Source organism: Streptomyces sp. NPDC002577, assembly GCF_053594815.1.
The window spans coordinates 112,922-225,684 of sequence record NZ_JBSFWK010000006.1 but is presented as its reverse complement, the minus strand read 5'-3'; the positions used below and the strand labels follow the sequence as shown (position 1 = coordinate 225,684).

Here is a 112,763-nt window from a genome sequence, read left to right as displayed (position 1 = left end):
CAGCGCGCGCTCCTCCCGGGCGCTTGGGCGTGTCGTCATCCGCCCATCGAGCCATCGAGGCCCCGGACCGCGACTTCGGCCGGGCGGCACCTGTGTCGATGTCCACCGAGATGGCAGCCGGCAGCAGAGGAGTCAGGCTGGTAGACGATGCGCAATCACGACGATGCGCAACCACTGTGCGCACCACGCCGGAGGCTTCCCAATGCCGATGTCAAGCGGCACTGGTGACAGGAGGTGTGACTTGGTAGCACCGTCGGTCACGTATGAGGGCCCACAGAACGTTGACTCGTCGGCGGGCGAGCGCGATCACCGCCTGGACGTGTCGTTTCCCTTCAGCGCGCTTCCTGTCGTAGAACGCTCGGGAGTTGGGATCGCGCTGGATGCTGAAGAGCGCGGAGGCGTAAAAGACACGTTGCAGACGCCGGTGGTAACGCTGGGGCCTGTGCAGGTTTCCGCTGGTCTTGCCGGAGTCCCGGGGCGCCGGGGCCATGCCGGCGAAGGCCGCAAGACGGTCCGGCGTCGGGAACGCTGCCAGGTCACCGCCGGTCGCCACGAGGAACTCGGCGCCGAGCAGGGTCCCGATGCCGGGCATGCTGGTGATCACTTCGGCGAGTTCGTGCTGACGAAACCGGCCCTCGATGAGCTTGTCGACCTCGGCGATCTTCTCATTGAGGGCCATCACCTCCTTCGCCAGCGTGCGCACCATCGCCGCGATGGCCTTCTCGCCGGCGACGGCGGTGTGCTGGCGTCCGGCCGCGTCGACGGCCGCCGCGGCCAGGGCCTCGGGGCTGCGGACCTTACGGTTGCGCAGCCAGGTCGTCAGCCGGTTGACGCCCGTGCGGCGGACGGCGGCCGGCGTCTGATAGCCGGACAGCAGGACGAGGGGGCCGGTGTTGGTCATCTCCAGCGCACGTTCCAAGGCGGGGAACATGCCGGTCAGCGTCGAACGGAGCCGGTTGATGATGCGTGTCCGGTCGACCGCGAGGTCGGCCCGGCGATCGGTCAGGAGCCGCAGCTCGACGGTGGCGTCGTCGCCGGGGCGGACCGGCTGGAGATCGCGGCGCATGCGAGCCTGGTCGGCGATGACCAGGGCGTCGCGAGCGTCGGTCTTGCCCTCGCCTCGGTAGGCGTCGCTGGCCCGGTTGACCACGCGTCCGGGGACGTAGAGAAGTTCCTGACCGTGGTTGACCAGCAGTGCGATCAGCAGGCCGGGCTCGCCGCCGGTCATGTCCATCGCCCAGGTCACCTGACCACCGTCGGCCAGGTCGAGAACGCCGCCCAGGATTTGGAGCAACTCCGGTTCGTCGTTGGCCACCCGCCGCGACAGCAGTCGGCGGCCCCCGCCGTCCGTCACCAGGCAGTGGTGGTGGGTCTTGCCGCAGTCGATCCCGGCCCATATCCGGCTCATCGTGCTCCTGAGGTCGTATCCGGCTTGCGTACCACGGACGACCTCGCCGGCATTGCTCTACACAGCGACCTGTTCGCACTTCCCAATCGGCGGCCGAGTCGTCGTGGGGAGCTGGGCGGCCAAGCCTCCCGAGCCACGGACGGCACAGCGATGAAAGCCACACCCAGCTCCCCTGGGTTCCACAACCCTACGAACGGCTGGGGCGACCCAAGCAGGAAGGTAGAGCAGCGATGACAAGTGCAGAAGGACGACGGCCGATCGTGGTCGGCGTCGACCCCGACCCCGGCAGACGCACGGCGCTCGCCTGGGCCGCCGACGAGGCTGCCCTGCGCCGCCTGCCGTTGCTCCTGGTACATGCCGAGGGCGTGCCGACGGGCGGATACCGGTCCCGGGAGGTGATGCCGTCATGGGAGCAGTGGAACGCAGCGCTGCACAAGGCTGGAGACCGGGTGCTCAAGGAGGCGGTCGCGTTCGCGGAGTCCCGGCAGCCCCAGGTGGAGGTCTCGGGGCTGCTGGCGGAGGGGCGCCCGGCGTTGGTCCTGCGTGAGCATGCGCAGGACGCCGCGGCGGTCGTACTCGGCTCATGGCACCTGCGTATGGCGGAGGAGCTGTTCACCTCCGCATCCGTGGCTCTGTCCGTCATCGCCCGTGCCCGCTGCCCGGTGGTCGTGGTGGCCGAGCCGGCGCACATCACTCAGAGTCCGCCGTACTTCGTGGTCGGTGTGGACGGCAGCCCGGACTCCGCCGCGGCCGTCGATTTCGCCTTCCAGGAAGCCGCCCTGCACGGCGCACTCCTCAGGGCACTGTACGTGTGGCATCGTCCGCTGCTCGGCGTCCTGGACGAGCGGGCCGCGGTGCAGGAGTGCCGCCGCCTGCTTTCCGAAACGGTGGCCGGGCGCGTCGCCACGTACCCGGAGGTCGAACTCCACCACGAGGTCGTCCGGGGCCACCCCGTGCAGGCGCTGGCCGAGGCGTCCGCCCATGCCCTCGGTCTGGTGGTCGGGACACGCGGCCGCGGCGGCTTCGCCGGGATGCTGCTGGGGTCCGTCAGCCAGGGCGTGCTCCACCACGCGCGCTGCCCTGTCATCACCGTCCCGCATCCCGACGCGGACGCCACGTAGCCCGCGGGAGGAGCCAGGAACCGTCCTGAGCTGGCGGCATTGCTGCGCGCCGCGATGCTCTGCAACGACGCCGCGCTCGAGCCTCCGTCGAAGGGCAGAACGGCGTGGCGTGCGCTGGGGACCCGACGGCGGCAGCCCTGCTCACGGCCGGAACCCGACTGGGCCTTGACCTGGCAGTACTGGACCGGGAGTTGCCGCGGGTGGACGAGATCCCCTTCGACAGCGGCCGGAAGCGAATGCCGAGGGTGCACCGTCGGCCCGACGGGGGGGCTGCGTGTCATCTGCAAGGGGGCTCCGGAAGCGATGCTGCGCCCGGGCGTCCTGACCGATCCCCAGGAGCTGCTCACCGAGACGGCCGCGCACAGCGAACACCTCGCAACCGACGGATACCGGGTCCTCGCCGTCGCCTCCGCCGACCGCGACGCATGGCCTCGCGTGCACCTTCTCTGGCGTCGGCCATGTGGTGATGCGTCTCCAGACACGGCTCCGGCCCGAGCGACGGCTGGACACCGCTGCCCCGTCCCGGGTCCGAACCCGATTGGCCGGAACGGGCCTGGCTCCTCCGGGACAACGAGGTCGGGCAACGCAGTCTGAACGCTGCAAATCGTGGGACTCGTAGGTCCAAGGACTGTGGGTGCGATACGGAAGGAGGCGGACATGACCACCGCTCGAGAGATCATGCATCCCGGAGCCGCCGAGAATGAGACGCTGCAGGATGCGGCACGCCGGGATGAGCGAGCTGAACGTCGGTTCCCTGCCCATATGCGGCCCCGACGACCGGCTCCACGGAATCATCACCGATCGTGACATCGTGGTGAAATGCCTGGCCAAAGGCAAGAACCCCAGCACTATGACTGCGGGCCAGCTCGCCCAGGGGAAGCCGATCACTGTCGACGCGCATGCCGATGCCGGAGAGGTGCTTCAGACCATGGAGCAGCACAAGATCAGGAGGCTGCCGGTCATCGCCCTCGACGGCTCACCGGAGAGCCTTGCCGCCGCCCACTGGGCCGCCAACGAAGCCAAACGGCGCGGGCTCACACTGCGCCTGCTGCACGCCTGGCCCTGCTGGCGCCGGAACCGACCCGAGTCCCCTCGAAGATCGACCAGAACTACTGAGCGTAGCGGCTCGTGCACAACGCTGCAGTCCCTGATCCACAGCCTTCAAGTGCCCGGCGTCCCGCCCGCGCCACGCGACCCTCTCGTTCGTACAGCAGCTGACGGTGGTGCCCGCGGGCCGTTGGCGCGGCCCGGCTGCCGGGCCGCGGGGCTGCGTCGGATGGCAGGCGAAGGTGCGGCTGACCGACATCTCCGCCTCGCACGGGAAGACGCTGCTGATGCGAATGTCGACGGTGCCGCCACGGCTACAGGCCACCGCGCCGCCATGGAGCGGTGTTCATCAGCCATGTCACCGTGCGGCTGACGTCCGAGAGGGAGACGATTCCGACGAGGCTGCCGTGATCCACGACCAGGACCCGGTGCGCGGCGCCCGGCTCCATGCGGGGCAGCAGATCCGCCAGCGGGCTGTCCGGCCCCACCACGGTGGTCTGCGACAGCGGCACCATCACCTCTCTCACCGTCGTGGCGTGGGCCTCGGCGTGCGGCACGTGTCTGGCGCTGTCCAAGGTCACCAGCCCGACGAGGACTCGGTCGTCGGTCACCGGGAACGCCGAATGCCGGTAGCGGTAGCGCGGATCGGCGAGGAAGCCCGCGACCGTGCTGTCCGCGGGAACCGTGAGAGGTTCCGGCGTCATGGCGTCCCGCACCGGGACGCCGGCGAGCACGCCACGCAGTTGGGCCTGCCGTCCCTCGGCGGTGGCAGCCGCGATGAGGAACCAGCCGAGCAGTGCCAGCCAAAGACCGCCGAACGCGCGGGTCCTCATGAACGCGATCAGCCCGAGCACCACGAGCAGCCACCCGAACACCCGCCCCGCCGCAGTCGCGCCGACTGTCGCCCGGAGCCGGTCTCCCGTGCGCCACCACAGGAACGCGCGCAGCAGCCTGCCGCCGTCCAACGGGGCGGCAGGTACCGCGTTGAAGACCGCGAGCAGCACATTGATGCCTGCCAGCCAGGCCACCATCTCCACCACGATCCCGGACGCCGACACCAGGTCGAGCAGCCAGGCCCCGAGTGTGAACAGCCCACCCAGAAGGAGGCTGACGAGCGGGCCGACGCCGGCGATCCTCAGCTCCGCACCAGGACTGGACGCCTCGGCCTTGAGCCGGGCCGCCCCACCCAACAGCCACAGGACGATGTCGTCCACCTCGACCCCGTTGCGCCGGGCCACGACGGCGTGCGCCAGCTCATGTGCGAGGAGGGAGGCGAAGAAGACCACGGCGGTGCAGAGGCCGGCCGCCCAGTACACCGCCCAGGCACGCCCTGGATACGTCTCCGGAAGGCGGCCCTGCGACAGGCCGAACGCGATGATGCCGAAGATGAACAGGACGCTCCAGTGCACGCCGACCCGGACCCCCGCGATCCGTCCCAGAACGAACGTCGCCTGCACAGCTCTCTCCCTTGCTCAGACCGTCACCCGACAGACAGCCGTCCCGCTCCGACCACCGCCCCGCCCGCACCGTCCGTCGGACGACGCGAGCCGACAGATCCCGATCCCCATGGCAATGCCACGGGTCGGCGCGAAGGGACACCGCCGCCCTGTGGTGGGACGGCCGCCGGATGACGGCCTCGACCTGGTCGGTTCATCGGGAGTGATAGGCGCTGTACGCACCACGTCATCCTTGATCACGCGCTGCTTCGGACCTCTCGCTGCGCGGATCCTCCTGCCTTCCAGTAGACCCTCGGGCCCACGGCTTCGCGCACCGGAGGGGCCTGAAGAGCACCTCGGGCCCCCGTCCCCGGTCGTGGCACGCCGAGCACATGCCTTCAACTGGCAGGCCAGCCAGGGCGGTCCCTGGACCTGAGGGAAATCCCGGGCGTGGGCAAGTCGATCGCCGAGAAGGTCATCGAGTACTTCCGCACCGGCATGTAACGGTGGTGGAGGAGACACTGGCCAGGCTCATGGCGTGCGGCAGACGTTCCGGAATCTCATGCTCGCTGCGGGACGACGGCGATCGGGCACTGCGAATGGTGCAGCGCGACGCGAGCGACCCGGCCCAGCTGCAGACCGAAGTGACCATGGCGCCTCAGCGCACCGACGACCAGCAGATCCGCCTCGGCCGATTCGCTCACCAGCACCCTGTGCGCGGCGCCCTCGACCGCTCGGCGGACCACCTCGGCACCGGGATGGTCCCGTTCTCACCAAGGCGGCACGACGTCAGCCCGACGACCCCACCCAGATATTCGGCCCATCAGGGCGGGGCCATGAGGCCCCAGCCCCGTCCACCAGTCCCAGCATGTGCCCGGCCGGCGGTGGCGATCAGGATGCGGAGGAAGTGCCAGGCCATTCGGTGTAGTCCGGCAGACCCGCGATCATGTCCTCCGCACGGGCAAGGAACGCCTCACGCGGGCAGGGGTGAGTGAGAATGTGCGGAAGATCGAGCTCGATTCCGCGACACACCAGCCACCCCGTGGCCGCCGGCGTGATGTAGTCCGACCAGGTCGTCGGGACATCGGGGTCCTCGCCACTGGGCTGCAGGTCTTCGGGCTTGGCGTCGGTGATCGGATTTGTTGCCTGCTCGACGTAGGTCGACCATGGGGTCACGCCGCGCTCAGCCGATCGGTCCTGAGCACTCCGCAGCCGCTCGCTGGTCGTGATCCGTGTGCGAACGGCGCCGGGATGCAGCATCGACACACCGATCCCCTGCCCGCGCAGCTCCTGACGTGCGGTCAGAGACAAGGCTTCCACGGCGGCCTTGGAGACGTTGTATGCGGAATGGCCGGCGGTCATGGCCGTGGTGCCCATCGATGAGGTGTTCACGATGTGCTGGGGACCCGGAGTCGCTCGCATCCGTGGCACGAAGGCGGCGTGGCCGTGCAGCACTCCCCAGAAGTTGACGTCCATGACCCAGCGGTAGTCCTCGTAGCTGGTGTCCCAGGTCGCCCGAAACGGGCGCAAGGTGACCCCAGCATTGTTGACGAGGATCTCGACCGACCCGTGCCAGTCGTACGCCAGGTCGGCGAGCTCCTCGACAGCTTCTCGCTGCGACACGTCAACCTGCACACCGATCGATCGCCGCCCGAGCGCCTCGATCTCCTTCGCGACCGACTCGGCGGCGGCGCCTTCGACGTCGGCGACGACAACGTCGACCCCCCGGCCGGCAAGAGCCAGGGCGATCGAACGCCCCATGCCACCGCCCGCGCCCGTGACGACCGCAGCTGTTCCCTCGACTATGTCCACCAGGTTCCTGTCGATCTGGCACAGCCGCGGCCCTCGCCGATAGCTGCGCGACTCGCCCGCGTGATCGCGGTGTCTGTGGTGGGAGCCGCCAGCCGCCGCACTCGACTGGCTTTCCCTAAAACAGAACGTGCGTCCCGTTATATGTTGATGACCAGGATGGCCAGGGCCTCTGAGTGATGTCAAGAGCAGGGATCGGATAGAGCTCCCCGAATAGACGTTGCGCCATGCCCAGCCTCGGCCGTGACTGCGCGCGAGAACTGAACCGCCCTCGTCGCCATGGCATCTCTGCACTACAGGGGCCTACTTGGCGCGCCGCAGCGACCCCCGGAACCGCGATCACCGTGCCCCCCTCGGAGGCACCCCGCCTTCTTGGGCAGCTCAACTCCGCCACTTGACGCCGGGGCGAACGCCCGTCACAGTAGGTGCGCCGAAGATGCACTGAAGACGCTTAATGTTCCGTTGAAGGCTGAGAGGCAGATTCCCCAGCCAGGGATCCGGTTGCGAACAGCAGTCCCGGACTCGTGCGAACTGAGCAGGGCTTACCAGGGTGCCCGGATTTCATCGCAGTGCCCCCGCGCTGATGGCGAGACACCGGAAGAGGCAAAGAGAGAGTCGGCGCGAGCCTCGCTGTGGTTCGTGCGACCGAGGAAGGAGTGATGTCCGGTGACCAGACTGGTTCCCGGCCAGGTGGCAATCGTCACTGGCGCAGCAAGCGGCATTGGTAAGGCGCTCGCAGAGGCGTTCGGGGAACGCGGGCTCAATCTCGTGATCGCCGACGTAGACGCGGACGGACTCCGCGACACCCGCGATGAGCTGTCAGCGCTGGGCGTCGAGGTAGTCGCCGTACCGACCGATGTCACAAGCGCCGAAGCGGTCGCGCGACTCAGCCGGACAGCTATCGAACGGTTCGGTACCTACGACGTCGTCTGCAACAACGTCGGAGCGGCGAACAGGCTTCGTCCGTCGTGGGAGATCACGTCGGCGGAATGGGAGCGACTGCTCTCCCTGAATCTCCGCAGTGTCATCAACGGTATCCGAGAGCTCGTTCCTCATCTCGTGCACAAGAACTCGGGCCACATACTCAACACCGCCTCGATGTCCGGTCTCTCCATCGTCCCCGGCATCGCCGACTACATCGTCACCAAACACGCAGTTGTAGCACTCACCGAAACGTTGCATGCCGAATTGGCTGGTTCAGCGCCAGGTGTAGGCGCTACCGTCCTCTGCCCGGGCATCGTGCGCACTCCTATGAGCGCGAAGCGTGAAGATGGTCATGCCGGCGGCGTCGATGTTTCCCCAACGCCCATCCCAACGGATCCTGCCATTGACCCCAAGGAGGCGGCAGGGATCACACTCGCAGCGATCGAGGCCGACTACCTCTACGCGGTGCCGGCCATCAATCCTCTCGCGCGCATTCGGGGTAAAGTCGATCGGCTGCTTCACGAGGTAGCGAATCAGCCTGTGCCTCCCATAGCCGCACGCTGATTCCTCATGCCGACGTACTGCCGCCCCGCAGGCCGCTCCGTGGGTTTCAGTCGCCGAAGCGGGCCACGAGGCGGCCGGTGACCTGGGCCTTGGCCAGGCGGTCCAGGCCGTCGGGGATCTGGTGGAAGCCGATCTCCTCGTACACCGGGGCGATGGAGCCGTCGAGCATGAGCTGGTAGAGCTCCTCGATGTCCGCGACGGTGCCCCCCATGGAGCCGATGAGGTTCTTGTTGTGCAGCAGCGCGTGGGACGGGATGGTCATCTCCCTGGCGCCGATGCCGACGGTGACAACGGTGCCGCCGGGGCGGATCGCGTCGATGGCCGCGGCGGCGGTGTTGAAGCCGGCGTAGTCGACGATGAGGTCGAAGTTGCGGCCCTTCCACTCGGCCGCGTCGGCGACCGTGCCGGCCAGGCCGAGGCCCAGGGCAAGTTCGCGTACCTCCGCCTTGGGCTCGGCCACGTGCACCTCCGCTCCCTTGAGCACCGCGGCGCGCGCCCCGATCTGTCCGAGGCCGCCCAGGCCTATGACGCCGACCTTCATGCCCTCCTTGGCGCCGCCGCGCACGATGATCGCGTGATAGGAGGTCATGCCCGCGTCGGTGGCCACCGCAGCGAGGGCTATGCCCAGGCCCTCGGGGACACGAGCGAGGTCGTCGGCGTGGACGAGTTGTTTGTCGGCGAAGCCGCCGGGGGCGAAGAACCCGGGGATCGGGCCGGTGCCGGACGGGCACACGCCGACGCGGTCGCCGACCTGCCAGCTGGTCACGCCCTCGCCGATGGCGCTGATGACGCCGGCGGTCTCGTGGCCCAGGGTCATCGGGGTGTAGGGCATGTTGGCCTTGGTGCCCGGGTTGGTCATGTAGGTGATGTCCGAGTGGCACAGGCCGCAGGCGCGCACGTCGACGACGACCTCGCCGGGACCGGGGACGGGGTCGGGGACCTCGTTGAGGACGAGGGGCTCGTTGGTCTCGACGAACTGCCAAGCCTTCATGGTTTGCGCTTCCTTCTCCAAGGGCCGGGTGACGGTGCCCGGCGTCGGCGGGCCCGCGGCAGGCCCGCGCCCGGAGACTAGCCCCGGACCCCATTAAAGGCAACGCCCTGTTGCCTTTCTCGTCGTAGGGTCCGGTCAGGGATGAGGAGGACGGCGCATCCGTCGGCTGCGCTGGTTTACATTCACCGGTGATGGAGACGACGACCAGGCGCACCCGCGGGGTGCAGACCGGCCCGCGCAGCCGGCAGGTGATCAGCAGCGTGCGCGCGGCGACCCTCGCCGAGCTCGAGCGCGTGGGGTTCACGGCGATGACCGTCGACGCCGTCGCCAGGACTGCCGGGGTCAACCGCACCACGATCTACCGGCGCTGGCCCTCCAAGACCGCCCTCCTGGCCGCCGTCGTCGAGCCACTGCTGCAGCGGTACGACGACATTCCCGAGACCGGCGACGCACGCAAGGACCTGGTCGCGGTCATGCTGCTGATCCGCGACGCCTGGACCAGCCCCGAAGGACAGGCACTCCGCGCGGCCGCAGGCGCCGCCCATCACGAGCTGCAGTCCCTGGTCGAGCAGGTCACCGAGCGGTCGCTGGCACCGCTGCGGCGCGTCCTGGGCCGTGCGGCCCGGCGCGGCGACATCCGTGAGGACGACGTGGCGATGATCGCGCACCTGGCCTTCCACGGTGTGGCCACCTGGCAGCGATCCCCGAGCGCGCCGCTGACCGACGACGACTGCGGCCGCATGGCACGCATCCTCCTCGGGGTCTCAGGCGAGGACGTGCCACTGCCCTGACCCGAGCGGACGGACGCCGGACGGCGCCTACCGGCTCGGGCTGGAGTTCCTCAGGCTCGCCTGGACCACCACGGCGCGCTTCCCGCTCCGCGAAGCGGCGGTCGGCATCCTCCGCGAACTCACCGACCGCAGCGGCGAGTCGTCGCTCTTCGGCCTCTACAACGACCAGCGCCGACAAATGATGTTCGCGGCGTCAGCCGAGTCCCCCCACCCGCTGCGCTACGTCCTCCCGCTCGACACCTGGCTGCCCCTCCACGCCAGCGCCAGCGGGCTCGCCATCCTCGCGTTCCTGCCCGACCAGACCCGCAACGAGATCCTCAGTGGCCCTCTCACCGCCACGACCGAGCGCACACGCGTCGACACCGACCGGCCGACCGAACGCCTGGCCACGATCCGCCGCGACGGCTACGCCCTCTCCCACGACGAACGCATCCCCGGGGCGATCGCCATCGCCGCCCCCGTCTTCGGCCTGTCCGGCCACGTCCTCGGCGACGTCGGCATCACCATCCCGGAAAACCGCTTCACCGCCACAAGCATGCCCCAACTCGCCGCGCTCGCCACACAGTCAGCCGCCACCCTCACCGAACACATCGGCGGCACCCAGCCCGTGCACTGAACGGATCGCGCCCGCGGCCGACCTGCAGAACTCCTTGACACGGGTTCTCGGTGAGGTCACACTCTCCTCGCTAAAGAAATCAGTCGTTCCGTTAAATGGAACACTGGTGTGAGGAAGCTTGTGCCAGTCCTCTACGCCTGTCGAGCCTGAGAGCCCCTGGGCGGTTGCCCGAGATCGTCGTCCCACGCCCGGAGATCCTTATTCCACGGAACCGGTGTCCGGTTCACGCGCGGCGTTGCGAACGTACGCCCAGGGCAAGGCGATCACCGTCGATCATGCCTACCCGAGAGAGACACGATGCACCGATCCGAAGAGGTCAGCGGCGATTTCATCTCCGAAGATGTTGATGACGTCCTCCGTTCAGCACGCCCCGCCACGCTCATCATCGCGGTCCTGATCTTCGCGGCCGTCGTCAGCTCGTTGGAGTCGACGATGATGGCCAACGCCCTCCCGCAGATGATCGTCATCTTCCATACCAATGCAGCCGACGCCAGTTGGATGCTCACGGCGTACACATTGGTTGGCGCGGTGTCCGCCGCGCTCTGCGGGCGGCTCGGCGACCTCTACAGCCGCCGCAACATGATCATCATCCTGCTGCTCATCTCGGCCGCGGGCTCGATTGTCAGCATGTCCACGGACACACTCACCGGGGTCGTCGCCGGCCGGGCGCTCCAGGGCGTCGCCGGTGGCCTCCTCCCCCTCTGCTTCGGCCTTGCCCGGGAGAACCTTCCGAAGAAGCGGGTGCCTGTGGCGACCGCCTGGATCGGCGGCGCCACCGTGCTGTCCGGGGCGTCAGGCATGGTCATCTCCGGCTTCCTGATCGACCACACGAGCTGGCACTACATCTTCGTCACCACCGCAGTGGGCGGGCTGCTCGCCGCCGCTGCCTCTTCACTGCTTCCCAAGTCGACCGTCGCCGCCAAGGTGCAGCGCATCGACTGGGTGGGCGGTGTGCTGTTCGCGCCCGCCATCGCTCTGGTGCTGTTCGGCGTCACCAAGTCCAGGACCTGGACCTGGCTCGACAGCCGGACAGTCGGCACCATCCTCGCCGGCCTCGTGCTCATGGCCGTCTGGGCCTGGTGGGAGCTGCGCCTCGACAGCCCCATGATCAACGTCCGCAGCCTCGCCAACCGGAAACTCGCCCTGACCACGCTCGCGACGATGGCCGTCGCGGCCGGGCCAGTGGGCGTCACCGGCTACCTGCTCAACCTCATCAAGCAGTCCCCGGAGATCGCACCCGTCGGCCTCGGCCTCAGCGCGACCACGGCCGGGCTGCTCGCCTTCTGCACCGGGATCGTCGGTTTCCTGCTCGCACCCCTCAGTGGCCGGATCTCCGCCCGCACCGGCTCCCGGCGCGCCCTCATCATCGGCACAGTCTTCGGCATCACCAACGCCATCGTCCTCTCCCTGTTCTGCGGCAACGTCGTCGGCGTCGTCGTCTCCTCGGTGTTCCTGTCTGTGGCGACGACCTTTATGCTCACTTCGCTGCCCAACCTCGTCATCGAGAGCGTCCCGGCGGAGAACACCAGCGAAGCCACCGGTGTCAACGCGGTCGCCCAGACGGCCTTCAGCGGCGTGGGCATCTCGGTGGCCGCCCTGATACTCAGCAAGTCGACCGTGCCCGGTACCCCGTTCAGCACCAAGAGCGCCTTCTTCGAGGTCTTCGGCCTGATCGGAGGCTGCTCTGCCCTCGCTCTGGTCCTCGCCCTGTTCATCAGCCGGACTCCGCGTACGACCGCCGACGCACGCCCCGTGGCGGCAGTCCAGGAGGCATGAGCGCCCCGACCCCGCACCGTCTTGCCGACCAGCCCTAGTTGTGCCATCTCATGACATTGGTTCCTCGCTGTCAGGCTTGGCGGGCGTAGGACGCGAGGCGTTGGGCGAGCGCGATGACGAGGATGCGCAGTTCATCGGGGCGCTCGATGACGAACGGACGGTCGAGTGAGGCGAGTAGCGGAGGCAACCAGTCGAGCCGCTCCGCCCGTAGCTGGACGCGCAGCCAGCGCTCGGCCGCCCGGTCCTTGTCTGCCGTGGGCGCGTGCTCCTCCAGGCTCGCGACGCTGGCGGGAAGGTGGGCGCGGATCTGCTCGACTGTCCCGTGGATCCGCAAGGTCACCTCGTGCCGGTACTCAGCCGTGGCGAACCCTGACAACACGCGCTGTGCCGGATCGGGACCCACGGGCGCCTCGAATGAGCCGGGCAGGGTCCGTGCGTCTGTGATGCGATCGAGCCGGAAGGTTCGGTCCTCGCCGATCTCGGGGTCCGTGCCCGTGACGTACCACCGGCCCGAATGGGCGACGATCCCGTACGCGTGCAGCGTGCGTTCGCTGCGCCGGCCGTCGCGGTCGGTATATCTGATCGAGACCGGCCGGCGGTGGCGTACCGCATCGGCGATGGTGAGCAGGACCCCGGCGTCCGGGGCGGCGAACTCGCCGGGCTGATCCGTGAAGGCGAGAGATTCCAGGAGCGTGTCGAGCCGGCGGGCGATGTGCTTGGGCAGCACCCGCCGGATCTTCGCCGAGGCCGTCTCGCTCGCGGTGTGACCTGCCGTCATCACCCCTGCTCGGCGGCCGGCGACCAGGCCGAGCATCACGGCCAGCGCCTCGTCGTCGCTGAGCATGAGCGGAGGCAAACGGTACCCGGGGGCGAGCCGGTACCCGCCGTAGCGGCCGCGCACCGACTCCACGGGCACGTCAAGGTCGATCAGCTGGTCCACATACCGCCGCACGGTGCGCCCATCAACGCCGAGCCGGTCGGCGAGTTCGGCCACCGTCCGAGTGCCGCCCGACTGCAGCAACTCCAGGAGTGTCAGCACGCGGCCGGTGGGTCGAGGCATGTGCACAGCCTAACGCGAATACAGGACCGATTCTGTCCACTATTTCTCCTAGCCTGCGACGTGCAGCGATTCCATCTGCCAAGGAGATCACCATGGACTTCGTCTCGATCCGCATCATTACCACCGACGTCGCACGCCTCGTCGAGTTCTACGAGCGAGCCACAGGGGTGCGGGCGATGTGGGCCACCGAGGACTTCGCCGAACTCAAGACCCCGGGCGCCACCCTCGCGATCGCCGGCACCCGCACCGTCCCGCTGTTCGCCCCGGGCTCTGCCCGTCCAGCGGACAACCAGAGCGTGATCACCGAGTTCCTCGTCGACGACGTGGACCGCATTCACCAGAACCTGACCGGCTTCGTCACCGACTTCGTCACCGAGCCCACCACGATGCCCTGGGGCAACCGGTCGCTGCTGTTCCGCGACCCCGACGGCAACCTCGTCAACTTCTTCACCCCCGTCACCCCGGCAGCCATCGAAAAGTTCGCACGTTGACGCCACGCACAGCCGCTCACGCGGGAGCCCTGAGATCCCAGGGCTCCCGATGAACGCGTCCGCCGAGTCCAGGAGCGCCAACAGCAGGAGTCACCGCAACGCACCGCTGACCCCGGAGGGACGTCTGCGGTTGTGCCTGCGGATCGACGCTGGCCGCCCGATCGCGCACGTCGCTGCCGAGGCCGGGCTATCGCGCCGCTGCCTGGCCAAGTGGTACGTCCGCTGGCGTGCGCACGGCGAGAACGGCCTGCTTGACCACTCCTCCCGCCCCGCCACCAGCCCGGCCCGCACCGCCGAGGACATCGCTGACCTGGTGGAGGCATTGCGGCGGCAGACCAAGCACGCCCGGTGCCAGAAGGCGACCGCGGTCACGGCTCTCTCGTCGTCCAGGGCCTCGGTGTAGGCGAACCGGGAGTGGTCGTCGAGCGCGGAATGCAGGTTGGTGTAACCGACCTTCCCGGTGCCGGGGCCAGCACGTTTGGAGGCGCGGGCGGCGTCTGCACCCACGCCGTGCATGCGCCAGCCGCCGCCCTGCGGAATGCGTTCGAGCTTCTTGATGTCGCAGAACCTGCAGCAGTTCGTGAACCAGTCGCCGTGGGAGCCGGTGCCGGTGCGGCGCCGGATCGCGCAGCGGATGGTGCCGCTGATCGGTCCGGATGCCTGGGCGGTCGACGACGTGTCGTTTCCCAAGGACGGCCGAATGTCGGTCGGTGTTGCGCACCAGTACTGCGGGGCCTTGGGCAAGCAGGCGACCGACCCCGCATCCCGACACGTGCACAAAACCCGCACCCACCAGCAGGACGGATACAAAGCCCACCTCGCCGTCGAGCCGGAGACCGGCCTATACACCGCCGTTGCCCTCACCCCCGGCACCGGGCCCGAACACCACGAGGCCCAAGTGGGCCTCGACCTGGTCGCCGACGAGGACACTCCACTCGACGTCTTCGGTGACACCGCCTACTCCACCAGCGACGCCCGCCACACCCTCCAGCACCAAGGGCACCGGCTGTTCCTCAAACCCGCCCCCCTGCGGCCGGCCGTCCCCGGCGGCTTCACCCTCGACGACTTCGCCACCGCCGCCACCGTGACCTGCCCGGCCGGACACACCGTCGCCCTCTCCGAGCCCGGCGGACAGCACCAGCAGCGCAAGGCCGTTTTCAAGGAGCTGTGCAGCGTGCCCCCTGCGCGAGCGGTGCACCAAGGCCAAGGCCGGACGCATCCTGACCATCCGCCCGCACCACGACCTCCAGGCAGCAGCCCGCCACCAAGCCGCCACCGACCCCGACTGGCAAGCCGACTACCGACGCTGGAGACCACCGGTCGAACGCGCCGTCGCCTGGCTCGTCCAGCACGGCAACCGCCGCCTGCGCTACCGCGGCACCATCGCCAACAACACCTGGCTCCACACCCGAGCAGCCGCCCTCAACCTCCGCCGACTGATCAGCCTCGGACTCACCCGAACCAACAACACCTGGCACCTTCAACCCGGCCACCCCCTAGCCACAAAGGCCGCCCGGCCTGCGGCCGGGCGGCCTCTCACCAAGATCTTCATGAGCCTTCTAGGGGTGACGGATCCGGACAACCGTGCATGCGGTCGTCCGGCCCCGTCCCCCTACATCGCGGGGACGGATCAGCCCGCGGGCTGCGGCGGCGGAGTGAAGTGGTGGCCCCAGAAGGCGCCTTCGGTGATCTCGTAGACGGGGACGGGCTCGGGGACCTTCAGCCCGTTCCAGCCGAACTCGATCGCGTAGTTCTCCGGCGACCAGACGTAGAAGGAGACCATGTGGTCGTTCGTGTGCTTGCCGAGCGTGTGCATCATGGGGATCTCCTGCCGCTGGGCCCTGTCGAGCGCGAGCCCGACGTCGTCCAACGTGGCCGACTCGACCATCAGGTGCAGCAGGCGCCCGGGGCCCGGCATGGGCGTGATGCCCAGGGTATGGTGCCGCGGGTTGCACCCCATGAACCAGGTGGTGCCGCCCTCGGAGCGCATCGTGTTGCGCTCGATGAAGCCGAGGACGTTCACATAGAAGTCGAACGCGGCCTTCGCGTCCTCGGCGGAGACGATCGCGTGCCCCAGCCCCATGTCACCGGTGACGAACTTCGACACCAGCGGGGTACGGACCGGCTTGTGGTCGAGGACAGCGCCGTAGTAGAGCTCCACCGGGTTGCCGCCCGGGTCGCTGAAGCGGACGAAGCCGGTGACCCGGCGCTCCACGCACTCGTCCTCGGTACCGGCTGTCACCTTGATGCCGGCCTTCTCGACGGCTGCGGCCAGGCTCGTGAGCTCCCGCTCGTCGAGGACCTCGAGGCCCAGCGCCGTCATACCGCTCTGCGGCCCCGGAGAAACCGCGATACGGGTCGGGTAGTCGTCCATCCTGAAGTACAGCGATTCCGGATCGCCGCCCTCGACGGGCATCAGCCCGAGGAAATCGCCCCCGAACTGCTTCCATTTCTCGATGTCGGTGGATTCCAGCCTGACGTACCCGAGTGAGCGAACACCCATCGGACTCTCCAATCACGGTGGTTACGTGAAGGCCGTTGCGGGCCTCCGGTCACGTGACGCGGGTGGCAGTAGCCACTCTCCCGCGCACGTCGTCTGTGCTGTTCCGTTCAGCGGTCCGCTCCTAGCGGGGTTCCCGGGGCAGCCCGAGTCCCTGCTCGGCAAACTGCGTCCGTAGAACCCCGTTCGGCTTGCCGGCGATCATGTGCGTGCGTGAGTAAGCTCGCCGCAGAAGAACTTGCAGAGCGGGGCTTCGGCGGGCTGCACGGTGTCGTGCAGCATCCGCGACTGGGCGAGGCCGACCATCTCGGCACTCACGTGCACCCGGGTGGCGAGCTCGCCGACCGCCGGCCGGGATGCGGACGCCGTCGAGGAAGACCGCGTTGAAGTCGCTGGTCCCGGTGATCTCACGCGGCGGACGTACGTCGGCGCCCGCGTGCTTCTTGATGCCCGGGCTGTGCTCGGCGACGAACGCCCGTACCGTCTTGCGGAAGGCCGCGAGCTCCGGCGTGGGCTCCAGCCGCATCACTGTTCTCCCCTCGCCCTCGACCGCCTCGGCATTGATTATGAGGCTACTCTAATGACGCCGTCGACCGTTGCGTGGGAAGTTTTTCCGACTACTTCTCGACTCCACTCCGCAAAAGAGGATACTTTCTTTGCTGCCACACGGGTAACCGATGCGACAGCACGAGACGTGGAGACTGGTGGACTTCGAGCTCGACGAGCAGGCGATGCCGCGTACGGTGTCGCGCGGCTGGCTCCACGATCGCGCCCGACGCAGACCCTGCGGGCGCAGACCTGTCAGCGGGAGGACGTCGACCCCGCGTTCTGGCGCCTGGCGGGCCGAGCTCGACCGACTCGGCCTGGGCCTGCCCGAGGAACACGGCGGCACCGGCCAGGGGCTGGTCGAACTCGCCCTGGTCGCCGAGGAGATCGGCCGCGCCACCGCCCGCGGCCCCTTCCTCGCCACCGCGCTCGTCGGGCGCGGGCGGGGCACGCCGGCTGCTGGTGATCGCTCAACACGAGGGCTCCCCCGCCTCGTTCCTCGTCGACCTCGACGCCCACGGCGTCACCATACGGCGCCGGCAGGGCCTCGATCCGACCGGCATCTTCTACGAAGTCCGCCTCGACGGCGCCCGGGTGCCTCCACGGCGGCCCCACCGAAATGCAGCGTGCGTAGAGGGCCGCGGCTATCCCCCCGCGATCGTCATCCCGCCCATCGAGTCACCATGGGCGCCGGACGGCATGCGCATCATCCGCTCGGCCCCGGGCGGCGTCACGCCCACCGCACTGCCGCCGCGGGCCCAGAAGGCGGTGCTGTCACGGTGCTGGGACAGAGTCCTGTGCCAGATCAACACGGCCTGCGTCCGCATGGCGCGGTCCGGAGCCTCGAAGACCTGCTCTCCACATCCCGACATGACTGCGGCCGCCGCAGACCGGGGCCGGGCCGCTCAAGCGGCAGTGCTCCTGGTGGCCCGGGAGGCGGCGCCGAGCCGCACGGCGCACTGGTGGATGTGGTCACCTCACTACGGGCCGGTGATCTTGTGCGGGCTGACGTCGCCAGCCCGCACAAGATCACCCGTCAGGCTCCTGCGCCCCGGGCACCCAGGCCGCTCCTCAGACACCGGCCCTCAAAGGGAACAACTCCTCCAAGTCCGCCTCGCCCGCACTGTCCATGGGCTCATGCGAGGAACGCGTCGTCGTGCATGACCAGCGGGATCATGACGATGCTGGAGGTGTCCAGTGTGTCGCTGGAACCGAGCCCGGAGGTGAACAGCCTCATGCGCGCCTCCTCCGCTGAACCCTCCACCTCGTAGATCGTCGCGTAACGGTAGGGGATGCCCTCCGTCGACGTGTCGGCTGCCCGGAGGCGACGTACCGCCACGAACCCGGGCAGTGCCAGGATCTCCGGAATGTGCGTTCCCCAGTACCAGTCCTGGAACTCCTTGTCCTTCCCCTCGACGGGGTTGGTGAGGGCCAGCAGGACTTCGCGGCGCGACTGCGCTATGTCACTCATCGTGTCTCCTGAAATCGTGTGTCTCCTGGAAGGGAAGCCGTCGTGAATCCCCACGGGATGCCGAGGCTGGTCGCCGGATCGGTCACCAGGGCGGTGTCGCAGCGGTGGGCGATACGGACGCCTTCGGCGTCCAGGTGCTTGGCCACCCGCTCCAGATCAGCAACCGTCCAGGTGATGGCGTGGTAGGTATCCAGCGGCTCGTTCCCCGACCCGTCCTCGGCCCGTTCGCCGCAGGGATCCGGTGTGGCGAAGTGGAAGACGGCATCGGCCAGCTGAACGTACGGCCCGTAGACGCCGCGCAGCTCGTCACGGCCCGTGTGGATGACCTTGCCGCCGAGGACGTCGACGGTGAGCTTGAGCGCGCGCTCCGGCCGGGAAGTCAGGACGGTGTGATGCGATGCGTGCACGATGCCGAGCGGGTCGTCGTCAGTGACCGCGGGGATCGTCCACCCCTCGGTCACCCGCGGGTCGAGGGGGAAGGGGAACATCTCGAAGAAGCGGTACGGCAGGCCGGCGTCGTCCTTCAGGCTCTGGAACGGCGACGGGCCTCCTGCCCACTCGTCCGCCTCCAGCACCTCGTCGCGCGCGTCCACGAGGCGGAAGCCCTGTGCACGCAGTTCCTTGTAGAGCTCCTTGACTCCCTCGACGTACCAGCCGGTCGTCTTCAGCTGCGGTGTACCGACATCCGGATACCTCTGCACCCCGCCGGTGAGGTACCGCTTCGGTTCGAGGTTGTCGATGAGCACATCGCTGATCGCCGTGAACGTCGAGTAGCCGACGGAGTGCCCCGGCGCCGGCGGGTTTGGCATGACGACGGAGAAGTTGGTGCTCGGGCGGCCGAAGACCCGGCTGTAGAAATCCTCTGCCTCGTCGAGGCTGGGCACATGGATCACGGGCTGGTACAGCATCCGCACACGAAAGGGGCGGTCGATGCCGGTCACTTCGTACTCCTTTCCCTGGGTTCCGGTCGTTGGCAGCGCCCCGCTACCCGGCATGGGCGGTCTCGTTCGCGCGCGAGAGAGCGCCGCCGAAGTCCTCGGTCGACGTCATCGCGTCGAGCATCTCGTGGAGCTTCGCCCGTCCGCCGGGGTTGAGGAGGAACTTGCGTACCTTGCCCTCGACGTTGGCACCGTAGTAGTGGCTGTGCTCGGCCGAGAAGATCGACTGCGGGGCGAGCGTCTCGACCATCGTCATCCACTCGTCCTGCTGCGCGGCGGTCGGCTCGAAGACGGCGTACCCGTGGTCGCGCGCGTGGATCAGCGTCTTGGTGATCCAGTCGACCTGGTCCTGCGAGTAGCGCGGGTAGTTGCCGCCGCCGGCGCCGTGCGGACCGCCCGGGAAGAAGAAGTTCGGCAGCAGGTGCGCGCTGAAGCCCCCGAAGTCGGACGGCCCGTCCTCCCAGTCGGTGCTCAGGTCGAGATCCTCACGCCCCTTGATGCCCATCCGGGTCAGCGCGCCGGTGCCGAAGTCGAAGCCGGTCGCGAACACGATGATGTCGTAGTCCCGGTGTCGCTCGGTGGTCTCGATCCCGGTGGCGTCGACCCGCACGAACGGCGTCTCCCTGAGGGAGATGAGTGAGGCGTTCGGCTTGTTGAAGGACTCGAAGTAGCCGGTGACGAACGGCGGACGCTTCGCACCGAAGAGGTGGTCCTTCGGGATGAGCCGCTCGGCGGTCACCGGGTCCTTGACGATCGAGCGGATCTTGTTGGCGAGGAACGCGCAGAACTCGAGGTTCACCTCGCGGTTCGTCGTCATGTCGTAGTAGTTCGACGTGAGCTTGGCGAAGCCGGGGCTCTTCCAGATCTTCTCGTAGAACGCCTGGCGTTCCTGCGCCGAGTCCGCCGTCGAGAACTTGCCCGCCGGCTCGTGGAGGAAGCCCGTCGGCGACGTGCTCAACGTCTTGACGATGTCGTCGAAGTTGTCGCTGAGCCATGCCTGGCGCTCGTCCGAGATGGGGGCGTTGTTCAGCGGGGTCGTCCAGGTCGGCGTGCGCTGGTAGAGGTCCACGGCCTCGACGGTGTCGACGATCGCCGGCAGGAGCTGGGCGCCGCTCGGGCCGTTGCCGATGATGGCGACCCGCTTGCCGGCGAAGTCGACGGGCGTGTGGGGCCAGGCGCCGGTGTGGTACGCCTGGCCGCCGAAGTCCTCGAGTCCGTCGATGTCGGGGTAGTTCGGTACGGACAGGCCGCCCGTCGCGGAGATGACCCAACGGGCCCGGACGACGCTGCCCTTCTGCGTCCGCACCACCCATGCCTGGCCGGCCTCGTCGAACTCGGCGGAGACGACCTTCTCGCCCGTGCGGATGTGCCGGCGCAGGTCGAAGCGGTCGACGACGTGGTTGAGATAGCTCTCGATCTCCGGCTGCGTCGCGAACTCCTCCTTCCACCGCCACTCGTCGAAGAGCTCCTTGGAGAAGATGTACGCGTAGGCGTAGCTCTCGGAGTCGAAGCGCGCGGACGGGTAGCGGTTCCAGTACCAGACACCGCCCACCCCGTCACCGGCCTCCAGCGTCTGCGCCGTGAAGCCGGCGTCGAGCGCCCGGTAGAGCGCGTAGATGCCGACCACGCCGGCACCGATCACCAGCACCTCGACGTCAACGTCGTTGTCGATCTGTCCTGCCACTTTGACTCACTCCCACTTGGTACGACTGCTCCAGCGGCGATCAGCCATAGGTAAGCACAAGTGCTGAAAAATAAAAACCACCTTTGCAACACATGGCCTGCACAGCGTCGTAGGGATTGTCTTATCTGAGCTCGCGTGATGAAATCCCGCCACGATCACTGTCGAAGGAGCATGATGAACGCCACCCCTGACTTCCGGTTCGACGGACGAGTCGCCATCGTGACCGGCGCCGGCCGAGGCCTCGGCCGGGCCCATGCGCTGCTGCTCGCGGAGCGCGGCGCCAAGGTCGTCGTCAACGACCTCGGCGGCACCAAGGAGGGCGAAGGCAGCGACGCCGGACCGGCCAACGATGTCGTCCGGGAGATCATCGCCGCGGGCGGCGTCGCCGTCGCCGACACGAACAACGTGGGCCAGGAGGAGGGCTGCCACACGCTCGTCGAGACCGCTGTCCGCGAGTTCGGGCGCATCGACATCGTCGTGAACAACGCCGGCATCTCCCGCTTCGCCACGTTCCCCGAGGCCGATGCCGAGAACCTTGACCTGACACTCGACGTGCACCTGCGCGGCACATGGCACACGACGCGTGCGGCCTGGCCGTACATGGTCGAGCAGGGCTACGGCCGGGTGATCACGACGACGTCGACCGGCATGTTCGGACTGGCGGACAACCTGGCGTACGCGACCGCGAAGGGGGCGCTCATCGGGTTCACCCGGAGCCTGTCGCTGGAGGGCGCGTCACACGGCATTCGCGTCAACTGCGTCGCACCGAACGCAATCACGCGTCCGAGCACCTCGGCGGCGAAGCCGAACATCACGACCACCGCGCTGGACGACGCTCGCCTGCAGGCGCTGCGCACCGACCTGGTGTCACCGATGGTGGCGTACCTGGCGCACGAGGACTGCACGGTGAACGGCGAGATTCTCGTGGCAGGTGCGCAGCGGTTCGCCCGGTGGTTCCTCGCCGTCAGCCCCGGATACCACTCGGCCGGGACCGGGACACCGACGATCGAGGAGATCGCCGGAAACTGGAAGGAGATCACCGACGAGAGCGGCTACTACGTGCCCGCAAGTCTGCACGACTGGACGTCGAGGTTCATGGCCCACCTCGGCGCCTGACAGCGACGCGACGCACACGGCGAAGGAGCCCGGTCGGTGACCGGGCTCCTTCGCCGTGTGCGTCTTCATGACCACTGCCGAGGGGCTGTGCCTGGCTCAGCCGCCTGCCGTCGTCCTCGGATCGCCCTCGACGAGCGGTGCCGTGAGTCCCGCGCTGAGGAAGGTCACCAGATCGTCGACCAGGACGTCGATCTCCGCGGGCAGGTGGGAACGCTTTCGCTGCGCCGCTTGGTAGCGCGCGAGTGCGTGCACGGCACTCGTCAGGATCACCCACCATCTCTCTTCGAGTACCGCCTCGGGGACCTGCGGTACAAGCCGGCTGAGGAGAGTCCGCAGCGTAAGGACCGATGCACCGGCGCGGACATCGCCCAAGCCCTCGTATCCGCCCTCTTCGATGATGAAGTGGGACAGGAAGGCAAGGTAGTGGTTGTCCTCCCGCAGATGGATCGCGAGCGGCCGCACGAACGCGCCGACGACGTCGACAACGGTCGGCGGGGTCGGGCCGAGCATGAGATCGGCGACGATGCCGGTCCGGCTGACTTCGCTCTCGGCGCCGCGCAGTTCCAGGATGGCCTTCACGACCTCGTCGCGGTCGCCGAAGTGGTACTGGACGGCGGCGTGATTGCGCTGGCCGGCAGCGATTCCGATGTCGCGCAGAGGCACAGCCGAAATGCCGTGCTCGGCGAACAGGCGCTCGGCCGCAGCGAGAATGAGCTGACGCGTCACTTCACCGCGAACGTTCTTGCGCCCTTCGCCGGTTCGGGCGCCGCTGCGCCGCGCAGGCTGATGGGGCGGGGATGAAGACATTGCCTACGAATCTAGCAGGACCAGGGGATCGAGCGGTGCGAGGTCGGAGCCGGGCGGATAGACGTTACCGAAGAGCTCGGCCCCGGCGTCGGTCAGGCACGGGACGAGGCCCGGCCAGCGCACCACGCCGTTGCCCTCCGCAGGGGCGGCGGGCGCCACGGTGGCGATGGTGACGCGGTCACCCCGCGCGGCCACGACACTGAGGGCGCCGCCGCGTGCGTCCGCCGTCACCCTGAGCTCCAGTTCGCGCAGTTCGACATCGAGGAACCCGTGGTGGGCCATGAAACGCGCGCCTCCACCGAAGTGCAGCAACCAGCCGTCGCCGTCCCTCGACGCCGCGGTCAGCGGGAACTGGAACACCCCGTCGGCATCCAGCTCGGCCCCATCGACAGCATCGCAGGTGCCGACCGCGATCGCCCGTACGTAATGGACGAAGGACGATTTCACCTGCCAGCGCAGCACCCCGCGGCTCACGTACCGCGCCGGTGGTCGGCGGGGAAGCCGGTCATGCCCGGCTCGAGCTCCAGGCCGAGCGTGTTGAACGCCGTGCAGTGCATGTCGTAGGTGCCCACGGTGAACACGAAGTCGATGAGCTGCTCTCGGGAGAACTGCTTCTCGAGAGCGAGCCATGTCTCGCCCGAGACGTTCTTCACGGTGCACATCTCATCGACGGCCCGGACGACCGCGGCGTCGGCGTCCGACCACTCGGCGGCATCGGGACCTTCGCCGAGCGCGTCGATCTCCGCGTCGGTGAGATGGCCGCCCGCCCGGCTCATCCGGACGTGCTGGGCCCACTCGTACTCGCCGAAGCCGAGCCAGGTCGTCCGGATGATCGCCATCTCGCGGACGCGGTCGGAGAGCGTGGAGTGCCGCAGATGGTTCGAGAAGGGCATCCACCCACGGATCAAGTCCGGGTGCCAGGCGTAGATGCCGAGGATGTGGGACTGCGGACGCGCCGCGGGCCCGCTGGGCGCGCTGCCCTGCGTGCCGGGCGCCTGAGCGCGCAGTACGGACAGGGCTTCGTCGACCTCGTCGGTCCAGTCGTCGACGGGGCGCGGGGGAATGCGTGGCTGAGTCATGAGATCACCCTATGAAGGAGCCGCCGTTGACACTGACGGTCTGGCCGGTCACGTAGGAGGCCTCGTCCGAGACGAGGTAGGAGACCGCGGCGGCGATGTCCTCGCCGGTGCCCATCCGCCCGACGGGGATGTACTTCGCCATGTCCTCCGCGGACGGAATGGCGCCCGTAGCACGCTTCTTCTGCACGCTCGGGGTGTCGATCGAGGACGGAGCGACCGTGTTGACCGTGATGCCCGACTTGGCGAACTCGACGGCGAGCGCCTTGGTGAGGGCCATCTGCCCGCCCTTGGACGCGGCGTAGTGGGCCATCTTCGGGGCCCCGCGCTGCGCGCTCGAGGAGGCGATCAGTACGACGCGCCCCCAGCCCGCCTCAAGAAGGTCCGGGAGAGCGGACTGGACGACGTTGAAGGTCCCGGTCAGATTGATCGACAGGGTGCGATTCCACTCGTCGAGCGTCATGTCCAGGAACGGTCGCTGCGGGGCGACCGCGGCGTTCGCGACGACGGCGGTCAGCGGTCCAAGGTCGGCGCGGGCCGCTACCAGCGCCGCGTCGACCTGCTGTCGGTCGCTCACATCGGCGCGGTATCCGCGCGCGTGGCCGCCGACGCCGGCGATCGCTTCCGCGGCCCGCTGTGCCGCGCCGTCGACGACGTCGAGGATCGCGATCCGGAATCCGTCCTTCGCGAGGCGCTCGGCGATCGCCAGGCCGATGCCCGCGGCACCTCCTGTCACGACGGCCACGCGGCCCGCGGCCGTCATCGAATCTCTCCGTGAAAGTGTCCAGCGGTGTGCACCCTGGTCATCGGGATACGTCCTCATTCCTCTCGAGGGAGCGACTCGGCGAACAGAACACACGTTCCGTTGCCAGGAATCCTCAGCATGGCGTGGCGCGAAATGGGATGTCAACCCTTCCTGCACATACCCGTCATTGACACCCGCCGCAACGGCGATCAGTATTTCCCTGTTGCGTTGTAGCGACTTGACGTTCCCTTGAAGGGGTAACCCTCTCGGTGTGTGGGCCTCATCCAGGAAGCTCAGAGCGCCCTGCGCCTTCGCCTACCTGTCACCGACACACAAGGACCAGGACGATGACCGAAACCGCCCCCGATCGCCACATTGTCGTCGTCGGGGCTTCGCTGGCCGGGACACGGACCGTACAGGGCCTTCGGGCACTCGGCCACAGCGGCCCCATCACACTGATCGGCGCCGAGGACGAACTTCCCTACGACCGCCCGCCGCTCTCGAAGAGCCTTCTCAACGGCGCCTGGTCGGAGCCGTCCGTGGAGGGGATCCGGCTGGTCACGCGGGCCGAGCTGGACGAACTCGGTATCGGGCTCCGGCTCGGGTCGGCCGCGGTGGGCCTGGACACCGCCGCACGCCGCGTCCGCCTCGCCGACGACACGACCGTGCCGTACGACGTGCTCGTCATCGCCTCCGGAGCCGCGGCCCGGCCGTCCCCGTGGCGCCCGCCGTCGGGCGTGTACCAGCTCAGGACGCTGGACGACTCGCGCGCGATCGCCGCGCGGCTCGCGCTCGGTGAGCCCCTCGTCGTCGTCGGAGGCGGCTTCATCGGCACCGAGATCGCGGCCGCGGCGGTCGCACACGGCTGCCCCGTCACGGTCGTCGACCCGCTCCCTGAGCCGATGACGCGGCTGGTCGGCCCCGAGATCGCGGGCAGCCTCGTCGAACTCCACCGCCGCCACGGCGTCCAGACCCGGTTCGGGACCGGCGTCGTCGCCATCGAAGGCAAGGCCGGCCAGCTCACGGTCGAACTCGACAGCGGGGAGCGCCTGTCGGCGTCGACCGCGGTGGTGGGCATCGGCTCGGTGCCGTCGACCGACTGGCTAGCCGGCTCCGGTCTCAAGCTCGACAACGGCGTCGTGACCGACCGCTTCCTGCGGGCGAGCGGAGCCGACGACGTGTACGCGATCGGCGATGTCGCCCGCTGGCCGCACCCGGGACGAGGTGCCGGCGTCCGGGCCGAGCACTGGACGAACGCCGGCGACCAGGCGAGGTACGTCGCCACTGCCCTCACGCAGGGCGTCGGGGCGGCCTACGAGCCGACGGACTACGTGTGGTCCGACCAGTACGACTGGAAGGTGAACGCCTGCGGCTGGCGCGATCCCGCGGGCAACTCGACCGTCATCGGCGACCTTCGGACGGACAGCAGGGCGGCCGTGATCCACACGGACGCGCATGGCGTCGCCTGCGGCGCGGTCACGGTGAACTGGGTGCGGGCCCTGAACCAGGCACGCCGACTGCTGTCGGCCGGCGCCTCGGGCGACAGCGTCGTCGACGCGGTCCGGCAGTTGGCCTGAGCTCGCTGAGGGCGGGGCGCTTGCCCCGCCCCAGAACGTTTCTGACGGGTCGTTCACGTGTCAGCCCTCCCTTCGACCCTGACCAGCCGACGCCCGACGCCCGACGGCGAACTGGCCCACAGCGTGACGCTGTGGGCCAGTTCGCCGTCGTCGCTCAGAGGCTCATGCCCGCGAGTCGGTCCTCGGCGCAGGCGCCGACCGGTGTGCACACGACGCCAAAACGGAAGACCCGGATCGTGGCCCATTTCCTCACCCGTCGGCCGGAGTCCCGCTCCGCGCGAACCTCCCGTCGCGCCTCCATCCCGCATGCTCTTGACATGCGGGGCAGGCGTACCGACACTGGCGCCGTTGAAAGGATCGCTCGTTCCGTTGAATGACCCACCGTCCCTGGAGGCTCGCCCCGAGGCCGGTGGTGCCACATCTGCCGCGGGCTTGCCTTCCCACTGTCGACGGAAACCAGGGAGAAGAAGTGACCTTTGTGGTGACGCAGGCATGCGTGGACATCCAGGACAAGAGCTGCGTGCAGGTGTGTCCGGCCGACTGCATATACGAGGGCGGCCGGATGATGTACATCAACCCGGATCAGTGCATCGATTGCGGCGCCTGCGAGGAGGTGTGCCCGGTGACGGCGATCCGCTACGACGCCGACCTGACCGGCGACGACGAGCAGTTCCTCGACCTCAACGCTCAATTCTTCGACGCCCTCGACTCCCCCAAGAGCGCCCGCAAGCTGGGAAAGATCGACCACGATGTCGAGTTCGTCGCGGCCCTCCCCCGCAAGGAGGCCTAGCCATGGCGCCGCTGCGAGTCGCCGTCGTCGGTTCCGGCCCGGCAGGGGCCTTCTGCGCCCAGATCCTGACCGAGGACCCCGACCACGAGGTCCGCGTCGACGTGTTCGAGCGACTGCCCACGCCGTTCGGGCTCGTACGGTACGGCGTCGCCCCCGATCACCAGAAGATCAAGTCGATCGTCGCGTCCCTGACCGAGATCTTCGAGGCCCCCTCCGTGCGGTTCCTCGGCAACGTGACAGTCGGCTCGGACATCACGATGGATGAGCTGCGCGCCCACTACGACGCGGTCATCCTGGCCTCGGGAGCGCCGCTGGACCGCCGCCTCGGCACTCCCGGCGAGGACCTCACCGGTGTGGTCGCCGCGCGCAACTTCGTGTCGTGGTACAGCGGTCACCCCGACGCGGACTTCGACACGTCGGTCCTCACGGCGGACCGGGCCGTCGTGGTCGGCGTGGGAAATGTGGCGCTCGATGTCGCCCGCATGCTGGTGCGCACGCCCGACGAGCTGCGAAGGACCGACGTACCCGAGCATGTGATCGACACACTGGCCGGCCACTCGGTACGAGAGGTGTGTGTGGTCGGCCGACGGGGCCCCGAGCACGCCAAGTTCACGAACAAGGAGTTCCTGGAGCTGGCCGAGGTGGAGGGCGCCGACGTGACCGTCTCTCCGGACGACCTGGCGCTCTCACCGGAGGCGCGGGCCGGCACCCGGCCGGCGACCGCACGCCTGCTCGCCTCGCTCCAGAAGGTCGCCGACCGCAGGCCGCAGGGGCGGCCGCGCTCCATCCGCTTCCTGTTCAACCGCACGCCGGTGGAGTTCGTGGGTGACACCTCGGTCTCCGCTGTACGTCTGGCGCACACGACACGCCCCGAAGTCGTCGAGGATCTCCCCACCGGACTGGTGCTGCCCGCCGTCGGCTATCGCGGTGCCGCCTTGAGCGGGGTCCCCTTCGACGACGCATCGGGCACCATCCCCCACCGTGACGCGCGAGTCCTCGACGGCGAACGGGTCCTGCCCGGCCTCTACGCGGTCGGCTGGGTCAAGCGGGGCCCCAGCGGCGTCATCGGAACAAACCGGCTCTGCGCGAGCGAGACGGCCGCCGCCCTCCTGGCTGACGCACCTGACCTGTCAGGGAAGGGCTCCGGCCCCGCGGGCGTCGACGCACTGCTGCGCTTGCGTGGCGTCGCCGTCGTCGACTGGAGCCGCTGGCGGGCCATCGAGGCAGCCGAAGTCGCTCGCGGTGAGGCCACCGGCCGCACGCGCGTGAAGCTGCACGACAGGACCGAGATGCTGCTCGCCGCGGGGGCGGCCACGTAGCACGTCGCCACTCGGGCGTCCGGGCACGTGAGAACCACTCTGTGGGGCAAGAGGCCTCCCCTGCCTTCGAGCGGGGGAGGCCTCTTGCGTTGCTGCCCCTGCGCAGGGCGACAATCGACCATCGGCAATCAGCCAGCAAGAAGCGACAAGCCTGATAGTGTTCTCTTTAAAGGAATCATGATTCTGCTATGCGGGACTCGGCGGTACAGAAGGAGCAGGGAGTGGCGACGCAGAACACGACGCAGGGCACGGTGGCCGCAACTGAGCGCCAGCGCCACCCACTCGCGCGTGGCATCGAGATCCTCACCTTGATGATCGACGGTGGTGAGAAGGCCTACGGGGTGCGGGAGATCGGCAACCGACTGGGCGTCAGTGCGAGTACCGCTCACCGGCTCCTGGGCGACCTGGAGGAGCTGGGCATGGTCGGCCGCACGCCGGCGGGAAACTACCGGCTCGGGATGGAGTTTCTGCGCCTGGCCTGGACCGCGAACGCCCGCTTCCCCCTGCGCGAGGCCACCCTCGACATCCTGTCCGACCTGGCGCAGGGCAGCGGCGAGTCATCCTTCTTCGCCGTCGTCAACGAGCAGCGCCGCCAGATGATGTTCGCCATGTCGGTGGAGTCCCCACACCCCTTGCGGTACACGGTCCCGCAAGGTGTCTGGCTTCCGCTCCACGCGGGCGCGAGCGGTCTCGCCATTCTCGCCTTCCTCCCTCCCGAGATTCAGCACGAGATCACGCACGGCAAGCTGGACGCTCTCACGGACCGCACATGGATCGACCCCGATCGGCTGGCAGAGCGTCTGGCCGGCATCCGGCGTGACGGGTACGCCATCTCCCATGGGGAGCGCATCGACGGAGCGATCGCCATCGCGGCGCCGGTTCTCGGACCGTCGAACGTCGTGATCGGCGACGTGGGCATCACCATCCCCGAGACCCGGTTCAACGCCGCCTCGACCCAGGAGCTCACCGCGCTCGTACTGAAGTCCGCGGAGGCGTTGACGAGCCGGTTCACGGGGAACCGGCCCGGGGCGCCCGAGGCGGATGCCGACCACGCCTGAGAGTTTGTGGTGGACACGTGGTGCCACCACCGCCTCTCGCCGGACGCACGAGCGCCCCACTGGTGACGACGCGTCGTCACCAGTGGGGCGCTCGTGCGTCCGGCCCCTCACAGGCCCGGTGTGCCGTCAACCGTGCACGGCCTCGCCGCTCAGGCCGGCACCCGCTGCAGTGCCTGCACGATGTCGTCGACCTTGGTCTTGGCGTCGCCGAAGAGCATCTGGGTGTTGTCCCGGAAGAAGAGCGGATTCTGGACTCCGGCGTAGCCGACGGCCATCGACCGCTTGAAGACGACGACGTTCTTCGCCTCCCACACCCGCAGCACCGGCATGCCGGCGATCGGGCTGCTCGGGTCCTCCGCGGCGGCCGGGTTGACGGTGTCGTTGGCACCGATGACCAGAACGACGTCGGTCTCGGCCAGGTCGTCGTTGATCTCGTCCATCTCGAGAGCGATGTCGTAGGGCACCTTCGCCTCGGCGAGAAGCACGTTCATGTGGCCCGGGAGCCGGCCTGCGACCGGGTGGATGCCGAAGCGGACGTCGACGCCCTTCTCGCGCAGGATGCGTGTGAGCTCGGCGACCGGGTACTGCGCCTGCGCGACCGCCATGCCGTAGCCCGGTGTGATGACGACGCTGGAGGCACTGTCCAGCAGCGAGGCGGTCTCCTCCGCCGTGATCTCGCGGTGCTCGCCGTGGTCGACCACGCCCGACGGGCCGGCCTCGATACCGAAGCCACCGGCGATCACCGAGAGGAAGGAGCGGTTCATCGCCTTGCACATGATGTACGACAGGTACGCACCGCTGGAGCCGACGAGTGCGCCCGTGACGATCAGCAGGTCGTTGTCGAGCAGGAAGCCCGAGGCCGCGGCCGCCCAGCCGGAGTAGCTGTTGAGCATCGAGACCACGACCGGCATGTCGCCGCCGCCGATGGAGGCGACCAGATGCCAGCCGAAGAGCAGCGCGATCGCGGTGACCACGACGATCGGCCACGCGGCCGGGTCGGCCACGAAGTACACCGTCAGGGCGGCGAAGGCGAGCAGGGCCAGCAGGTTGAGCAGGTTCTTGCCCGGCAGCACGAGCGGGGCCGCCTTGATCTTCGCGCTCAGCTTGAGGTAGGCGACGATCGAGCCGGTGAAGGTGACCGCGCCGATGAAGATCCCGATCAGGACCTCGGCGTGGTGGATGCGCAGCAGGGAACCTGAGAAGGTCTCCAGACCTCCGCGCTCGACCTCGAGGTACGACGCCCAGCCGACGAGGACCGCGGCGAGGCCGACGAAGGAGTGCAGCAGCGCGATGAGTTCCGGCATCCCGGTCATCTGCACGACGCGGGCCCGCCACAGGCCGATGGCCGCTCCGATGACCACGGCGGCCACGAGGATCAGCACGGCGCTGCCGCGCGCGGTCGAGTCGTGGAGGGAGAGGCCGATGGTGGCGGCCAGGGCGATGGCCATGCCGACCACGCCGTAGGTCAGGCCCTGCTTGGCCGTCGTGTTCTTGGAGAGGCCGGCGAGGCTGAGGACGAACAGGAGGGCCGCGATCAGGTAGGCGGCGGTCGCGATCGAGTCGACGGACACGTCAGGCACCCTTCGAGAACATGTTGAGCATGCGCCGGGTGACGGCGAAGCCGCCGAAGATGTTGATGGCTGCGAGCAAGGTGGCGATCCCGGCCAGGATCTGGATCGCGCGGTGGTCGATGCCGATCTGGATGAGTGCGCCGACGACGATGACGCCGGAGATCGCGTTGGTGACCGACATCAGCGGCGTGTGCAGCGCGTGGGCCACCTTGCCGATCACGTAGTAGCCGATCACGACCGCCAGCGAGAGCACGGTGAAGTGCTGCGGGATCGGGGCCGGGGCGAAGGTGTTGATCAGGAAGAAAACGGCCATGCCGGCGAGGACGAGGGTCAGCTTCGCGCCGGCGGAGAGGGACTTCTTCTCCTCCTTCGGCGCTGCCTCGACCGTGGGAGCCGCGGCAGGAGCCACCGAAACCTGTACGGGTGGCGGCGGCCACAGCTTCTCGCCGTCGCGTACGACGGTGATGCCGCGCTGCACCTCGTCGTCCAGGTCGAGGACGAGTTGGCCGTCCTTGCCCGGGGTCAGCAGCTTCATGAGGTTGACCAGGTTGGTTCCGTACAACTGACTGGCCTGGGTGGGGAGTCGGCCGGCGAGGTCGGTGTAGCCGAGGATCGTGACGCCGCCCGCCGTGACGACCTTCTCACCGGCGACGCTCCCCTCGACATTGCCGCCCATGCCCGCCGCCATGTCGACGATGACACTGCCCGGCTTCATCGACGCCACGTCGGCGGCAGTGATCAGCCGGGGCGCCGGGCGGCCCTGGACCAGCGCGGTGGTGATGATGATGTCGACGTCGGCGGCCTGCTCCGAATAGAGCTTGGCCGCAGCCTCGTTGTAGAGGTCGGACGTGGCCTTCGCGTAGCCGTCCGAGGACTGCTGCGCCTCCTCCGCGACCACGACGGGGAGGTACTCGCCGCCCAGCGACTTCACCTGGTCTGCGACCTCCGGGCGCGGGTCGGTGGCCCGCACGATCGCTCCCAGCGACGACGCGGCGCCGATCGCGGCCAGGCCCGCGACGCCGGCGCCGGCGACGAGCACCTTGGCCGGCGGCACCTTGCCCGCGGCCGTCACCTGGCCGGTGAAGAACCGGGTGAACTCATGGGCGGCCTCGACGACAGCGCGGTAGCCGGCGATGTTGGCCATCGAGGAGAGGACGTCGAGTGACTGCGCACGGCTGATGCGCGGCACCGCGTCCATCGCCAGCACCGTGATCTTACGGGTGGCGAGCACGTCGACCAGTTCGGGGTTGACGGCCGGTGCCAGCGTCGAGACGAAAGTGGCACCGTCCTTCGGTGTGCCGACCTCGTCGGGCGAAGGGCCGTTGACGCGCAGGACGACGTCGGCACCCCACGCCTCGTCGGCAGAGCCGGTCCGGGCCCCGGCCTCGACGTAGGCCGCGTCGCTGAACGAGGAGAGCTCACCGGCTCCGGCCTCGATCACGACCTCGTATCCGAGGCCCATCAGTTGTCTGACCGTCGCGGGGGTCGCGGCGACCCGTGTCTCCCCGGCCGGCTCGCGGGGCACTCCGATGAGCATCGTCAACTCCTTCAGCATGGATGGTGCCGCGCCGGTGCGCGGCAGGCATGGCGAAGGTCTGGTGCCGGTCCGCTCTACCGGACCGGCGCCAGACCTGTTCATGGATCAAGGGTCACGCGTGAGTAAGTAAAGGATCAGGACAAGATCAGTACAAGAGGAGCGGGTTGATGAGGACGCCCGTCGACCGGTGGATCGCCGTCGGCGCGGCGACGAGCAGACCCGTCGATGTGCCGGCCGCCTTCAGCTCGGCGACGGCAGGACCGAGCAGGCAGTTGTCGACGAGGCAGAGTCCGATCGCGTAGATGAGGTTGTGTACCTCCAGCGAGCCGCCCGGATTGTCACGCGCGTCATGGAAGTCCCAGAGCACGAGGCCGGGGTTCTTCGCGGCGATCCACTTCGCACCGTCCTCGCCGATACCGGGGCGGCGGACGGCCGCGGCCCCACTCGGGTACACGTTCCCCGCGGCCTCGTAGCGGTCGCGGCCCTGGTAGATGATGAGCGCGTCGCCGGATTCGAGGGTGACGCCGGTCGCGGCAAGGGCCGCGTCGAGTTCCGCGGCCGTGACCGGCTCCTCGGCGGTGATCCAGTCGACGCCGCGTGCCGCCGCGACGTCGAGCAGCACACCGCGGGTGGCGATGCCGTGCTGCGCCCAGTTCACCATGGTGTCTTCGTCGGTCTGGGACGCCGAGGCGGGGATCGGGCCGTGCCAGCTGCTGTCCGCGCCGATGTGCGCGAGCCCGTCGAGGTGGGTGTTGTGGACACCGTGCGCGTCGTACTTGATGACGTCGCCGCCGTGCGCGTGGCGACCGTAGATGCCGATCTGCACCTCGAGTTCGACGCTGCCGTGGCCGTCGCGGAGCTCTGACACGCCCAGTTTCTGCCAGTCGCGCTTCTCGGCCTCGGCCACCGCGCGGCCGTCGGCGAGGCGGCCGGGCCGGGTCTCCACCTCGCGCTCGAGCGAAGCGGCCCTGCCGAGCTTGACCTGGGCGACGCCGCGCAGGCGGGCGGCCTCGTCGATGAGCGCCACCGAACCGCGGCACTGCTCCCCTTCGACGTGACGCTCCTTCTCATGGGCGTCGGCGATCTCGCGCAGCCACGGGGCAAGCGGATCCGGACCGAGGTCGTCAGTCATCTTTGACTCCGTTCTTCTCTCAAGGATTCGTACCCGGGCCTTGTGAGGCCGGCGGCTTGCCCGGGTCCTCACCACCGCCCCGCTCGTGCGGGCGACGGCTTCCGTCTTAGGGTGGCGTCGCGCGTGTCATGAGAGTTGCCGTGTCGCTCGATACGCATCCACCGAATATTGCGTCCCGCACAACAGAACATGGTGACGCTACAACGCAATAGTTCGAATTCTGCTCGCACCCGAATGAGCTGTCAATGGACGACCACGAGAGCCGCACGCTTATTTCTTCATGCGAGCTTAGTTCTTGACACGATAACCACGCACCGCCATCCTGTGTATGCCGCACAACAGTACGTTCGTTCGGTTCAATGGAACGGTGTGGACCGCGCCGGCACGGCCGGTCCCGGAGAGCGATGACGCCTCCGGCTCGCGGAGCCGGACCAGGGCGCACCGCGATGAGAGGGGCGCGGATGAGTACCGCGGAGATGGACCCGACAGAGATCGACTACTTCACCGACGCCGAGGTGGCGGCGGACCCCGTGCCGTACTTCGACCACATGCTCGCCAACCACCCTGTGTGGCGCGAGCCGAAGTACGGGGTCGTCATCGTCACCGGCTACGAGGAGGCGCTGCAGGTCTACCACCAGCCCGACGTCTACTCCTCGATCAACAGGACGGGCGGGCCCGTCCTCGACCTGCCCGTCGAGCTGGTCGGCGACGATCTGACGGAGATCCTGGAGCAGTACCGCGAGTACTTCCCCACGAACGACCAGTTGGTGACGTTCGATCCGCCCCTGCACACGGACCACCGCGCGCTCCTGATGGGTCTCATCACCCCGAAGCGGCTCAAGCAGAACGAGGAGTTCCTCCAGCGCACCGCCGACCACTTCCTGGACGAACTGCTGCCCAAGGGCGAATGCGACTTCATCTGGGACTACGCCAAGCGCTACGCGGTGCTCGCCGTGGCGGACCTCCTCGGGGTTCCCGAGGCCGACCACCCGATGCTGATCGAGCTGCTGGCCACCGAGGCCCCGATGCTCGGCAATCTCCAGCTTCAGGCCGCTCATCACAACAGCCTCGAGCGGCTCTACGACTACTTCATCGAGAAGATCGAGGAGCGGCGGGCGAACCCGAGCGAGGACATCCTCACCGGGATGGCGCTCGCGACGTTCCCCGACGGCACCCTCCCCGAGCCGATCCACGTCGCCCGCATCGCCTCGAACCTCTTCGCCGCCGGACTGGAGACGACCGTCCAGCTGCTCGGCATCTCGCTCGCGCGCCTCGCCGAGGACCAGGACCTGCAGGGCCTGCTGCGCCGGGAGACCGCGCTCATCCCCAAGTTCATCGAGGAAGTACTGCGCATCGAGGCGCCGATCAAGGGGTCGTTCCGGCTCACGAAGGTCGCGACCACGATCGGCGGTCTGGATCTCGCCCCCGGCACCGTGGTGCTGCTGCTGCACGGTGCTGCCGGACGCGACGCGCGGATCTTCGACAACCCCGCCGACTTCGACGTCCAGCGCCCCAACGCACGCCAGCACCTCGCCTTCGGCCGCGGCATCCACACCTGCCCCGGAGCTCCGCTGGCCCGCGCGGAAGCGGTGTACTCGCTCCAGCGGCTCCTGGAGCGTACGGAGAGCATCACCCTCTCCGAGGAGCATCACGGGCCGGCCGGCGATCGCCGTTGGAACCTCATGGAGAGCTACAAGTTCCGCGGGCACACCCACCTGAACCTGGAGTACAGCGAGCGGAAGGCCGACTGATGGCTGACGAGATCACGGTCGATCGCGACCGTTGCATGGGGTCGGGGCAGTGCACCTTCTACGCGCCTAACACCTTCGACCTCGACGACCTGAGCATCGCGTTCGTCATCGATCCGCACGGCGACAGTGACGACAAGGTCGACATGGCGATCAACGTGTGCCCGACCCGATCCATCGCCCGCGCCGCCGCCGCGGCGGCAGACAACGGAGGAGTGCAATGACCGTCGAGACCGAGGCACCGGTGTCCGTGCCGATCGCCGATCTGGAGAGCGACAGCCTGCTGGGCACCTTCCCCGAAGGCGAACGTCTCGTCGGATCGCGGTGCGACCGGTGCGGCCAGACGATGATCGGCGCGCGGGTGGTCTGCAGCTCCTGCGTGGGCCGCGGGATCTCCCGGGTCCCCCTCCCCACGACCGGGGTTCTTTACTCCTTCACCCGGCTCCACGTCGGAGGAAAGGACGTGCGCCCCCTCGGCTACGTCGACCTCGACGGCGTCCGGACACTGGCCGACCTGCGCGAGAGCTCCACACCGCTCCAGCCGGACATGCGCGTCGAACTCGCTGTCGACGGCGGCCACTGGTTCTTCGTGCCGGTCGCCGGCGCCTGACAAGAGGACATCTCATGAGTGACAACGTGTTCGTCGTCTCCGCGGCGATGATTCCGTTCGCCAAGCACCGGAGCTCGTCCTACGTAGGTCTCGCGGTGCCACCGCTGATCGACGCGCTCCAGGGCGCGGGCATCCAGAAGTCCGACGTCGACGCCGTCTACGTCGGCCACTCCTACGGCGGCATGATGACCGGCCAGCGGATCACCAAGGAGATCGGCCTGGGCACGATCCCGACCGTGAACGTCGACAACGCCTGCTCCAGCGGCGCCACCGCCGTGCACGAGGCGTGGACGGCGATCTCCCAGGGCCTCATCGACGTCGCCGTCGTCATCGGGGTGGAGAAGCTCACCCAGTTCGGTGGCGGAACGCTGCCGCTGTCCCCCGAGGACCGCGAGGTCAAGCAGGGCATCGTCATGCCCGCCGTCTACGCGATGCGCGCGACGCGCTACCTGTACGAGACCGAGGCCACCGCCGAGGACCTGGCACGGGTCAGCGTGAAGGCCCGCAAGCACGGCGCGCTGAACCCCTTCGCGCAGTTCCGCGAGGAGGTCACGGTGGAGCAGGTCCTCGCGGCACGCCCCGTCGCCGACCCCCTCACCCTGCTGATGTGCTGCCCGACCGGCGACGGAGCGGCGGTCGTCGTCCTCGCCTCCGAACGCGCCCGCCAGCGCCTCGGCACGCCGCGCGGTATGCGCGTCGCCGCCTCGGTCCTGCACTCGGGCCAGGTCGAGGAGGGGTTCCGCGACATGACCAAGCCGGAGATCACCTACGACTCCGCACGGGACGCGTACGCCCAGGCCGGCATAGGTCCCGAGGACCTCGACATGATCGAGCTCCACGACGCGTTCTCGATCGCGGAGCTCGTCTACTACGAGGCGTTCGGCCTGACGGAGAAGCAGAGTGCGGTGGCGCTCCTGCGTGACGGCAGGACGACCTTCGGCGGCGACGTCGTGGTGAACCCCAGTGGCGGTCTCCTCGCCAAGGGGCACCCGGTCGGTGCGAGCGGCGTAGCCCAGATCGCCGAAGCCTTCTGGCAGCTGACCGGGCAGGCCGGGTCCCGGCAGATCGAAGACGCCCGCACGGCGCTGACGCACGTCACCGGCGGCGGTACCGCCGGCCTGGACCACGGCGCGTGCACCATCCACATTTTCGAGGCGGCATGACGACCACCGAACGCCCGCCCCTGGAGGGCCTGCGCGTCATCGATCTGACGACCTTCCTGTCCGGGCCCTCGGCCACCCAGCTCCTCGGTGACCTCGGCGCGGACATCATCAAGGTCGAAGCGCTCGGCGGCGATTCGAGCCGGGCCATCGTCGGCCCGACGGTCGGCGGTGACAGCGCCTACTACCTGGCCAACAACCGGAACAAGCGCAGTATCGCGATCGACCTGAAGTCGCCGCGCGGGCTCGACATAGTGCAGCGCCTGATCGACGGTGCCGACGTCGTCATCGAGAACTTCCGGCCGGGCGTCACCACACGGCTCGGTATCGATCCGCACGACGTGGTCGCGCGCCGGCCCGCGCTCGTGTGGGCGTCGATCAGCGGGTTCGGACAGAACGGGCCGCTGCGCGACCGGCCGGCGTACGACATGGTGGTCCAGGCGCTCAGCGGTGTCATGAGCCTGACCGGACATCCCGGGGCCCCGGCCGCACGGCTCGGGATTCCGGCCGGTGACGTCGTGGCGGGGCTGTACGCCGTGATCGGGATCCTGGCCGCTTTGGAGGCACGCCGCGAGACGGGGCGGGGCCGGATCGTCGACGTCTCGATGCTGCACGGCCAGCTCGCCATGCTCTCGTACCAGGCGCTGTACACCAACCTCAAGGGTGAGGCTCCGGGGCCCCAGGGTGCGGCCCACGACTCCATCGCGACATACCGCTCCTTCAGGGGCGGGGACGGCCGCGAGCTCGTGGTCACGGCCAACACGCCGCGTATGTGGGAGGGCCTGTGCCGGGTCCTCGGTGTCGACGAGTTGATCAGCGACGAGCGCTTCCTCGACGCCGCGCGTCGGCTGAGCAACAAGGAGGAGCTGTGGGCGATCCTGGAGGAGCGGTTCGCACAGCGGCCGGCCGCTGAGTGGGTCGACCTGCTCTCCGCCGCGTCCGTCCCCGCCGCCCCGGTGAAGAACGTCCTCGAAGCGCTCGCGGACGCACGGGCCGCCGCCGACGGGAGTCTCGTCGTGGTGCGCAACGACGAAGCGGCCTTCGAGAACGTCGCGACCCCGATCCGCTTCGGCGACACCGCGGAGGTCGAACCCGCCTACCCGCCGGCGCTCGGCGGGAACACTGTCGACATCCTGGTCGACGAACTGGGCGTCCCGGCCTCGGAGGTCGACTCGCTGATCGCTGATGGCGTCGTCGCCGCGAGCGCACTCGGAGATCCGGTCAGGTAGGTGCGGTGCCTGGCCCCCACGGCGACCAGGGAGGGCACTCCTCCTACGGTGACGCCGTGGCTGTCGGCCTCGGGAGTAGATCAGCTCAGCTCAGCAAGAACACACCACGCACGTGGGACCGGCCGGACGATGAACCTCCTCATCGCCCGGCCGGTCTGTTTCCGTGTCAGGCGGGTGACGCGAGCGGTGTCTGTCCGCGGGCTGCCTGTGGACTGTCGGCGGGCCGGTTCCAGCGTCACGGACAGGACCGCACCACCCGCCCCGGAGCTGAAGACGTCACCTGCATACCCGTCGGTCGGGCACGGCTGTGTCCGACCGACGGGTATCGGCGTCCGCTCCACGGTCTGCCCCCGGCCCGGGGGACTCTCCCTCACGGGAAGGCCAGGGCGAGGTCACAGGACACACCCCCTCCCGGACACCAACTCCCCATACAGAGAGGAAAGTTGGCCGTCCGCGTCCACGTCCACAGGCTTCAGGCTTCAGCGGCGCGGACCCTGCCGTGTCGGCCGTCACGGATCGGCCCCGTGCTCACCACGCACCTGATTCTCGCCCCATGAAGAGACCACACTGCCGGCCCGGACACCGGCACGCCGTCGGTCCCCGCCTCGCGACCTGCGTGTCGTCCAGGTGCCCCTGCAGACCACGGCGTAGGCGGCTTGGCCGGGTACGACGAGATCGAGGTCCCCCGGCGGCCGGGGGACCTCGATCTCGTATCCGGGAGGCCTCACCTCACGGTCGGGTGCGCACCACCTCAGACGGCGTGCGGAACCGCAGCGGCAGCCTGCGGCAGGGCGTCGGTCGACCTGATCGATGCCCTCCGGATGAACCAGGCGGCCACGAGGCCCACCGCGGCAGCGACAGCGACCATGATGAACAGCTGGTTGTACCCGGCGCGCGTGCTGAACGACGTACCGGGGACGAGGTGGTGGGACAGCAGCACCGTGCCGATGGACGTGCCGACGGCCGAGAACGCGGTCTGCGTGACCATGTAGACACCGGAAGCCTCACTCGTGTTGGGTCCCGGGACCCCTTCGACGATCAGATTCGGGAGCGAGCTGAGCAGGAAGCCCGTCGCACCGGTCAGAACGATCTGCGAGACCATGAAGCCGATGACGCTGTCCAACAGCAGCGCCGACAGCAGGGCCGCCGCGATGCTCAAGACCGTGCCGACGATGAGGGCGTTGCACGAACGGCCGTTGCGGGAGACCCTGCCGCTGAGCGGGGCAAGCAGGAACCCGATGAGACCGATCCCGAAAGATAGGTCGCCGGCGGTTCCCGCGCTCAGGCCGAGGCCGACCGGAGCCGCCTTTGGCATCTGCCAGATCAGCTGACCGACGAAGCCCGAGACTCCCATCGTGCCGAAGGAGACGAACGCAGTTGCCACAAGCGTCAGACCGAGCTTGCGGTTGAGGAAGAACCGGATGTTGATGAGCGGCTCGTCGACGCGGAGCTCCCAGCCGATCCACAGAGCCAGGACCGCGAGGCCGCCCACGAGGAAACCGATGGTCTTGCCGCTCGACCAGCCCCACGTGCTGCTCTCATGGACCCCGTACAGGGCGAGGCCGATGCCGGGCGCGAACAGGATGCCGCCGAACCAGTCGACGCTCCCCAGCCGCGCCTTGGCGGTCGGGCGGGGCAGGAGCAAGGCGCCGACAGCGCTGACGGCCGCTACGACCGCGGCTACCACGAAGACGTAGTGCCAGCCCCAGGCGTCGACGATGTTGCCGGCGATGATGTTGCCGGCCGCGCCGCCCCACATAGCGGCACCAGCGACGGTGGCCACGGCCACCGGCAGGTTCTTCTTCGGAACGCTCTCGCGGAGGATGCCGACGCACAGCGGAACCAGACCGCCCGCGAGTCCCTGGATCGACCGCCCGGCGATGAGCCCGCCCAGGCTGTCCGCGACGAGGCTGACGACCGAGCCGATGATCGATGCGAGCAGCACGACAATGAGTACGTTGCGGCGGCCGAAGGCGTCGCCGAGCCGACCGCTGATGGCCGCAGAGGCGGCACCGACGAGCAGGAAGCCGGTGAGGACCCAGCCGGCGTCGCTCGGGGTGGTCTTGAACTGCTCGATGATCTCCGGCAGGGCCGTATACATCATCGTCGCTTCGAAGGAGCTCACAATCGCGGCGAAGATCAGGATCACGACGATGAGAGCGATGGGACGCTGAGGCCGTGAATCGGCTTCCAGTTCGGTGGTGGATGACATCGTGGCTGCTTTCGTCTGGCATCCGGGCGTCGCCGAAGTCCGGCCGCGGGATGCACGTGGATGGGGCTTTCCGTCGTAGACGTCGGCTGCCTACCGGTGCCCAGATGTTTCGTTGTATAGAACGCATGCTCCATACAACGCGAGAGTGTGATGTGCCCCATAAGCGCTGTCAAGGAGTCGGACCAGTCCAGTTTTAAGCCTTCATGCTTGACAAGCAGGAAAGGGCAGCCTGATGCTGAGCACGCCTGTAAGGCAACGTCCGTTCTTTTGGACGAAACGCACGTGTTTCCCACGGGAGCCGACCGTGGGGCCGGAAACGGAGGGCTTGATGTCCAGCCACGTCAGCAGCGATCGGGCAGGGGGAGCACCCGGATCCGCCGAGCGCGACCTTCCCGTACCGCTCCGTCATCCGGACCGCCTCTATATCGACGGCCGATGGGTGTCACCGGCGCACTCCTCGGCTTTCGATATCGTCGACCCCGCGACGGAGGAGCTCTACTACCGCGCCGCCGAGGCCGGCGCGGCCGACATGTCCCAGGCCGTCGACGCCGCTCGTCGCGCCTTCGACCGGACGGACTGGCCGTTGCTCGCCCCGGCCGATCGGGCCGAGTGGCTGCGCAGGATCGCCGACGGGCTGCGCCTCCGGGCGGGCGACGCGAGCCGGCTGTGGACCCGCCAGGTGGGTGTCCTCTATTCCATGTCGGCCGCCTCGATTGAGCGCGTAGGAGCCCACTACGACTACTACGCGGACCTCGCCGCGGACTTCCCCTTCGAGGTGCGCCACGACACGATGCAGGGTGCCTTCGGCGCGGTGGTCCGTGAGCCGATCGGTGTCGTGGCGGCGATCGTCGCCTGGAACACACCGATGTCGCTGCTGGCCTACAAGGTGGCGCCCGCGCTGCTCGCGGGGTGCACGGTGGTCGTCAAGGCGCCGCCGGAGGCTCCTGGCGAGGCCTACATCCTCGCCGAGATAGCCGAAGAGATCGGTCTGCCGGCGGGCGTACTGAACGTCGTCGCCGCCGACCGTGAGGTCTCCGAGCAGCTCGTACGCGATCCGCGGGTGGACAAGGTCGCCTTCACCGGCTCCAGCGCCGTGGGACGGCGCATCGCCAGTATCTGCGGTGAGCGCATGGCCCGCTACACCCTCGAACTGGGCGGGAAGTCGCCCGCGGTGATCCTCGACGACTACGACATCGAGACGGCGGCCAGGACACTGGCCGAAGCGGAGTGCACCCTCAACGGACAGGTCTGCTCGTCCCTGACCCGCATCATCGTCAGCCGTCACCGCCATGACGAATTCACCGAGGCGCTGGGCACGTTCTTCGGCGAGGTCCGCATCGGCGACCCGTTCGACCCCGCCGCGCAGCTCGGGCCGCTCGCCATGGAGCGCCAGCGGGACCGTGTGGAGAGCTACATCGCGAAGGGCGTGGCCGAAGGCGCGAGGCTCGTCACCGGCGGTGGCCGCCCTGACGGATTCGCCGCCGGCTTCTACGTCGAGCCGACTGTCTTCGCCGGCGTGGACAACCAGTCGACGATCGCCCAGGAAGAGATCTTCGGCCCCGTGCTCAGCGTCATCCCCGCCGACAACGAGGAGCACGCGGTCGAACTCGCCAACGAGACGGTCTTCGGACTCAACGCGACGGTCTTCACCAACGACGTCGACCGTGCTCACCACGTCGCCCGGCGCATTCGCGCGGGCACGGTCGGGCACAACGGGTACCGGACCGACCCCCGGATGGGTTTCGGCGGGTTCAAGCAGTCGGGTGTCGGCCGTGAAGGCGGATCCGACGGCCTGCTGCCGTACCTGGAGGCGAAGACCGTGATTCTGAACGGCACGCCGACGGGCCGGGCCTGACGCAGGCGGCGTCGCACCACTTCACGCGGCACCACGTCACGCTGTGCCGCTACCACAGCAATTGTTCACATTGACGATCCAGGAGTGACTCATGCCGGGACGAGTCGAGGGCAAGGTCGCCTTCATCACCGGAGCAGCCCGAGGTCAGGGCCGCCGCCACGCCGTTCGCTTGGCCGAAGAAGGGGCGGACATCATCGCCGCCGACCTTCTGGAAGACATCGAGACAGCCCCGTATCCGCTGGCCGACAAGGCGGACCTCGACGAGACGGTCCGCCAGGTCGAAGCCCTCGGCCGGCGCATCATCGCCAAACAGGCGGACGTACGCGAGCTGCGGCAGCTGCAAGCGGTCGTGAACCAGGGGGTGGAGGAACTCGGCGGGCTCGACATCGTCGTAGCCCAGGCGGGGATCCTCACCATGGGTTCGGACACCCCGCAGGCCTTCATCGACGTCGTCCAGGTCAACCTCGTCGGAGTGATCAACGCCGTCACCGCCGCCGCGCCGCACCTTCAGAGCGGAGCATCCGTGATCCTCACCGGTTCGACCGCGGCGCTGCTGGCCGGCTCCGTCGACATCACGGGTGCGGGCGGGCTCGGTTACGCCCATTCCAAGCGGCACGTCGCCCGGCTCGGGCACGACCTCGCGCGCGTCTACGCAGGTCAGCAGATCCGCGTCAACGTCATCCACCCGACGAACGTCGAGACCAGGATGATGGACAACGAGTTCATGTACCACGCGTTCCGGCCCGACCTCGAGAACCCGACGCGTGAGGAGATGATTCCGTCGCTGGCTTCCAAGTCGCCGATGAACATGCCGTGGCTGTCGCCCGACGACGTCGCCGAGGCGGTGCTCTACTTCGCCTCCGACGCATCGAGGTGGGTCACCGGTCAGCAGCTGAAGCTGGACGGCGGGCAGCTGCTTCCCATCGGGAACGCGGGTGTGCCCGCCTGATCCCACAACGCCGAGAGGCGGCAGCGCCTGTGCGTTGAGGTCGTGGCCGGCAAGCCGCCAGGCGGCTTGCCGGCCGTGAACCGCCCTCGTACGCCTCGGCCGCCACAAAGCACGAGAGCCCAATAGAGTGCACGATACTTATCCCAGCCGCACCATCTCGCGGCTCTTATGAGTGATTTCACTAAATTCAGTACACCTAAATCGCCTGGCGGCTGTATCGTTCGGTCATGAGGATCGGAATGACCTTGAGCTACAGCGGCGGTTTCCGGGACACGGTGGCCGGGCTCGGCGACTACGAGAAGGCCGGGCTCGACATCGTGTTCGTCCCCGAGGCCTACTCCTTCGACGCCATCAGCCAACTCGGCTTCATCGCCGCGTGCACGGAGCGCCTGGAGATCGCCTCCGGCATCCTGCAGATCTACACCCGCACCCCCTCCCTCACTGCGATGACGGCCGCCGGACTCGACCACGTGTCCGATGGCCGGTTCACGCTCGGCATCGGCGCGTCCGGGCCGCAGGTGATCGAGGGGTTCCACGGGCAGCCGTACACCGCTCCCCTGGCCCGCACCCGCGAGATCGTCGAGATCTGCCGTTCGGTCTGGCGCCGGGAGCCGGTGGTGCACGAGGGACGCCACTACCGCATACCGCTCCCCGCCGACCAGGGCACCGGGCTCGGCAAGCCGCTCAAACTCATCAACCATCCGGTACGTGAGCGCATCCCGATCATGCTCGCCGCCATCGGCCCGAAGAACGTGGCACTGGCCGCCGAGGTCGCCGAGGGCTGGATGCCGATGTTCTTCCACCCGGAGAAAGCGGCCACGGTGTGGGGTCCCGCGCTGGCCGAAGGGTCGGCCCGGCGCGATGCCGTCCTCGGGCCACTGGACGTCGTGGTCTCGGCGCCGCTGGCCATCGGTGACGACGTCGACGACCTGATCGATCTGGCCCGCCCTCAACTCGCCCTCTACATAGGAGGGATGGGAGCCCGCGGCCGCAACTTCTACAACGACCTCGCGCGCCGCTACGGCTACGAGTCCGAGGCCGACACCATCCAGGACCTGTACCTGTCCGGGCGCAAGGAGGAGGCCGCGGCCGCGGTCCCGGAAGACCTGCTGCGGGCGACCTCGCTCATCGGCGCTGCCTCCCATGTCGCCGAGCGCGTCGAGGCGTTCCGCGCCGCGGGGGTCGGCACGCTCCGCGTCGCACCCGTGGCACGCACCCACGAGCGACGGCTCGCCGACATGGAACGCCTCAAGTCCTGGGCCCTGTAGTGCCTTTCGTCGACGAAGGGCTGGTGCTGGAGCCCGACGGGCGGCCGGGAGGCGCGGTGCGCCGCGTGGTGGTCGACGACTGGTACCAGGTGCCCGCGAGCGAGATCGCCGCGGCCGCCGCCCGCGCCGCGGACTCCCTGTCCCTCGCGACCCGGCCGCCACCGCGGCGGCTGTAACCGCCGCTCGACGCGCTCACGTTCACCCTCGTAGGCCCTCCACGTCGGTGACGAGGCACGGCAGTTGGTGCCCAGTTGGTGCCTGTACCGGACCCCTGGAAGGAGTACGCCGCGCCGGCCGACGCCGTCGCACGACGTCCGCGAGCCGCCGTGGCTCTGGGGCAGGTGCTGCACGGGGCCCCGCCGGCGGGCATCCTCCCGGGTCTCGCCGCGGAGACGGCCACCTACTCGATGCTGCTGGGCGGGGCGGAGTTCGCGGCAGCCGGCCGCCCGGCCCGCCGCCGATCGTCCATTCGTACGCCTGCGGCGCGCGGGCGCAGAGTTCTCGCTACCGATCACGCAACCCGGGACCGCAGCGCACGAGCTCCGCCCCTGACGGGAGGGACGCTCAGCGCGGCTCGCGGGGCAGCCCGAGTCCCCGCTCCGCGATCTGGGTGCGCAGCACCTCGTTGGCACCGCCGGCGATCGTGTACGCGCGGGCGTAGAGGTACGCGTCGGCCCACCAACCGTCCGCCACCGCACCCGGGTCGCCCTCGGTGAGCAGACCGTCCGCACCCTGCAGCCGCATGCCGAAGTCGACCAGGTCGTGGTTGAGTTCACTGAAGAAGATCTTGCCGATCGGGGCGTCGGCGGGCTGCTCGGTGCCGTGCAGCATCCGGGACTGCGCGAGGGCGACGAGCGCGGCGTTGACGTGCACCCGCGTCGCCAGCTCACCGATCGTCTGCCGCGTGGCGGAGTCGTCGAGGGCGCTGCCCGCACCGACGGGGGTGCGCTCCGCGAGGGCCGCCAGGTCGTCCAGCGTGGCGAGCAGTTCGGTGCCGCGCGCGGCGACGCCCGAGCGCTCGTGCCCGAGACTGCTCATCGCCACCCGCCACCCGGCGTGGACCTCCCCGATGACGTTGGCGGCGGGGATGCGGACGCCGTCGAGGAAGACCTCGTTGAAGTCGGTGGTGCCGGTGATCTCACGCAGCGGCCGGACCTCGACGCCCGGGCTGCGCATGTCGAGGGCGAAGGCCGTGATGCCCCGGTGCCGGGGGGCATCGGGGTCGGTGCGCGCCAGCAGGTACCCCATGTCGGCGTGCTGGCCGTTGGTGGTCCACACCTTCTGCCCATCGACCACGTACACCGCGTCGTCGCCGTCCCCCTCGCGCCGGGCCCGGGTCGAAAGGGCCGCGAGGTCACTGCCCGCGCCCGGCTCACTGAACAGCTGGCACCACACGTCCGCACAGCTACGGATACGAGGCAGGAAGCGGTCCCGCTGCGCTTCGGTGCCGAACTCGATCAGCGCGGCCGAGGCGAGCGCCGCGGCGCCGACCGGCGGCCAGGTGCGGGCGCGGGCGATCTCCTCGGCCACGATGAACGGTTCCAGGGGATGCGCGTCCGGACGTCCTCCGTACTGAGCGGGCCAGTCGATGCCGAGGTAGCCCGCCTCGTACAGCGTGGCGGTCCAGGCCCGGATCGCCGGCATGAGCTCGGGCTCGGGTGCGCGGACACCCGTGTGCGCCTTGATCCCGGGGGCGTGTTCGGCGATGAATGCCCGGACCTTGAGACGGAACGCCTCCAGCTCCGGAGTGATCTCAAGCCGCATGGTTCTCCTCGCATCTGAGGTACAGGGTCGCACCCATGATGAGGTCACTCTAAGGCAGTCATCAACCGATTCAGCCTCAGGATTCACCAAGCAAGGCTCGACCTGAAGCCTAAAAGAGGATACTTTCCTTCTGCTGCGTCGACCCCGACGCGATGGACCCTCGACCCGGGTGGTGATGCGTGGACTTCGAACTCAGCGATGAACAGGCGATGCTCCGTGCGGCGTCCCGCGACCTCTTGCGCGACCACGCCCCGGCCGACCCCGCCCTGTGGCGACTCGCGGCCGGGCTCGGGTGGCCGGGGCTCGCCGTGCCGGAGGAGTACGGCGGCACCGGGCAAGGCATCGTCGAACTCGCCGTGGTGGCCGAGGAGTTGGGCCGCGCCGTCGGACGCGTACCGTTCCTGCCCACCGTGCTGGTCGCCCGCGCTCTGGCACGCGGCGGCTCGCCGCGGCTGCGGGAGGAGGTGCTGCCCGCCCTGGCCGAGGGCACGGAGTGGGCGTCGTGGGCCTTCGCGGAGCCCCGTTCGCCCTGGACACTCGCCGGGGTCGGGGCCACCGCCCGCACCGACGGCGACACCGCGGTGCTCGACGGCGTGAAAGCTACGGTGCAGGACGCGGCAGGGGCCCGGTGGCTCCTGGTGACCGCACGGCACGACGGCGTCCCCGCCTCGTTCCTCGTCGACCGCGACGCGCCCGGAGTCACCATCCGACGCCAGCACGTTCTCGATCTGACCCGGGCGTTGCACGAGGTGCGGTTCGACGGCGTCCGGGTCCCGCTCGACCGGCGCCTCGACGGCGGCCCCACCGCGGTGCAGCGACTGCTCGACGACGCGTCGGTGCTGGTCTCGGCCGACGCCCTGGGCGTGATGGACCACCTGCTCGACATGACCGTCGCGTACATGAAGGTGCGGGTGCAGTTCGGGCAGCCGCTCGGCTCGTTCCAGGCGGTCAAGCACAAGTGCGCCTCGATGGCGATGCTGGTCCACGGGACACGGGCGGCCACCGCGTACGCGGCGATGGCGGCCGACGCCGAAACACCGGACGCCGCCCGCGCCGCGTGCGCCGCGGCGTCGTACGCGAGTGCCGCAGCCGGTGAAGTGGCCGGTGAGGCGCTGCAGTTGCACGGCGGGATCGGCTTCACCTGGGAGCACGATCTGCACCTCTACCTGCGCCGGGCGAAGGCCGATGCCGTGCTGTACGGCGACGCGGCCGTCCATCGCGACCGGCTCAGCGCGCTGATCCGGCCCCAGGCCGTACCCACATAGGACCGCGCGAAGGGAAACGAACGCCAGTGGAGATCAAGGGGAAGAAGGCCGTCGTATTCGGCGGGGCGTCCGGCATGGGCCGGGCCAGCGCCGAACTGCTGGCGGCCCGCGGCGCCGAGGTGGCCGTCCTGGACCGCCCGGAGTCGGCCGGCGCCGAGGTCGCGGCCGCTTGCGGCGGCGCGTTCCATCCGGTCGACGTGACGGACTTCGAGGGCACCGAGCGGGCCCTGGCCGACGCCGTCACACAGCTCGGCGGACTACATGTGGCCGTCACCACCGCGGGCGGCGGAGTTGCCCGGCGCACCCTCGGCAAACAGGGCCCGCACGACCTGGAGACGTTCCGCCGGGTCCTCGACCTCAACGCGGTGGCCACCTTCAACATCAGCCGCCTCGCCGCCGCACACATGAGCCGCAACGCCCCCGAGGACCCCGACGTCACCGGCGAGCGCGGCGTGATCGTCAACACGGCGTCCATCGCCGCGTTCGAGGGCCAGATCGGGCAGGTCGCCTACGGTGCCGCGAAGGCGGCCATCGCCGGGATGTGCCTGACGATGGCCCGCGATCTGGGCTCCCTGGGCATCCGCGTCATGGCGATCGCGCCGAGTCTGTTCGAGACCGGTGCCGTACGGAAGATCCCGGACGAGGTGAAGTCCACGCTCGTGAAGGACGCCGCGTTCCCGAAGCGCCTGGGCCGTCCCGAGGAGTACGCCAAGCTGGTGCTCGCCATCGTCGACAACCCGATGCTCAACGGCCAGTGCCTGCGCCTTGACGCAGGGCAACGCTTCGCACCGAAGTGACCGGGGAAGGTAACGGATTCAGTGACCCCAACCAGGCCGGTGAGTACGCCTATACGCCCGGGATTCCGCTGTTGCCGGCCCAGCTCATTATGCTGAGGACACGCAACGTCACTCGAGGAGTTGACCCCATGGCGACCGCCGCCGACCACCAAGCCACCGACCTCGCCTGGCGGGCTGGTTCCGCCGACGGCGAGACCGGTTCCCCCGTCGGCAAGCTGGCCGCGCAGATCGCACGTCGTATCGAGGCGGACGTCATGCAGCGCGGCTGGCCCGTGGGCGAGTCCCTCGGCTCCGAGCAGGACCTGCGCGAGCACTACGGGGTCAGCCGCTCCGTGCTGCGCGAGGCGGTGCGTCTGGTGGAGCACCACCAGGTGGCCCGGATGCGGCGGGGGCCGGGGGGCGGACTGATCGTGTGCGCGCCCGATGCGGGCCCGGCCACGCGCTCCATCGTGATCTACCTGGAGTACATCGGGACGAGCGTCACCGATCTGCTGCACGCGCGCCAGCTCCTCGAACCGATCGCCGCGGGGCTTGCCACGCAGCGCCTCACCGAGGAGGGCATCGACACGCTCCGCGCCACCCTCGACGACGAGCTCGCCCAGCCGGACGAGCCGGGCGAGGGGGCTCTCGATCCCCTGCACCCCGTGCTCGGCCGCCTGTCGGGCAACCCGGTGCTCCAGCTCTACATCGACGTACTCACCCGCCTGACCGCGCGCTACGCGCACACCTCACGGCGGATCGCCAAGGCCGAGGTCCAGTCCGCCGCGACCACCTCGCGCGAGGCGCACCGGACCATCGTCGAAGCGGTGATCTCCGGCGACGGGGCGCGCGCCCAGACGCTGCTCACCTCGCACCTGGAGTGGGTTGCCGCCTGGATCGAGAAGCACCGGGTGCGCCGCGCGCGGATCACGGGCACCGTGATCGAGCCGGAGATGGCCGAGGGACCGCGGGCCAAGCTGGCCGAGGTGGTCGCCTCGTGGATCCATGACGACATCGCCGCGCGGGGCTGGCAGGTCGGTTCGGTGCTCGGCTCCGAAGCCGACCTCCTCGCCCGTTACCAGATCAGCCGGGCCGCGCTGCGCGAGGCGGTGCGGCTCCTGGAGTACCACTCGGTGGCCCGGATGCGGCGCGGTCCCGGCGGCGGCCTGATCGTCACCGAACCCGAGCCACAGGCCAGCATCGACACGATGGCGCTCTTCCTGGAGTACCAGGGCGCGACCGCCGACGATCTGCGGATCGTCCGTGACGCCCTGGAGCTCGGCGCGGTCGCGCGGGTGACCGCGCGGCACGCCGAGGGCGGCGAGACCGCCGAAAACATGGCCGAGCGGCTTGCCGCGGCCGTCCGCTGGCCGGCGGAGGGCCCCGCGGACGACCCGCGCAAGGCGGACCTCTTCCACTCCGAACTCGCCGCTCTGGCGGGCAATCCCGTCCTGTCGTTGTTCCTCGACATCATCACGGAGCTGTTCCGCCGGCACGCCGCGGGCCAGAACCAGCCGCTGCCCGGGGACAAGGCGGCCGACGAGGTCACCCACGTGCACCAGCGGATCCTCGACGCGGTGCTGGCAGGGGACTCCGGTGTCGCCCGGCACCGGATGCGGCGTCACCTGGACGCGCTCATCCCCTGGTGGCACTGACGTCAGGGCGAGCCCGCCGGCTCAGTCCGCCGTATCGCCCACGCTGAACCGGGCCAGTTCGTGCGTCACCATGCCGTCCAGGCCGGGCGCGGGCGGCTCAGGCAGCACGACCGCCCGCTCCCGGGTCGGCAGCAGGACGACGGCCGTGCCCGGGGTGGTGACCTCGCCGCGCTGGTTCTCGCAGCGCACCGCGACATGCACCTCGGCGCGCTCGCCGGCCCGCCGCTTGTCGACGACCTCGCCCCGCACCCACGTGGTGTCGCCGAGGTAGTTGAACTTGCGGTGTTCGCAGCGCAGTTGCCACAGCCAGCCGTCGTCGCCCATCCAGTCGGTGAGCAGGTGGCACAGCCAGGTCTCGCGCATCCCGCCGTAGTCGTAGGGGTTCGGCAGGCCCAGCTCCCGTGCCCGCTCCGGCTCCCAGTGCAGGCGCTGCACGGTGTCGGGGATGCCCAGCGGGTTGGGCGGGTAGAGGCCGGGGGCCTTGCGCCGTACGTTCGCGGCGATACGGAACGCGCCGGGCGGGGTGAGCTGCATGCCCCAGCCCAGATGCCAGACGACCACGTCCGTGACGGTGAGCGGCCCCTTCACCCGGGGCTGCAGTTCCTCGCCGATCTCGACGTCCTCCCAGTAGCGCGGTTCGGCGCCGCGCCGGGTCTCGGCCGCGTATGCCGCATCGATATGCGCCAACTGGTCTGCTGTGTAGGGCTGTTGCTCGACCTTCTCCTTGGCCCGTTTGCGTGACGTGTGCCGTTCCGCGTTGATCCAGGTGCCACGGCGGACGGCGTGCATCTCACCCTGCCCGTTGGCGTACAGGTAGTCCTGGGTGACATGGGCGGTGCGACCGCCGAAGCTGCTGTGCTTGGCCTGCACGCCCACCTGGGTCTGCAGCACCCGGCAGCGGTCCCCCAGGGCGAGCGGCCGCCACCACTCGAACTCCATGACCGCCTGGTACGAGCCGAGCCCGGCGAACGGATCGCCCCTCAGAAGTGCCTTGGTCGACGGATCCGGCGCCGGCGCGGCGTCCTCACCCATGGTGTACAGGAACGTCGGCGGGGCTATGAGGGAGCCCCAGCGGGTGCGCGCCGCGTACTCGGGATCGCAGTAGAGCGGGTTGTCGTCGCCGTACCCGTAGGCGAAATGGCGGACGCCGTCGGTGCTCACCTCGTAGTTGTGCGGGGGGTTGCGCTGCGGCTTCGGGATGCCCAGGCGGCGGCGGGAGCGCTCGATCGCCTCGTCGGTCAACACGCCGAACTGCTCGGCCTGTTGGTTTGCCGTGGTGGTGGTCATCGCGGACTCTCCTCGGTCAGGGCAGGTCAGGTCAAATCGGGGCAGGTCATCGGGTCGGGGTCAGGTCGAGCACGACCTTGCCGGTGGTCCGGCGTTCGGCGACGGCCGTGAGTGCGGCGGCCACATCGTTCAGCGCATGGACGTGGGAGACCATGGGCCGCATCCCGTCGCGGACCATCCCGGCCAGCGCGTGCTGGGCCGCCGCGACCGCCTCCGGCGCCTCCTCGCGCATCATCCGGGCCTCGAAGCCGCGCACCACCGCGTTCTTGAGCAGGACGAGGTTGAGCGGGATGCGGGGGATACGGCCGTCGGCGTAGCCGACCGTGACGAACCGGCCTTGGCGCCGCAGGGCCCGGAAGGCCGCCTCGGCGTGGTCGCCGCCCACCGGGTCGACCACCAGGTGCACGCCTTCGCCGCCGGTCACCTCCCGGATGCGGGCCTTGAGGTCCTCGCGCACGTAGTCGATGCCGTGCTCCGCGCCGAGTTCGTGCGCGACGGCGAGCCGCTCAGGGCTCGACGCGGCCGCCACGACGTGCAGCCCAAGACGGGACGCGACGTCGACGGTGGCCGAGCCGACCCCACCGGCGGCGCCGAGCACCGCAGCCCACTCCCCCGCGGCGGCGCCACCCACTGTCACCAGGGCGTGGTAGGCGGTGCCGTACGTCACGTGGAAGGCGGCCGCGTGCACCATGTCGAGCCCGTCGGGGATCGGCCGCAGTGCCGCCACGGGGGCCACGACCTGCTCGGCGAAGGCCCCGGTGAACACAGCGCCGGCCACGGCCGACCCGACGGGCGGCCCGGTCACCCCCTCCCCCAGAGCGGCGACGACGCCGGCGAACTCGCTGCCGGGCGTGAAGGGCAGGGGGGCCGATACCTGGTAGCGGTCGGCCGCGACAAGGACGTCGGGATAGTTGACGGCAGCGGCGTGCACCCGGACCAGGACCTCGCCGGGGCCCGGCTCCAGGTCGTCGACCTCGGTGACCTCGATGCCGCTCGGCTTCCCGTAGCCGGTGCAGCGCGCGGCCCTCATCGCCGACCGTCCAGGGTGGGCATGGCCGGGTCGCGGGGCAGTCCGAGGACCTGTTCGGCGATGGTGTTGCGCTGGATCTCCGCCGTCCCCGCGCCGATCGTGGACGCCCTGGTGCGCAGGAACCCCCAGACCCACCGCCCGCGCTGCACGGCGTGCGGGTCGCGGCGGCCGAGCATGCCGTAGGAGCCGAGCAGGTCGACGGCGAACTCGTGCAGCTCCTGCTCGAAGGTGACGATGAACAGCCGGGCCGTCGACGAGGCGGGCCCCGGCTCGCCCTTGGTCATGATGTCGGAGATCGTCCGCATCCCGGTGTAGCGCATGATCCGTACGCGCGTCTCGAAGTCGGCGAGCCGGTCGCGGACCCGGGGATCGGTACTCGCCCCGCGCTCGCGGGCCAGCTCGATCAGCTCGTCGAGCACCCGGCGGTAGCGGGCGGCCTGGTTCATCGCGCCCGCGGCACGTTCGTGCCCGAGGCTGGTGCGCACAAGCGGCCAGCCGCCGTTCTCCTCGCCGATCCGGTCGGACACCGGCACGCGGACATCGTCGAAGAAGACCTCGCAGAAGTGTGCGTCCCCGGTCAGGTCGCGCAGCGGCCGCACCGTGACGCCCGGCGCGTGGGCGTCGATGAGCAGGTAGGTGATGCCGCGCTGGCGTGACTCGGGGGTGCCGGTGCGTACCAGGGTGAAGAGGATGTCGGCGATGTCGGCCGAACTCGTCCACACCTTCTGTCCGTTGACGAGGTACGTGTCGCCCTCGCGGCGCGCCGTCGTCCGCAGGGCGGGCAGGTCCGAGCCGGCTTCGGGCTCGGAGTACCCCTGCGCCCACACCGCGTCGCCGCGCAGCATGGGGCGCAGGAACCGGTCCTTCTGCTCCTCGGTCCCGTACGTGATGAGGGTGGGAGCGGCGATGCCGAGTCCGGTGCCCAGTGGTCCCGGGACCCTCGCCTTCGCGTACTCCTCCTGGTAGATCACCTGCCGGGCGAAGCTCAGCTCCATGCCGCCGTAGGCGCGCGGCCAGCTGGGACCCGCGTATCCGGCGTCGTAGAGGGTGGCCAGCCACGCCTTCTGCCAGGCGAGCCGCCCGGCGGGGTCCTTCGGGCGACGGCCGGGATGGTGTGCCCGCAGGAACTCCCGTAGCCGGGATCGGAATTCACCGTCGCTCCCGGCAGCGCTGCCGGTATCGCTCTCGGTATCGCCGGCGAACCCGACGGCACGTTCACCGCTCACGGTCGTCGTTGTCGTCTTTGTCGTCCTCGTTGGCGGTGTCATGCGGCTCCCCTCAGATCCCCACCAGGTCGGCGAGGCGTGCCCGGTGCGCCGCGGGCGCGCCGAGCAGTTGCTCCGACGTCTTCGCCCGGCGCAGGTGCAGGTGTGCGTCGTGTTCCCACGTGTAGCCGATGCCGCCGTGGATCTGGATGTTCTGCTTGGCCGCGTGGGTGTACGTCCCCGCGCAGTAGGCGGCGGCGAGCGCGGCGGCCGTCGGCAGCTCAGCCGGCTCTTCGGCCGGTTCCCCGGCCGACTCCACGGCCGCGACGGACGCGGCATGGTGGGCCGCCGACCGGGCGGCCTCGACGGCGAGGAGCATGTCGGCGCACGCGTGCTTGACGGCCTGGAACGAGCCGATGGGACGCTCGAACTGCACCCGCGTCTTCGCGTACTCCACGGCGGCGTCCAGACACGCCTGTGCTCCGCCCACCTGCTCGGACGCCAGCGCGACCGCCGCGAGGTCGAGGGCGGTGCGCAGGTACGCCGTCGCGTCCCCGTCGGGCCCCACGCGCACGGCGGGCGCTTCGTCGAGGTCGATCCGGGCCTGACGGCGGGTGGGATCGAGCGTGTCGAGCGGGGTCCGCGCGACTCCGGGAACCCCGCTCTCGACCGCGAACAGCCCGGGGCCCGCGTCGGTGCCCGCGACCACGAGCAGCAGGCCGGCCGTGTCTCCGTCGACCACGAACATCTTGGTGCCGGACACCGTCCAGCTCTCGCCGTCGACGCGGGTGGCCGTGGTGGCCACGTCCTCGATGCGCCAGGAACCGTGCTCTTCCGCGACAGCGACGGTCGCGGTCAGTTCCCCCGCGGCGATACCGGGCAGCCACCGCACCTTGGCCGCGGCGTCACCGGAGGCGGTGAGGGCCTGGCCTGCGAGGGCTACGGTGGCGAAGTACGGGGAGGGGAGCAGTGCCCTGCCCAACTCCTCCAGTACGACGCCCAGTTCGACTGTTCCGCCGCCACTGCCGCCGTACTCCTCGGGGACGGCGATCCCCATGAGGCCGAGTTGCCCGGCCAACTGGCGCCACAGCGCGGGGTCGTACCCCTCGCCGGACTCCATCCAGCGACGCACCGCCGCGCTCGGTGACTTGTCACCCAGCAGGCGGCGCAAGGCCGAGCGCAGCTCGTCGTGCTCCTTGGTGTGCGTGAGGGTCACCTGGCTCCTCCACGTTCGCGAGCGGATCTATCCGTGCTCACGGCACACCGTACCCCGAAAACCAAAAAGAGGGTACTTAATTGAGGGTCCCGTTGATCGGGACCTACTCCCCGCCGGTACGTGGCCACATCTTCGCCGTGCTGTCCAGGGCTGCACCGGCTGCGGCGCTCACGACGAGACCGACGACGAAGCTCGACCAGAGCAGCACGTCGCCGGCCCCTGCCCTTCACTGCCTTCACGGGGGTGGAGTTCGAAGAGGCCATGGTGGGAGGTCCTTTTGGTTGCCGCGGTGCCGCCCGGTTCACGAGGGCGGCGGGTACGGCTCCACGTCCCCCGCCGGCCCCCACCCGTCGTCATACGGCTCCCGACATCCGCCCTACTGCATCCTCAGTACGTGAGCCGCCACCGGCCGGGACCTAGGTCCTGGACTGCAGCAACGCCGGGAAATCGGGCATCAGGGCCCGGTCCACGATCTCGATGCGCTCCCCTGTCGGTGCCAGGTGGTACGCGAAGACCGACGGAGCGTCGCCGTCGGTCACCACACACGCCTCCCGTGCGAAACCCGCGGCTTCGAGCCTGTTCGACGTCGCCGGGAGGTCGTCGCAGAAGTAGCCGAGATGGTGTGCCGCGGCGTGTGCGGTCGCGGTCCAGGGGGTGCCGGGCACCTCCTGGATGAGCTCGATGTGCGGGGCGTCGAGGGAGTACGTGTAGCGAAGGGTCAACACCCGTTCGCCGTCCGCCATCCGGATCGGCAGCTCCCGGGACAGGGGCTTGGTCCACCGGTATCCGGCGACCTCGCTCATCCGGGCCATCGCGGCTTCCACATCGGGCACGACGATCCCGGTGTGATAGAGATCGGCTGCCCTCAGCGGAGCCACGGCGCCCGTCGTCGCCGTCGCCATCGGCCCGCTCACCACTCCAGCCGCAGGGACTTGATGCCGTACATGTTCCCCGTCTGTTCCAGGTCCTGACCGGCCGCGATCCGGTAGTCCGGGATGCGCTTGTGCCACTCCTGCACCGCCACGTTCAGCTCCAGGCGCGCGAGGTGCGAGCCCAGGCAGCGGTGCGGGCCCGAGCCGAAGGCGATGTGGTTGCTCACGGAGCGGTGCGGGTCGACCTCCAGCGGATTCTCGTACCGCTCGGGGTCGCGGTTGCTGACCGCGAGCGGCAGCATCACCATCTCGCCCGACTTGACGGGGCAGCCGCCGACCTCGACGTCCTTGGTGGCCTTGCGGGCCGGGACGACGAACGAGTAGACACGAAGGATCTCCTCCACGCTCATCCCTATGAGCGAGGGGTCGGCGACGATCGCGCTGCGCTGCTCGGGGTGCGTGGCGAAGTGGTACAGAGCCCAGCCGATCGCGATGGGGACCGTGTCGAAGCCCGCCTGGAACATCAGGATGCAGAAGGCGTGCATGTCCCGGTCACTGATCGGCTCGCCGTCGATCTCCCAGGTCATGGCCCTGGACAGCAAGTCGTCCCGGGGGTGCGCACGCCGGAGGGCGATCTGCTCCTCGAAGTACGCCGACACGGACTGCATCGCGGACAGTTGGCGGCTGTGGTCCGGGTCCTCCTCGAAGGACAGGTGCAGCATGGAGTCCACCCAGTCGAGGAACTGGTCCAGGTCCTCCTCGGGCAACCCCATCAGCCGCATGAAGATCAGCGTCGGGAATCGGCGCGCGAATCCGTCGAGGACCTCGGCGCCGTCACGGCCGCTCAGATCATCGATCAGCTCGACCGCGACCTGCCGGATCTCCGGCTCGCGGGCGGCGATGGCCTTGGGCGAGAACTCGCTGCCCAGGAGGCGTCGCCAGTCGGTGTGCTGCGGCGGGTCCAGCATCTCGGGGATCCACAAGTACTTGGGATCCGGGTCCAGGGCCGTGACGGACGTACTGGAGAACGTCTGCCAGTCCTGCAGCGCCTGCTGGACCTCCTTGCCGTCCGTCACCACCCAGTAGCCTTGCGAAATGCTGCTCCTGAACCCGGAGTGCGTCCCCGCGAACGCGTCCCAGCGCTCCTGATGGCTGAGGACCGGGCCGTCTTCCCTGTTGTCGAAGTGGTACGTGGGCACGCCCTTGTGGGTGCCCTCAGGCTCGAGCGTGGTACTCATCTCGGTTCCTCTCCAGGACGACCTGCACGCGGGCAGGCAGCCTCTCTGCCGACATACCTCTACATAGAGAATTGAGAGCCCTCTTTTGAGGTTGCCCTCACCATGCCACCGGCCTTGAGACGGCGGCAATGCCCGCGCGGCGAGGAACGCGGCGCGGGCTCAGCGCCCCTGCGGACCGACGCCCGCTTCTCAGCGCCCCCTCCAGACCGGCGACCGCTTCTCGGCGAACGCGGTGGCGCCCTCCTTCGCGTCGTCGGAGGCGAACACCGGGTCGGTGATCGCCTCCTGTTCCCGCCACCCCTCCTCCCACGTCCAGTCCACGGTGGCGCGTGCGATCCGCTTGGTCGCCGCCACGGCGAGGGGCCCGTTCGCGGCGATCGCCTCGGCGAGCCGGAGCGCGCCGTCGAGGGCGTCGCCCTCGTCGGTGAGCCGGTTGACCAGGCCCACCTCGGCCGCCCGCTCGGCTCCGAACGGCTCACCGGTCAGCAGGAGTTCGAGCGCGACGGCGTAGGGCACGCGGCGCGGCAGCAGCAGCGCAGCACCCCCGGCCGCCACCAGCGACCGCTTCACTTCCGGTACTCCGAAGCGAGCCGTGCGGGCCGCGACGACAAGGTCGCAGGCGAGCAGCAGCTCGAATCCGCCGGCCAGCGCCCAGCCCTCGACTGCCGCGACGAGCGGTTTGCGCGGCGGTGCCTTCGCGATGCCGCACAACCCGCGCCCCTCGATCCGCGGGCTCTCACCGCGCAGCCACGCCTTCATGTCCATACCGGCGCTGAAGGTCCCCCCTGCCCCGGTGAGGACCCCGACCCTCAACTCGTCCGACGCGTCCAGCTCGTCGACCGCGGCGGCGACCCCCCTCGCCACGGCGCCGTCGATCGCATTCTTCACCTGGGGACGGTTGATCGTGATGACCTGGACGGCGCCGCGGCGCTCGACAAGAACCTCTTCCGACACGCTTCCTCCTGTTCGGCCCGGGTGTACTCGACGACACCCACCCTCTCGTAAACAGTAGCCTTAAACGACTTCCTGAGCGCCTGTCTGTGGACTACACACCAGAGTCGGGATAAATTCCTGACACTGATCTTTTGGATTCTCGCGACGTCTCGCCCGGAGGGCCGATGCTGGATTTCTCGATCGAACCCGACTTCCAGGCCAAGTTGGACTGGGCGGCAGCCTTTGTGCGTGAGGAGGTCGAGCCACTGGACCTGCTGTTTCCGCACGGCGGTGACCCGTACGACACGGCCAACGAGAAGGCACGGGCGATCCTCAAGCCCCTGCAGGAGCAGGTCCGCGAGCAGGGCCTGTGGGCCTGCCATCTCGGCCCGGAGCTCGGCGGGCCCGGCTACGGCCAGGTGAAGCTCGCCTACCTCAACGAGATCCTGGGCCGCTCCTACTGGGCGCCCACGGTGTTCGGCACCGCCGCCCCCGACACGGGGAACGCGGAGATCCTCGCCATGTTCGGTACCACGGAACAGAAGGCCCGCTATCTGCAGCCGCTGCTCGACGGCGACATCGTGTCCACGTTCTCGATGACGGAGCCTCAGGCGGGAGCGGATCCCAAGGAGTTCGTGTGCCGCGCCTGGCGTGAGGGTGAGGAGTGGGTCATCGACGGGGAGAAGTGGTTCTCCTCCAACGCCCGGTACGCGGCCTTCCTCATCGTCATGGCCGTCACCGACCCCGAGGCGGCCCCGCACCAGCGCATGTCGATGTTCATCGTGCCGGCCGAGACGCCCGGCATCGAGATCAAGCGCAATGTCGGCACGATGGACGAGCGGGACGCGCTCGACGAGGGGATCCACGGCTACATCCGCTACCACCGGGTCCGGGTCCCGCTCGACGCCATGCTCGGGGGCCCCGGCGAGGGGTTCAAGGTCGCCCAGGCCCGGCTCGGCGGCGGCCGGGTGCACCACGCCATGCGGACGGTCGGCAAGTGCGCCCGCGCCTTCGACATGATGTGTGAGCGCGCGCTGTCGCGTCGTACGCAGGGCACCCTGCTCGCCGACAAACAGGCCGTGCAGCAGTTCATCGCGGACTCCTGGATCGAGCTGGAGCAGTTCCGGCTGCTCGTCCTGAACACGGCCTGGATCATCGACACCCAGCCGCACGGCGCGGCCCGCACCCGGATCGCCATGTGCAAGGTCGCGATGGCCAAGGTGCTGCACGACGTCATCCAGCGGGCGCTGCATCTGCACGGCTCGCTGGGCACCACCAACGAACTCCCGCTCGCAAAGTGGTGGATGGCCGCGCCGAACCTGGCCCTCGCCGACGGCCCGACCGAGGTGCACCGCACCACGGTCGCCAAGCAGATGCTCAAGCAGTACCGGCCGGCCGACGGGCTGTTCCCCAGCGAGCACATTCCCCCGAAGCTGGAGGCCGCGCGGAAGCGGTACGCGCACATCATCGGCGACGACAGCCTCAAGGGACAGGTGAACGCATGACCGCGTCCGGGCAGCACCCCACGTCACCGGTTCCACCGGGTCAGCTGTTCGACCTGAGCGGCAAGGTCGCCCTCGTCACCGGCGGCAGCCGGGGCCTGGGCCTGGAGATGGTGCGGTCCTTCGCCGCCGCGGGCGCCGACGTCGTCATCACCAGCCGCAAGCTGGACGCCTGCGAGGCAGCCGCCAAGGAGGTACGCGACCTGGGCCGGCAGGCGCTGCCGGTGGCAGCCCACGTCGGCCACTGGGACGATCTGGACCGGCTCGTCGACACCGCGTACGACGTGTTCGGCCACATCGACATCCTGGTCAACAACGCCGGTATGTCACCGCTGGCCCCATCCTCGGCCGAGACGAGCGAGGAGCTCTTCGACAAGGTGATCGGGGTCAACTTCAAGGGCCCCTTCCGGCTCGCGTCGCTCGTCGGCCGGCGGATGGCCGACGGCGACGGCGGCACCATCATCAATGTCTCCTCGTCCGGGGCGCTGCTGCCGCAGCCCCGGTTCGGGCCCTACGCCGGCGCCAAGGCGGCGCTGAACACCCTCACCACCGTCTTCGCCCTGGAATACGGGCCGACGGTGCGGGTCAACACCATCTCGGCCGGGCCGTTTCTCACGGACGTGTCGAAGTCGTGGGCGCAGGAGACCCGCACGAGCACGCGCAGCGCGCTGGGCCGTCCCGGCAACCCCGAGGAGATCGTCAGTACGGCCCTGTATCTCGCGAGCGACGCGTCCAGCTACACCACGGGGGCGCTGATCCGCGTCGACGGCGGGCTGTACTGACGCCCACCGTCGACCGACGGATCGTCACCGCGTCGCCAGCTCCCCCAGGTAGGCGCGCTCCAACAGTCCCGGGTCCGCCGCGAACCTCGCGGCGGACCCGCTGAGCACCAGGTCGCCGTGCACCAGCACGGCGGCCTGGTCCGCCACCTCCAGGGCGAGCTGTACGTGCTGCTCCACGAGGACGACCGCGGCGCCGGTGCCGTCGGCGATGCGCCGGACGACCGGCAGCAGCTCCTCGACGATCACCGGGGCGAGCCCCATGCTGAGTTCGTCGACGAGCAGGACGCGCGGGTCCTGGATCAGAGCGCGGCCCAGAGCCAGCATCTGCTGTTCGCCGCCGGAGAGCAGCCCGGCCGCGACTCTGAGGCGCTTGCCCAACGCCGGGAAGTAGTCGAGGACCTGATCCACGGTGCTGCCGCCGCGCCGCCGGGCGAGCGTCAGGTTGTCCCGCACGGTCAGCTGGGTGAACAGGGCCCGGTCGTCGGGCACGAGGACCAGCCCCCTGCGCGCCATCTCGCGGGCCCGGCCGCCCCGGACGGATTCACCGCCCAGGACGAGGGCACCGCCCAGGCTCGGCAGCAGCCCCGCCAACGTCAGCAACAGGGTCGTCTTGCCCGCACCGTTGGGACCGAGGAGGGCCGTGACCTCGCCGGGCCTCAGCCGCAGGTCGAACCCGCGCACCACCGGCTGTCCCTTGGTGTAGCCGGCGTCCAGGCCCTCACACACCAGGAGCGCCTGTCCAGGCTCGGTCGCTGTCGTCACCGTACGCCCTCCTCTTGTGCCCGTGCCGCGCCGAGGTAGGCGGCGGCGACCCGTGGATCCGCCTTGATCTCGGCGGGGGTTCCCTGAGCGATCACCTTGCCGAGATCGAGTACGACGATGCGGTCGCACACGTCGAGTACGAGTCCCATGTCGTGGTCGACGAGCAGCACCGTCACCCCGGCGGCCCGCACGGCGCGCAGCCGCTCCCCCAGCCAGCGGCTCTCGGAGCTGTCGAGGCCGGCCGCGGGCTCGTCGAGGAGCAGGAGACGGGGCCGTCCGGCCAGCGCTCGGGCGATGGATACCAACTGCCGGTGCCCCTGCGAGAGTTCACGCGCGGGCTGCCCTCGGTGGCTGCTCAGGTGCAGCGTCTCGAAGAGGCGGCTGCGCAGCTGTGTCCCCTCGGTCGAGCCGACGTGGTCGCCGCCGTGCCGGGCCGCGCTCTCGCCGACCAGGACGTTCTCCTCCACGCTCAGGTCTTCGTAGAGCTCGATGCCCTGGAAGGTGCGCCCGAGCCCCGCGCGACTGCGTCGGTGCGGTGTGAGCGAGGAGAGGTCACGGCCGTCGAACTCCACGGTGCCGGTGCCGCGTTGGTATCCGCTGACCGCGTCGAGCAGGGTCGTCTTGCCCGCCCCGTTCGGCCCGATGACACCGACGATCTCGCCGGAACGGACCTCGAAGGAGACCGCGTCGAGTGCGACGACGCCTCCGTGGCGCACTCCGACGTCGCGTACCGCCAGGACGACGGCTCCCGGTTCGGGTGCCGTCCTGTCGGTGGTGGGGCGCGAGTCGGTGTCCGTGTCCGTATCGGTGATCGTGTCCGTCAGGGCGGCATCTCCCTGGTCGTCCCTGGGTGTCTCGCGGCGCAGGCGGGCCGCGAGCGCGTGTGCGGGACCGACCAGACCCTCCGGGTTCGTGATCACGGTGAGCACCAGGCCGACGCCCATGATCACGCTGTACCACTCCCCCATGGACAGCGCCCGGTCCAGGGCGACGGACACCAGGCCGCCCGCGCCCAGCACACCGGCCACCACACCGCCGGACAGCGCGGTGATGCCTGCCAGATAGGCGGTGGCGAACAGGCCGAGGCCGCCGATCGCGGTGAACATCTCCGGGTCGGCGACGGTCTGCTGGTAGCCGAGCAGCGCGCCGCCCAGTCCGGCGATGAAGGCACCGATCGCGAAGGCGATGATCTTCGTTCGGGAGACGTCGATGCCCGCCGCGGCGGCCGAGCGTTCGTTGGCGCGGACCGCGAGCATGGCGGCGCCGAGCCGACTGCGGCGCAGGCAGGCCACGCCGAGGCCGACCAGCAACAGCACCACCAGACACAGCAGACCGAACCGGATGCGGGGATACCCCTCGCCCGCCCCGATGCCCAGGTCGATCCCGAACAGATGGGGCGAGGGGACCTTGGCGCCGTCGAGCCCGCCGTTGAAGTCGGTGTTGCGGAACCAGAACGCCTCCACGGCGACCGCGAGCGCGATCGTCACCACCGCCGCCGGCAGTCCGCGGATGCGCAGCGCGGGCAGCCCGATGACGACGCCGATCACCGTGGCCACGACGGCCGCCAGCAGCGGTGCGATCGGGAACGGGACCCCCCAGTCCGCCGTGAAGCGGCTCAGGCTGAACGCGCCGACCCCGGCGAGGGTGAGCTGGGCGAGCGAGATCTGCCCGGCGAATCCGGTGACGACCACCAGCGACAGCGAGATCACCCCCAGGGTCAGCGAGGTGATGACCGCGGCGCGGATGCTGCCCTGGGTGGCGAACAGGACGACGACGCCGAGCGCGGTGGCGCCGAGGGCGGGGACCAGCATGCGCTCGGGGCGCGGAGCCCGTCCCAGCGTCTGCCGGATCACCGTGCCGCGGGTGGGCAGCGGCCGTCCACGCACCACCAGGTACACCAGGATCACGACGAGCGGCACCAGTTGCGCCAGCCCGGTCTGCGGCAGCCACGACCACTTGCCCTGCAGAAACTGCAGCTCGGACTGGAGCATCCCGATGACGAGCCCGGCGCCGACGGCCGGGATCAGCGCGGTGAAGTTGCCGACGAGCGCGGCCGCGAGGGCGGGGACGATGAACAACGTGTACGACAGGGGCACCAGCGGCACGATGGGCGCGATGAGGATCCCGGACAGGGCTGCGATGGCCGAGCTCAGGGCCCAGTTCGCCGTCGCGATCCGCTCCGGGGACAGCCCGCTGACGAGGGCACCCTTCTCGGACTCCGCCGCGGCCCGGGCCGCCAGGCCGAACCGGGTCAGCCGGAACACCAGCGCCAGGGCGACGGTGAGCGCCACGACGACCGCGGCGAACCAGAGCCGGTCCCCGGGGATGCGCGAACCGCCCCATTCCACCGCGTTGCCCGGGAGGATCGCCTTCACCGACACCGGTGCGGTGCCGGCCCGGGCGACCAGCAAGGCCTGGATCACCAGCATCACGCCGATCGACGCGACGGCCTTGGCGACCGGCGGCGCCGACCGCAGCGGCCGGAAGACGACGGCATACAGCAGCACCCCGAACGCGGCGGCCAGCACCAAGGAGAGCGCCATGGCCGGGAAGAGCCCGAGCTCTCCGCCGAGGCCGACGGTGCGCGACAGGCCGGGTATCGGCACCAGCAGCTCGCCCTTGCGCAGGAACGCGAATGTGTACGCGCTGTACAGCGCGATCGCCCCGGTGGCGAAGTTGACGACCCCCGAGCTGCGGAAGGTCAGGACCAGGGCGAGGGCGAGCGCGGCGAACACGGCCCCGTTGCCCAGGCCCAGCAGGAGGAAGACGAGGTACTGGTCCATCAGCCGGCCTGATCGAAGAGTGGTGCGGGGTCGATGACCTGTACCTTCTCCAGCTTGCCGCCGTTGAGGGTGGCCGTGACCTCCTTGGCCGAGCAGGCTGCCTTGAGATCCGGCACCGCCTTGGAGTCACAGGTGAACGTGGTGCCGTGGCCGGCGGGCAGCGCGACGTTCTTCGCCGAGTCGAGCGCCTTCGCGACGGTCTTCGGTGTGACCTCGCCCGTCAGGCCCTTCAGCGCGCGTACCAGGCCGAGCGCTCCCTGGTACCCGATGGCCGCGTAGCCGCCGCTGGGAGTGTCCGGGCTGTACCGCTTCATCACCGCGCGGTAGAGCTGGGCCTCGGGATGGTCGCTGGCCCCGTCGAAGCTGCTGAACACCTGCGCCCCGTCCAGGCCGGTCCCGACGGCGTCGACGACCGCGGGGGCCGTGCACGGCTGGAGGACCATCCGCGGGGTGGAGCCGCCGAGTGTGGCCATCGCCTGGAGCACGGAGGTGCACACCGTCGACTCGCCGATGATCGCGACGGCGTCGGGCTTGCTCTGCAGCGCGGCGCTGACCTGGGGCGAGGCGTCCGGCGTGCCCGCAGCGATCTTCACGATCCGCAGGCCGATGCCTGCCTTGTCGAAGACCGGCTTGCCGATGGACTGGGCACCGGCCACCGCGGACGGTACGTCGATGACGAACGTGACGACGTTCTTGTAGCCCTGCTTCTTGGCGTACTCGGCCATCGACGTCATGGACGCCGGGAACCCGCCCGTCCAGGAGTACGCGAGGGTGCTCGTGCCCTCGGCGCCGCTGGTGGCCAGGGCGGTCGTCCAGGGGATGCCGGCCCGGGTCACGATCGGCACCATGGAGTCGCCGAGGCCACTGCTGGTCAGGACGACCGCGGCCACTTTCTGCTCGACCATCTGGTTCGCGCAGTCCCGGGCGGTCGCCGGCTCTTCCTTGGTCTTGCAGATCACGTACTGGATGGGCCTGCCCGCGATGCCGCCCAGGTTGTCGTTGGCATAGCGCCGTGCCGCGTCGGCGGCCTCCCGGGTCTCGGGCTGGCTGATGCCCGCGCCGCCCTCGTTGGTGATGAGGCCGATCTTGACCGGCGTACCGCCGGCCTTCTTCCCCGGGAACGCGCTCGCGAGCGCGGCTGGGGTGTCGTTCGTGCTTCCTTGGGTGCCGGCGTCGTCCTCCTTCGCGCAGCCCGCCAGGAGGAGGGCTGCGACGGCGGCCAGCGCGATCGACGCGCGTGGCCGGGGGGAGGAGAGGGCACGCCTGACCGACTCGATCATGTCTGCTTCCCGAAGTGTCGGCGAGTGCCCCGCACTCGCGGCGGTCGGCGACATGGGGAGGCAGGCCGAAGCCCGCCGCCGCGAGTGCCGCCTGAGATGAGGGACGAGCGCAGGCGTCGGCCTGCCGGGGTGGCAGGCATCGGCCTGCCAGGGTGGGTCAGGTCACCGCACCGTCGATCTTCAGCTGGAGCAACTCCTCGTCGCTCAGGCCGATGTCGCGCAGCACCTCGTCCGTGTGCTCGGCGAACTGCGGCGCCCGGGTGAGTGACGCCGGGGTCTGGTCGAACTGGACCGGATTGGCGACGAGTTCACGTTCCCTGCCGTCCGCGTCCACGATCTGGGCGATCAGGCCGTTCGCCCGCAAGGACGGGTCCTGGCCGACTTCCCAGGGGTTCTGTACGGCGGCCCACTGCCCCTCCCCCCGCGCGAGGATCTCGGTCCACTCGGCGAACGGCCGCTGCCGGATGATCTCGGCGACGATGTCCGCGGCTTCGGCGGCGTTGGCCATGATCTTCTCGGTGCTGTCGAAGCGTTCGTCGGAGGCGAGGTCCTCCCGGCCGACGACCCGGCAGAACTCCGGCCAGTACCGGCCCGGTTGGAGCATCGAGAACTCCAGCCACCGGTCGTCGGCGGTCCGGTAGGCGCCGATCAGCGGGTTGGTGGCCGAGCCGTGCTTGGGGTGCTCCTGCACGGGCAGCGGGCCGCCCACCATCAGGGCCCGGTTCACCAGATACTGGGTGGCCCACGCGCCCACGCCGAGCAGTGACACGTCGATGACGGACGGCTCACCGGTGCGCTGGCGCTGGAACAGCGCCGCGGCGATGCCGCCGGCGATGGTCATCCCGCCCATCGAGTCGCCGTACGCGCCCGCCGGCATCCGCGTCATCCGGTCCGCCCCGGGCGGGGTCACTCCGGCCGCGCTGCCGCCTCGCGCCCAGAAGGCGGTGCTGTCGTAACCGCCCTTGTCGCGTTCCGGTCCACGGGCGCCGAAGCCGCTTCCCCGTACGTAGATGATGTCGGGGTTGATGGCCCTGATGTCCTCGACGTCGATCTTGAGCTTGGCCCGCGCGCCCGGCAGGAAGTTCGTGAGGAACACGTCACTGGAGCGAACGAGCTCCTCCAACACCCGCCGCGAGGACGGCTTTTCGAGGGCGACGCCGATGCTGCGCTTGCCGCGGTTGGGCCCCTCCATGATCGGGAAGAAGGACGACCCCTTGCTCATCGCCTCCTGCCCGAGCACGCGCACCAGACCGCGCTGGGCGTCGCCCCGCTCGGCGTGCTCGATCTTGATGACGTCGGCGCCCCAGTCGGCGAGCACCGCACCCGCCGCCGGTACGAAGGTGAACTGCGCCACCTCCAGGACCCGTACGCCCTCCATCGGTCGGTGCACTGCGTCAACCTCCATGCTGCGTAGGTGAATCCATAAGTGAGTCGTCGTACGTCACTCGACGGTGATGGCCCGCTCGGGGCAGGCCCACGCACCCTCACGGGCCGCCTGTTCCTGTTCCGGCGGGACCTCCCCGTCGAGGGGCAGGGCGTAGCCGCTGTCGTCGAGTTCGATCAGCTCCGGGGCGGCGGCCGCGCACCGCGCGTGTCCGGAGCACAGGTTCTTGTCAATGGTGATCTTCACCGACTCACTCCTTTCTCCATGGTTCTCGGTGCTCTCGACAGCTGTCATGACTGTCATGACTGTCGATGGCTCTCGATGGTGGTGATCTCTCCGAGGTCCATCGGCCCGTCATGCGCCGCGTCCAGCAACGGGGCGAGGTCCACTCCGGCTTCGGCCGCCGTGTCGCGACAGGCCGCCAGGTCCTTGGCGAGGAACGGGGCCACGGCGTCGGCATACCGCTCGGCCCCGCCGCGGGCCGCGATGTACGATCCCGCCGTACTCCCCCCGCTGCTGACCGCGAGGGCCTGAAGCAGGGTGTCCTGCGCTACGCCCATCGCGCGGCCGGCCGCGAGCCCGCGCAGGGTCACCTGGCTGATCGCGGCGAACAGCAGGTTGTTGAGCAGCTTGACGCGCAGCGCGGAGCCACGGGGGCCGGTCGCCACGACGGGGTCGGCGTAGGCGGCCACGACCTGACGCGCCGCCGCCACGTGGGCCGGTTCCCCTCCGAGGAAGACGGTGAGGCGTCCGGCCCGGACCGCCTCGGCCGTCCCGCTGAACGCGGCGTCGACGATCGCCGCCCGTCCGCCGGGCGCGTACCCGTCCAGGCGGTCCAGCGTCGCCGGCGCGCCGGTGGTGTGCGAGAGCAGCACCGTGTGCGGGCCCAGAACCGCGACGACCTCGGGCAGCACGTCGAGCATCTGGGCGTCGTCGTAGAGACAGCTGACGACGGCGTCGCAGGCTGCGAGGTCCCGTGCGGCGCCAACGAGTTCGGCGCCCGCGGCGGACAGGCGGCCACAGACCTCGGACCGGCGCGCGTACACACGTACCGGGTGACCGGCCGCGAGGAGGCGCTCCACCATCGGCTCGCCGATGTGCCCGGCTCCGAGGAATCCGATCGTTCGCACTGCGCTCATCTGCGCTCCGTAAGGTGTGAGGCGTCGCTACGGCTTGTTCGTCGAGCCCGCGTCGACGGTGAACTGCAGGCCCGTGACATAGCGCGCCTCGTCCGACGCCAGGAACAGGACGGCGTTCGACACGTCCCGCGGCTCGACGTAGGGCGCGAGCGGGTTCATGGCGGCAAGGGCGAACAGCGGCTCGCGCTCGGCGAGTTCCTCCACCGGCTCACCGACGGTGATCCCGGTGTCGCTGACCCCGGTGGGGTGCACGGTGTTGACCCGGATCCGGTGCGGGGCGAGTTCGTTGGACAGCGCCTTCATCAGGCCGACGACACCGTGTTTGCTGGCCACGTAGTGGGCGTAGGGAACGTGCCCACGGATACCGGCAGCCGAGCTGGTGATGACGATCGATCCGCCGTCCCCCGCGTCGATCATGCCGGGGGCGGCGGCGCGCACCGTGTTCCAGGCGCCCTTGAGGTTGACGTCGACGACGACGTCCCAGGCCTCTTCGGACAGTTGCCAGGCGCGGCCGGAGCTCATCACACCGGCGTTGGCGACGACCACGTCGAGCCGCCCGAACTCTGATGTCGCCGCGTCGACGGCGGACCGTATCTCGGCGAAGAACCGGACGTCGGCCTCGACGGCGACGCACCGCCGGCCCGTCGCCCTGACCAACTCGGCCGTCTCCTCGAGTTCTTCCTTGGTCGCCAAGGGGTAGGGCAGCGCGTCGCTGATGTCGTGGCAGACATCGGTGACGACGACGTCCGCTCCCTCCTCCGCCAAGCGCACGGCGTGGGAGCGCCCCTGCCCGCGGGCCGCCCCGGTGATCAGCGCGACCTTGCCGTCAACTCGCCCCATGTCAGCCTCCATTCGTGAAAGATCACCGGTCACACCCGTCAGGGGGCGGCCAGTTCGTCCGCCGCCTCGCGCAGGGCGCGCAGCCGGGCTTCCAGCAGCGCGCGCTCCGCGTCGTCGGCCCCTGCCAGGCGCTCCTGCGTCTCGGAGATCTCCGCGCGCAGCCGGCCCGCGGCCTCGTCGCGCGTCAGCAGGTCCAGATCCGTCCAGTCCGACCGCTCGGACTCCGGCCGGCGGCTCATGCGGGGAAGTTGTAGAGGCGCCGGGTGTTCAGCTCCACGATCTGGTGCACCTCGTCATCCGGTACGTCCGCGAGAACTTCGGCCGCGTACGCGCGGCTCTTGGGCCAGTACGAGTCGGAGTGCGGGTAGTCGCACTCCCAGGTGATCTTGTCGATTCCGATGTGGTGGCGTACGTCCACGCCGAACCGGTCGTCGATGAAGCAGCCGTGGAAGTGCCTGTTGAACAGCTCCGAGGGCCGCACGCTCTGGTTGATGTTCTGGTAGAAGCGGTGCCGCTCCCAGGTGCCGTCGCTGCGCTCCAGCAGATACGGGATCCAGCCGATGCCGCCCTCGGACAGGCCGATCTTCAGCTTCGGGTGCTTGTGCAGCACGGGTGAGAAGAGCAGGTCGGCGGTGGCGAACATGGAGTTGCAGCCGAACAGCGCGATCGTCACCGCGAACGGCGCCTCCTCAGCGGTCTTCGGCGGCTTGCCCGAGGTGCCGAAGTGCAGGCACAGCGGCATGTCGGTCTCTTCCAGCGCCGAGAACACCGGGTCCCAGTGGTCGGTGTGGAACGACGGGAGGCCCAGCGGAGCCGGGTTCTCCGGGAACGAGACCGCCTTGGCCCCCTTGGCGGCGGTCCGGTGGATCTCGGCGACGCACGCCTGCACGTCCCACAGCGGCAGGATCGCCAGCGGGATGAGCCGGTCGGGCCCCGCGGCACACCATTCGTCGAGCACGAAGTCGTTCCACGCCTGCACGCACAGACGGGCGAGCTCGGGGTCCTGCCCCTCCAGGAACACCGTGCCTGCGAAGCGCGGGAAGGACGGGAAGCACAGCGCCCCCCACACCCCGTCGAGATCCATGTCCCGCAGACGGGCCTTCGGGTCGTAACAGCCCGGGATCATCTCGTCGTAGCGGGTCGGCTCCATGCCGAACTCCTCGGGGCTCTTGCCCGCCACCGCGTTCAGTCCGATGTACGGATAGATGCGGCCCTCGTACGTCCAGACCTCGGCCGGGGCCTCGCCCTCGCCCCGCGGCTGCTCCACGATCCGTGGTCCCGCCTCCCGGTACTTCGCGGGCAGACGGTCCGACCACAACCGTGGCGGCTCGATCAGGTGGTCATCGGTGGACAGCAGTTTCATCCATGGCTGCAACGGCATCGTCGCGCCCCTTCCTCGGAGAGATGCGCCGGGTCCGGACTCTACAACAGGCCTTTAATTGCGTATACCTTTTGTGCGCGCCTTGCGTGAGTTCACCATCAACGGACCGCCACCAACCCCTATTACGGCCACCTATCTGCATGAGAGGACACCCCATGCCCGAGGTTCAAGCCTCCCGCCCCCTGCCTCAACCGACGCTCTCCAGCGCCGAGTTCTGGCTATCCGGCGCCGACGGCGTCCTGCGGATCTCCCGGTGCGCGGACTGCGCGCGGTACTTCCACCCACCGCTGCCCGTCTGCCCGTCGTGCCGCAGCCGCTCGGTGGGGCTCGCGCCCACCTCCGGCAAGGCGATCGTGGTCGGGTTCAGCGTCAACGAACAGGCCTGGCTGCCGTCGTTCCCGCCGCCGTACGTGGTGGCCGTCGTCGCGCTCGCCGAGGACGACCGGGCCCGCCTGACGACGAACATCGTCGGGTGCGAACCGGACGAGGTGCACATCGGGATGCGGGTACGGGTGCGCTTCGAGCAGCACGACGATCTGTACGTGCCGCTGTTCGAGCCGGACCGGGAGGCGGAGGCCGCCGAAGGACCGGGTCCGCTGCCCGAGCCCCGCGCCGTCCGCACCGCCCTGCGGCCCATGGCCACGGAGCGCAAGTACGAGGACGCGGTCGCCCTCACCGGGGTCGGGCAGTCCCGCGTGGGCCGGCGGCTCATGGTCGACCCGGTGTCACTGACCGTGGACGCGTGCCTGGCCGCGGTAGAGGACGCGGGCCTCGAACTGGACGAGATCGACGGCCTGTCCACCTACCCCGCCGTGTCCCCCAGCGGCCTCAGCGAAGGCGGGATCACGGCACTGTGCGAGGCCCTTCAGCTGCGGCCCACCTGGGTCAACGGAGGCAGCGAGGTGCCCGGCCAGATCGGATCGATCACCGCGGGGATGCTCGCCGTCGCCTCCGGACTGTGCCGGCACGTGCTGTGCTTCCGTACGGTCTGGGAGTCCTCGCACACCGCCCTGGTGCGCTCCGGCCAGTGGCAGACGGACGGCGGCCGGGCCACCGGCATGTACGAGTGGCGGGCGCCCTTCGGGGCGATGTCGGCCGCGCAGTGGATCGGCTGCAACGCCTCGCACTACATGCACCGTTACGGCGTGGGGCGGGAGGCCCTGGGCGCCATCGCCGTCACGGCGCGAGCGGGAGCGGTACGCAACCCCGAGGCCCTGTACCGCGAACCGCTCACGCTGGACGACTACTTCGCGGCCCGCACGGTCACCACGCCGTTCGGCCTCTACGACTGCGACGTACCGTGCGACGGCGCGGTGGCCGTCGTCGTCTCCGCGCGCGAGACCGCGGCGGACCGGCCCCGGCCTCCCGTCCTGGTCGAGGCGGTGGGCTCGGCGATCCTGGAGCGGCTGAGCTGGGACCAGGACACGCTGACCCACACCCCCCAGGCGTTCGGCCCCTCCGCCCATGTGTGGACCCGCACCGACCTCACCCCGGCCGATGTCGACGTCGCCCTGCTCTACGACGGCTTCACGTTCAACGCCCTGTCCTGGATGGAGGGCCTCGGCTTCTGCGGCCCCGGCGAGGCGACCGACTTCATCGCCGGGGGCAAGACGATCGCCCTGGACGGCGACCTCCCCCTCAACCCGCACGGCGGCCAGCTCTCAGCCGGCCGCCTGCACGGGTACGGATTCGTCCGCGAGGCCATGCTGCAACTGCGCGGCGCGGCCCACGGGCGCCAGGTGCAGGACGCCCGTGTCGCGGTGGTGACCTCGGGGGGAGGGGTGCCGTCCGGGGCGATGCTGCTGCGCCGGGCCTGATCCAAGCCGACCGGAGCAGAGGCCCAACAGCTCTTACGAAGTGGCCAGTTGGGCCTCATCCCCCCGCCCGGCCTTCTCCTGGGCGACCTCAGCCTCCTCGTGCTTGACCGCGCGCAGCAGCAGGGCCGGGGTGGCCACCTTCCAGATGAAGTACACCACCGTGGGAATCATTTCTGCGAGCACTCCGTTCCACGCGAACGGACCGGTCTTGGTGAGGAAGACGAAGGCTCCGGGGATGAGGAAGACCCCCAGCACCATGTTCAGCCAGCCGAACCACCGAGGGAAGATCGGCCGGCTGCGGCGGTCGATGAGCGCCGCGTAGCCGATCGACCAGACCTGCAGGACGAAGATGCAGGCGTTGCCCACCAGCATGAGGTTGAACGTGTCGGTCATCGCCAGCAGCACGTCGGGGGAGTGGGCCTCGGGGCGGAAGGCCGCGGCGGCCAGGATCGCCAGCGGGAAGAAGAACCCGATCGGGGCCACGACACCGGTGAGGGCCTGGGTCATGGACAGAATCCCCCACCCGCCCTCGATCCTGCGCATCTGCAGGCTGGTCACGACGACGAAGGGGTACTCGAACGGAACGGTCAGGACCATGATCGCGACACAGGCGAGGATCCCCGTCTGGTTGTCCTGAAGGAAGGTGACGACCTCCTTGGCGCTCCACGTCGGGTCCATGGGCGTGAGAAGGTTGCCGACCAGGTAGGCGATGATGAATCCGGCGAGCAGGACGAATCCGCACCAGGCGGAGGCGCGTTGCAGTCTCATGTACCGGGCGGGTTCCATGACGGATCTCCTTTGATCTCGTACGGGGTGGCAGATGCTTGGGTCACTGCGACGCGCCGACGAGGTCGAGCACCGCCAGGTAGGCGAAGACCATGCTCGATCCGATCGGCGTTCCGGCACCCGGGTAGACGCGTCCCGACATCGGGGCCGCGGTGTTGCCGCTCGCGTACAGGCCCGGGATCGCACTGCCGTCCGGGCGCAGGACACGCGCGTGCTCGTCGGTCTTGAGGCCGCCCTTGGTGCCGATGTCGGACAGGGCGACGGTCGCGATGTAGTACGGCGGGGTGTCCAGGGGCATCAGCAGGGGGTTCGGCCAGTCCGTGGTGGGCGGCACCAGGTAGTTGGGTCCCGCGGGGAAGCCGACGCTGTGGTGGAACATCTGGTCCCACGCGGTCTCGCCGCGGTGGAAGTCCTCGTCGACACCGCTGTGCGCGAGGACGTTGTACCGCTCGACGGTCTGCCGCAGCGCCTCGAACGGTACGTCGATGAGCTTCGCCACCTCCTCCAGGGTGTCCGCCTTGCGCAGCGCACCTGAGGTGAACCACTCCTCCTGAACCGGCTGGTCGGGTGCGCCGCCGAAGCTGTCCCGGTCGATCTGGCGCTGGTCGAGGATCCAGTGGCAGGGCGCGTGCACGACACCGGTGGTGGTGTGCAGGTCGGCGATCTCGTGTCCGGCCTGGTCGTAGGGGCGCGTCTCGTTGACGAAACGCTCGCCTGCGCCGTTGACCCAGATCCCGCCGCGGGTGCCGGTGTGGAAGAACGGCAGGCCGTCGGGCTGGACGAGGCCGGGCACGTACCAGGCCTCGTCGAGCAGGTCGGTGTCGGCGCCGATCGCGATGCCCGCCTTCAGGGCGTCGCCGGTGTTGGCGGGGGCGCCGTTGGACCACTGGCCGCCCTGAGCCGCCGGCTGGTGCTTCTCACGCAGTTCACGGTCGCGCTCGAAACCGCCCGCCGCCAGGATCACGCCACGCTCGGCGCGGAAGCGGACCGGCCGGCCCTCGCTCACCGCGTCGACGCCGACGACCCTGCCGTCCTCCACGACGAGGCTGTGCAGTGCGGTGTTCAGCTTGAGCGTTCCGTTGCCCGTGTCCAGGAACGCCCCGAGGGCCCGCCCGATGAGCGCACGGCCACCGGTGAGGGCCGGCCCCGGCTCCGTGTTCCACCACCGCTCGGTATAAAGGGAGTCGCGGACGAGATCCGCGCGCTCGCCGAGCCGCTCGGCGGGCAGTTCCGGCGGGAAGATCGTCCGCCCCGCGGTCGTCCCGCCCGGGCGCCACGAGAAGTAGTCCGGCACGGGCCCGTACACGAACGACTGGAACCACTCGTTCTGCTCCAGCTCGTCGATGAGTTGAGGGCCCGCCTGCAGATACGCGTCCTGCAGCCGCTCCCGGGAGCGGTCGGCGACGATGTCACGCAGATAGGTCCTGGCGTGGTCGGTGTCGTCCTCGATGCCCGCCCGACGCAGCGGGGCCGAGCCGGGGTACCACACGCCGCCACCCGAGTAGGCGACGGTGCCGCCGACCCGGTCGGTCTTCTCCAGGACAAGGGTGCGCAGTCCGCGCGACGCCGCCACATAGGCGCCTACCAGGCCACCACCCGATCCTACGAAGACAACGTCGTAGACCTCTTCCGCCGATTCCGCCGATTCCGCCGATTTGCCTCGCCGTTGGACGGGCGTCCGCCCGTTCTCGTCCTTGAGCGTCATCTTTGACCTCCTCGTTGGTTCGCAGCAGGGCGGCAGGGGAGTCCCAGATACGCGTCGACGCCACCATTGAGTGGACTTCACCGACGCATGAGTGAAACGGCCTCGCTGCACCGCGAATTGACGGCGGCTGTCCCAAGGTGCGCACCAGGCGCACCGAAACGACGACGTCTCCCGCTCCGCCCCAGAGCGACGCCGCCGACCGCCAACGAGCACTTGCACGGATGGTGGCCGCACCCGAGACCAGTGTCAATGCATATTAGGGGTACTCATTTTTCGAATCGAAGAGCATCATGAGGGCCATGAAGACGGACGAAGCCGCCGCGGCGCCGTCGGTGACCGCCGCGGCCAACCGCCTGGTGCAGGCCAGCAGTTCGGGCGTGGCCTGCCGCCCGGTGGCCGACCTGATCGGCCCGAGCGACATCGCTCTCGCGTACGCGGTCCAGCAGGTCACGACCGAGCGCCGGCTGGCCGCCGGAGCCCGGCTCATCGGCCGCAAGATCGGGCTGACCTCCGCGGCGGTGCAATCACAGATCGGGGTCGACCGACCCGATTTCGGTGTACTCTTTGACGATATGCGGTACGCGGACGGCGAGCTCGTCCCCTACCAGCGTCTGTTGCAGCCCAAGGCGGAGGGCGAGGTCGCCTTCCTCCTCGGACGCGACATCCCCGACGCGTCCGACCCCACCGAGGTGCGCGCGGCGGTCCATCTGGCCTATCCCGCCGTGGAGATCGTCGACAGCCGGATCGAGAACTGGCGGATCGGCATCACGGACACCGTCGCCGACAACGCCTCGTCCGGGGTCTTCGTGATCGGGGACCACGGCCGTCCCCTGGACGAGTTCGAGCCGGCGCAGGTCCGGATGGTGATGCGGCGGGGCGGCGAGGTGGTCTCCAAGGGCACCGGCCAGGACTGCCTCGGCGATCCGCTGCATGCCCTGACCTGGCTCGCGCGGACCGCCATCGAGTTCGGATCCCCCTTGCGCTCAGGGGACTTGGTGCTCTCGGGCGCCCTCGGACCGATGGTGACGGCCGAGCCGGGCGATGTCTTCGAGGTGTCCATCGAGCCGCTGGGCACGGTCACCGCGCACTTCTCGCACAACCCAGGACCCGCAGGGCGGGCAGGAAAGGACGACGGATGACAGATCGCGTGGGAGTGGCGATCGTCGGCTCCGGCAACATCGGGACCGACCTGCTCATCAAAATCAAACGGACCTCACCGAACCTCGAGGTACTCGCGATGGTGGGGATCGACCCCGCCTCCGACGGCCTTGCCCGAGCCTCCCGGATGAAGGTCGCGACGACCTCGGACGGGGTGGCCGGACTGATCGGGATGGATCAGTTCAAGGACGTACAGATCGTGCTCGACGCCACCAGCGCGGCCGCCCACGAGGCCAACGCGCGGCTGCTCGCGCCCCATGGCCGACGGCTCGTGGACCTGACCCCCGCGGCGCTCGGGCCGTATGTGATCCCCCCGGTGAACCTGGAGGAGCACCTCGACGCCCCGAACATCAACATGGTCACCTGCGGCGGTCAGGCCACCATCCCGATCGTCGCGGCGGTCTCCCAGGTGACCGACGTGCCGTACGCGGAGATCGTCGCCTCGGTGGCGTCGCGCTCGGCGGGTCCGGGCACCCGGGCCAACATCGACGAGTTCACCGAGACCACGGCCCGCGCGATCGAGGGCGTGGGCGGCGCCCGGCGCGGCAAGGCGATCATCGTCCTCAATCCGGCCGAGCCGCCGCTGATCATGCGGGACACGGTGTTCTGCCTGATCGGCGGGGCCGACCACGACAAGGTGCGGGCCTCGATCGAGCGGATGGTCGCCGAGGTGGCGGCCTACGTGCCCGGCTACCGGCTCGTACAGGACGTGCAGTTCACGCCCGTAGAGGCGGGCGAGGTCACGACGCTGCTGCCGGACCGGCCCGGGCCCGTCGACACCAAGGTGTCCGTGTTCCTGGAGGTCGAGGGCGCGGCGCACTATCTGCCCGCGTACGCCGGGAACCTCGACATCATGACGTCTGCCGCCCAGCGGGTCGCGGAGAAGATCGCCGAGCGCGTGACGCGGAGGGCGGCATGACGAAGACCAACAAGCGGATCTACGTCCAGGACGTCACACTCCGGGACGGCATGCACGCCATCCGGCACCGGATCACCCCCGAGCAGGTCGGCCGGATCGTCGCCGCGCTCGACGCGGCCGGCGTCGCGGCCATCGAGGTCAGTCACGGCGACGGCCTGGCCGGGGCGAGCCTGAACTACGGGCCCGGCAGCAACACCGACTGGGAGTGGATCGAGGCCGCGGTCGCGAACAGCAGCCGCGCGACCATCACCACGCTCCTGCTCCCGGGTGTCGGCACGGTGACCGAGCTGCGCAAGGCCTACGAGCTCGGGGTGCGCTCGGTCCGGGTCGCCACGCACTGCACCGAGGCGGACGTCGCGGCGCAGCACATCGCCGAGGCGCGCGAGCTCGGGATGGACGTGGCGGGCTTCCTGATGATGAGCCACATGGTCGACCCGGCCGAACTCGCCGCCCAGGCACGGCTCATGGAGTCCTACGGTGCGCACTGCGTGTACATCACCGACTCCGCCGGACGGCTGACGGTCGAGGACGTCAGGGCACGTGTCCGTGCCTACCGCGACGTTCTCGCCCCCGAGACCCAGATCGGCATCCACGCCCACGAGAACCTCTCCCTCTCGGTCGCCAACTCCCTCGCCGCGGTGGAGGAGGGCGCCGTCCGCGTCGACGCCTCGCTCGCCGGACAGGGCGCGGCGGCGGGCAACGTGCCGATCGAGCCCTTCGTCGCGGTCGCCAACCTCCGCGAGTGGGAGACCGGTTGCGACCTGTTCGCCTTGCAGGACGCGGCGGACGACCTCGCCCGCCCCCTGCAGGACCGCCCGGTGCGCGTCGACCGCGAGACACTCACGATCGGCTACGCGGGCGTGTACGGCAGCTTCCTGCGCCACGCGGAGCAGGCGGCCCTGCTCTACGGCGTCGACACCCGGGACATCCTCGTCGAGGCCGGACGGCGCCGGCTCGTGGGCGGGCAGGAGGACATGCTCACCGACATCGCCCTCACTCTGCGCGGCGGCGGATCCTGAGGCCGCGCAGCTCAGTGCCTGTGAACAAACCCGAGCCGAGAGGGCCGCGCATGACAAGCACCACAAGCTCAACCAGCACGACAGACACGACACATGGCACCACCTACGAAGCGACGCGGTCGACCCGGGACGTCGACGGCCTCACCTTCGCCTACCACGAGGCGGGCGAGGGCGAGCCACTGCTCATGCTCCACGGATCGGGTCCCGGGGTCACCGCCTGGTCCAACTTCCGCCACAACCTCCCGGTGTTCGCCGAGCACTTCCGCACGGTCATGCCCGACCTGCCGGGCTTCGGCGGCAGCGACCTGCCCAAGCTGGACGAGGTCTATCCGGTGGTCGCGGCACGCCTGGTGGCCCGCTTCATGGACGAACTCGGCATCGAGTCGGCGGTGTTCGTCGGGAACTCGATGGGCGGGGCCGTCGCCGCGGAGCTGGCGGTCCAGTACCCCGAGCGGGTGCGCAGGATGGCTCTGATGGGCTCGGGCGGCCTGTCGGTCAGCATGTTCGCGCCCGAGCCCAGCGAGGGCTTCCTTCGCCTGTTCGAGTTCCTCGACGACCCCACCCGTGAGCGCATGCGCGGATGGATCCGCACGATGGTCCACGATCAGAGCCGCATCACCGACGAGCTCCTCGACGAACGCATGCGCAACGCCACCGCCGACGGGGTGATCGACCGGACCAGGGCGATCCTCGGTTCGATGTTCGCACCTCAACTCCAGGCGAAGTACACGCCGTTGTGGACGCGGGCGGCGACGGTCTCCACACCGACGCTACTGCTGTGGGGTCGCGACGACCGCATGCTCCCCTACGATCAGGCCCACTTCGCGACCCGCCAGCTCCCCGAGGTCGAGCTGCACACGTTCGCGCGGTGCGGGCACTGGGTGCAGATCGAGCGGAAGGACGAGTTCGAACGCGTCGCGCTCGAGTTCCTCACCCGTAAGACGGACGAAGCAGGAGGTGCGCGTCATGGCGCATGAAGTGATCGACCGGATCGAGGAGTTGGGCCCGCAGCTGGCGGGACTCGCCGAGAAGAATGAACGCCTCGGCAAGCTGAGCGAACAGACCGTGGGCCTGATGCGCTCTGCGGGCGTCATGCGTCTGCTGCAGCCGGCGAAGTTCGGCGGGTATTCGGTCCACCCGCGGGACTTCGCGGAGGCGGTGATGGCGCTGGCACGGCACGACGGCGCCGCAGGCTGGGTGGCCGGTGTCGTCGGGGTCCATCCGTGGGAGGTCGGGCAGATGGACCCGCGGCTCGCGCAGGAGATCTGGGGCGAGAACCAGGACACCTGGATCGCCTCCCCGTACATGCCGAACGGGATCGCCGAACCGGTCGAGGGCGGCTACATACTCAACGGGCGCTGGCCGTTCTCGTCCGGGACCGACCACTGCGACTGGGTCTTCCTCGGAGCGCTGGCCGGCGACGGCAAGGGCAAGCCGGCCGCGCCGGTGAAGGTCCTGCACGTGGTCCTGCCCCGCTCGGACTACGAGATCATCGACGGCTCCTGGGACGTCATCGGCCTGTCGGGCACGGGCAGCAAGGACGTCGTCGTCACCAATGCCTTCATCCCTGAGTACCGGACGGTCGACCAGGAGGACATCAAGACCGGGACGGCGGCCGAGCGCAACGGCGCCACCGAGACCGTGCACAAGCTGCCGTTCACGACGATGTTCCCGCTCGGCATCACGGCGGCCGTGATCGGTATCTGCGAAGGCGCGCTCGCCGCTCACCTCGACCTCCAGCGCGACCGTGTCGCGGTGACCGGCGTCCAGGTCCGTGACGATCCGTACGCGCTCTACGCCACCGGCGAGGCCGCCGCGGAGATCGCGGCCTCCAGGGTCCAGCTCATCGACGGTGTCAGCCGCTTGTACGACCGTCTTGACGCGGGTGAGACGGTGAGCGTCGAGGACCGCACGACGATCCGGCGCAACCAGGTCCGCTGCGCGTGGCGGGCGGTCGCGGCGCTGGACGAGATCTTCGCGCGCTCCGGCGGGAACGTCATCCGGCGCGACAACCCCATCCAGCGGCTGTGGCGCGACGCGCACGTGGGCCTGCAGCACATGATCCATGTACCGGGTGCCACCTATCACGCCGATTCCCTTGCCCAGATGGGACTTGAGGTGCCGGTTCCGATGCAGGCGCTGATCTGAGATGGGGACGGACGTGAGCACGGGCTACGACGGCCGGCGGTTTCGAGACGTGCTGGGCCACTTCCCCACGAGCGTCGTCGCCATCACCGCGACGGGGCCCGAGGGCCGTCCGGAGGGGATGGTCGTGGGCTCCTTCACGTCCGTCTCCCTCGACCCGCCACTGGTGTCGTTCCTCGCGGACCGCTCGTCCGGAACGCTGCCGAAGATCAAGGCCGCCGGGCGCTACTGCGCGAACGCGCTCGCGGCCGACCAGGAGAACCTCAGCCGGAAACTGGCGGCCAGGGGGACCGACCGGTTCGCCGGCGTGGCCTGGGAGACGTCCCCGTCGGGAAATCCCGTTCTCGACGGGGTCGTCGCCTGGGTGGACTGCGCCATTGAGGACGTCGTCACGATCGGCGACCACGACCTGGTCGTCGGGCGGGTCAAGGACCTGCACGTCGCGTCGGCGAAGACCCCGCTGTTGTTCTTCAAGGGCGGCTACGGCGACTACTTCTCGACCACGTCGCTGCTCCTCGACCAACTCGTCGGCTGGTAGCGACCGCAGCTCGATCTGAACATGTGAACGCGTGAACGTGTGAAAGGGGTCCCTGATGGGCCAGGTACAGGACAAAGTCGTCTTCATCACCGGCGCGGCTCGTGGGCAGGGCCGCGCCCACGCGGTGCGCCTGGCCGAGGAGGGCGCTGACATCATCGCGGTCGACATCTGCGACGACATCGACAGCGTCGACTATCCCCTGGGCAGCCGCGCCGACCTGGACGAGACCGTACGGCTGGTGGAGAAGCTGGGCCGCAGGATCGTGGCCGTGACCGCGGACGTGCGGGACGCGGCGGCGCTGAAGGCGGCGGTCGACGAGGGCGTGGAGCGGCTGGGCCGGCTCGACGCCGTGGTGGCCCAGGCCGGGATCGCCCCTCTCGGCCGGCCCGAGGCAGGCGCCTTCATCGACGCGATCGCCGTCAACTTCCACGGCGTGGTGCACGCGGTGCAGGCGGCGCTGCCGCATCTGTCCGACGGCGGTGCGGTCGTGGTGACCGGCTCGACCGCGGCGCTGATGCCGTCCGCCGACATGGCCGACAGGCCTGACTTCGGCAAGCTCGGCTACTCGTTCTCCAAGCGCACGGCGGCCGCATTCGTCAACGACCTCGCCGTGGCGCTCGCCCCGCGCAGGATCCGGGCGAACGCCGTGCACCCGACGAACACCAACACCGACATGCTCAACAACACCTCGATGTACCGGGAGTTCCGCCCGGACCTGGAGAACCCGACCCGCGAGGACGCCCTGCCCGCCTTCCACGTGATGACAGCGATGGGCCTGCCCTACGTGGAGCCGCAGGACATCGCCGAGGCAGTGCTGTTCCTCGTCTCCGACGCGTCCCGGTACATCACCGGACAGCAGCTGCGGGTGGACGCGGGGGCGATCGTGCAACGGCGGCCGCAGCAGCCGCAGTTCTGATCGCGGCCGATCGCGCCGCATACCGAAAGGCCGGTGGGTGAGACGGAGTCCCTGTCTCACCCACCGGCCTTTCGGCACGTCCGCGTCCGCGTCAGCTCAGCAGCTCGATGACGGTCGCGTTCGCGGTCCCGCCGCCCTCGCACATCGTCTGCAGCCCGTAACGCAGGTTCCGGCTGCGCATCCGGGCGAGCAGCCGCGTCATCAAGATGGCGCCGGAGGCGCCGAGCGGGTGTCCGACCGCGATCGCCCCGCCCAGCGGGTTGAGTCGCTCCGGGTCGGCTCCGGTGTCGGCCAGCCAGGCCAGCGGGACCGGCGCGAAGGCCTCGTTGACCTCGAAGGCGCCGATGTCGTCGATGCTCAGCCCGGCCCGCTTCAGCACCTTCGCCGTCGCAGGGATCGGGCCGGTCAGCATCGTGACCGGGTCCGCTCCGCTCACCGCGCCCGAGTGGTAGCGGGCGATCGGGGTGAGTCCCAGTTCGCGGGCCCGCTCTCGCGTCGTGATGAGCAGAGCCGCCGCGCCGTCGGAGATCTGGGAGGAGTTGCCCGCGTGGATCACGCCGTCGGGCTTGAACGGCGGCTTGAGGCCGGACAGGGTCTCGGGCGACGTGCCGCGCCGCAGTCCTTCGTCGACGGTGAACTTGTCGCCGTCGACGTCGACGGGCACGACGTGGTCGTCGAAGACGCCGTCGTCGATGGCCGCCGCGGCCTTCGCGTGGGAGGCGGCCGCGTACTCGTCGAGCCGCTGTCGGCTCAGCCCCCAGCGCTCGGCGATGAGTTCGGCCCCGACGCCCTGGTTGAGCTCGGCGCCCTCGTAGCGGGCCAGCACCTTGGGCCCGTACGGCTGGCCGGTCGTGCGGTGCGAGCCGAGGGGCACCCGGGTCATGGTCTCCACACCACCCGCGACGACCAGGTCGTACTGTCCGGCCATCACGGCGTGGGCCGCCGAGTCGACGGCCTGCTGGCTGGAGCCGCAGGCCCGGTTGATCGTCACGCCGGGGACGTGCTCGGGCCAGCCGGCCGCGAGGACGGCGAAGCGGCCGATGTTGCTCGACTGGTCGCCGATCTGGGTCACACACCCCCACATCACGTCGTCGACGGTGGCGGGGTCCACCCCGGTGCGTTGGACCAGCGCGTTGAGCACCTGGGCGGACAGGTCGGCGGCGTGGATGCCCGCCAGTGAGCCGTTGCGCTTGCCGATCGGGGTGCGTACGGCGTCGACGATGACGGCGTCCCTCATGAACGGTTCCTCTCGCTCGGGTCCTCGGGTCCGCCGCGCTGCGCAGCGGCCCGGTGGTCGTGATGCGGTGGTGCGGGCGGGCCCGTCAGGCCGGTCCGGCCGATTCCGACGGCACCGCGTTCGAAGAGCTCCTCGACGCCGTCGACGCCCCAGTCGCTCAGTACGGCGCGGGTGTCGGCGCCCACGGCCGACGCCGGTGCGCCCGCGACCGACGGGGTCGTCGAGAAGCGCGGCGCCGGGGCCGGCTGCACGACACCGCCCTGGGCGAGGACGGTTCCGCGCGCCGCCAGGTGTGCATGCGAGGCGGCCTCGGTGAGGCCGAGGACGGGCGCCACGCAGGCGTCGGTCCCCTCGAACAGCGCCGCCCACTCGTCGCGCGTGCGCTGCGCGAACCGCTCCGCCAGGAGCTCACGCAGCGTGGGCCAAGTGGTGCGGTCCTGCTGCCGGTCCGGGTCGACGTCGAGTTCGAGCAGACCGAGAAGGCGCCGGTAGAACTTGGGCTCCAGCGCGCCGACGGCGACGTACCGGCCGTCCTTCGTCGCGTAGACGGAGTAGAACGGCGCCCCGCCGTCCAGGTGGTTGACGCCGCGCTCGTCGCTCCAGGCGCTGCGGGCGAGCTTGGCGAAGGTGCTCGCGAGCAGGTGCGCGGTGCCGTCGACGATGGCCGCGTCGACCACCTGCCCCGCGCCGGTACGTTCGGTCACGCGCAGCGCCGCCAGGATGCCGATCACCAGGTAGCAGCCGCCGCCACCGAAGTCGCCCAGGAGGTTGAGCGGGATCTGCGGCGGCCCGCCGGCGGCGCCGATCGCACCGAGGGCCCCGGTGAGGGCGATGTAGGTGATGTCGTGTCCCGCCGCGGCCGACAGCGGTCCGTCCTGGCCCCAGCCGGTCATCCGCCCGTACACCAGCCGGGGGTTGCGGGCCCGGCACACGTCGGGGCCGACGCCGAGGCGTTCGGTGACGCCGGGTCGGTAGCCCTCGATCAACACGTCGGCACGTTCGACGAGTTCGAGGAGGGCCTCTCTGCCGGCGGGATGCTTGAGGTCGATCGCCACCGACCGCTTGCCCCGGTTGAGGACATCCGCGGCCCCGCCGCGGCCCTCCTCGCCCACCGACTCGGGCCGGTCGACGCGCACCACCTCGGCGCCCAGGTCGGCGAGGAACATCCCGGCGAACGGCCCGGGGCCGATGCCGCCGAGCTCGACCACCCGGCAGCCCGCCAGCGGACCCGTACCTCCGGAAGTCATCAATCAGTCTCCTCTATTGAAGGCCGGAGGCGAACACCTCTCGCCAATCACCGTGATATGCGGGATTCTAGCTCGCATGACCGAGCTCACGGAATGCAATAACTGATACTCTTCCCGGCAGCGCCATCCAGTCATCGGGTTCCGAGTGAACGTCGAGGGAGGCAACATGGCGTGGTCCGTGCCTGGAACGACTACCTCGTCGAACACTTCCTCCCGCACCGCGACCGGCTGCGGCCGACGGCAGCCATCCCCCTCACCGCCGTACCCGGGGCGGTCGCCCAGATCGAGCGGTGTGCGCGTGCCGTCCTCGGCGGCACGCCGGCCGATGTCGCCGGGTTCGACACGTCCCGGAAGCCGGCCCGGACCATCACGTTCTGACTCGCTCCCGAGCCGCGGCCCGGTCCGGGGGTGCGGCCCGCCCCCGGACCGGGCCGCATCCACCCGTCCATTGCATCCCCGGAGGAACTCCCCTTGCGTCGCACGCTGTTCACCCAGGACCACGAGGACTTCCGCCTCCTGGTACGCGACTTCCTCGCACGCGAGGTCGTGCCCCGCTACGAGGAATGGCGGCACGCCGGACTCGTCCCGCGCGAGCTGTTCACCTCGCTCGGCAAGCTCGGCATCATCGGCACGTCGCTGCCCGAGGAGTACGGCGGCGGTGGCCAGGACGACTACCGCTACAACGTGGTCATCCAGGAGGAGTGCGCCCGCGCGAGCGTGACCCTGGGCGGTCTGCGCACGCACCTGGACGTGGTGCTGCCGTACTTCACGGCTTTCGCCGACGCCGAGCAGCGGGCCCGCTGGTTCCCGGGGCTGGCGTCCGGCGAGCTGTACACGGCGATCGCGATGAGCGAGCCGGGCACGGGCTCCGACCTCGCCGGCATCGCCACGACGGCGGTCCGTGACGGCGACCACTACGTGCTGAACGGCTCCAAGACCTTCATCACCGGCGGCCACCACGCCGATCTGGTGATCGTCGTGGCCCGCACCTCCACCGATCCTGACAACCGGCGCGGCGGCCTGTCGCTGCTCGTGGTGGAGAAGGGCATGCCCGGCTTCACCGTGGGCCGCAAGCTGGAGAAGATCGGGCTGACCACCCAGGACACCGTCGAGCTGTCCTTCGCCGACGTCCGGGTTCCCGCCGCGAACCTGCTCGGCGAGGAGGGCACCGCGTTCTCCCTCCTCGGCCGCAACCTCGCACAGGAGCGACTCGCCATCGCGGTCGGCGCGGTGGCCCAGACCCGCGCGGCCATCGACATGACCATCACCTACGTACGCGACCGGAAGGTGTTCGGCAAACCGGTCGCCCACTTCCAGAACACGAAGTTCGAACTCGCCGCGATGTCGACGGAGTTGGAGGCCGCCCAGGCCCTGCTCGACGCGTCGATCACGGCGCTCGTCGCACATGAACTGAGCGGCGTCGACGCGGCACGGACGAAGTTGTTCTGCACCGAGACACAGGGGCGCGTCGTCGACCGCTGCCTGCAACTGCACGGCGGGTACGGCTACATCCTCGAGTACCCGATCGCCCGACTGTACGCCGACGCCCGGGTGAGCCGCATCTACGGCGGCACCAGCGAGGTCATGAAGACCATCATCAGCAAGTCCCTCGGTCTGTAAGGAGTTTCACGCATGCGCATCGACGGTTCCTCCGCCCTCGTCACCGGCGGCGCCTCAGGGCTCGGCCTGGCCACCGCGCGCCGGATCATCGACGGCGGCGGGCGGGTGGTCATCGCCGACATCTCCGAGGAGCAGGGTGCCAAAGCCGTCGCCGACCTCGGCGACGCGGCGCGGTTCGTGCGCGCTGACGTCACCGACGAGGCCGAGGTCACGGCCGCCCTCGACGCGGCGCGGGAGCACGGCCCGCTGCGGTGCGTGGTGCACTGCGCGGGCCGCGGCGGAGACCGTACGCGGATCATCGGCAAGGACCGGACCCCCGGTGAACTCGCCACGTTCGCCGAGGTCGTCCGGGTCAACCTGGTCGGCACGTACAACGTGCTGCGCCTGGCCGCCTCCCGCATCGCGGAGAACGACGTCCTGGACGACGGTGACCGCGGCGCGATCGTGCTCACCGCGTCGGTCGCCGCGTTCGACGGACAGATCGGCCAGACCTCGTACACCGCGGCCAAGGCCGGGGTGCACGGCATGACGCTGGTCGCCGCCCGCGACCTGGCGAGCTGGCAGATCCGGGTGAACACCATCGCCCCCGGCATCATGGACACCCCGATGCTGGGCCGGCTGCGCGCCGACATCCGCGACGGCCTGGCCGCGACGGTGCCGCACCCCAAGCGGCTCGGCGAGCCGGACGACTTCGCCCGGCTCGCCGTCGACATGCTGGAGAACCCGTATCTGAACGGCCAGACCGTCCGCCTCGACGGCGCGATCAGGATGGCGCCGCGCTGACGGACGCGCCCCGCGAGGTCCGGGCTCGGGGCGTGTCCCGGGCCCGGACCAGCGCGCGGCGTCTGGTGCGTGATGCGATCGCAAGGCGTCGAAGAGCCCTCGGAGCACAGCTACGAGGGCTCTTCGACGACACGGTGAGCGTGCGTGCCGGACATCGCGCGCCCGACCGGGGGCATGGCCAGGCACTCGGACGCTGTTGTCTTTGCGGACTTGCCGTCTGCGTTTCCACGACCGCAGTCACGACCTCGTGACGCCCCGTCATGACCCTGCGGGCGCCCCACAGGGTGGGGCCGAGTGGCTTCAGCCGCCGAGCAGCTCCTGCTTGAGCGCGCGCGTGCCTCGGCACGATAGACGTTGCTGGCCAGGTAGTCGGGCATGACGGTGGAGCGGGGGACGCCGAGGGCGGTGAGCAGAGCGGCAGTTGACCGTGCCTTCGAGCTTGATCAGACGGTCGGCGAGGCGCAGCGACCGGCCACGGGACGGCGTGAGAGTGAACCACTGGCGGCCCGCGGCGGGCAGCCCTGCGACCGTGACCGAACCCTCGGAACCGCCCGCCGGCCACCGTACGGTCGTTGGCCCTGATGATGACATGACGTATGCCGGGGGCCTTCCAGGCGACGGTGTACGTGCCGTCCTCGTCGGGGGCTGCGGTGACGGTGGCCTCGGTGAAGGGGATCGTGGCGAGCGCCGGGCCTGTGGCCCGGAACGGTTAAAGGGAGTCGCCAGGGGGCCCGGTGCAGCGCGAAACCTTCACGGAGCGCATGCTCGCGCAGCTGCCCGTCTGGATGGTTGGTAGCGATCACAGCCCCACCTGACGTGGCACCCGGGCAGCGGCACAGGCTCACCGACTACAGGGGTCTGTCGGTTCGACGGTGTACATCGCTCCCCGCGTCTGGCCACCGCTCGGTGCGGCACAGCCGTCCGGACAGGTGCGGCACATGCGGCAACCACGCGACGGTACCCCTGCAGACCTGCCCGGTGCGGAAAATCCCCGCAGCGGGCGCAACGAAGGACGAAGGGAAATTCCATATGAAGGCATGGCAGTTCACCGGGACCGGCAAGCCACTGCAGCTGGCCGAACTGGAGATCCCCCAGCCCGGCGCCGGACAGGTACTTCTGAAGGTCGGCGCGGCCGGCCTGTGCCAGTCCGACATCAGAAGCATGTACGACGCGCACGGGTCCGCCAGCCTGGTCAAGACGCCGATCACCCTGGGCCACGAGATCGCCGGCACCGTCAGGGCCGTCGGCGACGGCGTCACCGAGTGGACGACCGGTGACCGCGTCGGTGTCTGCCCCACGGCCAGTGCCGGCACCCCCGGCTCCCACGGCCCGGCCGCCAACGAGGTCTCCCCGGGCTACGGACACGACGGCGGATTCGCCGAGTACTACCTCGGCTCTGCCAACGACCTCGTACGGATCCCGGACGAGCTCGACATCGCCTACGGCGCCGTGGCCACCGACGCCGGCATGACCTCCTACCACGCCCTCGTCGTCCGCGGCGCCCTCAGGGCAGGCATGAAGGTCGGCGTCATCGGCCTCGGCGGCCTGGGCCAGATCGCCGCCCGCGTCGGCGTCCTGCTCGGCGCCGAGGTGCACGTGGCCGAACCCAAGCAGAGTGCCTGGGACATGGCCCGCTCCCTCGGTGTCACAGAAGTCGTCGCCGACGCCACCGAGTGGGCCGGCACGGGCTTCGACCTCATCGTCGACTACGCCGGCTTCGGCTCCACCACGGACGCGGCCATCAAGGCCGTCCGCTTCGACGGTACCGTCGTCCAGGTCGGACTCGCCCGGAGACAGGCCACCGTCGACACGACGATGATGGTCGTCAGCCACGTCAACTACCTCGGTTCGATCGGAGGCACCAGGGAAGACATTGCCGCCCTCTACCAGCTGATGAAGAGCGGCGATCTGGCCCCCCAGACCACGGAGATCTCCTTCGACGACATCCCCGCCGGCCTCGAAGACCTGCGCACCGGCAAGGTCGCCGGTCGCCTCGTCGCCCGCCTCTGAACCCGACGAGGCAAACCCGTCACGCACCCCGTTCGATGCGCATTCCGCCTCCCACGGCGGAATTCCGACTGAGCATGCAAGTCGGCGAGCGGTGCCAACTCGCATGCTCAATCACAGTTCCCACGTGTAGCCGATGCCGCCGTGGGTCTGGATGTTCTCAGGTGGTCGGGTGGCAGCCACGCCCACACGTCCTGCGGCATCTCAAGAACACGGTCACGGTCACAAGGGAGAATGTTTCGCCCCACAGATCGAGGCTCCGAGGCTCTGCACAGCACCGGATTCGAACCTTGTGCCTCAAACACCCGTACCGGGCCCAGCTTCATGACGTCGGAAAGACCGTCAAACGCACCGAATCGATCAAGGAACGCACATAACCGCCGAGGTTGTACGTCAAGCTCAGCCCAGCAACTCCATCGCCTCGTCCAGGAGCACCGGCAGTGCGGGCAGCATGCGCCGGTGCATCGCGTTCAGCTCTCCCGCCTTGCGGCCGCGTTTGATGAGCAGCGCGGTCGCGGCTGACTCCTTGTACTTGGTCAGCGCCTCGAACCAGGCCAGGTCCCGCAGCGGCTCCCCGCGCGCCTCCTGGTAGGCGTCGACCAGCTCCGCCTTGCCCGGCATGCCGGTGGGCTCGTCCGAGACGGACGCCGGGTGCCGGGCCTCGTCGGTGAAGAAGGTCAGCCAGGTCACGTCCACCCGTGGATCGCCGAGCGACCAGATCTCCCAGTCGATGATCGAGGTGACCCGGTCCCCGTCACACAGGGTGTTGCCCAGGCGGTAGTCGCCGTGCGTGAACACCGGTGCCATGGGGGTCGGTCGGGTCGCGTGCAGGCGCCGCGCGACCGCCTCGTGTCCGGTGCGCAGGTCCTCGGCGACGGTCGAGAAGGCCCGGGTCCAGCGGTCGATCTCGGAGCCGAGTGACACCACCGGCTCTGCCGCGAGCACCGTACGCCGCGGGTCGACGCGATGCAGGTCCGCGAGCATCCGTACGGCGTCCAGGGCGCGGGCGCGGACCTGGCCGGCCGGGACGGTCCCGCGCGGGGTGAGCACCGGTTCGACGCACTCCCCCAGCACCAGCTCCATGGCCACGAAGGGCGGAACAGCCGGAGGTTCGCCCTCGTCGGCGAACAGGACGGCAGGCACGCGCACGCCGCGCCGCCCGGCCAGGGTCTGCATCAGCCGTGCCTGCCGCAGCACGTCCCGGTTGCGTACCGGTTCGAGACCCGGCGGAGCCACCTTGAGCACGACCCGCTCGTGCCCGGCCGGCGCACCGGACAGGGTGGCCACGTAGGTGAGGCTCGATGTGCCGCCGGTGAGGGGTTCGACGCCCTCGACCCGGGCCTGCGGGGCCCAGCCCCGGACCGCGGCCTCGGTGCGCTCGGTCAGTTCCCGCAGCAGCTCCTGGCTGCCGGTCGCGGTGCTCATGATGCGTTCGACTCCCGTCAGGCGGAGGTGTGTCGGGCCGGTTCGAACAGGGCCTGTACGTCGGGGCGGCTGACCTTCATCGACGGCGTGCGGGGCAGCTCGTCGACAATCTTGATCTCGGTGGGCAGGTGATAGCGGGCGAGCCGCTGCGCCAGCCATGTCCGCAGCTGCTCGGCGGCCGGGCGGAGCGCCCCGTCGCGCAGCGTCACGGCGACGACGGGCACCTCGCCGAGCCGCTCGTCGGGCATGCCGACCGCGGACGCGTCCCGCACGGCGGGGTGCGCGCGCAGGGCGTCCTCGATCACGGTCGGGACGATCGTGAACCCGCCGCGGTTGATCGCGTCGTCCACGCGCCCGTGGATGTAGAGGAACCCGTCCTCGTCGACGCTGGCGAGGTCGGTGGTGCGCACCCAGCTGTCGCCGGGCAGCTGCGCTCCCCTGGCTTCGAGGATGCCCACGGCGTCGGCCGGAAGCGGCTCACCCGTCGCCCGGTCGATGACGCGCACCGTCACCCCGCGAAAGGGCCGCCCCACGCTCCCCCGCTTCGTCTTGCCCCACTCCCGGTGCAACGGCAGGTCCCAGCCCACGATCGCGCCGGCGAACTCCGTGGCGCCGTAGACCGACAGGACCGGGACCCCGAACCGCTTGGTGAACCGCTCGGCGTCCTCGGGGGACAGCGGGGCCGTTCCGGAGGACACCGACTCGACCCCGTCGAACAGGTCGTCCGGCAGGTCGGACTGCAGCACCATGCGCAGCGCGGCGGGCGCGAGACGGATCCGCCGCGGCCTGGTCCGCCGCACGAGCTCGGCCCACTGGTGTACGTCGAAACGCTCCAGGAGGGCGGTCCGCAGTCCGGCCGCGACGTTCGCGAGCACGAAGTAGAGCCCGCCGATGTGGACCAGCGACGTCCACACGATGGAGGGGTGGTCGCGCAGCCGCACCTCGGCCGAGGAGACCGGCGTGCCCGAGGCCTCGAACGCCGCGGTGAGTTTGGCGTAGGTCAGTTCGACCCGCTTGGGCTTGCCCGTCGTACCGCTGGTCTGCATGAGAACGGCGACGTCCCCGCGCTCCGCGGGAAGCGGAGCGGGCGGCCGGTCAGCCTGGCGCGGGGTCAGTGGCCACTCTCCCTCGCCCGCTTCCAGGGGAACCGCGGCGATCCGGGCGACCGCGTCGGCCACCCCGTCCCGGTCCCAGTCCTCGGCGTCGGCCACCACGACCTGCGGCGCGAGCCCGGCGATGTCCTCCGCGAGCGCGACATCGCCGTGGAAGGGGCTCAGCACCACGACCTCGCGCCCGGTGGCGACGGTCGCGACCAGCGCGGCCATCGGCCCGGGCCTGTTACGCAGCACGATCCCGATGCGATGGGCGTCGGGGGCACCGGCCGCGGCGAGCAGCCGGTCGAGCTCGTCGACTCCGCGCCGCAGGTACGCCCACGGGAAGGCGCGATCCTCGAAGGTCAGCGCGGTCGCCTCCGGCGCGGTGTCCAGTACGCGGCGCAGCCGCAGCGGAAGCGGTCGGTCAGCAGGCAGCGGCACAGCCGTGTCCTTAGGTCGGGCCCCGGACGGGGCGGTGGGAATGTCGGCCGCGCCGCTCACGAGCGCTGTGCGTGCTCCGGGGCGGTCAGCCCGGCCACGACGTCACGGCGCAGGAGTTTTCCGGTCGGTGTCCTCGGCAGCTCGGGCCAACAGGCGATACGGTCGGGGGTCTTGGAGCCGCGCAGCGCCCCGCGGACCATGTCCCTCAGCTGCTCGGTGTCGACCTCGCCCCCGGCGCGGGGCACCACCACGGCCTCGATCCGCTCGCCCCACTCCTCGTCGGGCACGCCGACCACGACGGCGTCGAGCACCTCGGGGTGGCGCAGCAGAACGTCCTCGATCTCCGCGGGGGCGATGTTCTCGGCGCCGCGGATGATGGTGTCGTCGAGCCGGCCCCCGACGTAGAGGTAGCCGTCGGCGTCGAGGAAGCCCTGGTCGCGGGTGTGGAAGAAGCCGCGCTCGTCGACGGTGGATCCCTGCCCCGCGTATCGGGCGGAGACCTGTTCACCGCGCACCCAGATCTGTCCGGCCTCGCCTGCCGCCACCGGGTCGCCGCCCGGGTCCCGGATCTCCAGCTCGATCGTGGGAACGGGCCGCCCGGCGGAGCCGAGCCGCGCCCGGACCTGCGGATCGCCGCTCGTGACGGCGGCCCGGTGTTCCTCGGGCCCCAGGACCGCGATGGTGGAGGACGTCTCGGTCAACCCGTAGGCGTTGACGAAGTCCACGTCCGGCCAGGCACCCAGCGCGGTCTCGATCACCCGCACCGGCATCTTCGCCCCGCCGTAGGCGAGCGCCCGCAGCGAGGGCACCGACCGGTCGAGGTCCTCGCCGTCCATGATGCGGGCGAGCATCGTCGGCACGACCATCGCGTGGGTGACCCGCTGCTCGCGTACGAGTGCGAGCCAGCCGCCGGGCGTGAAGTGTTCCAGGGTGAGGGCGCGGCGCCCCGCGTACAGGTTCGTGAGGACGTTGGAGACGGCCGCGATGTGGTACGGGGGCACGCTCACCAGCGCCGCCTCCTGCGCCTCTGCCGCCGCGAACTCCACGGTGCCCAGCACATAGGAGACCAGGTTGTGGTGGCTGAGGACCACACCCTTCGGGGCGGATGTCGTACCGCTCGTGTAGATGAGCACGGCGGGAGCGTCGGGATTGTCGGCCTCGGTCGTCTTCGTTTCCACGGCCGCGGCAGCCGCGTCCGCCAGCCACTCCTGCGAGCTGCGGACCGGCACCCCGGCGCGGCCCAGCGCCTCGGACTGCTGCGGGCCCGCAATACCCAGAGCGCGCGGGTGGTTGGCGAGGAGCGCGTCCAGCTGCTCGCCGCCCAGGCGGTAGTTGACGGGCACGAGCGGCACTCCGGCACGGGCCGCGGCGAACAGCGCCACGGGGAAGGCCGGACCGTTGACCGCGAGGTACACCAGCGCGTCAGCGCCGGCAGCGCGGATCAACTCGGCTCCGCCGCTGGCCAGTTCGCTCAGTCGTGCGGCCGAAAGGCCATCCCGTTCGGGCCCGACCACGATCCGCTCGCCGAATCCCTCGGCTGCCATGTCCAGCAGCATCGCGACGTTCATCGACACCCCGCCCCTCCTCCTGTGCCCATGAGTTGTATCCGTATCCGATCTGCGTCGAGTCGGTGTCAGGTCGGTTCAGTGCAGTGTCAGTCAGAGGCCGGCAGCGGCTTGGCGGCCTTGAGCGGTAGCGGGGTGCCGTTCACCGCGAGCGTTCCCGGTCCAGGCTTGGCACACAGCAGCTCCACACCCTGCTCGTCGTCCGCGTAGCGCTTGCCGAGCTGCGAGCCGCCCATCTGCGCGGGATCGGCCGTGCCACCGGCACCGGCACCCGGCTCGCGTGCGTCGACCATCAGCGCCCCGCCGCAGGTGACCTCCAGTTCTTTGTCCGGCCAACGGACCACTATCACGGTCGTCGTGTCGACGGTGCTGACAAGCGTCTGTCCTACGCGCGGCTTCATCGCAGCATCCTCCGCGGAGTCGTCCCGGATCACCAGAGGCTAAAAGAGTATACGCTTATATGCGAACGCGCAGCACCTCAGCGCAACCAGCTGACCAAGGACCCTAGAAGAGTGCTCTGTTCTCGGTCATTCGCCCGAGAGTCGACGGGGCTTCCGCGCGCAGGCCGAGTGGATGCCGAGGAGAGCGGACGCCCCACGGTGAGGGCGCGGCCGTCGGCCGGCCGTATCAGGGCACCGCATTACTCGTGTACGCGGGGGTTGCTGTCGCCCCAAGTGCAGTGCCATGCTGAGGCGTTCCCGAAAGAGGATCCTCAATAGGACTTCGTGGCGGGCAGTCCACCTTACGCTGTCCACGGCGACCACCCTGACCGACGCACATGTCCGGCTGAGGTTCCAGGGACGGGGATGCACAGCCGGCATCCGGCCCGCATCAGACCGAAGCGGCGACCCGATCGACTGACCGAACATCTCGCACTCTCCTGGTCTTTTCCGGCGGTTCCGCAGCTGAACCGCCGGAATCGCTGACGGATGGGAATTCGAATGCCAGAACAGTTCCGGGTGCGGCCCACACCATCCGAACCGGCCGAACCAGCCGGCGATCCCCCAGGGCGTTCCACTGGTTACTACCTGTTCATCGTCGCGATGCTCACCCTCATCACCGAGCTCGCGGCCTTCGAGTTCATCGTGGTCTCCCCCGGAATCCCGGAAATGGCTACCGCCTTCCGCACGACGAACGTCACCTGGGTGTTCACCACTCCGCTCCTGGTAGCAGCGGCTGTCGTGCCCCTTCTGGGCAAGCTGGCGGACATCGTCGGCAAGAAGCGCGTCCTGACAGGCGTCATCGCGGCCTTCCTCGTCGGCTCCCTCATCTGCGCGACCACCTCCCACTTCCCGATGCTCCTTGTGGGCCGAGGGCTGCAGGCGGGCAGTATCGGCGCGGCCGTGATCGTCTACGGCCTCATACGCGACCTGCTGCCGAAGAACCTGGTACCGCTGGCTGTCGGCGGCGTCGGGGTCGGCACCGGATTCGGCGCCATCGTCGGTCCCGTCATCGGCGGGCACCTCCTCGACGCTTATGGGTTCCGCTCGACCTTCTGGTTCCTGATCGTCTACGCCGCCGTCGTGGGTGCGGTGATCCTCGCCCTCGTGCCCGAGTCGGACGTGCGCACCCCACAACAATTCGACCTGCTCAGCGCGCTCCTGCTAGGGGCCGGGGCCGGCCTGCTCGCCCTGTCCTTCGAGGGCGGACGGTTCGTGTACCTCGCGATCTTCGGGGTGCTCGCGTTCGTCGGCTTCTTCGTCACCATCTCAAGGCGTCGGCACCCGATGATTCCGCTCGAACTGCTGCGGCGACCAACGGTCTACACCACGCTGATCGTGGCCGGCCTCCTCGCCTTCACCTACGGCGGCCTCAACGGCGTGCTCATCCCGGAGATGTTCCGCTCCCCCACCGTGCAGGGCAGTACCGACCCCGGGCTGGCGTTCACCGGCACTGAACTCTCCTGGTACTGGGGCGTGCCCTACGGCGTCATGGCGATGGTCGGCGGCTTCGGTTCCGGCTGGCTGAGCCGCCGTATCGGGCCTCGGTCGGCCGTCGTCGCGGCGGCCGTGCTGGGCTGCGTCGCCACCGCGATGATCGCCACGCACCTGGTGGACAAGCCCGCCATGGTCTCGGTGGCCGGGGTGGTCATGGGCCTGGGGATGGGGTGCTCCGTCTCGGGCGCCGCCAACCTGCTCATCGAGGCCGTCTCGCCCGAGGTCCAGGGTGTGGCGGCGGGCTTCAGCTACACCGTCCAGGGAATCTTGGCGGGCATCGCCACCGCGGCGGTCGGGGCCGTGCCCGACAAGTTCGTCGAGAAGGCGATCACCGCGGACGGCACCTATGTCTTCTTCCGACAAGTGGGCTTCCGGGTGGCATACGGCATCTGCGCCGGTGTCTTCGTACTCGCCCTCTGCGCCGCCCTTCTGATGAAGCACGGCCGCAAGCCCGCGACCGGAGGAATATCCCCCGAACCCGCTTCCTAGGCACGGGCGCCGGCGGCTGTTCCCGTACCGGCACCCGTGCCCCGCGAAAAGAAAGCACCTCGTCAACGAAAGGCTGGCACCCCTGTGAACATCGACGATCTGATCCTCGTGAGCGTCGACGACCACGTGATCGAGCCCCCTCACCTCTTCGAGGGACGCGTTCCGGCGAAGTACGCCGACGCCGCCCCCCGCTTCGTCACCCGCGACGACGGGACCATAGCGTGGCTGTACGAGGACACCGTCGTCCCCAACCCGGCCGTGCAGTCCGTGGTGGGCCGTCCCAAGTCCGAGTGGGGCATGGACCCGGTCTGTCTGGAGGAGATGCGGCCCGGCTGCTGGGACATCCACACCCGCATCAAGGACATGGACGCCAACGGCATGCTGGGGTCCATGTGCTTCCCGTCCTTCGTGCGCTTCTCCGGCGCGCTGTTCCTGGAGAACGGCGACCGCGACCAGTCGGCCGCGATGGTCCGCGCGTACAACGACTGGCACATCGACGAGTGGGCCGGAACCTACCCCGGCCGGATCATCCCCCTGGCGATCCCGATCCTGTGGGACCCGGAGCTCGCGGCCGCCGAGGTGCGGCGGGTCGCGAAGAAGGGCTGCCACGCGGTGACCTTCACCTCCAACCCGTACGACCTGGGACTCCCGAGCATCTACCAGGACCACTGGGATCCGTTCTGGAAGGCCTGCGAGGACGAGGGCACCGTCGTGTGCATGCACATCGGGTCCAACTCGAAGGTGCCGTCGACCTCCCCGGACGCGCCGGTGGAACTCATCTACTCGCTGTCGCCGATCGGGTCGATCGAGGCGGCGAGCGACCTGGTGTGGAGCCGGCTGTTCCTGAGGTTCCCCCACCTGAAGGTAGCCCTGTCCGAAGGCGGGATCGGCTGGATCCCGTACTTCCTGGAGCGGATCGACTACCTCTACCAGCACACCCAGCACTGGACCGGCCTGAACCTGGGCGACCGCCTGCCGTCCGAGCTGTTCAGCGAGAACGTCCTGCTCTGCTTCATCGACGACGAGGTCGGCGTCGAGAACCGGCACCGGATGAACATCGACAACATCTCCTGGGAATGCGACTACCCGCACTCCGACACGACCTGGCCGAAGGCTCCGGAGTCGGTGATGCGCTACCTCGGCGGCGTGAGCGACGACGAGATCAACAAGATCACCCACCTCAACGCCCTGAAGCACTACCAGTTCGACCCGTTCACGCACATCCCTCGTGAACAGGCCACTGTCGGAGCGCTGCGCGCCAAGGCCCAGGGATGGGACGTGAGCAGCACCTCGAAGACCCATCTGCGCCCCGACGCCGCTGTCGGAGCGTGATCAGGAGGGCCATCGCCCCGATGAGCGCTGACCTCTCACTGACCTGAAGCTCGGCCCCCGGCCGTGCCCCCGTGCCGTGCCGGCCGGAGGCACGGCCGGCACGGCACGGGGTTCAGGCCGAGGTCGGCGCGGGGCCATCGGCCGGGTCGAGGGCATCCGCCTGCGGTCGCGGGCGCCGCCAGAAGACACCCAGCTGCGCGGCCGCCGCAGCGAGCCCGAGTCCTGCCGCGACAGCGGCCCCGCGGCGGCCGCCGAGCCTGCCGTCGAGCCCCAACGCCCGGTCCACGCTCAGCCGTCCGGGCCCGAGCGCGGCGAGCGCCACGGCCGCCGCGCCGAGGTTGAGGACGTACTCGTAGCCCTCGTCCGTCACGAAGAATCCGTGCGGCAGGTGCACCGAGCGGGCGGCGACGCCCATCGTGCCCACGACGGCCGAGGCGGCCAGCGGGGTCGCCGCCCCGGCCAGCAGGGCGGTGCCCGCGCCCACCTCGACGGCGGCGCTCGCCGCGGCCTGCAGCCGCGCCCCGCGGAACCCCACGGAGCGGAACCATTGCGTGGTGCCGTCGAGCGTGCGGCCGTGGCGCAGGCCATGCGCGATCATCGTGCCGCCGACCACGGCGCGCAGCCCGTACCGAGCCACGTCGATGCCGTCCATCCATCCTCCTGGGTCACTGCCGATACCGAACCGTCTCCTCATCACCCGCACCGGCCGCGCTCAGGCCGTCAGCACCAGGGCCGAGCCCATGCCGCCACCGGCGCACATCGCCGCGACCGCCGTTCCGCCGCCCCGGCGGCGCAGTGCGTGGGCGAGCGTGGTGACCATGCGGGCCCCGGTCGTGGCGATCGGGTGTCCGAGGCTGCAGCCGCTGCCGAAGGGGTTGACCCGTTCCGGGTCGAGTCCCAGCTCCCGTGTGGCGGCCACGGCGACCGAGGCGAACGCCTCGTTGATCTCGAACAGGTCGACATCGCCGACGCCGATCCCCGCGCGGTCGAGTGCCTTGCAGATGGCGGCGATCGGGGCCAGGCCCGTCTCGACCGGGTCGACACCGACGGACGCCCAGGAGCGGATCGTCGCCAGCGGCGCGATGCCGTGGTCGGCGGCGATCGCGGCATCGGCGACGACGAGCGCGGCAGATCCGTCGTTCACCCCGCTGGAGTTGCCGGCCGTGATGGAGAAGCCCTCGATCTCGGGGTGCAGCACCTTGAGCGCCGCCAGCTTCTCCATGCTGGTGCCACGCCGCGGGTGTTCGTCGACCTCGAACACCGATGCCGCCCCGTCCCGGTCGGTCACCTTGACCGGGACCGTCTCATCGGCGAACCATCCCGCGTCGATGGCCCGCAGCGCGCGCTCGTGCGAGCGCAGCGCCCACGCGTCCATCTCCTGCCGCGACACGCCGGCCAGACGGGCGGTGTTCCATCCGACGAGGATCGACATGTCGTTGTGGGGCGCCTGTGGGGTGGACACGTGGGACGGCGAGTTCCAGGGCTCCAGCCAGTCGTCGGTGCCCGGGATCCGCCACCGGGACACCGGCGCGGTGGAGGTCGACTGGGTTCCGCCCGCGACGACCGCCCGGTCCATCCCGGCCCGGATGCCCGCCGCGGCCGTGGCCACGCTGGCGAGCCCGGACGCGCAGTGCCGGTTCTGCGCCAGGCCGGGCACATGGCTCAGTCCCGCTTCCAGGGCGGCGTAGCGGGCGATGTCCCCGCCACCGGCCAGTGACTCCCCCAGGATCACGTCGTCGATCAACTCAGGTGGCAGGCACGCCCGTTGAACGGCCTCACGGACCACCACCGTGGCGAGATCGAAGGCGCTCACCTCACGCAGTGAACCCTTGCGGGCCGTTCCGATGGCGGTACGGCAGGCGGACAACACAACAGCTTCAGTCATGTAATTCGTTGTACTCTTTTTCGGCGCCGCCCGAAAGAGGAGGAGTTGCCGAATGGACCCGATGGACTCGATGGATCTGAAAACCGTCCTGTACGACGTGGCCGACCACGTCGCGACGATCACCCTGAACCGGCCGGAGGCCATGAACAGTTTCAACCAGGCGATGTTGGAGGACTTCGCGGTCATCTGGCGCACCGTCAAGGCCGACGACGACGTGCACGTCGTCGTGCTGCGCGCGGCGGGCGAGCGCGCCTTCTGCACCGGCATGGACGTCAAGGAGGGCATCGACCGCGAATCCAACGTCTGGAGCCGCACCGACCCGGGCGAGTACCTGTCCCCCAAGCTCAACCAGGTGTGGAAACCGCTGGTCTGCGCGGTGCAGGGGATGGCGGCGGGCGGCGCGTTCTACTGGATCAACGAGGCCGACATCGTCATCTGTTCCGACGACGCCACCTTCTTCGACCCGCACGTCAGCTACGGCCTCACCGCCGCGCTAGAACCCATCGGGCTGGCCCGCCGCATCCCGCTCGGCGAGACCCTGCGGATCGCCCTGCTGGGACTGGACGAGCGCCTGTCCGCGACGCGGGCGATGCAGATCGGGCTGGTCAGCGAGGTCCTCCCGGCCACGGAACTGTGGCGGCGTGCCGACGACATCGCCCATGTCATCGCGGCAAAGCCGCCGGCCGCGATCCAGGGCACGGTCCGCGCGATCTGGGAGTCGCTCGACTCGACCCGCACGCAAGCCCTGCGCACCGGACTCTCCTACACGGAGATCGGCAACCCGATCGGCAAGGCCGAAGTGGACCGCTCGTCGGTACCGCGCCGACGGTGGACGCTGCGCTGACCCTCCCGTACGCTCCCGAAAGAACTCAAAAAGAGTATCCGCTTTTGCGTGAAGCTCCATGATTGCTCGATGACTGTTCCATGCTGTGACACTCCACGAATGGGGAGGCTCCATGCGGTTCGGTATGCCCTGGCCCGGCGCCGAGGTGGCTCGCGAGGCCGAAGCGGCCGGCGTCGAGGCGTTCTGCACGGGCGAGTTCGCCGACCACGACGCGTACACCTCGCTCGCGGAGATGGTCGCGGGTACCGAGCGTGCCCTGGTCGGCCCCGCGATCGCCTACGCGTTCTCCCGTACCCCGTACGCCCACGCGACCGCGCTGCGCCAGTTGCACGCGAAGGCGCCGGGAAGGCTGTTCGTCGGTCTGGGGGCGGGCGCGTACCGTATCAACCGCGACTGGCTCGGTGTTCCCCCGGACCGTCCGGTGGATCGGATCGCGGAGACGGTCGACGCCGTCCGCGCGTGGCTGCACGCCGAGAACGGTGAACAGGTTCGCTACAGCGGCGAGTTCCACACCATCGACGCCGATGTCCGCGCCCCGGTCCTCGGCCGTCTCGACATCCCCGTGCTGCTGGCCGCGTTCAACAAGCGGATGGCCAAGGTCTCGGGCCGGGTCGCCGATGGTGTCATCGGACACGGCCTGTTCACCGGGGACTGGTGGAACGACGTCGTACGCCCGGCGGTCGAGAAGGGCGCGACGGAAGCCGCCCGCAGCGAACGTCCCACCGAGCACGGCTGGATCATCACCGCGGTCGACGACGCCGCCCCCGAGCGCGCGATCGCCGACGCCCGGCGGATGATCGCCTTCTATCTCACCGTGAAGACGTACGACCCGTTCGTCGCGCACCACGGCTGGGAGAGCCACGTCGCGAAAGTACGCACGGCCTTCCAGGCGGGTGACAACGACGCCATGGCCGCCGCCGTCACCGATGACATGGTCGCCGCCATCGCGGTCTGCGGCACCACTGCCGAGGCCAAGGAGGCTCTGTCCCGCCGCGAGGGTCAACTCCCCCGGGATGTCGGTTACTTCGCGACACCCACCTATCTCGTGAGCCGCCGCCGACGGGCCGGCTACGCCCTCTCCAGCCTCGCCCTGATCGAGGCGGTGCGCTCCGATGCCTGAGCCCACACACCCGTCCCGCACGTCCCACCCCTTCTCCACCCAGCTCTACATCGGCGGTCACCACACGGACGGTGACGGGGACGGGCGGCTCGTCGTACGCAATCCGGCCACCGAGGAGACGATCGCCCAGGTCCCGCTGGCCTCGGTCGCCGACGTGCGGCGCGCGATCACCGCCGCCCGTACCGCCTTCGACGAGGGACCGTGGCCCCGGATGCGCCCCGCCGAGCGGGCCGCCGTGCTGCTGCGCATGGCCGAGGAGATGGAGCGCCGCCTGCCCGAACTGGTCGCGGTGAACATGGCCGAGGCGGGGTCGGCGCGCTGGATCGCGGAGAGCATCCAGACCGGGATCCCGGTGGCGCATCTGCGCGACATGGCCGAGCGGGTGATGCCGTCCTTCGGGTGGGAGCGCGCGCTGGATCCCACGATCACGCCCGGCACGGGCATCGCGCAGGGGTTGCTGCGGCGCGAGGCGTTCGGGGTCTGTGCCCTGATCCCGGCGTACAACTTCCCGTTCTTCCTCAGCATGATGAAGCTGGCGCCGGCCCTCGCGGCGGGCTGCACCGTGGTCCTCAAGCCCGCCCCCGCCACCCCGCTGGACTCCCTGCTGATCAGCGACTTCGCCGAGGCGGCCGGGCTGCCGCCGGGCGTGCTGAACATCGTGACCGGTGATGTGGAGGCCGGTCATGAGCTGACCACCAACCCCATGGTGGACCTGGTCAGTTTCACCGGGTCCGACGCGGTCGGGCGACAGGTGTACGCGCAGGCGGCGGGCTCCCTGAAGAAGGTCGTCCTGGAGCTCGGCGGCAAGTCCGCGAGCATCGTCTGCGCCGACGCCGACCTCGACGGCGCGGCGCGGGCAGCCCTGTCGGGCATGACCACCCATGCGGGCCAGGGCTGTTCGCTGCTGACCCGCACGATCGTCCACGAGTCCGTGCACGACGAGCTGGTCGAGCGGATCCTGGCGGGTCTCGCCCACGTCCGGGTCGGCGACCCCAGTGACGAGACCACCACCATGGGCCCGCTGATCAGCGAGGCGCAACGTGCCAAGGTCGAGAAGCTGATCCGCACCGGCACGGAGGAAGGCGCGCGCATCGTCACCGGCGGCGGACGTCCGGCCGGACTCGACCGGGGCTACTTCGTCGAGCCGACGCTCTTCGTGGACGTGGACAGCTCGATGACCATCGCCCGGACGGAGTTCTTCGGCCCGGTCGGCGTCGTCATCCCGTTCCGTACAAAGGACGAGGCGGTCCGTATCGCCAACGACAGCCCGTACGGACTGTCCGGCGGGGTCTGGAGCCGTGACGTCGCGGGCGCCTACGAGATCGCGACGCGCATCCGTACCGGCGGTGTCACCCTCAACGGTGGTGGTTCCGGGGTGAATCCGCGCGCGCCGTTCGGCGGGTACAAGCAGAGCGGGCTCGGCCGGGAGTGGGGCGAGTTCGGGCTCGACGAGTACCTGCAGACCCAGACCATCAGCTGGGCCGCCCGCTGAAACCCCCGGCGAGCGGCCCGGGCCTGGTGGAGGCCGAGACGTACCGCCGGCAGGGTCACCGGGAAGACGCCCCTGACCGCTGCCGCAACAACCGGAGAGCCGCCTGTACCGGATTCCGAGTGCTTGACACCGCGTACGGCGCCCACAACACTAAAAGCCGTTGAACAGACCGACCGTTCGACTGAACGGAACACCGAACGACTCCGTCATATCTCGGGAAGCCTCCGTCTCACCTGGGGGCTTCCCAGCCTTCCCCGCCACCTGCAGCACAACCCCCGCACAGCAGCAACACCCCTCGGTACCCGGCAACTTGAGCAACGTCGTGAACGGGAGCCGCGGGGCCGGCTCGACACCCGAACAGTCGGAGGACGATCGTCCGCTCGCGGCGATCGCTACGCAGGAGTACACATGGCAACGCCTACGATTTCGCTCGACCGCACCGATCCGTACAACCCTCCCTCGGAACACGTACGGCTGCAGGGGGATGCTCCGATCAGCTGGGTCGAGCTGACGGACGGGCGTCGGCTCTGGGTCCTGACGCGGCACGAAGATGTCAGGACGATGCTCGGGGACGCACGGTTCAGTTCGGACCGCAGGGACCCCCGCCACCCGAGCCACATGCCTTATATCGGCCCTGACCACCGCCCGCAGCTGATCGAGATGGACCCGCCCGACCACACCCGGCTGCGGCGCTCGGTGGTCGGCGAATTCACGGTGCGGCGACTGGCCGCCTTGCGCCCCAGGGTCCAGGAGATCACCGACAAAGCCATCGATGAGATGCTTACCGGGCAGCCCGAGGCAGACCTCGTCGAGGCACTCGCCCTCCCGGTTCCGTCCACGGTCATATCGGAGTTGCTCGGCGTGCCGTACTCCGAGCACGGCTTCTTCCAGGACAACAGCGCCGACTTCGTGCGTGCCGACACCACTCCGGAAGAGAAGGGGGCGGCAGCGGGCCGCCTCAAGTCGTACATCGCCGCCCTCGTCCAGGAGAAGGAGAAGTCTCCGGGGGACGACCTGCTCAGCCGTCAGCTCGCCGCCGGCGCCGACGCGGAGGAGGTCGGGGCACTGGGCTTCCTGCTGCTGGTCGCCGGCCACGAGACGACCGCGAACATGATCTCGCTGTGCGTAGCCACCCTGCTCGACAAGCGGGAGCGCCTGTCAGAGCTGCGCGACGACCCGAAGCTGACTCTGGGTGCGGTCGAGGAGCTGCTGAGGTACTTCACGATCGCGGAGATCGGTGCGGCTCGCCTCGCCACCGAGGACATCGAGATCGGCGGGGTGCTGATCCGCGCCGGCGAGGGCGTGCTCGGCCTGACGAACACGGCCAACCGGGACCCCTCGGTGTTTGATGACCCGGACGAGCTCGACTTCACGCGCATGGCGCGCAATCACCTCGCCTTCGGGTTCGGGCCGCATCAGTGCCTGGGGCAGAACCTCGCCCGTCTCGAACTCGAGATCGTCTTGGCCACCCTGCTGCGCCGCATTCCGACGCTTCGCCTGGCTGTGCCCTTCGAGAAGATCCCCTTCAAGGTGAAGGGTCCCAACTACGGTGTCTACGAACTGAAGGTTGCGTGGTGAGGATGGAGATTTTCGCGGACCTCGGCCGATGCGTCGGGGCCGGGCAGTGCGTCCTGGTCGACCCCGAGGCGTTCGATCAGAACGACCAGGACGGGACTGTCATCGTGCTGCGGCCGCATCCTCAGAGCACCTTGGAGATCGCCCGAGCCAAGGAAGCGGTGAATGTCTGTCCCGGACGAACCCTCTCGCTCCGGGGCTGAATCCCGGTCCGCGGACGCCGCGAGCCGGGTCAACCATCCGGGTGCGATCGATGAGAGCTCTCTTCCTTCGTACATGCTGGGCATCTCGTCTTCGTCATCGCCCGTCATCAGCGAAGGTCCTGGGGGCGGGGGTGGCGTTCAGGGTTCGGAGAGTCGGATGGTGACGTCCACTGCCAACTCGTCGAGCTGGGCGATCAGGCGACAGCCCTGGTGTTCGGACGAGTACCGGCGGCTGCCCCGTCCGCACGCAGCTCCGGGCAGGACACGCCATCGTGGGCTCTGCGCCGGTGGACGACAGCCCTCTTTCTCTGTCGTACAGCAATAGACCGGTTGGTCGAAATATGAAGAAGTGCCGCACCCGAAGCTCGGAGAGGCACGTCCCCATGCGCATTGGAGAGACGATGACCGAATCCTTTGCCGCGTCGGTCGCGGCCGGTGTACGGGCTCTACTCGGCGCGCACACGCAGGCCCAGGACGCGGGCCGCGCCGATGACGTCGCCGCCCTGTACGCACCGGACGGTGTGCTGGAGCTGCCCGGCGCCGAGCCCGTCCAGGGGCACTCCGCGCTGCGCGAGACCTTCAAGGGATGGACGCCGACGCAGCCCCAGCTCCACCTCCTGACCAACACCGTCGTCACCGCCCGCACACCGGAAGAGGCGAGGGCGGTCAGCGACGTGGTGTTCCTACAGCGCGGCGAGTCGGGTTGGACGGTGCAGGTCGTCGGCCACTACGACGACACGTTCCGCCGCATCGACGGATCCTGGCGCTTCCAGCGCCGGGTCACGACGTTCCAGGCCTGACGCCCCACCCCTGCCGCCTCCCTCATCCTGGAGAAACCCACATGACCACTCCCCCCGACCTCGAGCCTTCGGTCTCGGCCGGCGTCCATGCCGCCATCGCCGCCTACGCGCAGGCGCTGGACACCGGCCGCGTGGACGATCTCGTCGAACTGTTCACCCCCGACGGCGTCTCGGAGATAGCCGGTATGGCCACCTTCGAGGGCCACGACGCGCTCCGCGCGGGATACACCGGCTTCGTCCCGCAACAGCCCCAGCTGCACCTGGCCGGCAACACGGTCATCACTTCGTGGACTGCCGACGAGGCGACAGCCGTCAGCGATCTGGCCTTCTTTCAGCGCGGCGAGTCGGGCTGGGCGGTGCAGCTCGTCGGCCGCTACGAGGACATTCTCCGTCTCTACAAGGGCAGTTGGCGCTTCCAGCGCCGGATCACGACGTTCCTGCCCTGATCCGCTCCGGGGTGGCGCGCATCCGGCCACCCCGGACACCCCGCTCAGTCGCGCGGCGCGAAGCCGAACGAAGCGTCCGCGGTGACCCGCCGATCAGTTCCTGGAGCTTCCAGCACCCGGCCGGGTTCACGAGCTGAGGACCTCGGACCCGTCACGGTCCTCGTCAACAACGCGGGGATCACCCCGTACGAGCCCTGCACGGACATCACCGAAGTGTCCTGGGACCGCATGATGCGGGTGGATCTGACGGGGCCCTTCCTTGGTGACCCGGGGCATCGCCGCCCACGCGATCGTGATCGCCACAGGGCTGCGGCTACGGACGCTCGCCGGTCAGCGGGATCCAGCCTGTGCGCGCGCCGCGCACCCTCGACAACGCTCTCGCCCTGTGCAAGGCCCTGCTGGCCGGTGCGCGCCTGACGGTCGTGGGCGAAGGAGTGCTCGGTGCGGGGATCGCCGCCAGGAGGTGGTCGACCCATCCCGCACCTGGGCGGGCGGCACATCCCCTCCCTGCGGCTGGCGGTCGCCCCCGCCGAACTCGAGTTCGAGGGCGACTCGCTCGCCTACGGCATCCACGAGTTGCCGGTGACCTGGTAGCGCTCGGCGCCACCCCCGTACGAACAGGAGTCAGACATGAGCGAGTTCAGCTTCGAAGGGCGGGTCGCCGTTGTCACCGGCGCGGGCCGCGGGATCGGCCGGGCCCACGCCCGCCTGCTTGCACAGCGTGGGGCGAAGGTCGTTGTCAACGACCTCGGCGGGGCGATGGACGGCGAGGGTGCCGACGCCGGACCGGCCCAGGCGGTGGCCAAGGAGATCACGGCGGACGGCGGCACTGCCGCGGCGGACACCCACGACGTATCCACGCCGGAGGGCGGCCAGGCGATCATCGACACCGCCCTCGACCACTTCGGCCGTGTGGACATCCTCATCAACAACGCGGGCATCGTACGGTGGGGCGGCCTGCAGGACGTCACCCTGAACAATCTGGAGCACCACCTCGACGTCGACCTCGTCGGCTCCTTCACCACACTTCAGGCGGCCTGGCCGCACTTCGTCGAGCAGGGGTACGGGCGGATTGTCCTGACGACGTCGAGCGGAGTGTTCGGGCTCGACAACAACCTGTCGCACGCGGCCGCCAAAGGCGGTGCCATCGGCCTGGCCCGCAGCACGGCCCTCGCCGGCGAGCCGCACGGGATCAAGGTCAACCTGATCGCCCCGATGGCCCAGACCCGGATGGGCGGCGGGGAGATCGGCGACGACGCCGAACCCGTCCCCGGACAGGCCTTCCTGCCCCCGGCGGCGGTGGCCCCCATGGTCGCCTATCTCGCCCACGAGAGCTGTCCCGTCAACGGGGAGATCTACGCAGCCGGTGGCGGCCGCTTCACTCGGGTCTTCCTCGCCTCGACCCAGGGATACGCGCATCCGCCGAGCCAGGACACACCGACCGTGGAGGACGTCGCTGCGAACTGGGAGCAGATCAACGACGAGTCGGGCTACTACGTGCCCTCCGACCTGATGGCCTGGTCGGCGGAGTACCTCAAGCACCAGTTCATGTGAGGCGGAGAAGGCCTTCGCCCCCTCGCGATGAGGGGGCGAAGCCTGTCGGAGCCGGACGGTGGTCAGGACTTCGCGGCACCCCGTACTGCTTCAAAATGGCTGCACGGCCCGTGACCTGCGACGACGCTCGTCGGCGCCAGTAGGGCACCATCGATCCTCGTGCTCGTACGAATGCTCTACCTGATCACCTCGCGGATCTTCGCGTGGCTGGTCCTGCTGTCCCGATCCTCCGCCTCCAAGGACACCGAGATATTGATCTTGCGACACGAGGTCGCGATCCTACGCCGCCAACTCGCCTGTACCGCGCGAAAACTCCGGTTCAGCGGGCTGGCCTGCGCCGTTTCCCTGCGGGGGCGGGGTCGGCACGAGGATGATCGGAGTCCATGCGGTGGTCGTGGATCTATCTCCTGACGCGGAGCTCGTTGGAACTCGCGGGCCTGCGCCTGCTGAGCAGCCCGGCAAAGGACATCGAACTACTCGTGCTTGCCGGGCGGGCCGACACCTCGCCGCGCCCTTCGAGGGGCCGCCGCCCTCACCCCAGAGGCCGTGCCGACCGAATATGCGTCAGCCGATTGCGCCGGGCGCATCGCCGAGCTGACGATCCGCCGGAGTACCAGCGGCCCCAGCCAGGACGTAGTGGAGGACGCTCTGCTGCAGAGCCGGCACCACGCCGGGCACGGCGGCCAAGCGGCCCTGCTTTGTTGCCGACACGGAGCTGAGCGAAGTCCAAGTAGGCCGACTACCTCGGCCCCCCGCCCGGCCCGGGCGCCACACAGTCGAAGGTCGGCACTCCGCCAGCCTGCCAGGGCAGCGGGGTTGACCGCCACCTTGCCCGACCGCCGGCGATGGCGGCCCTTCCGTACAACATCGTCTCTTCGGGCCGTGCACGGGGAGGGGCAACCCGAGCGCGCACCACACCCGCTCCGGCACACTCTGGACCGGAGCGCCGTTCAGCAAGACCACGCACAGGGCAGAGACCTCTCGGACTGGGAGCACCACGTGAGCGAAGCCAAGAACCAGGCACCCGCTGAGCTCGCCGACAGCGGCCGGACTGATCCTCTCGTCCAGCTGTCCCTGCAGCAGCTGCGGCAGCGCACCAGCATGAAGTGGCGCGCACACCCCGCAGACGTCCTCCCCCTCTGGGTGGCGGAGATGGACGTCCCCCTCGCACCCGCCATCGCCGACACCCTGCACCGGGCCGTCAACCTCGGAGACACCGGATACCCCTTCGGCACCGCCTACGCCGAATCCCTTGCCGCATTCGCCGCCAAGCGATGGCAGTGGGACGGCCTGCAGGTCGAGAACACCGCGATCGTCCCCGACGTCATGATGGGCATCGTCGAAATCCTCCGCCTCATCACCAACCCCGGCGACGCGGTCGTCGTCTGCTCACCCGTCTACCCCCCGTTCTACGCGTTCGTCTCCCACGACGGCCGGGACGTCATCGAGGCCGGCCTCGGCCCCGACCTGCGGGTCGACCTCGGCGCACTCGAAGACGCCTTCATCCGCGCCCGACGCCACGGCCGCCGCGCTGCATTCCTGATGAGCAACCCTCACAATCCGACCGGCGTCGTCCACACCCGCGCCGAACTCGAAGCGATCGCCGCCCTCGCCCGCAGCCACTGCGTCCGGGTGGTCTCCGACGAAATCCACGCCCCGCTGGTACTGCCCGGAGCCCACTTCACCCCCTTCCTCAGCGTTCCCGGCTCCGAGAACGGCTTCGCCCTCACCTCCGCGTCCAAGGCATGGAACCTGGCCGGCCTCAAGGCCGCCATGGCCATCGCCGGCACCGACGCCGCGGACGACCTTCGACGGATGCCCGAAGAAGTCAGCCACGGCCCCAGCCACCTCGGCATCCTCGCCCACACAGCGGCGTTCCGTGACGCCACCGACTGGCTCGACGAACTCCTCATCGGACTCGACGCCAACCGCAGCCTGCTGGGCAAACTGATCGAGGAACACCTCCCGGGCGTGGGGTACATCCCGCCCCAGGGCACCTACCTCGCCTGGCTGGACTGCACCCGGCTAGGGCTGCACGACGACAGCCCCTCCGACGGCCCCGGCATCGTCAGCGACCTCGCAGGACCGGCACAGATGTTCCTCGACCACGCCCGCGTCGCCCTCAGCTCTGGACACGTCTTCGGCACCGGCGGCGCCGGATGCGTACGCCTCAACTTCGCCACCTCACCCGCCATCCTGCATCAGGCAGTAGCCAGAATGGGACGCGCGCTCGCCGACTTCAGGCAAGTCCCCCGCCCCTGACATATCCCGGGCACAGGCCGCACCAGGGCCTCGCGAACGCCCGCGCCCTCTGCGTCCGTTGCTCGAACCAATCGACGATCCAGAGCGGATCGCTCGCCTCGACATACGACGACGCGCGATGCTCGGCGGCACCCTGCACGAGTACGCGCATGCGGCCTGACCAGCATGGACGAGGTATTCGGCAAGAGCAGGGTTGTGCAGACCGCAAAGAACTTGGTCATGGACCTCGAAGACGCCAGCTGCCGGGCGCGTTACATGATCAGGGATCGGGACGGGAAGTTCCCCGCGCTGTTCGACGGCGCCGGGTGCAGAGCTCGCCGCCGTCGACGCGGCCCGCCGCACCGTCGTCCGGCTGACGCGCGAACTGGGCCTGGACGGCTTCATCCGTGGGCAGCGGCGCCGCACCACGGTGCCCGAGCCGTCGGCGCCGAGGCAGCCGGACCTGGTCGACCAGAACTTCACCGCGAGTCGCCCGGACCAGCTCTGGGTCGCCAACGCCGACCGCTTTGAGGATCCCGCTCGCCCACTCCAACTTCGCGATGTCTTTGCCGAGTTGCTCCAGTTCCTCATGCTCGCGGCCTTCCACACCCGCCCCTGGACCACACCAGCCACCGACTGATCGCGGACACCACGCAGCGGGACACCACCGTCGAGGCTCGAGCCAACGCGTTCCGCTCGCGCCGGCCGGTCCAGCCGGGTTCGCGTTCCAGCCGGGTTCGCGCTCCAGGGAGCGCCAGCGACCGCGACTCAGCGTGATTACAGCGTTCGTCACCAGCCGCGCCAGTCGGGCACGACCTCCCACAACCGGCCAGGCGAGCAGGCGACGATCGTGACAGAACGTGACATGCCGATTTCGCTACAAGTTCCGAAATTATTCGTGATGGGTCCGCCACGCCGCCGCAACACATCATTCGTAGCTTCACTGTCAGCCGCATAGGCCCCATCGCAGCCATCAGGTCCATCAGACCAAAAACGCTGCTTTCTCCGGAAATCACATCACTGTCCTCAGTGCCTTCATGAGACAGGAGCCCCGAGTGTCCAACCTCTCCCGACGCGGTGCCCTACGGCTGACCGGCGGCATAGCTCTCATCGGCACCTTTGCCCTGGCGGGCTGTGGGCGCAGTGGTGACACCGCCGCGACAGGCATCGCCAAGCCCATCGACGACTCCCCGGCCACCGGCACCGTCAACGTCTGGGCCGCCCAGGGCGACGCCGACGTGCTCGACAAGGTCATCAAGCCCTTCAAGGCGGCGAACCCCGACGTCCACGTGAAGTTCACGCTGATCCCGAACGCCGAGTACTACACCAAGCTCCAGTCGGCGATCGCGGCGGGCAAGGGGCCTGATGTCGCCCAGTTCTTCCCCGAGTCGCAGGCGCAGTTCCTCGACTCGTCGATCCTTCAGCCCGTCCCGGACGGCCTCGTTGACCAGAACAGCTTCTTCAAGAGTCTCTGGGACGCCGGTGTGGTCAAGGACGTCGCCTACACGGTGCCCTGGTACGCCTACACCTACGCGCTCGTCTACCGCTCCGACCTCGCCAAGAAGGCGGGCGTCAAAGCGCCGACCACGTGGGACGAGATGGTGCCGTTCTTCAAAGCGCTCCAGGGCGCCGGAGCCAGGCACGGCCTCGGGGCTGACAACGGCTGGGACATCTTCAACGGCCAGGACGTCGCGATGTACGCCTGGCAGGCCGGCGGCTCGCTGCTCTCCTCCGGCGGCACATGGACACTCGACACGCCGGCGATGGTCGACGCGATCAAGTACAACGCGTCGTTCTTCACCTCGGGCACCGCCGACACCAGCACGCCCACGTTCCTCGACGCGCAGCCATACTTCGTCGCCGGCAAGACCGCCACGATGATCACGGGCCCGTGGGTCGTCGGTCAGCTCGACGCTGCTGCGAAGAAGGAGGGCTGGACGGCGTCCCACGTCGCCACCGCACCGCTGCCGGCCGGGGCCTCGGGCAGCGTCTCCTTCTCCGCTGGAGGCAGCTGGGGTGTGCTCGCCGGCAGCGGCAACGCGGACGCGTCGTGGAAGCTCGTCCGGTACATCTCGAAGCCGAGCACCCAGGTCTCGCAGTACAAGGCGTACAGCTCGCTGCCGGCGGTCATCTCCGCCTGGGACGACCCCGCCATCGCGGACCAGCCGCTGCTGGATGCCTTCTTGACGCAGCTGAAGAACACCCGGGCGTTCCCTCAGGTGAGCACCTGGCAGCAGGTCGCGACCCGGCTGGGCAAGGAGATGGAGGCCGTGGCCAAGGGCACGGAGACCGCCGCAAAGGCCGCCTCGAACGTCCAGTCGTACGCCGAGAGCCTCGGCACGGGCGCGAAGTGATCCGCGGATGACCACCACCCTCATCCCGGTGACGCCGCGCAAGGGTCGTCCGGGGGGGCCGGGGGCGGCCCGCCCGCGTCGCTCCCGGGGCTCCCGTCGAACGGCGGTCGCCTGGCTGTTCCTCGCGCCGTTCACCCTCGTGTTCCTGCTCTACACGGCGATCCCCACTGTCGCCGCGCTCGGGTTCAGCCTCACCGACCTGCGGGGCGCGGATCTGCGTCATCCGCTCGCGGTCGACTTCACCGGGCTCGAGAACTATCTCCGTCTGTTCCAGGACGAGAGCTTCCTGCGGGACATCCTGAACACCGGCCTCTTCGTGGCCGTCGGTGTGCCGCTGACCATGGGGATCGGCTTCGCGCTGGCCGTCGCGCTGAACTCCGGCATCCGGCACCTGCGCGGCGTGTTCCGCACCGTCTTCTTCGCACCGGTCGTCACGAACATCGTGGCGGTCGCACTGATCTGGCAGTACGCCTTCAACGAGAACGGCACCGTCAACAAGGTGCTCGGCGCCGTCGGCTTCGCCGGGCCGAACTGGCTGGACGACCCGAACCTGGCCATGCCCGTGGTCATCCTGCTCGGCGTCTGGCGCAACTTCGGCACCGCGATGGTGCTGTTCCTCGCGGGTCTGCAGGCGATTCCGGAGGACGTGTACGAGGCCGCGGCCCTCGACGGCGCCGGCCGGTGGCGGCAGCTGAGGCACATCACCCTGCCGCTGCTGCTGCCCACCACCCTCATGGTGTCGGTACTGCTGACCGTCTTCTACCTCCAGGTGTTCGACGAGCCGTACCTGCTCACGAACGGCGGCCCGCTGGGCTCCACCGAATCGGTGGCGCTGTACACGTATCACCAGTTCGGGTCCGGCGAGTTCGGGGTGTCCTCGGCCGCGTCCTTCGTGATGCTCGTGCTCGTCGCCCTGGTGAGTCTCGTCCAGTTCCGACTGCTCAGGCCCCGCGCATGACCGCCGTCGCCGCGTTGGAGAACGCTGACATGACTACCGACCGGATCGCTGTGCACCACCGGTCCGTCGCCCGGCCCCTGTTGTACGGCGCGCTGGTTCTGTGCGCGCTGCTCACGACGCTTCCGTTCCTCTGGGTGATCAGCGGCTCGCTGCGCAGTCTCGCCGAGATCCGCTCCGACCCCGGTGCCTGGCTCCCGCATGACGTCACCTTCGACAACTTCGTGCGGTTGTTCAGAACCGAAGGTTTCGGCCAGTTCATGGTCAACAGCATCGTGGTCGCGGCCATCGTGGTCGTCGGCAACATCGTGGCGGCATCGGCCGCCGGCTACGCGCTCGCGAAGTTCGACTTCGCTGGCAAGCGGATCGCGTTCGGCGCGGTCATGGCGGCGATGATGGTGCCGTTCACCACGGTGTTCGTCACGCAGTTCGTGATCACTGTCGACATGGGTCTGGCGGACACCCTCGCCGGTATCGCACTGCCCGGCCTGGCGATGCCGATGTCGGTCTTCATCATGCGGCAGTACGCATTGTCGATCCCCGACGAACTGCTCGAGGCGGCCCGGATCGACGGCGCGAGCGAGTTCCGGATCTTCTTCCGGATCTTCCTCCCGCTGGCCGGCCCCGCGGTCGCGACGATCACGATCATGTCGTTCCTCACCTCGTGGAACAACTTCATCTGGCCGCTCATCGTCGCGCAGAGCATGTCCAGTTACACGCTGCCGGTGGGCCTCGCCGCCACCAGCCAGGCGGCGGCGCACGTCACCGACTACGGCCTGATGCTCGCCGGTGCGATCGTCGTGATGCTGCCGGTGCTGGTCCTCTTCCTGTGCCTGCAGCGCTACTTCGTGCAGGGAATCGCCGGAACGGGAATGCGGTGACCCCGATGACGTACCGGATGGACTCACTCGACGCTCCCAGCGAGCCCGTCACCGTGCACGCTCCCGCGGGCACGATCATCGGCCGTCGCACCGGCCGGGTACGGCGCTTCCTCGGCATCCCGTTCGCCGAAGCGCCCACCGGTGCACGGCGGTTCGCCGCACCGGTCCCCCGTGGCCGGCTCACGGAGCCGTTCGACGCGTCACGCC

The 112,763-nt window shown here is 69.6% G+C and carries 103 protein-coding genes and 5 pseudogenes (1 of these 108 cut by a window edge); 61 read left to right on the top strand and 47 right to left on the bottom strand.

The genetic code is table 11. The annotated features are described in order from the left end of the window. Positions 1 to 211: 211 nt before the first annotated feature. Positions 212 to 1,408 carry an IS110 family transposase gene (locus ACWD4J_RS11785; RefSeq protein ID WP_451395170.1) on the bottom strand — a complete coding sequence of 399 codons (1,197 nt, stop codon included), beginning with the start codon at positions 1,406 to 1,408 and terminating at the stop codon, positions 212 to 214. A 230-nt stretch (positions 1,409 to 1,638) separates the two neighbouring features. On the opposite strand from ACWD4J_RS11785, the gene ACWD4J_RS11780 reads away from it, so the two are divergent. The 3 genes from ACWD4J_RS11780 (at position 1,639) to ACWD4J_RS11770 (ending at position 3,949) form a co-directional block, all read left to right on the top strand. After that, positions 1,639 to 2,529, top strand: a complete 891-nt coding sequence (locus tag ACWD4J_RS11780) for a universal stress protein (RefSeq protein ID WP_451395169.1) — start codon at positions 1,639 to 1,641, stop codon at positions 2,527 to 2,529. Between the two features lie 104 nt (positions 2,530 to 2,633). Then, positions 2,634 to 2,996: a hypothetical protein gene (locus tag ACWD4J_RS11775; protein WP_451395168.1), complete on the top strand. Its 363-nt coding sequence runs from the start codon at positions 2,634 to 2,636 to the stop codon at positions 2,994 to 2,996. Between the two features lie 233 nt (positions 2,997 to 3,229). After that, positions 3,230 to 3,949, top strand: a complete 720-nt coding sequence (locus ACWD4J_RS11770; RefSeq protein ID WP_451395167.1) for a CBS domain-containing protein — start codon at positions 3,230 to 3,232, stop codon at positions 3,947 to 3,949. On the opposite strand, the gene ACWD4J_RS11765 is transcribed toward ACWD4J_RS11770, so the two are convergent. From ACWD4J_RS11765 to ACWD4J_RS11755, 3 genes and pseudogenes are all read right to left on the bottom strand, one after another. Continuing rightward, positions 3,891 to 5,033 (bottom strand): site-2 protease family protein, encoded by a 1,143-nt coding sequence (locus tag ACWD4J_RS11765; protein ID WP_451395166.1) that lies wholly within the window; start codon positions 5,031 to 5,033, stop codon positions 3,891 to 3,893. The two genes, ACWD4J_RS11770 and ACWD4J_RS11765, sit on opposite strands and share 59 nt — an antisense overlap. Positions 5,034 to 5,572: 539 nt before the next feature. Further along, positions 5,573 to 5,779 (bottom strand): annotated as a pseudogene (locus tag ACWD4J_RS11760) (universal stress protein); the annotation flags it as partial. 124 nt (positions 5,780 to 5,903) lie between these two features. Then, a complete protein-coding gene (locus tag ACWD4J_RS11755; protein WP_451395165.1) occupies positions 5,904 to 7,007 on the bottom strand; it encodes an SDR family NAD(P)-dependent oxidoreductase in 1,104 nt (367 codons plus the stop codon). 480 nt (positions 7,008 to 7,487) lie between these two features. Between ACWD4J_RS11755 and ACWD4J_RS11750 the strand changes: the two genes are divergently transcribed. Next, on the top strand, positions 7,488 to 8,309 hold the full coding sequence (locus ACWD4J_RS11750; RefSeq protein WP_451395164.1) for an SDR family NAD(P)-dependent oxidoreductase: 822 nt from the start codon (positions 7,488 to 7,490) through the stop codon (positions 8,307 to 8,309). 46 nt (positions 8,310 to 8,355) lie between these two features. Here the strand turns inward: ACWD4J_RS11750 and ACWD4J_RS11745 are convergent, their stop codons facing one another. Next, entirely contained in the window at positions 8,356 to 9,300 is a 945-nt protein-coding gene (locus tag ACWD4J_RS11745; protein WP_451395163.1) for a zinc-binding dehydrogenase, read from the bottom strand. A 191-nt stretch (positions 9,301 to 9,491) separates the two neighbouring features. On the opposite strand from ACWD4J_RS11745, the gene ACWD4J_RS11740 reads away from it, so the two are divergent. The 3 genes from ACWD4J_RS11740 to ACWD4J_RS11730 all read left to right on the top strand — a co-directional run bounded on the left by ACWD4J_RS11740 (position 9,492) and on the right by ACWD4J_RS11730 (position 12,483). After that, a complete protein-coding gene (locus ACWD4J_RS11740; protein ID WP_451395162.1) occupies positions 9,492 to 10,091 on the top strand; it encodes a TetR/AcrR family transcriptional regulator in 600 nt (199 codons plus the stop codon). 40 nt (positions 10,092 to 10,131) lie between these two features. Continuing rightward, positions 10,132 to 10,707: an IclR family transcriptional regulator gene (locus ACWD4J_RS11735; protein WP_451395264.1), complete on the top strand. Its 576-nt coding sequence runs from the start codon at positions 10,132 to 10,134 to the stop codon at positions 10,705 to 10,707. Positions 10,708 to 11,004: 297 nt separating this feature from the next. Beyond that, positions 11,005 to 12,483: an MFS transporter gene (locus ACWD4J_RS11730; RefSeq protein WP_451395161.1), complete on the top strand. Its 1,479-nt coding sequence runs from the start codon at positions 11,005 to 11,007 to the stop codon at positions 12,481 to 12,483. Between the two features lie 70 nt (positions 12,484 to 12,553). On the opposite strand, the gene ACWD4J_RS11725 is transcribed toward ACWD4J_RS11730, so the two are convergent. Further along, the gene (locus tag ACWD4J_RS11725; RefSeq protein WP_451395160.1) at positions 12,554 to 13,543 is read right to left on the bottom strand and encodes a helix-turn-helix transcriptional regulator; all 990 of its coding nucleotides are present in this window, start codon (positions 13,541 to 13,543) and stop codon (positions 12,554 to 12,556) included. A 92-nt stretch (positions 13,544 to 13,635) separates the two neighbouring features. Between ACWD4J_RS11725 and ACWD4J_RS11720 the strand changes: the two genes are divergently transcribed. From ACWD4J_RS11720 to ACWD4J_RS11700, 5 genes and pseudogenes are all read left to right on the top strand, one after another. Then, the gene (locus tag ACWD4J_RS11720) at positions 13,636 to 14,034 is read left to right on the top strand and encodes a VOC family protein (RefSeq protein WP_451395159.1); all 399 of its coding nucleotides are present in this window, start codon (positions 13,636 to 13,638) and stop codon (positions 14,032 to 14,034) included. A 49-nt stretch (positions 14,035 to 14,083) separates the two neighbouring features. Continuing rightward, positions 14,084 to 14,308, top strand: a pseudogene (locus ACWD4J_RS11715) (helix-turn-helix domain-containing protein); the annotation flags it as partial. A 288-nt stretch (positions 14,309 to 14,596) separates the two neighbouring features. Beyond that, positions 14,597 to 14,812, top strand: a pseudogene (locus ACWD4J_RS11710) (transposase); the annotation flags it as partial. Continuing rightward, positions 14,807 to 14,971 (top strand): annotated as a pseudogene (locus ACWD4J_RS11705) (IS5/IS1182 family transposase); the annotation flags it as partial. The pseudogenes ACWD4J_RS11710 and ACWD4J_RS11705, both read left to right, overlap by 6 nt. Positions 14,972 to 15,215: 244 nt before the next feature. Beyond that, entirely contained in the window at positions 15,216 to 15,731 is a 516-nt protein-coding gene (locus ACWD4J_RS11700; RefSeq protein WP_451395263.1) for a transposase, read from the top strand. Here ACWD4J_RS11700 and ACWD4J_RS11695 read toward each other — a convergent pair. Then, the gene (locus tag ACWD4J_RS11695) at positions 15,665 to 16,537 is read right to left on the bottom strand and encodes a VOC family protein (RefSeq protein ID WP_451395158.1); all 873 of its coding nucleotides are present in this window, start codon (positions 16,535 to 16,537) and stop codon (positions 15,665 to 15,667) included. The genes ACWD4J_RS11700 and ACWD4J_RS11695 overlap by 67 nt on opposite strands. A 674-nt stretch (positions 16,538 to 17,211) precedes the next feature. Here ACWD4J_RS11695 and ACWD4J_RS11690 point away from each other — a divergent pair. Continuing rightward, positions 17,212 to 17,436 (top strand): annotated as a pseudogene (locus ACWD4J_RS11690) (hypothetical protein); the annotation flags it as partial. Between the two features lie 288 nt (positions 17,437 to 17,724). Here ACWD4J_RS11690 and ACWD4J_RS11685 read toward each other — a convergent pair. The 4 genes from ACWD4J_RS11685 to ACWD4J_RS11670 all read right to left on the bottom strand — a co-directional run bounded on the left by ACWD4J_RS11685 (position 17,725) and on the right by ACWD4J_RS11670 (position 21,173). Further along, positions 17,725 to 17,952 carry a hypothetical protein gene (locus ACWD4J_RS11685; RefSeq protein WP_451395268.1) on the bottom strand — a complete coding sequence of 76 codons (228 nt, stop codon included), beginning with the start codon at positions 17,950 to 17,952 and terminating at the stop codon, positions 17,725 to 17,727. Between the two features lie 263 nt (positions 17,953 to 18,215). After that, positions 18,216 to 18,551, bottom strand: a complete 336-nt coding sequence (locus ACWD4J_RS11680) for a hypothetical protein (RefSeq protein WP_451395157.1) — start codon at positions 18,549 to 18,551, stop codon at positions 18,216 to 18,218. After that, positions 18,548 to 19,492 carry a VOC family protein gene (locus tag ACWD4J_RS11675; protein WP_451395156.1) on the bottom strand — a complete coding sequence of 315 codons (945 nt, stop codon included), beginning with the start codon at positions 19,490 to 19,492 and terminating at the stop codon, positions 18,548 to 18,550. The genes ACWD4J_RS11680 and ACWD4J_RS11675 overlap by 4 nt, the downstream gene beginning before the upstream one ends. 43 nt (positions 19,493 to 19,535) lie before the next feature. Next, positions 19,536 to 21,173, bottom strand: coding sequence for a flavin-containing monooxygenase (locus tag ACWD4J_RS11670; protein ID WP_451395155.1), 1,638 nt, complete (start codon positions 21,171 to 21,173; stop codon positions 19,536 to 19,538). Positions 21,174 to 21,347: 174 nt separating this feature from the next. Here ACWD4J_RS11670 and ACWD4J_RS11665 point away from each other — a divergent pair, with 174 nt between their 5' ends. Next, positions 21,348 to 22,289, top strand: a complete 942-nt coding sequence (locus ACWD4J_RS11665; RefSeq protein ID WP_451395154.1) for an SDR family NAD(P)-dependent oxidoreductase — start codon at positions 21,348 to 21,350, stop codon at positions 22,287 to 22,289. A 96-nt stretch (positions 22,290 to 22,385) separates the two neighbouring features. Here the strand turns inward: ACWD4J_RS11665 and ACWD4J_RS11660 are convergent, their stop codons facing one another. From ACWD4J_RS11660 to ACWD4J_RS11645, 4 genes are all read right to left on the bottom strand, one after another. After that, the gene (locus ACWD4J_RS11660) at positions 22,386 to 23,015 is read right to left on the bottom strand and encodes a TetR/AcrR family transcriptional regulator (RefSeq protein WP_451395153.1); all 630 of its coding nucleotides are present in this window, start codon (positions 23,013 to 23,015) and stop codon (positions 22,386 to 22,388) included. A gap of 84 nt (positions 23,016 to 23,099) precedes the next feature. Next, positions 23,100 to 23,570: an HtaA domain-containing protein gene (locus ACWD4J_RS11655; RefSeq protein WP_451395152.1), complete on the bottom strand. Its 471-nt coding sequence runs from the start codon at positions 23,568 to 23,570 to the stop codon at positions 23,100 to 23,102. Next, positions 23,567 to 24,175, bottom strand: coding sequence for a carboxymuconolactone decarboxylase family protein (locus tag ACWD4J_RS11650; protein WP_451395151.1), 609 nt, complete (start codon positions 24,173 to 24,175; stop codon positions 23,567 to 23,569). The genes ACWD4J_RS11655 and ACWD4J_RS11650 overlap by 4 nt, the downstream gene beginning before the upstream one ends. A gap of 4 nt (positions 24,176 to 24,179) precedes the next feature. Further along, on the bottom strand, positions 24,180 to 24,935 hold the full coding sequence (locus tag ACWD4J_RS11645) for an SDR family oxidoreductase (RefSeq protein WP_451395150.1): 756 nt from the start codon (positions 24,933 to 24,935) through the stop codon (positions 24,180 to 24,182). 329 nt (positions 24,936 to 25,264) lie between these two features. On the opposite strand from ACWD4J_RS11645, the gene ACWD4J_RS11640 reads away from it, so the two are divergent. The 4 genes from ACWD4J_RS11640 (at position 25,265) to ACWD4J_RS11625 (ending at position 29,661) form a co-directional block, all read left to right on the top strand. Further along, positions 25,265 to 26,494 (top strand): NAD(P)/FAD-dependent oxidoreductase, encoded by a 1,230-nt coding sequence (locus tag ACWD4J_RS11640; RefSeq protein WP_451395149.1) that lies wholly within the window; start codon positions 25,265 to 25,267, stop codon positions 26,492 to 26,494. Positions 26,495 to 26,963: 469 nt separating this feature from the next. Next, positions 26,964 to 27,284, top strand: coding sequence for a ferredoxin (gene fdxA / locus ACWD4J_RS11635; protein ID WP_351146692.1), 321 nt, complete (start codon positions 26,964 to 26,966; stop codon positions 27,282 to 27,284). A gap of 2 nt (positions 27,285 to 27,286) precedes the next feature. Then, positions 27,287 to 28,603: an FAD-dependent oxidoreductase gene (locus ACWD4J_RS11630; protein WP_451395148.1), complete on the top strand. Its 1,317-nt coding sequence runs from the start codon at positions 27,287 to 27,289 to the stop codon at positions 28,601 to 28,603. 221 nt (positions 28,604 to 28,824) lie between these two features. Continuing rightward, entirely contained in the window at positions 28,825 to 29,661 is an 837-nt protein-coding gene (locus tag ACWD4J_RS11625; RefSeq protein ID WP_451395147.1) for an IclR family transcriptional regulator, read from the top strand. 149 nt (positions 29,662 to 29,810) lie between these two features. Here ACWD4J_RS11625 and pntB read toward each other — a convergent pair whose 3' ends face one another. From pntB to ACWD4J_RS11610, 3 genes are all read right to left on the bottom strand, one after another. Next, positions 29,811 to 31,232, bottom strand: a complete 1,422-nt coding sequence (gene pntB / locus ACWD4J_RS11620; RefSeq protein ID WP_451395146.1) for a Re/Si-specific NAD(P)(+) transhydrogenase subunit beta — start codon at positions 31,230 to 31,232, stop codon at positions 29,811 to 29,813. A 1-nt stretch (position 31,233) separates the two neighbouring features. Next, positions 31,234 to 32,769: a Re/Si-specific NAD(P)(+) transhydrogenase subunit alpha gene (locus ACWD4J_RS11615; RefSeq protein WP_451395145.1), complete on the bottom strand. Its 1,536-nt coding sequence runs from the start codon at positions 32,767 to 32,769 to the stop codon at positions 31,234 to 31,236. A gap of 145 nt (positions 32,770 to 32,914) precedes the next feature. Further along, complete coding sequence (locus tag ACWD4J_RS11610) at positions 32,915 to 33,901, bottom strand: cyclase family protein (protein ID WP_451395144.1); 987 nt, start codon at positions 33,899 to 33,901, stop codon at positions 32,915 to 32,917. Positions 33,902 to 34,362: 461 nt separating this feature from the next. Here ACWD4J_RS11610 and ACWD4J_RS11605 point away from each other — a divergent pair, with 461 nt between their 5' ends. From ACWD4J_RS11605 to ACWD4J_RS11585, 5 genes are read left to right on the top strand one after another with little or no spacing between them, the layout of a single operon-like run. Further along, positions 34,363 to 35,652, top strand: coding sequence for a cytochrome P450 (locus tag ACWD4J_RS11605; protein ID WP_451395143.1), 1,290 nt, complete (start codon positions 34,363 to 34,365; stop codon positions 35,650 to 35,652). Further along, positions 35,652 to 35,873: a ferredoxin gene (locus ACWD4J_RS11600; RefSeq protein WP_451395142.1), complete on the top strand. Its 222-nt coding sequence runs from the start codon at positions 35,652 to 35,654 to the stop codon at positions 35,871 to 35,873. Before ACWD4J_RS11605 ends, ACWD4J_RS11600 begins: the two co-directional genes overlap by 1 nt. Then, entirely contained in the window at positions 35,870 to 36,259 is a 390-nt protein-coding gene (locus ACWD4J_RS11595) for a Zn-ribbon domain-containing OB-fold protein (protein ID WP_451395141.1), read from the top strand. Before ACWD4J_RS11600 ends, ACWD4J_RS11595 begins: the two co-directional genes overlap by 4 nt. Positions 36,260 to 36,273: 14 nt before the next feature. Next, complete coding sequence (locus ACWD4J_RS11590; protein ID WP_451395140.1) at positions 36,274 to 37,422, top strand: thiolase family protein; 1,149 nt, start codon at positions 36,274 to 36,276, stop codon at positions 37,420 to 37,422. After that, complete coding sequence (locus tag ACWD4J_RS11585; protein ID WP_451395139.1) at positions 37,419 to 38,648, top strand: CaiB/BaiF CoA transferase family protein; 1,230 nt, start codon at positions 37,419 to 37,421, stop codon at positions 38,646 to 38,648. The genes ACWD4J_RS11590 and ACWD4J_RS11585 overlap by 4 nt, the downstream gene beginning before the upstream one ends. Before the next feature lie 751 nt (positions 38,649 to 39,399). Here ACWD4J_RS11585 and ACWD4J_RS11580 read toward each other — a convergent pair. Further along, a complete protein-coding gene (locus ACWD4J_RS11580) occupies positions 39,400 to 40,860 on the bottom strand; it encodes an MFS transporter (RefSeq protein ID WP_451395138.1) in 1,461 nt (486 codons plus the stop codon). Between the two features lie 328 nt (positions 40,861 to 41,188). On the opposite strand from ACWD4J_RS11580, the gene ACWD4J_RS11575 reads away from it, so the two are divergent. From ACWD4J_RS11575 to ACWD4J_RS11560, 4 genes are all read left to right on the top strand, one after another. Then, entirely contained in the window at positions 41,189 to 42,715 is a 1,527-nt protein-coding gene (locus ACWD4J_RS11575; protein WP_451395137.1) for an aldehyde dehydrogenase, read from the top strand. 91 nt (positions 42,716 to 42,806) lie between these two features. Next, positions 42,807 to 43,664, top strand: a complete 858-nt coding sequence (locus tag ACWD4J_RS11570) for a mycofactocin-coupled SDR family oxidoreductase (RefSeq protein WP_451395136.1) — start codon at positions 42,807 to 42,809, stop codon at positions 43,662 to 43,664. Positions 43,665 to 43,891: 227 nt separating this feature from the next. After that, on the top strand, positions 43,892 to 44,932 hold the full coding sequence (locus ACWD4J_RS11565; RefSeq protein WP_451395135.1) for an LLM class F420-dependent oxidoreductase: 1,041 nt from the start codon (positions 43,892 to 43,894) through the stop codon (positions 44,930 to 44,932). After that, the gene (locus ACWD4J_RS11560; RefSeq protein ID WP_451395134.1) at positions 44,932 to 45,108 is read left to right on the top strand and encodes a hypothetical protein; all 177 of its coding nucleotides are present in this window, start codon (positions 44,932 to 44,934) and stop codon (positions 45,106 to 45,108) included. The genes ACWD4J_RS11565 and ACWD4J_RS11560 overlap by 1 nt, the downstream gene beginning before the upstream one ends. A 388-nt stretch (positions 45,109 to 45,496) precedes the next feature. Here ACWD4J_RS11560 and ACWD4J_RS11555 read toward each other — a convergent pair whose 3' ends face one another. Beyond that, positions 45,497 to 46,696: an acyl-CoA dehydrogenase family protein gene (locus tag ACWD4J_RS11555; RefSeq protein ID WP_451395133.1), complete on the bottom strand. Its 1,200-nt coding sequence runs from the start codon at positions 46,694 to 46,696 to the stop codon at positions 45,497 to 45,499. Between the two features lie 179 nt (positions 46,697 to 46,875). Between ACWD4J_RS11555 and ACWD4J_RS11550 the strand changes: the two genes are divergently transcribed. The 3 genes from ACWD4J_RS11550 (at position 46,876) to ACWD4J_RS11540 (ending at position 50,392) form a co-directional block, all read left to right on the top strand. Beyond that, positions 46,876 to 47,961 carry an acyl-CoA dehydrogenase family protein gene (locus tag ACWD4J_RS11550; protein WP_451395132.1) on the top strand — a complete coding sequence of 362 codons (1,086 nt, stop codon included), beginning with the start codon at positions 46,876 to 46,878 and terminating at the stop codon, positions 47,959 to 47,961. Between the two features lie 26 nt (positions 47,962 to 47,987). Then, positions 47,988 to 48,758 carry an SDR family NAD(P)-dependent oxidoreductase gene (locus ACWD4J_RS11545; protein ID WP_451395131.1) on the top strand — a complete coding sequence of 257 codons (771 nt, stop codon included), beginning with the start codon at positions 47,988 to 47,990 and terminating at the stop codon, positions 48,756 to 48,758. Between the two features lie 128 nt (positions 48,759 to 48,886). Next, positions 48,887 to 50,392 carry a FadR/GntR family transcriptional regulator gene (locus ACWD4J_RS11540; protein WP_451395130.1) on the top strand — a complete coding sequence of 502 codons (1,506 nt, stop codon included), beginning with the start codon at positions 48,887 to 48,889 and terminating at the stop codon, positions 50,390 to 50,392. Between the two features lie 21 nt (positions 50,393 to 50,413). Here ACWD4J_RS11540 and ACWD4J_RS11535 read toward each other — a convergent pair whose 3' ends face one another. The 7 genes from ACWD4J_RS11535 to ACWD4J_RS11505 form a co-directional block, all read right to left on the bottom strand. Beyond that, positions 50,414 to 51,679: an FAS1-like dehydratase domain-containing protein gene (locus tag ACWD4J_RS11535; protein ID WP_451395129.1), complete on the bottom strand. Its 1,266-nt coding sequence runs from the start codon at positions 51,677 to 51,679 to the stop codon at positions 50,414 to 50,416. A gap of 46 nt (positions 51,680 to 51,725) precedes the next feature. After that, positions 51,726 to 52,709 (bottom strand): NADPH:quinone oxidoreductase family protein, encoded by a 984-nt coding sequence (locus ACWD4J_RS11530; RefSeq protein ID WP_451395128.1) that lies wholly within the window; start codon positions 52,707 to 52,709, stop codon positions 51,726 to 51,728. Beyond that, positions 52,706 to 53,935 carry an acyl-CoA dehydrogenase family protein gene (locus ACWD4J_RS11525; RefSeq protein ID WP_451395127.1) on the bottom strand — a complete coding sequence of 410 codons (1,230 nt, stop codon included), beginning with the start codon at positions 53,933 to 53,935 and terminating at the stop codon, positions 52,706 to 52,708. The genes ACWD4J_RS11530 and ACWD4J_RS11525 overlap by 4 nt, the downstream gene beginning before the upstream one ends. Positions 53,936 to 53,987: 52 nt before the next feature. Next, complete coding sequence (locus tag ACWD4J_RS11520) at positions 53,988 to 55,130, bottom strand: acyl-CoA dehydrogenase family protein (RefSeq protein WP_451395126.1); 1,143 nt, start codon at positions 55,128 to 55,130, stop codon at positions 53,988 to 53,990. Between the two features lie 416 nt (positions 55,131 to 55,546). After that, on the bottom strand, positions 55,547 to 56,032 hold the full coding sequence (locus ACWD4J_RS11515) for a VOC family protein (RefSeq protein ID WP_451395125.1): 486 nt from the start codon (positions 56,030 to 56,032) through the stop codon (positions 55,547 to 55,549). Positions 56,033 to 56,040: 8 nt separating this feature from the next. Then, the gene (locus tag ACWD4J_RS11510; protein ID WP_451395124.1) at positions 56,041 to 57,240 is read right to left on the bottom strand and encodes a cytochrome P450; all 1,200 of its coding nucleotides are present in this window, start codon (positions 57,238 to 57,240) and stop codon (positions 56,041 to 56,043) included. 189 nt (positions 57,241 to 57,429) lie between these two features. Continuing rightward, positions 57,430 to 58,194: a crotonase/enoyl-CoA hydratase family protein gene (locus tag ACWD4J_RS11505; protein ID WP_451395123.1), complete on the bottom strand. Its 765-nt coding sequence runs from the start codon at positions 58,192 to 58,194 to the stop codon at positions 57,430 to 57,432. A 164-nt stretch (positions 58,195 to 58,358) separates the two neighbouring features. On the opposite strand from ACWD4J_RS11505, the gene ACWD4J_RS11500 reads away from it, so the two are divergent. Then, on the top strand, positions 58,359 to 59,678 hold the full coding sequence (locus ACWD4J_RS11500) for an acyl-CoA dehydrogenase family protein (protein ID WP_451395122.1): 1,320 nt from the start codon (positions 58,359 to 58,361) through the stop codon (positions 59,676 to 59,678). Next, positions 59,675 to 60,457 (top strand): SDR family NAD(P)-dependent oxidoreductase, encoded by a 783-nt coding sequence (locus ACWD4J_RS11495; protein WP_451395121.1) that lies wholly within the window; start codon positions 59,675 to 59,677, stop codon positions 60,455 to 60,457. The genes ACWD4J_RS11500 and ACWD4J_RS11495 overlap by 4 nt, the downstream gene beginning before the upstream one ends. Positions 60,458 to 60,481: 24 nt before the next feature. Here ACWD4J_RS11495 and ACWD4J_RS11490 read toward each other — a convergent pair whose 3' ends face one another. The 9 genes from ACWD4J_RS11490 to ACWD4J_RS11450 form a co-directional block, all read right to left on the bottom strand. Next, complete coding sequence (locus tag ACWD4J_RS11490; RefSeq protein ID WP_451395120.1) at positions 60,482 to 61,219, bottom strand: ABC transporter ATP-binding protein; 738 nt, start codon at positions 61,217 to 61,219, stop codon at positions 60,482 to 60,484. Beyond that, a complete protein-coding gene (locus ACWD4J_RS11485; protein ID WP_451395119.1) occupies positions 61,216 to 64,002 on the bottom strand; it encodes an ABC transporter permease subunit in 2,787 nt (928 codons plus the stop codon). The genes ACWD4J_RS11490 and ACWD4J_RS11485 overlap by 4 nt, the downstream gene beginning before the upstream one ends. Then, complete coding sequence (locus ACWD4J_RS11480) at positions 64,002 to 65,282, bottom strand: ABC transporter substrate-binding protein (RefSeq protein ID WP_451395118.1); 1,281 nt, start codon at positions 65,280 to 65,282, stop codon at positions 64,002 to 64,004. The genes ACWD4J_RS11485 and ACWD4J_RS11480 overlap by 1 nt, the downstream gene beginning before the upstream one ends. Before the next feature lie 157 nt (positions 65,283 to 65,439). Then, entirely contained in the window at positions 65,440 to 66,687 is a 1,248-nt protein-coding gene (locus ACWD4J_RS11475; RefSeq protein ID WP_451395117.1) for a CaiB/BaiF CoA transferase family protein, read from the bottom strand. 36 nt (positions 66,688 to 66,723) lie between these two features. Further along, on the bottom strand, positions 66,724 to 66,912 hold the full coding sequence (locus ACWD4J_RS11470; protein ID WP_451395116.1) for a ferredoxin: 189 nt from the start codon (positions 66,910 to 66,912) through the stop codon (positions 66,724 to 66,726). Between the two features lie 53 nt (positions 66,913 to 66,965). Continuing rightward, on the bottom strand, positions 66,966 to 67,805 hold the full coding sequence (locus tag ACWD4J_RS11465; RefSeq protein WP_451395115.1) for an NAD(P)-dependent oxidoreductase: 840 nt from the start codon (positions 67,803 to 67,805) through the stop codon (positions 66,966 to 66,968). Between the two features lie 27 nt (positions 67,806 to 67,832). Next, complete coding sequence (locus tag ACWD4J_RS11460; RefSeq protein WP_451395114.1) at positions 67,833 to 68,645, bottom strand: mycofactocin-coupled SDR family oxidoreductase; 813 nt, start codon at positions 68,643 to 68,645, stop codon at positions 67,833 to 67,835. Between the two features lie 38 nt (positions 68,646 to 68,683). Further along, entirely contained in the window at positions 68,684 to 68,884 is a 201-nt protein-coding gene (locus ACWD4J_RS11455) for a hypothetical protein (protein WP_351146647.1), read from the bottom strand. Then, positions 68,881 to 70,026, bottom strand: coding sequence for an amidohydrolase family protein (locus tag ACWD4J_RS11450; protein ID WP_451395113.1), 1,146 nt, complete (start codon positions 70,024 to 70,026; stop codon positions 68,881 to 68,883). The genes ACWD4J_RS11455 and ACWD4J_RS11450 overlap by 4 nt, the downstream gene beginning before the upstream one ends. 155 nt (positions 70,027 to 70,181) lie before the next feature. On the opposite strand from ACWD4J_RS11450, the gene ACWD4J_RS11445 reads away from it, so the two are divergent. Further along, positions 70,182 to 71,843 carry a thiolase C-terminal domain-containing protein gene (locus ACWD4J_RS11445; protein ID WP_451395112.1) on the top strand — a complete coding sequence of 554 codons (1,662 nt, stop codon included), beginning with the start codon at positions 70,182 to 70,184 and terminating at the stop codon, positions 71,841 to 71,843. A gap of 33 nt (positions 71,844 to 71,876) precedes the next feature. Here the strand turns inward: ACWD4J_RS11445 and ACWD4J_RS11440 are convergent, their stop codons facing one another. Next, complete coding sequence (locus ACWD4J_RS11440) at positions 71,877 to 72,629, bottom strand: hypothetical protein (protein ID WP_451395111.1); 753 nt, start codon at positions 72,627 to 72,629, stop codon at positions 71,877 to 71,879. Positions 72,630 to 72,672: 43 nt separating this feature from the next. After that, positions 72,673 to 74,334 (bottom strand): FAD-binding protein, encoded by a 1,662-nt coding sequence (locus tag ACWD4J_RS11435; RefSeq protein ID WP_451395110.1) that lies wholly within the window; start codon positions 74,332 to 74,334, stop codon positions 72,673 to 72,675. Between the two features lie 299 nt (positions 74,335 to 74,633). On the opposite strand from ACWD4J_RS11435, the gene ACWD4J_RS11430 reads away from it, so the two are divergent. From ACWD4J_RS11430 to ACWD4J_RS11400, 7 genes are read left to right on the top strand one after another with little or no spacing between them, the layout of a single operon-like run. Then, complete coding sequence (locus ACWD4J_RS11430; RefSeq protein ID WP_451395109.1) at positions 74,634 to 75,473, top strand: 2-keto-4-pentenoate hydratase; 840 nt, start codon at positions 74,634 to 74,636, stop codon at positions 75,471 to 75,473. Next, positions 75,470 to 76,411, top strand: coding sequence for an acetaldehyde dehydrogenase (acetylating) (locus tag ACWD4J_RS11425; RefSeq protein WP_451395108.1), 942 nt, complete (start codon positions 75,470 to 75,472; stop codon positions 76,409 to 76,411). The genes ACWD4J_RS11430 and ACWD4J_RS11425 overlap by 4 nt, the downstream gene beginning before the upstream one ends. Continuing rightward, positions 76,408 to 77,430, top strand: coding sequence for a 4-hydroxy-2-oxovalerate aldolase (dmpG, locus tag ACWD4J_RS11420; RefSeq protein WP_451395107.1), 1,023 nt, complete (start codon positions 76,408 to 76,410; stop codon positions 77,428 to 77,430). Before ACWD4J_RS11425 ends, dmpG begins: the two co-directional genes overlap by 4 nt. Positions 77,431 to 77,480: 50 nt before the next feature. Then, entirely contained in the window at positions 77,481 to 78,407 is a 927-nt protein-coding gene (locus ACWD4J_RS11415; RefSeq protein WP_451395106.1) for an alpha/beta fold hydrolase, read from the top strand. Continuing rightward, on the top strand, positions 78,397 to 79,578 hold the full coding sequence (locus ACWD4J_RS11410) for a hydroxylase (protein WP_451395105.1): 1,182 nt from the start codon (positions 78,397 to 78,399) through the stop codon (positions 79,576 to 79,578). Before ACWD4J_RS11415 ends, ACWD4J_RS11410 begins: the two co-directional genes overlap by 11 nt. Positions 79,579 to 79,591: 13 nt before the next feature. Next, positions 79,592 to 80,113: a flavin reductase family protein gene (locus ACWD4J_RS11405; protein ID WP_451395104.1), complete on the top strand. Its 522-nt coding sequence runs from the start codon at positions 79,592 to 79,594 to the stop codon at positions 80,111 to 80,113. A 55-nt stretch (positions 80,114 to 80,168) separates the two neighbouring features. Next, the gene (locus ACWD4J_RS11400; protein WP_451395103.1) at positions 80,169 to 81,029 is read left to right on the top strand and encodes a mycofactocin-coupled SDR family oxidoreductase; all 861 of its coding nucleotides are present in this window, start codon (positions 80,169 to 80,171) and stop codon (positions 81,027 to 81,029) included. A gap of 91 nt (positions 81,030 to 81,120) precedes the next feature. Here the strand turns inward: ACWD4J_RS11400 and ACWD4J_RS11395 are convergent, their stop codons facing one another. Continuing rightward, a complete protein-coding gene (locus ACWD4J_RS11395; RefSeq protein WP_451395102.1) occupies positions 81,121 to 82,266 on the bottom strand; it encodes a thiolase family protein in 1,146 nt (381 codons plus the stop codon). Further along, the gene (locus ACWD4J_RS11390; protein ID WP_451395101.1) at positions 82,263 to 83,513 is read right to left on the bottom strand and encodes a CaiB/BaiF CoA transferase family protein; all 1,251 of its coding nucleotides are present in this window, start codon (positions 83,511 to 83,513) and stop codon (positions 82,263 to 82,265) included. Before ACWD4J_RS11390 ends, ACWD4J_RS11395 begins: the two co-directional genes overlap by 4 nt. A 171-nt stretch (positions 83,514 to 83,684) precedes the next feature. On the opposite strand from ACWD4J_RS11390, the gene ACWD4J_RS11385 reads away from it, so the two are divergent. From ACWD4J_RS11385 to ACWD4J_RS11375, 3 genes are all read left to right on the top strand, one after another. Continuing rightward, positions 83,685 to 83,891 (top strand): hypothetical protein, encoded by a 207-nt coding sequence (locus ACWD4J_RS11385; protein WP_451395100.1) that lies wholly within the window; start codon positions 83,685 to 83,687, stop codon positions 83,889 to 83,891. A 93-nt stretch (positions 83,892 to 83,984) separates the two neighbouring features. Continuing rightward, on the top strand, positions 83,985 to 85,133 hold the full coding sequence (locus tag ACWD4J_RS11380) for an acyl-CoA dehydrogenase family protein (protein ID WP_451395099.1): 1,149 nt from the start codon (positions 83,985 to 83,987) through the stop codon (positions 85,131 to 85,133). A 12-nt stretch (positions 85,134 to 85,145) separates the two neighbouring features. Beyond that, the gene (locus tag ACWD4J_RS11375; protein ID WP_451395098.1) at positions 85,146 to 85,916 is read left to right on the top strand and encodes an SDR family NAD(P)-dependent oxidoreductase; all 771 of its coding nucleotides are present in this window, start codon (positions 85,146 to 85,148) and stop codon (positions 85,914 to 85,916) included. Between the two features lie 110 nt (positions 85,917 to 86,026). Here ACWD4J_RS11375 and ACWD4J_RS11370 read toward each other — a convergent pair whose 3' ends face one another. Beyond that, on the bottom strand, positions 86,027 to 86,293 hold the full coding sequence (locus ACWD4J_RS11370) for a hypothetical protein (RefSeq protein WP_451395097.1): 267 nt from the start codon (positions 86,291 to 86,293) through the stop codon (positions 86,027 to 86,029). A 652-nt stretch (positions 86,294 to 86,945) separates the two neighbouring features. Here ACWD4J_RS11370 and ACWD4J_RS11365 point away from each other — a divergent pair. Next, complete coding sequence (locus ACWD4J_RS11365; protein WP_451395096.1) at positions 86,946 to 87,926, top strand: zinc-binding dehydrogenase; 981 nt, start codon at positions 86,946 to 86,948, stop codon at positions 87,924 to 87,926. A 396-nt stretch (positions 87,927 to 88,322) separates the two neighbouring features. On the opposite strand, the gene ACWD4J_RS11360 is transcribed toward ACWD4J_RS11365, so the two are convergent. From ACWD4J_RS11360 to ACWD4J_RS11345, 4 genes are all read right to left on the bottom strand, one after another. Further along, positions 88,323 to 89,348: a phosphotransferase family protein gene (locus ACWD4J_RS11360; protein WP_451395095.1), complete on the bottom strand. Its 1,026-nt coding sequence runs from the start codon at positions 89,346 to 89,348 to the stop codon at positions 88,323 to 88,325. Between the two features lie 17 nt (positions 89,349 to 89,365). Next, complete coding sequence (locus tag ACWD4J_RS11355) at positions 89,366 to 90,883, bottom strand: class I adenylate-forming enzyme family protein (protein WP_451395094.1); 1,518 nt, start codon at positions 90,881 to 90,883, stop codon at positions 89,366 to 89,368. A 56-nt stretch (positions 90,884 to 90,939) separates the two neighbouring features. Beyond that, positions 90,940 to 92,451: a class I adenylate-forming enzyme family protein gene (locus tag ACWD4J_RS11350; protein ID WP_451395262.1), complete on the bottom strand. Its 1,512-nt coding sequence runs from the start codon at positions 92,449 to 92,451 to the stop codon at positions 90,940 to 90,942. Positions 92,452 to 92,537: 86 nt separating this feature from the next. After that, positions 92,538 to 92,849 (bottom strand): hypothetical protein, encoded by a 312-nt coding sequence (locus ACWD4J_RS11345; protein WP_451395093.1) that lies wholly within the window; start codon positions 92,847 to 92,849, stop codon positions 92,538 to 92,540. Between the two features lie 540 nt (positions 92,850 to 93,389). Here ACWD4J_RS11345 and ACWD4J_RS11340 point away from each other — a divergent pair. Together ACWD4J_RS11340 and ACWD4J_RS11335 are read left to right on the top strand one after the other, a co-directional pair. After that, a complete protein-coding gene (locus ACWD4J_RS11340) occupies positions 93,390 to 94,874 on the top strand; it encodes an MFS transporter (RefSeq protein ID WP_451395092.1) in 1,485 nt (494 codons plus the stop codon). Positions 94,875 to 94,958: 84 nt separating this feature from the next. Continuing rightward, complete coding sequence (locus ACWD4J_RS11335) at positions 94,959 to 96,206, top strand: amidohydrolase family protein (protein ID WP_451395091.1); 1,248 nt, start codon at positions 94,959 to 94,961, stop codon at positions 96,204 to 96,206. A gap of 112 nt (positions 96,207 to 96,318) precedes the next feature. Here the strand turns inward: ACWD4J_RS11335 and ACWD4J_RS11330 are convergent, their stop codons facing one another. Together ACWD4J_RS11330 and ACWD4J_RS11325 are read right to left on the bottom strand one after the other, a co-directional pair. After that, the gene (locus ACWD4J_RS11330) at positions 96,319 to 96,858 is read right to left on the bottom strand and encodes a DoxX family protein (protein WP_451395090.1); all 540 of its coding nucleotides are present in this window, start codon (positions 96,856 to 96,858) and stop codon (positions 96,319 to 96,321) included. Positions 96,859 to 96,918: 60 nt separating this feature from the next. Continuing rightward, a complete protein-coding gene (locus tag ACWD4J_RS11325; protein ID WP_451395089.1) occupies positions 96,919 to 98,091 on the bottom strand; it encodes a thiolase family protein in 1,173 nt (390 codons plus the stop codon). Positions 98,092 to 98,143: 52 nt separating this feature from the next. On the opposite strand from ACWD4J_RS11325, the gene ACWD4J_RS11320 reads away from it, so the two are divergent. The 15 genes from ACWD4J_RS11320 to ACWD4J_RS11250 form a co-directional block, all read left to right on the top strand. Continuing rightward, entirely contained in the window at positions 98,144 to 98,935 is a 792-nt protein-coding gene (locus tag ACWD4J_RS11320) for an enoyl-CoA hydratase/isomerase family protein (RefSeq protein ID WP_451395088.1), read from the top strand. A gap of 112 nt (positions 98,936 to 99,047) precedes the next feature. Continuing rightward, the gene (locus tag ACWD4J_RS11315; protein WP_451395087.1) at positions 99,048 to 100,055 is read left to right on the top strand and encodes an LLM class flavin-dependent oxidoreductase; all 1,008 of its coding nucleotides are present in this window, start codon (positions 99,048 to 99,050) and stop codon (positions 100,053 to 100,055) included. Beyond that, entirely contained in the window at positions 100,048 to 101,547 is a 1,500-nt protein-coding gene (locus tag ACWD4J_RS11310) for an aldehyde dehydrogenase family protein (RefSeq protein WP_451395086.1), read from the top strand. The genes ACWD4J_RS11315 and ACWD4J_RS11310 overlap by 8 nt, the downstream gene beginning before the upstream one ends. Positions 101,548 to 101,955: 408 nt before the next feature. Next, positions 101,956 to 103,125 carry a cytochrome P450 gene (locus ACWD4J_RS11305; protein ID WP_451395085.1) on the top strand — a complete coding sequence of 390 codons (1,170 nt, stop codon included), beginning with the start codon at positions 101,956 to 101,958 and terminating at the stop codon, positions 103,123 to 103,125. Between the two features lie 2 nt (positions 103,126 to 103,127). Continuing rightward, a complete protein-coding gene (locus ACWD4J_RS11300) occupies positions 103,128 to 103,325 on the top strand; it encodes a ferredoxin (RefSeq protein WP_451395261.1) in 198 nt (65 codons plus the stop codon). Positions 103,326 to 103,726: 401 nt separating this feature from the next. Further along, positions 103,727 to 104,125: a nuclear transport factor 2 family protein gene (locus ACWD4J_RS11295; RefSeq protein WP_451395084.1), complete on the top strand. Its 399-nt coding sequence runs from the start codon at positions 103,727 to 103,729 to the stop codon at positions 104,123 to 104,125. A gap of 41 nt (positions 104,126 to 104,166) precedes the next feature. Next, on the top strand, positions 104,167 to 104,571 hold the full coding sequence (locus tag ACWD4J_RS11290; RefSeq protein WP_451395083.1) for a nuclear transport factor 2 family protein: 405 nt from the start codon (positions 104,167 to 104,169) through the stop codon (positions 104,569 to 104,571). 81 nt (positions 104,572 to 104,652) lie between these two features. Continuing rightward, positions 104,653 to 104,988, top strand: coding sequence for an SDR family NAD(P)-dependent oxidoreductase (locus ACWD4J_RS11285; RefSeq protein ID WP_451395082.1), 336 nt, complete (start codon positions 104,653 to 104,655; stop codon positions 104,986 to 104,988). Positions 104,989 to 105,012: 24 nt separating this feature from the next. Next, positions 105,013 to 105,165, top strand: coding sequence for a hypothetical protein (locus ACWD4J_RS11280; RefSeq protein WP_451395081.1), 153 nt, complete (start codon positions 105,013 to 105,015; stop codon positions 105,163 to 105,165). A 36-nt stretch (positions 105,166 to 105,201) separates the two neighbouring features. Beyond that, complete coding sequence (locus ACWD4J_RS11275; protein WP_451395080.1) at positions 105,202 to 106,125, top strand: SDR family NAD(P)-dependent oxidoreductase; 924 nt, start codon at positions 105,202 to 105,204, stop codon at positions 106,123 to 106,125. 999 nt (positions 106,126 to 107,124) lie between these two features. After that, positions 107,125 to 108,387 (top strand): MalY/PatB family protein, encoded by a 1,263-nt coding sequence (locus ACWD4J_RS11270; protein WP_451395079.1) that lies wholly within the window; start codon positions 107,125 to 107,127, stop codon positions 108,385 to 108,387. 1,034 nt (positions 108,388 to 109,421) lie between these two features. Beyond that, on the top strand, positions 109,422 to 110,720 hold the full coding sequence (locus ACWD4J_RS11265) for an extracellular solute-binding protein (RefSeq protein WP_451395078.1): 1,299 nt from the start codon (positions 109,422 to 109,424) through the stop codon (positions 110,718 to 110,720). Positions 110,721 to 110,727: 7 nt separating this feature from the next. Then, positions 110,728 to 111,678, top strand: a complete 951-nt coding sequence (locus ACWD4J_RS11260) for a carbohydrate ABC transporter permease (RefSeq protein ID WP_451395077.1) — start codon at positions 110,728 to 110,730, stop codon at positions 111,676 to 111,678. A gap of 29 nt (positions 111,679 to 111,707) precedes the next feature. Continuing rightward, positions 111,708 to 112,556, top strand: a complete 849-nt coding sequence (locus ACWD4J_RS11255; protein WP_451395076.1) for a carbohydrate ABC transporter permease — start codon at positions 111,708 to 111,710, stop codon at positions 112,554 to 112,556. 5 nt (positions 112,557 to 112,561) lie between these two features. Further along, positions 112,562 to 112,763, top strand: partial view of a carboxylesterase family protein gene (locus ACWD4J_RS11250; RefSeq protein WP_451395075.1) — the beginning only. Its footprint extends 1,223 nt past the window's final position; only the first 202 of its 1,425 coding nucleotides appear in the window; its start codon is at positions 112,562 to 112,564; its stop codon lies beyond the right edge, outside the window.

What these genes read in the sequence shown, in the direction of transcription:
- ACWD4J_RS11785 (WP_451395170.1), bottom strand. Translation starts at nt 1,408, where the DNA reads ATGAGCCGGATATGGGCCGGGATCGACTGCGGCAAGACCCACCACCAC.
- ACWD4J_RS11780 (WP_451395169.1), top strand. Translation starts at nt 1,639, where the DNA reads ATGACAAGTGCAGAAGGACGACGGCCGATCGTGGTCGGCGTCGACCCC.
- ACWD4J_RS11770 (WP_451395167.1), top strand. Translation starts at nt 3,230, where the DNA reads ATGAGACGCTGCAGGATGCGGCACGCCGGGATGAGCGAGCTGAACGTC.
- ACWD4J_RS11745 (WP_451395163.1), bottom strand. Translation starts at nt 9,300, where the DNA reads ATGAAGGCTTGGCAGTTCGTCGAGACCAACGAGCCCCTCGTCCTCAAC.
- ACWD4J_RS11740 (WP_451395162.1), top strand. Translation starts at nt 9,492, where the DNA reads ATGGAGACGACGACCAGGCGCACCCGCGGGGTGCAGACCGGCCCGCGC.
- ACWD4J_RS11730 (WP_451395161.1), top strand. Translation starts at nt 11,005, where the DNA reads ATGCACCGATCCGAAGAGGTCAGCGGCGATTTCATCTCCGAAGATGTT.
- ACWD4J_RS11725 (WP_451395160.1), bottom strand. Translation starts at nt 13,543, where the DNA reads ATGCCTCGACCCACCGGCCGCGTGCTGACACTCCTGGAGTTGCTGCAG.
- ACWD4J_RS11720 (WP_451395159.1), top strand. Translation starts at nt 13,636, where the DNA reads ATGGACTTCGTCTCGATCCGCATCATTACCACCGACGTCGCACGCCTC.
- ACWD4J_RS11695 (WP_451395158.1), bottom strand. Translation starts at nt 16,537, where the DNA reads ATGGGTGTTCGCTCACTCGGGTACGTCAGGCTGGAATCCACCGACATC.
- ACWD4J_RS11685 (WP_451395268.1), bottom strand. Translation starts at nt 17,952, where the DNA reads ATGTCGGGATGTGGAGAGCAGGTCTTCGAGGCTCCGGACCGCGCCATG.
- ACWD4J_RS11680 (WP_451395157.1), bottom strand. Translation starts at nt 18,551, where the DNA reads ATGAGTGACATAGCGCAGTCGCGCCGCGAAGTCCTGCTGGCCCTCACC.
- ACWD4J_RS11665 (WP_451395154.1), top strand. Translation starts at nt 21,348, where the DNA reads ATGAACGCCACCCCTGACTTCCGGTTCGACGGACGAGTCGCCATCGTG.
- ACWD4J_RS11650 (WP_451395151.1), bottom strand. Translation starts at nt 24,175, where the DNA reads ATGACTCAGCCACGCATTCCCCCGCGCCCCGTCGACGACTGGACCGAC.
- ACWD4J_RS11645 (WP_451395150.1), bottom strand. Translation starts at nt 24,935, where the DNA reads ATGACGGCCGCGGGCCGCGTGGCCGTCGTGACAGGAGGTGCCGCGGGC.
- ACWD4J_RS11640 (WP_451395149.1), top strand. Translation starts at nt 25,265, where the DNA reads ATGACCGAAACCGCCCCCGATCGCCACATTGTCGTCGTCGGGGCTTCG.
- ACWD4J_RS11630 (WP_451395148.1), top strand. Translation starts at nt 27,287, where the DNA reads ATGGCGCCGCTGCGAGTCGCCGTCGTCGGTTCCGGCCCGGCAGGGGCC.
- ACWD4J_RS11615 (WP_451395145.1), bottom strand. Translation starts at nt 32,769, where the DNA reads ATGCTCATCGGAGTGCCCCGCGAGCCGGCCGGGGAGACACGGGTCGCC.
- ACWD4J_RS11610 (WP_451395144.1), bottom strand. Translation starts at nt 33,901, where the DNA reads ATGACTGACGACCTCGGTCCGGATCCGCTTGCCCCGTGGCTGCGCGAG.
- ACWD4J_RS11605 (WP_451395143.1), top strand. Translation starts at nt 34,363, where the DNA reads ATGAGTACCGCGGAGATGGACCCGACAGAGATCGACTACTTCACCGAC.
- ACWD4J_RS11600 (WP_451395142.1), top strand. Translation starts at nt 35,652, where the DNA reads ATGGCTGACGAGATCACGGTCGATCGCGACCGTTGCATGGGGTCGGGG.
- ACWD4J_RS11595 (WP_451395141.1), top strand. Translation starts at nt 35,870, where the DNA reads ATGACCGTCGAGACCGAGGCACCGGTGTCCGTGCCGATCGCCGATCTG.
- ACWD4J_RS11590 (WP_451395140.1), top strand. Translation starts at nt 36,274, where the DNA reads ATGAGTGACAACGTGTTCGTCGTCTCCGCGGCGATGATTCCGTTCGCC.
- ACWD4J_RS11585 (WP_451395139.1), top strand. Translation starts at nt 37,419, where the DNA reads ATGACGACCACCGAACGCCCGCCCCTGGAGGGCCTGCGCGTCATCGAT.
- ACWD4J_RS11580 (WP_451395138.1), bottom strand. Translation starts at nt 40,860, where the DNA reads ATGTCATCCACCACCGAACTGGAAGCCGATTCACGGCCTCAGCGTCCC.
- ACWD4J_RS11575 (WP_451395137.1), top strand. Translation starts at nt 41,189, where the DNA reads ATGTCCAGCCACGTCAGCAGCGATCGGGCAGGGGGAGCACCCGGATCC.
- ACWD4J_RS11570 (WP_451395136.1), top strand. Translation starts at nt 42,807, where the DNA reads ATGCCGGGACGAGTCGAGGGCAAGGTCGCCTTCATCACCGGAGCAGCC.
- ACWD4J_RS11565 (WP_451395135.1), top strand. Translation starts at nt 43,892, where the DNA reads ATGAGGATCGGAATGACCTTGAGCTACAGCGGCGGTTTCCGGGACACG.
- ACWD4J_RS11555 (WP_451395133.1), bottom strand. Translation starts at nt 46,696, where the DNA reads ATGCGGCTTGAGATCACTCCGGAGCTGGAGGCGTTCCGTCTCAAGGTC.
- ACWD4J_RS11540 (WP_451395130.1), top strand. Translation starts at nt 48,887, where the DNA reads ATGGCGACCGCCGCCGACCACCAAGCCACCGACCTCGCCTGGCGGGCT.
- ACWD4J_RS11535 (WP_451395129.1), bottom strand. Translation starts at nt 51,679, where the DNA reads ATGACCACCACCACGGCAAACCAACAGGCCGAGCAGTTCGGCGTGTTG.
- ACWD4J_RS11530 (WP_451395128.1), bottom strand. Translation starts at nt 52,709, where the DNA reads ATGAGGGCCGCGCGCTGCACCGGCTACGGGAAGCCGAGCGGCATCGAG.
- ACWD4J_RS11515 (WP_451395125.1), bottom strand. Translation starts at nt 56,032, where the DNA reads ATGGCGACGGCGACGACGGGCGCCGTGGCTCCGCTGAGGGCAGCCGAT.
- ACWD4J_RS11510 (WP_451395124.1), bottom strand. Translation starts at nt 57,240, where the DNA reads ATGAGTACCACGCTCGAGCCTGAGGGCACCCACAAGGGCGTGCCCACG.
- ACWD4J_RS11500 (WP_451395122.1), top strand. Translation starts at nt 58,359, where the DNA reads ATGCTGGATTTCTCGATCGAACCCGACTTCCAGGCCAAGTTGGACTGG.
- ACWD4J_RS11495 (WP_451395121.1), top strand. Translation starts at nt 59,675, where the DNA reads ATGACCGCGTCCGGGCAGCACCCCACGTCACCGGTTCCACCGGGTCAG.
- ACWD4J_RS11485 (WP_451395119.1), bottom strand. Translation starts at nt 64,002, where the DNA reads ATGGACCAGTACCTCGTCTTCCTCCTGCTGGGCCTGGGCAACGGGGCC.
- ACWD4J_RS11480 (WP_451395118.1), bottom strand. Translation starts at nt 65,282, where the DNA reads ATGATCGAGTCGGTCAGGCGTGCCCTCTCCTCCCCCCGGCCACGCGCG.
- ACWD4J_RS11475 (WP_451395117.1), bottom strand. Translation starts at nt 66,687, where the DNA reads ATGGAGGTTGACGCAGTGCACCGACCGATGGAGGGCGTACGGGTCCTG.
- ACWD4J_RS11465 (WP_451395115.1), bottom strand. Translation starts at nt 67,805, where the DNA reads ATGAGCGCAGTGCGAACGATCGGATTCCTCGGAGCCGGGCACATCGGC.
- ACWD4J_RS11460 (WP_451395114.1), bottom strand. Translation starts at nt 68,645, where the DNA reads ATGGGGCGAGTTGACGGCAAGGTCGCGCTGATCACCGGGGCGGCCCGC.
- ACWD4J_RS11455 (WP_351146647.1), bottom strand. Translation starts at nt 68,884, where the DNA reads ATGAGCCGCCGGCCGGAGTCCGAGCGGTCGGACTGGACGGATCTGGAC.
- ACWD4J_RS11450 (WP_451395113.1), bottom strand. Translation starts at nt 70,026, where the DNA reads ATGCCGTTGCAGCCATGGATGAAACTGCTGTCCACCGATGACCACCTG.
- ACWD4J_RS11445 (WP_451395112.1), top strand. Translation starts at nt 70,182, where the DNA reads ATGCCCGAGGTTCAAGCCTCCCGCCCCCTGCCTCAACCGACGCTCTCC.
- ACWD4J_RS11440 (WP_451395111.1), bottom strand. Translation starts at nt 72,629, where the DNA reads ATGGAACCCGCCCGGTACATGAGACTGCAACGCGCCTCCGCCTGGTGC.
- ACWD4J_RS11435 (WP_451395110.1), bottom strand. Translation starts at nt 74,334, where the DNA reads ATGACGCTCAAGGACGAGAACGGGCGGACGCCCGTCCAACGGCGAGGC.
- ACWD4J_RS11430 (WP_451395109.1), top strand. Translation starts at nt 74,634, where the DNA reads ATGAAGACGGACGAAGCCGCCGCGGCGCCGTCGGTGACCGCCGCGGCC.
- ACWD4J_RS11425 (WP_451395108.1), top strand. Translation starts at nt 75,470, where the DNA reads ATGACAGATCGCGTGGGAGTGGCGATCGTCGGCTCCGGCAACATCGGG.
- dmpG (WP_451395107.1), top strand. Translation starts at nt 76,408, where the DNA reads ATGACGAAGACCAACAAGCGGATCTACGTCCAGGACGTCACACTCCGG.
- ACWD4J_RS11415 (WP_451395106.1), top strand. Translation starts at nt 77,481, where the DNA reads ATGACAAGCACCACAAGCTCAACCAGCACGACAGACACGACACATGGC.
- ACWD4J_RS11410 (WP_451395105.1), top strand. Translation starts at nt 78,397, where the DNA reads ATGGCGCATGAAGTGATCGACCGGATCGAGGAGTTGGGCCCGCAGCTG.
- ACWD4J_RS11400 (WP_451395103.1), top strand. Translation starts at nt 80,169, where the DNA reads ATGGGCCAGGTACAGGACAAAGTCGTCTTCATCACCGGCGCGGCTCGT.
- ACWD4J_RS11395 (WP_451395102.1), bottom strand. Translation starts at nt 82,266, where the DNA reads ATGAGGGACGCCGTCATCGTCGACGCCGTACGCACCCCGATCGGCAAG.
- ACWD4J_RS11390 (WP_451395101.1), bottom strand. Translation starts at nt 83,513, where the DNA reads ATGACTTCCGGAGGTACGGGTCCGCTGGCGGGCTGCCGGGTGGTCGAG.
- ACWD4J_RS11375 (WP_451395098.1), top strand. Translation starts at nt 85,146, where the DNA reads ATGCGCATCGACGGTTCCTCCGCCCTCGTCACCGGCGGCGCCTCAGGG.
- ACWD4J_RS11370 (WP_451395097.1), bottom strand. Translation starts at nt 86,293, where the DNA reads ATGCCCGACTACCTGGCCAGCAACGTCTATCGTGCCGAGGCACGCGCG.
- ACWD4J_RS11365 (WP_451395096.1), top strand. Translation starts at nt 86,946, where the DNA reads ATGAAGGCATGGCAGTTCACCGGGACCGGCAAGCCACTGCAGCTGGCC.
- ACWD4J_RS11360 (WP_451395095.1), bottom strand. Translation starts at nt 89,348, where the DNA reads ATGAGCACCGCGACCGGCAGCCAGGAGCTGCTGCGGGAACTGACCGAG.
- ACWD4J_RS11350 (WP_451395262.1), bottom strand. Translation starts at nt 92,451, where the DNA reads ATGAACGTCGCGATGCTGCTGGACATGGCAGCCGAGGGATTCGGCGAG.
- ACWD4J_RS11345 (WP_451395093.1), bottom strand. Translation starts at nt 92,849, where the DNA reads ATGAAGCCGCGCGTAGGACAGACGCTTGTCAGCACCGTCGACACGACG.
- ACWD4J_RS11340 (WP_451395092.1), top strand. Translation starts at nt 93,390, where the DNA reads ATGCCAGAACAGTTCCGGGTGCGGCCCACACCATCCGAACCGGCCGAA.
- ACWD4J_RS11330 (WP_451395090.1), bottom strand. Translation starts at nt 96,858, where the DNA reads ATGGACGGCATCGACGTGGCTCGGTACGGGCTGCGCGCCGTGGTCGGC.
- ACWD4J_RS11325 (WP_451395089.1), bottom strand. Translation starts at nt 98,091, where the DNA reads ATGACTGAAGCTGTTGTGTTGTCCGCCTGCCGTACCGCCATCGGAACG.
- ACWD4J_RS11320 (WP_451395088.1), top strand. Translation starts at nt 98,144, where the DNA reads ATGGACCCGATGGACTCGATGGATCTGAAAACCGTCCTGTACGACGTG.
- ACWD4J_RS11315 (WP_451395087.1), top strand. Translation starts at nt 99,048, where the DNA reads ATGCGGTTCGGTATGCCCTGGCCCGGCGCCGAGGTGGCTCGCGAGGCC.
- ACWD4J_RS11310 (WP_451395086.1), top strand. Translation starts at nt 100,048, where the DNA reads ATGCCTGAGCCCACACACCCGTCCCGCACGTCCCACCCCTTCTCCACC.
- ACWD4J_RS11305 (WP_451395085.1), top strand. Translation starts at nt 101,956, where the DNA reads ATGGCAACGCCTACGATTTCGCTCGACCGCACCGATCCGTACAACCCT.
- ACWD4J_RS11300 (WP_451395261.1), top strand. Translation starts at nt 103,128, where the DNA reads ATGGAGATTTTCGCGGACCTCGGCCGATGCGTCGGGGCCGGGCAGTGC.
- ACWD4J_RS11295 (WP_451395084.1), top strand. Translation starts at nt 103,727, where the DNA reads ATGACCGAATCCTTTGCCGCGTCGGTCGCGGCCGGTGTACGGGCTCTA.
- ACWD4J_RS11290 (WP_451395083.1), top strand. Translation starts at nt 104,167, where the DNA reads ATGACCACTCCCCCCGACCTCGAGCCTTCGGTCTCGGCCGGCGTCCAT.
- ACWD4J_RS11275 (WP_451395080.1), top strand. Translation starts at nt 105,202, where the DNA reads ATGAGCGAGTTCAGCTTCGAAGGGCGGGTCGCCGTTGTCACCGGCGCG.
- ACWD4J_RS11260 (WP_451395077.1), top strand. Translation starts at nt 110,728, where the DNA reads ATGACCACCACCCTCATCCCGGTGACGCCGCGCAAGGGTCGTCCGGGG.
- ACWD4J_RS11255 (WP_451395076.1), top strand. Translation starts at nt 111,708, where the DNA reads ATGACTACCGACCGGATCGCTGTGCACCACCGGTCCGTCGCCCGGCCC.